The following is a 115,343-nucleotide window of genomic DNA, read 5'->3' on the forward strand; positions in this document are numbered from 1 at the left end:
CTCTATGACGAGATCGTGTAGCGCTGGCGGGTCGTAGCGAGCCGGTGCCGTGGATTCCCGCTTTCGCGGGAATGACAAATTGCGTCCCCCCTTTCGGCCATGGGCCTCGGCCTGACAGTACTCAGTACTGTCAGACTGGTGAGGATTTGCCCGGTCGGCTGCACGTTACCCACTGATTTGTCGCACACCCAACTCAGGGACGGCGCAGAAGAATGGTTGACAAGTGGCATCGTCCCAGCGCAGCATGCATGCGCGTGCGCAATGCACAAGCAAAGGAGTCGCATATGAGAACCGCAGGTCTCTCTCTCCTGCCCGCACTGGCCGTGGCGGCGGTGGTCGCACTTGCGCCAGCGAGTCGGGTGAGCGCGCAGACGGTCGACTGCGAGGCGGCACGCTGTGCCGTACAAGCGGCAGTCGCGCAGAATTGCCCGTGTGATGCCAGCACCAATCACGGCCTCTACGTTAGCTGCGTTGCTCGCCAAGTAAGGCAGTTGGCGATTCCAACCCGCTGCCGCGGCCGGGCAGTAAGCTGTGCGGCACGGTCCACCTGCGGCAGGCCCGGGGCCGCCACCTGTCAGCTAACCCGGACCGGCCTGTGCAATGCCACTACTAGCACCTGCCGGCTGGGCACGTCGGCTACCGGAACTTGCGCCGCCGACAGCGACTGCACGTACAGCCGGTGCATGACGGTGATGTCGGACCAGAAATGCCTCGATATGGGCGGCGTTCCCGGCCGCGGCAGTTGCTGCCCGACCTGCGCCGCGCCCTGACGGGGCTTGGAGCGAACTCGGCGCCCGCACTGCAAGCGTCCCAGCTGGGCGTGGGCCGAGGCGCCTAGCGATCGGCCCTAACTGTGCGTGCGCCAGTGGTTTTCGGTGAGGTGCACCGGCCACGGACTTCCGGACCGCCTTTACAAGGCAAACCCCCTGTGTTAAGCCTCCCGACGAACCAAAGGACGGAGGAAAGATGGGGATAGCTCTGGAGCGCAAGAAGGAGTTGGTGCAACAGTATAGGCTCCACGGTACGGATACGGGCTCTCCCGAGGTGCAAATCGCGTTGCTGAGCGAGCGGATCAACTACCTAACCGAGCATTTTAAGGCCCACACAAAGGACCACCATTCTCGGCGCGGGCTGCTCAAGCTCGTTGGGCAGCGTCGCCGGCTGCTAGATTACCTCAAACGCGGCGAATACGAACGCTACAAAAGCGTTATCGATCGGCTTGGAATCCGCAAGTAACTGCGGTGCGAGCCAAGCCATCTCCGCAAACGTCTTCCCTCCCATTACAAGGGCCATGACGGCCCGGGAGGTCGTGTATGTATCGTAAAGTTGAAACGGAATGGGCGGGGCGCCCTCTCACCATTGAGTCCGGCCGCCTCGCCAAACAGGCCGACGGCGCTGCCTTGGTGCAGTATGGTGAGACCTGCGTGCTGGCCACGGCGGTGGCGACTCGCAGCCCCCGTGAGGGCATCGATTTCTTCCCGCTGACCTGCGACTACCAGGAGAAGACCTTCGCCGCCGGCAAGATTCCCGGCGGCTTCTTCAAGCGCGAAGGGCGTCCGGCGGAGCGTGAGATCTTGATCTCGCGCCTGATCGATCGGCCGATTCGGCCGTTGTTCGCTGATGGCTTCGTCTGCGAAACCCAGGTGATCGCCACGGTGCTGTCGGCGGACCGGGAGAACGACGCCGACATAGTGGCGTTGATTGCAGCTTCCGCCGCCTTGCATGTCTCGGACATTCCCTTCCTCGGGCCGATCTGTGCCGTGCGCGTCGGCCGCCTCAACGGGCAGCTGACCCTCAACCCCTTCCAAAGCCAGTACGAGGGCAGCGACCTGTCCCTGGTGGTGGCGGGCACGGCCGACAGCATCGTGATGGTCGAAGGCGGCGCCAACGGTTTGCCCGAAGACGTCATGCTCGAAGCCCTCTACTTCGGCCACCAGGGCATGCAGCCGATTCTCAAGCTGCAAGAAGAGCTACGCCAGGCGCTGGGTAAACCCAAGCGCACAGTGGCCGCTACGGCGCACACCTCGAACTTGATCGAACGGGTGGACGCGGTGGCGACGCCGCGGGTGACCAAAGCGCTGGAACGGACCGCGAAACAAGAGCGGGTCAACGCAGTTAAAGACGCGGCGCAGCAAACGCTGGCCGCCCTGGCGGCGGAATTCCCCGGCCGCGATAAGGAGATCAAGGAAGCCTTCGAAGAGGTTGAGCGCCGCATCGTTCGGGCCGTCATCATCCACGACGGCAAGCGGATCGACGGCCGCGGCCTCAAGGACGTCCGCCCGGTCAGCTGTGAAGTCGACGTACTGCCCCGCACCCACGGCTCGGCCCTCTTCACTCGCGGTGAGACGCAGGCGCTGGTCGTTGCCACGTTGGGCACGGGCGCCGACGAACAAAAGATCGACGCCCTGATCGGCGAACACTACAAGAAATTCATGCTGCATTACAATTTCCCGCCCTTCAGCGTCGGCGAGGTGCGGCCGCTGCGCGGCCCGGGCCGGCGTGACGTCGGCCACGGCGCGCTCGCCGAGCGCTCGGTGCTGCCGATCCTGCCGGCCGAGGAGGAATTCCCCTACACCATCCGCGTGGTCTCGGAGGTGCTCGAATCCAACGGCTCGTCGTCGATGGCGACCGTCTGTGGCAGCTCGCTGGCGTTGATGGATGCCGGTGTGCCGACCAAAGGGCCGGTGGCCGGCATCGCCATGGGCCTGATCAAAGAGGGCGCCGAGGTCAGGATTCTCACCGACATCCTCGGCGACGAAGACCATCTCGGCGACATGGACTTCAAGGTCGCCGGCACACGCGAAGGCATCACCGGCCTGCAGATGGATATCAAGGTGCGCGGGGTCACGCGCGAGATCATGCACCAGGCCCTCCAGCAAGCGCGCGAAGGCCGCCTCCACATCCTGGAGGTGATGAACCGAACCATCGCCAGCGCCCGCAAGGACCTCTCCCAGCATGCCCCACGCATCGTTACCCTGAAGATCAAGCCCGACAAGATTCGCGACGTCATCGGCCCCGGTGGCAAAGTGATTCGGGCGATCGTCGAGGAAAGCGGGGCGAAGATCGATATCGAAGACGACGGCACGGTCTTCATCGCCTCCAGCGATGGCGCCTCGTTGCAGAAGGCCATCGACCGCATCGAAGCAATCACCGCCGAAGCCCAAGTGGGCAAGATCTACAAGGGCAAGGTCCGCAAGATCATGGACTTCGGGGCCTTCGTCGAAATCATGCCTGGCACCGATGGCCTGGTCCATATCTCACAGCTGGCGCCGGGGCGGGTGCAAAAGGTCACCGACGTGCTCCAGGAAGGCGACGAGGTGATGGTGAAAGTGCTCGAAGTCGACCGCCAGGGCAAGATCCGTCTCAGCCGCAAGGAGGCGCTCGCCGAGTTGGGCGAGGAGCAGTAAGCCGATGGTGAGCCGTTCGGCCCTCCCCAATGGTATCCGGGTGGTGTCAGAAGCAATGCCCGGCGTGCCGTCGGGGACCGTCGGCATCTGGGTCGAGAACGGCTCCCGCTTCGAGACCGCAGCGCAAAACGGCATCTCCCACTTTCTCGAACACCTGTTTTTCAAGGGGACCGAACGGCGCACGGCGGCCATGATCGCCGAAGAGATCGACGCCGTCGGCGGTGTGCTCAACGCCTTCACCAGTAAGGAGTACACCTGCTACTACGCCAAAGTGCTGGCCGAGCACTTGCCGCTGGCGGTTGATCTGCTCGCCGACATCTTTCGCCATTCGCGCTTCGATCCGGAAGAAATCGATCGCGAGCGGGCAGTGGTGATGCAGGAGATTTCGCAGATCGAGGACACGCCCGACGATTATGTGCACGACCTCTTCAACCTGCATTTCTGGCCCGGGCATCCGCTCGGATTTCCGGTCTGCGGGCGGGCCGAGAACGTGCAGCAATTTCAGCAGCGGGATCTGTTGGCGTTTTTCGACGCCCGCTATCAGCCCGACCGGATCATTATCGCGGCGGCGGGCAACCTGACGCATGCCACGCTGATGGAGTGGGTCGAGCGCGAGTTCGGCGATCTCCAAGGGGCGGCGGGAGCGCCGGGCGGATCGCCGCCGGTGGCCGCCCGCGGCGTCTTCCCGCTCGAGAAGGACCTTGAACAGGTGCACATCTGCCTCGGGACGCCGGGGATCTCCCACACCGCCCCCGAGCGCTATGCGGCCTACTTGCTGAGTGCGGCACTCGGCGGCGGGATGAGTTCGCGCTTGTTCCAGGAGGTTCGCGAACGGCGCGGCCGGGCTTATTCCATCTACTCTTTCCTCTCCTCGTTTCGAGACACCGGCTACCTCGGCATTTATGCCGGCACCAGCAGCGAATGGGTGGAGGAGGTGGTGGCGGTAATCTGCGCCGAGATGCGCAAGCTGGCTGAGACCGGCCTGGCGCCGGCGGAATTGGTTCGTGTCAAGAACCAGCTCAAGGGCAATATGTTGCTCGGCCTCGAAAGCAGCGACGCCCGCATGAATCGGGTGGCCAGGAATGAGATCTACTTCGGTCACGACATTGCGCCCGAGGAGGTGGCGGCCTGCATCGACGCCACCGCCAATGACGAGATCATCGCGCTAGCCCGCCGGCTGCTACAGCCGGGCGAGCTGGCCATGGCACTGCTCGGGGATCTAAAGGGACACGCGCTCGACGCCGCAGTGCTCGGTGCTGCCGCGCCTGCTTGAACCGCCGTGACCGCAGCTGTCACCATCGCCGTCAAGCGCCTGCGCTCTCAGGCCGCTGACCTGCCGCTGCCCGCGTATGCGACGGCGTCTGCGGCCGGCATGGATCTGTTTGCCGACGTGACCGATGCGGTTCTCATCGCGCCGGGTGAGCGGGCGTTGATTCCCACCGGCATCGCGATTGCGCTGCCGGCCGGCTACGAGGCGCAAATCCGCCCCCGTAGCGGCCTGGCGCTGCGCCATGGGATCACGCTACTCAACTCGCCGGGTACGATCGATGCCGACTATCGCGGTGAAATCGCCGTGGTGATGGTCAACCACGGCCGCGACCCCTACACCGTCAGCCGCGGCGACCGCGTCGCCCAGATGATCGTCGCGCCGGTGTGCCGGGCAAGCTGGCAAGAAGTGCGCGAACTCGAGCAGACCGGCCGCGGGGATGGCGGGTTCGGACACACCGGGGCCTGACGGCGAGCGGCGCCGGCAATGGCCGGCGGGGTTTCGACCTCGGCCGCGGTTTGCGCTATGAAGAAGCCGGCGCGTAGCGGCGCGATGGCCCGCGCGCGGGAAGAGGAGGGGCGGTGCTCGCCAAGGTGTACGTAACTTTGAAACCTGGAGTCCTGGATCCGGCCGGCAAGGCCATCGAGCACTCGTTGCATGCCCTCGGCTTCGCTCAGGTGCAAGGCGTGCGGCTGGGCAAGTACTTCGAGGTTCAGCTCGCCGCCGACACCTGCGCTGGTGCCGAAGAGCAGGTTGACCAGATGTGCCGCAAGTTGCTCGCCAACGGCGTGATCGAAGACTACCGCTTCGAATTGCAGGACTGAGTCAGAGGAAGTCGGGCCGTAACTATGCGCTGGGGTGTAGTGACCTTTCCTGGCTCGCTCGACGACCACGACACGCGCTATGCGCTCGAGCATGTGCTCGGGCAGACCGCGGTGGCGCTGTGGCACAAGGACCGTGACCTCCAGGGCGTCGATTGCGTCGTGTTGCCCGGCGGCTTTTCTTACGGCGACTACTTGCGCTGCGGCGCCATTGCCCGCTTCTCGCCGGTGATGGAGAGCGTGGCCGCCTTTGCGCGCGAGGGCGGTTTGGTGTTGGGCATCTGCAACGGCTTCCAAATTCTTTGCGAAGCCGGCTTGCTGCCCGGGGCCCTGATGCGCAACCGCGACCTCAGCTTTGTCTGCGAGCACGTCCACGTGCGCGTGGAAAGCGCCGCCGCACCTTTCACCCAGACGTGCAAGCCTGGGGACCTTTTGGCCCTCCCGATCAAGCACGGCGAGGGCTGCTACGTTGCCGACCCCGACACGCTGCAGGCGATCGAAGACAACGGCCAGGTGCTGTTGCGCTACGTCGACGCCAACGGGCGCGCCAGCGAGAGCGCCAATCCCAACGGCTCACTGCATCACATCGCCGGCCTGACCAACCGCCAGCGCAACGTGTTCGGACTGATGCCGCATCCCGAACACGCGGTGGAAAAGGCGCTCGGCAGCGACGACGGTGCCAGGCTGTTTCGCTCAGTGACCGCAGCCGTGGCAGCAGGCCGCACCCAGGCACGAGCCTCGGTGGCGCCGGGACACTGAGATGATGAAAGCTGTAGCCGTTACCCCGCAATTGGTGGCCGAGCACGGTCTCAGCCCGGCGGAGTATGACCGCCTCGTCGCGCTGCTCGGGCGCCCGCCTTCCTACGTTGAGCTCGGTATCTTCTCGGTGATGTGGTCAGAGCACTGCAGCTACAAGAGCTCACGGGCGTGGCTGCGACAACTGCCCACCAGCGGACCACGGGTGTTGCAAGGACCGGGTGAGAACGCCGGCGCGGTTGACATCGGCGACGGGTTGGCGGCGGTCTTCAAGATCGAGAGCCATAATCACCCCTCGTTTGTCGAGCCCTATCAGGGTGCTGCCACTGGCGTGGGCGGTATTCTGCGCGACGTCTTCACCATGGGGGCCCGGCCGATCGCGTCGCTCGATTCACTCCGCTTCGGTGCCGTTGATCATCCGCGCACCAGCTACCTGGTCCACGGCGTGGTCGCCGGCATCGGCGGCTACGGCAATTGCATCGGCGTGCCGACAGTCGGCGGCGAGGTCTACTTCGATGCCGGCTACAACGACAATATCCTGGTCAACGCCTTCACCGTCGGCATCGTGCGCGCCGACCGCATCTTTCGGGCAAAGGCGAGCGGGGTAGGCAATCCCGTCATGTACGTCGGCTCCAAGACCGGCCGCGACGGTATCCACGGCGCCAGCTTGCTGGCCTCGGCCGAGTTCGGCGACCAGACCGAGCACAAGCGGCCGACGGTGCAGGTCGGCGACCCGTTCACCGAGAAGCTCCTGCTCGAAGCTTGTCTCGAGCTGATGGCGCGCGATGCCATCGTCGCGATTCAAGACATGGGCGCGGCCGGCCTGACCAGTTCCTCGGTCGAGATGGCGGCGCGCGGCGGCGCCGGCCTGCGGCTCGATCTCGATCAGGTGCCGCGCCGTGAAACCGGCATGACACCTTACGAAATCCTGCTGTCGGAGTCGCAGGAGCGCATGCTGATCGTCGCCAAAGCCGGCTGTGAGGACGTCGTACGCGAAGTCTTCAGCAAGTGGGATCTCGACGCCTGCGTGGTCGGAACCGTGACCGACGACGGCATGTTTCGGGTGCTGTTCGAGGGCCAAGAGGTCGCTTGCCTGCCGGTGCCGGCGCTGACCGACGAGGCCCCGAAATACGAACGGCCGGCGGCGCCGTCGGCCGAATACGAGGCCGGACAGCTGCTTAACCTCGAGCAGGTGCCGCTCCCGGGCGATTATAACAAGACGTTACTGAGCCTGCTGGACCTGCCCAATATCGCCTCGCGCCGCTGGATCTATCGCCAGTACGACTACCTGGTGCGCGGCAATACCGTGGTGCAGCCGGGATCGGATGCGGCGGTGGTGCGGGTCAAGGGGACACAGAAGGCGTTGGCCCTCAGCGTTGATTGCAACAGCCGCTATTGCCTGCTCGACCCTTACGTCGGGGCGATGATCGCGGTGGTGGAAAGCGCCCGCAACGTGGTCTGCGCCGGCGCCCAACCGCTGGGAATCTCCGACTGCCTCAATTTCGGCAATCCCGAGAAGCCCGCGATCATGTGGCAATTCACCGAGGCCGTGCGCGGTATTCGCGATGCCTGTGTCGCCCTCGGCGTGCCGGTGGTCAGCGGCAACGTCAGCTTCTACAACGAGACCGAAGGGCGGGCGATTCCCCCGACGCCGACGATCGCCATGGTCGGTCTGCTCGACGACCTCTCTCGGCAAACCACGCAGTGGTTCAAGGGCGAGGGCGACGTCATCGTGCTGCTGGGGCGTACGCGCGAGGAGCTCGGCGGTAGCGAGTACCTGGCCCTGCAAGGAATAGTCACCGGCACGCCGCCGTGGATCGACCTGCAAGTGGAAACCAACACGCAGGCCGTCTGTAATCGTGCCATCCAGGACGGCCTGCTGCGCTCGGCGCATGACTGCAGCGAGGGCGGCTTGGCGGTGGCCTTGGCGGAGTGTTGTCTGAGCGGCCCGCCGCGGGCCGAGTTGGGTGCCGCGGTCGAGTTGGAAGGGGCGATTCGCCCAGATGCCTTTCTTTTCGGCGAAAGCCAGTCGCGGATCGTGGTATCGTTGCGCCGGCAGCACCTGGCGCGCTTGCGTGAGTTGGCCGACCGGCACGATGTGCCGCTGACGGTGTTGGGCGAAGTGCGCAAGCACCGGCTGACCATCGGCGCGCTGATCGACGTGGGTGTGGCCGAGATGCGTGAGCTGTGGGGCACCGCCCTGGCGCGGCGGCTGGGGGCGTTGTAGGGGTTGGGGCGCGGAGGCGGAGGGGCCATGTTGGATAGGTTCCACGAGGAGTGCGGTGTTGTTGGCGTTTACGGTCACCCGGAAGCCGCCAACTTGGTTTACCTTAGCCTCTACGCCTTGCAGCACCGCGGGCAGGAGGGCGCTGGGATCGTCGCGGCCGACGGCCAGATCCTGATCTCGCATCGCGGCCTCGGGCTGGTGGCCGACGTCTTCAACGAGGACATCATCCGGCGCCTGGCCGGCAACGCCGCCATCGGCCACAACCGCTACTCGACCGCGGGTAAGACGCTGTTGAAGAACACCCAGCCGTTCGTGGTTGAGTACGGCCGTGGCGGCCTGGCGGTGGCGCACAACGGCAACCTCGTCAACGCCATCGAGTTGCGCGAGCAGCTCGAAGAGCGCGGCTCGATCTTCCAGTCCACGGTCGACACGGAAGTGATCATCCATCTCATCGCCGGTGCGCACGGCAGCCGGATGGTTGATCGGGTGGTCGCCGCCCTGGCGCAGGTGCGCGGGGCTTACTCGCTGTTGTTCCTGACGCCGACGGAGATGATCGCGGCGCGCGATCCGAATGGCTTACGCCCGTTGGTGCTGGGGCGCATCAAAGACACGGTGGTGGTGGCCTCTGAGAGCTGCGCGCTCGATCTGATCGGCGCCAGCTTCGAGCGCGAGGTGGAACCCGGCGAAGTGGTGGTGGTGTCCGCAAACGGGATCGAGAGCTACCACCCCTTCCCGCCGGCGCCGCGCACGAGTTGCGTCTTCGAGTACATCTACTTCGCGCGGCCGGACAGTCTGGTGTACGGCCGCAACGTGTACCAGGTGCGCAAGGAGTTGGGGCGCGAGCTGGCGCGCGAGCAGCCCGTGGCCGCCGATGTCGTCATCCCGGTGCCCGACTCCGGCTTGCCCGCGGCGCTGGGGTTCGCCGAAGAAGCCGGCATCCCGTTCGACATGGGCCTGATCCGAAATCACTACGTCGGCCGCACCTTCATCGAGCCGCGGGAAGCCATCCGCCACTTCGGAGTGAAGGTCAAACTCAATGCCCAGGGCGCAGTGCTCAAGGGCAAGCGGGTGGTCGTGGTCGACGATTCGATCGTGCGCGGCACCACCAGCCGCAAGCTGGTGACGATGCTGCGCAGCGCCGGCGCCACCGAAGTCCACGTGCGCATCAGCTCGCCGCCGACCGTGGCCTCATGCTTCTACGGGGTCGATACCCCCACCAGCGAGGAACTGATCGCCCACAACTACTCGGTCGAGGCCATCCGCCAGTACATCGGCGCGGACAGCCTCGGCTACCTCACCGAGCGCGGCTTGTACTCCTTCCTGGAATCCTCCGACAGCAACGGCTTCTGCGCCGCCTGCTTCACCGGCCGCTATCCGGTACAGGTCACGGACGAGGGGAGAACCCACCAGCTGGTGTTGTTCGACGCCGACGAGCGCTGAGCCGCGCCCGTCGTTGTGCGCTCCGGCTCAGCTCCCAAGTGGCTGCACGATGAGGCGGTTACCACCGGCAGACACGGCCACGCCGCGTACCGTGAGCAAGCCGGCACCGTCCGCCGTCACGGTGCCGCTGGCTACCAAGACACCGTCGCTCAATCGGCGATTCTCCCAGGCATAGACCGCGCCGGCGGTGACGGCGAAGGCCTGTAGACGCCGCGGTGTCACATCGACCGTGGCGGCGGCGCCGTTGTTCGTTCGCAGCACCAGCTGGTAGCGGCTGGGCGTATCCACCGGCGCCCCGGCGAAGTTGAACCACGACGACGACCACTCGATGCGACAATTGCGGCAGCCGGTCGAAACAGCGGGGTTGTCGGAATTCGAGGCGTTGCTCAGCGCCGGCACGCTCTCGTTGCGGCGGAAGTTGAAGTCGGTCAGGGTGAAGCCGCTACTGTCGGCCACAAATCCTGGCCAGCTGTGGCCGGAGTCGTCGAAGACCCCGAGCAGGGCATGCCTGCCGGCCTCGATCGCCGGATACCAGGGCGCGCCCTGAGTCTCCCAATCTATAATGTCGTCATTGCGCCCGTGATGGTCGGCGAGCAACGGCAGCTGCATGCCCGGATTGCTGCGCACCCAATTCTGCAAGTTGTACCACTCCCAGATGCTCATCCCGTGATTCGTGGGCAGGTCCTGCTCCACCGTTCCCCACAGGCGCGTGATCTCGCCGCTCTCCCACGCCGCGCCACCGGCGGCGCCGGCCCGGACGTAGTTCGTCATCCCGCTCTCGGCATACACCGCCGCGAAGACGCTGCCGCGGCGTAGGCCGTAATTGAGCGTACCGCTGCCGCCCATCGAGCCGCCGAAGAGATACTGGCGATCCTGATCGACGCGGAACTCGCGCTGGACAAAGCTCACAATCGCATCCAACCGCTGCTGGGTGTAGTCCACGATCGGCGCACCGGAGAGCGGCAGGTCTTGATGCCCGGCGTTGGCGCCGAAGCCGAACCACCAGGTGTTGGTGCGGTCGTCGGGAAACACCTGAATGATCGGCCAACCGTAGTCCGTGCCGCCGCCGCCCGGCTCGGCCGGCAGCGCGTAGGTGCCGGTGTAGGCGTGCAGTTGCACCAGCAGCGGCCATGGCGCGCCGGCGGGGTCGTAGCCGGCAGGTACGCCGACGTAGAAGTTGTAGGCGTAGCCCTCCACGTTCGGATTCCAGTCGGCGTAGTCCATGAACTGAGTGTAGACCCAGCCGGTGCGGGTGGCGTTGGTCCACACCCGTACCGGCCGCGGCCAGCCGGCGGCCTCCGCCAGCGGCCCGGCGCGGTTGCTGCCAAAATCATCACGGTTCTCGTTGCCATCCACCACGCTGGTGACGGCGTAGTAGCTCATCACCGGCTCCACCTCACGCGCGGTGAACACGAACAAGCCGACGCCGTTCGCCAAGGGCGCGCCGTCGTCCTGAATGATGAAGCGCGACTGGCCGATAGGCGAGCAGTCCGACCGGTTACTGCAGCCGCTCACCTCATGCGTGTAAGCGCCCGAGTTGGAGCCGACTTCGGCAAGCAACGCGGCCGCGTCGAGGTTCGCCGCCGTGATCGGCTCGCGGTGGCGGTAAACGCGGTGGCTGGCGCCGCCGATTTCGTTCCAGGTGATGAAGGTCTGGCCCGAGCGATGAAAGGCGCTGGCAGCGCCGGCCTGGGGCGGGCGATTCGGATTGGCGCCCTCGTACGTGATTTCGAGATACGGCCGGCTGCCGGCATCGGCGTTCTCGCGCGCGGGTGCCTCGTAGAGCCGGCCGGGGAGCGAAGGCAGTGCCAGCCCGTGATTGCTGGTGGGATCGTCAACCCATCGCTGCACGGTGCCGGTGACTTCCCACTCAACCCAGTTGCTGCTCCACTGCGCGAGATTGCCGAGGTAGGCGCGGCCGGCTTCTGCACCGATGGCGGTGCTGAGGTCGCCGCGCGCTGACCAGGGCACGCCCGGCCGCCGCTCATTGAACGAGGCCCCCGCTTCAGACCACAAGCCGGCGCTGTCCGGATCAATGATCGGGTGGGCCGGCAACCACACTTCGAGCGGCTCACTGTGCGCAAACAGCGCCAGCCGCACACGCGCGCTGCGCACGCGCGTGCCCGGGGCCAGCACCGTGAGGTCGAAGCGCAACAGCGCCCAAACGCTGGCACCTGTAGGCTCGCCGACCAGCAGCGACGAATCGCCGCCCCCGCCCGGCCAAGTGGGATTGGCGGCGTCGAGTGAGGTATCAATTGCCGTCCCGCGGTGCAGCGCGGAAGGGTGTGCTCCCCAACGCTCGGTGACCACGGAAGCACCGGCGTTTCCAGCGGCGGTGCTGGTGCGCGTCGGCGTGCGCGAGCGGGTGGGGCTCGGCGTTGGCGTTCGCACCGCTGTCGGCGTTGCACTCGAACGCCGCGTGGGGGTCCGCGTCGGCGTTAGCGACGGCGTGCGCGTGGGCCGGCGGGTGTTGGTCGCGGTCGCCGTACGAGTGGGTGTGCGCGAAGGTGAACGGGTCCAGGTCGCACTCGGCCGGCGGGTTCGTGTTGCCGTCGGCGTCGCCGTGCGGGTTAAGGTCGGGCGGCGGCTGGCGGTGGCCGTTGGGGTCAAGGTGGGCCGGCGGGTCCACGTTCGCGTCGGCGTCACACTCGGCCGTCGCGTCCACGTCGGCGTGGCCGTGGCTGTTGGCCGGCGCGTCACACTCGGTGTCGGCGTGGCGGTGTAGCGGCGCGTTGCCGTGCGGGTTGGCGTCGGGGTGGGAACGGCAGTGTTGGCCGGGGTCGGGCCTCCGCCGGGGTTCGGTAGTAGAATCGCGGCCCCGCCGGCGGGCACCGTCACGCTCGAGACCGCTGTGTAGTTCACGGTCCAGCCGATTGGCAGCACGCCATCGGCGGGCACGTTGCCGCCGCCGGTCGGTTGGGCTTGGTAGTAGCTGCGGCCGAGGGCAACTATGCGGCTGCTACCGCTGGTATTCACCAGCACCAGGCCGTTGCTGTAGCTGCGGGCGTACACGCCCCAAGTCTCGTTGAACAGGTCGCCGACATCAGCCGGCGCCGGCGCCGTCGGCGCGCCGATCGGGATCTCGTACTCCGGCCACCACTCCGCCTCAAGTCCGGCGTCGAGGTTGACGTAGGTACGGTCGCCTTTGATCAGCAGGTAACTGCCGAGGGTGAACAGCCGTTCGGCAGTGCTGGTGATTTCGTAAGACTGGCCGATGACGGCGCGGCCGTCGTTGATCAAGCCGAGCGCGCGGTTCATTTGCTGCGCCCAATCCGCCGCGCCGAAATAAAGATAGGCGTCGTTGCCGAACCCTTCGATCATGACGCCGTCGGCGCCGCTGTAGTCGACGGCATCACGACTAGTGACCCAGAAGCCGACGTTGGGGATGAAGTAGTAACGGCCGGCGAAACGGCCCTGGAGGTAGGTGATGAAGCGCTCCATCCGCGCTTTCCATTCCTCCTCGAAGGCCGGGTCGTAGCCTGGCAGCGGCGGGTCGTAAGTGCCGCCGCCGAGGTAGTTCGGCACGCTGAAGCTGTCGGCGAACAACCCGTCGTCGTCGTTGTTGGCCATTTGCCGCATCACCGCGGCGCTCCACCATGTGCGCCACGACGGGTCGTCGAGCTGCATTAGATACCAGCCCCAACCGCATTGGTAGACGCGGCGGCCGCCGTAGCGATAGAACCACGAGTCCTGTGCCGGCGCATCGCCGGGCCACTCCTGGGTCCAGTCGCCGTCTATGACATACAGGTAGTCGCCGTCTGGGGTGCAGTCGCCGCTGGTGGTGCGATAGCCGAGACCGTGGCCCAGGCGATAGTGCAAGATGACGAAGTCGGGGTTGAGCGCGCGCAGATCGTCGGCGTCGGCGCGCGTCATCTTCTGCGTGCCGGCGTAATGGCCGGCGGCGAAGGCGCGCTGCTGCGGGCTAAGCCAAGCCAGTTGATCGTTGAAGACGTGAATGCCGTTGGTGGTGTCGGGCAGCGGCCGCGGTCGCCCGGCGCGCAGGTCGATCAGGAAGGGGTCGCCTTGGCCCAGGCCGCCGGCGCCGCAGTCGCCGCCGCGCCCCCAGTCGGAGGCAAAGACCAGGTAGCGACCGTCGCGCGAGATCGTGGCGCGCGGCTGCACCCAGTAGCCGCAGCTGCTCGAACGGTGATGCGCCAGACGTTCGACCCGGCCGTCGGTGTACTGCAAGAACAGCTCGGCCTCGAACGGACTCCAGCCGTTGGTGGAATCGCTACCGGCGGTGACCAGGCACACCCCGGCACGCCCCCGGCAGGAGATGTGCTCGCCATTGCCCCAGTCGAGCACTTGCACGTAAGTGGGCGCACTCGCGGTTGCGTTTCCCGGCAACGTGCGCCACCCGAGCGCGAGGTTGCCGCTGGGGTGGTACAGCTCGAAGGTCATGAAGAACTCGGTATCGCCGTCGGGTTGAACGCCGAGGTCGCCGTGCTGGTGGCCGTCGTAGACGCGGCCGGCGAACGCGCCGGTTTGGAGGTTGAAGGTTTCCAAGCCGCTGCAGCGCGCGGTACCGTCGCGCGGCCACTGCACCACCAGATAACGGCCGAGCGGCGAAGCGGCGATCCAGTCGGGCTCGATCACGCCCCATTCCGGATCGGGTGCGCACGGTCCGGCATAGAGATCGGGTATGGCCAGCACAGTGCCCAGAGTGCGGTTCAACACATCGAGTGCGAAGATCACCGCGGCACCGTCATTGCGGGACAGCATGCCGGTGAGCCAACGCCCGTCGCGCGACAGTTCATCGAAGGATTGGTTTACCCGGACGCGCTGGTACGCCGGCGGGAACGTGAACACGGTGGTCGTGGTCAGCGCGTCGAGGTCGGTGAACTGCAAGCGCACTACGGTATCGTCGTTGCTGTCGAAGTGGATTACGGTGTGCGGTCGGGTCGGATGCCAACGCGGAGCGTTCCAACTCGAGGTGTCCAGGCCTACGAGCAGAGTCAGATCAGCGGTGCGGCGGATGATATAGCCGTTGCTGCCAGCCAGAAGCAGGTAAGCATTGTCGGCTGAGAAGGCCTGTAGTTGCGAGTAGATCTGGGTCTCGAAGCCGCCGCTATCGCTCGTGTTCGACACCCGGCGCAGCGTGGTGCCGAAGACCGGATCGACGACGCTCGCGCCCGCAAGTGGGAGCCCCAGAGCAGCTGGCGTTACCACTCGCGTGGGATCAGTGATGCCGATGGCGCCGGCGGCGGTGGCACTTGCCAACATCACCGCCGCGGCCATCAGCGCGGCAAAATCCGTGACTGTGACAAAACGCGCGCATCGATACCGGCGGAAAACCATACGGCCGTGCCTCCTCGACAACTCGCCGGTGAGACGTGCAACGCCGGTGCCAGGCCGAAACAAGTCGGCCGCGGCGCAAGGTGCGGGAGCGACCACGGACAGCGCTGCACCTTGCAGTGACGGCAGCGCCGGCGCACGTGGCAGGCACATGATGTGGCGAGCGCTCGCCAAACGCGGCATTCGCCAACACTGAGAGCCTGTGAGGAAATCATCGATGTGCCCGCGGTCGCGACGAAGTGCGGCGGGAGCACCGCTCCCGCCTTCAAGATCGGAAGGCGGAGCGAATGGCATCACTGTTGAGGGGTGGAGCATTGCTCCACCCCTCAGAGTTTTTCGCAGCCTCTGAGGCCCTGGACGTCAGCTCGCTGCACGCGGCCGGCGCGCGGTCACGATCCACGCAGCCGAGCCCATACGCACACCCGCCGGAGTAACGAACGGAGCGATCGCCTCGCGTATCGCAGCGGCCACTCGCGGTCGCAAGGCGGGATCGTTGGCATCGCGCAACGCTTTAGCAGCCGGGCCCATTTGCAGCAGGAACTCCACGGTCTCGTCCAGACCCTGGCCGCCACCGCCGAGCGCAAGCGGTTCGCAGACCGCTTCGAAGGCGACGTTGACGAATCCCGCCAGCGTCAGAATGCCCTCGACCCGGGCAGCATCGGCAAACGCGAACGGTCCAGGCGCGCCGGGCGCGGGCAGCGGCAGGGGTGGCAGGTGTGCTGCGGCCGCTGCCAGGGGCACCACCATCCACGGGTTGTCCTTTAGCGCCTGCCAACAGACGAACGCCAACCGGCCGCCCGGGCGCAGCGCAGCGCACAGGTTAGCAAACGCCTGTTCGGGATGGGCGAAGAACATCACGCCAAAGCGCGAGTAGAGCACATCGAAGGAATCCGGAGGGAACACTTGCGTCTGCGCATCTGCGTTCTCGAAGTGCACGTTGTCCGCGGCCTCTCGCGCGGCCCGCTGGCGAGCGCAGTCGAGCATCGGCTGCGACAGGTCGATGCCGGTGACGTGACCGGTCGCGCCCACCCGCCGCGCCAATTGCACCGTCGTATGGCCACAGCCGCAGCCGATATCCAGCACCCGTTCCCCGGCGCCGATCGCCGCCCGGTCCATCGCCATCGCGCCCAGCGGCCCGATCTGCGCGTCGATGAGCGGTTGCACCGCCACCCACTTTTCGCCGGCAATGTCGTTCCAGTACTGAATCTGCTCTGCGTTCGGCCCACTCACGGCAAGTCCCATTCTCGGCTCCTTTCAGCAGCGCTGGGGATAGCAGGTTTGCGGCGGCAGCGGGATAGGGGCGGCGGCACCCGGGTGCCGGATATCGGCGCCGTTGAATTCGTGCCCGCGCCTGTGGCAACTGAATGGGGCCGGCGCCCGCAAGACCGGCGGCAAGGCCAGGGAGGACGACAGCTATGGAAGAAATCCGCTTCGACGACTTGGAACGGCTCCGCGCACACGTGAGCGAGGAATTCGGCGCATGGGGGCCGGAGATCGAGATCACCCAAGCCATGATCAACCAGTTCGCCGAGCTCACCGGCGACCATCAGTGGATTCACGTCGATGTCGAACGCTGCAAGCGCGAGAGCCCGTTCAAGCAGCCGATTGCACACGGCTTCTTGACGCTCAGCTTGCTGCCCGCGTTGCGCGCGGCCGCTGACTTCCGCATCGCTGGCTACGGCAACGTGACCAACTATGGCGCCGAGAAGCTGCGCTTCGTCAGTCCGGTGCCGGCCGGCAGCAAGGTGCGCGCGCGCTCACGCTTGGCGGCGGTGGAGGCGAAGCCGAAAGGGACGCAGCTGACGCAGGAAATCGCCGTGCACGTCGCCGGCAACGACCGGCCGGCGTTGCTGTACACGATGCTGCTGCTCTATCACCCGCCGGCAAAGTGAGCCGTGCCGAGTGCCGCCGGCTGGTCACAACAAGTGCATCACCGGCACCCGTGCGAGGCCGAAGGTATCGGCGACGCCAGGGTGGGTGACGTGGCCGCCGAGCGTGTTGACCCCGCGCTGGAGCGCGGGGTCGGATTCGAGCGCGCGGCGCAGTCCCTTGTTGGCCAAATCGAGGGCGTACGACAAGGTGGCGTTGGTCAGAGCGTAGGTCGAGGTGTGCGGCACGACGCCGGGCATGTTGGTCACGCAGTAGTGGACGATTCGCTCCTCGACGTAGATGGGGTCGTGGTGTGAGGTCGGGCGGGAGGTTTCGGCGCAACCCCCTTGGTCGATGGCGATGTCGACCAGCGCGGCACCGGGCTTCATCGCCCGCAGCAGCTTGCGCCGGATGAGTTTGGGGGCCTTGGCGCCGGGGATCAGCACCGCCCCGATAACGAGGTCCGCATTCAGCACTTCCTCTTCGATGTTGGCGGTGTTTGACATCACCGTGGTGACGTGGCCGCCGAGGATGTCGTGGAGGTAGCGCAGCTTGGCCGGGTTCTTGTCGATGATGCTGACGTGGGCGCCGACGCCGACGGCGACCTGGCAGGCATTGGCGCCGGCGACACCGGCGCCGATGACCACTACTTTCGCCGGGCGCACACCCGAGGCGCCGCCGAGTAACACCCCGCAGCCGCCGTTGGGCGCCTGCAAGCACCAGGCGCCGACCTGGATCGAAAGCCGTCCGGCGATCTCGCTCATCGGCGCCAGTAAGGGCAGGGTGCCGTCATCGAGCTCGATGGTCTCGTAGCCGATGGCGGTGACCTTGCGCCGCTGCAGTTCCCGGGTCAGCGCCTGAGCGGCGGCAAGATGCAGGTAGGTGAACAGGATCAAGCCCTCGCGCAGGTAGCGGTACTCCGGCGGCAACGGCTCCTTGACCTTGAGAATCATGTCTGCCCGCCGCCAGACCTCGCGCTGCGCCGTGATCTGCGCCCCTGCCGCACGGTAGCCTTGGTCGGGGATGCCGCTTCCCAGACCCGCGCCCCGCTCCACCAGCACGCGGTGCCCATGCGCCACCAGGGCGCTCACCCCGCTGGGCGTGATCGCCACCCGATTCTCTTCCGGCTTGATCTCCTTTGGAACGCCGATGATCATGGGCGAGCAAACTAAATCGGCGCGCGCGAAACGTAAAGGGGGCAGGCGATGCATATTGTCGCCCGGGTAGTGAAACGCGCGCTGAGCCCGCCGCGGCGTGCTGTGCCGCACACTGTCAGCGACCGACCGCACTCGCCCGTGAACTCCTTTTCGTCTATGGTCAACCGCTCAGTACGGGCGCGGCGCGGACGGGCGGACATGGAGGAGAGACAGTGGGCAGTGAGCGAGTGAACCCAACCGAAGTGCGCGAAGTCGGCAGCGTGAAGAGTTGGGATATCGAGGCCGATGTCGTCGTCGTCGGTTTGGGCTGTGCCGGTGCCTGTGCCGCGATCGAGGCTGCGGAGGCCGGCGCCGAGGTGCTGGTGCTCGAGCGCGCCGGTGGCGGCGGCGGCACGTCGGCGAACTCCGGCGGACTGATATACATGGGCGGCGGCACGCCGGTGCAGCGCGCCTGTGGCTTCGACGACACCCCCGAAGAGATGTTCCAGTTCCTGCTGGCGGCCCTGGGGCCTGAGCCTGACGAGGCCAAGCTGCGGCTCTTCTGCGGCGAGAGCGTGGCGCACTTCAACTGGTTCGAAAGCCACGGCGTACCGTTCAAGTACACCTTCTACCCCGAGCCCGGTACTGAAGCGCCGAGCGACGACTGCCTGGTCTACTCGGGCGGTGAGGACACCTTCCCGTTCAACCGCATCGCCCGGCCGGCGCCGCGGGCGCACAAGCCGCGACATCCGGCGGCGGCGGGCGGCTTCTTGATGCAGAAGCTGGTCGCCGCCGCCGAGCGCAGCGGCGCTCGCATCGTGTGCGATGCCCGCGCCGAGACCCTCGTCATTGACCGCGACGGCGCAGTGGCGGGCCTGGTGCTCTGGCGCGACCTGCGCGAGCAGTACGTGCGCGCCCGCCGCGGTGTCATTCTGACTGCCGGTGGCTTCATCAACAACCGCGACATGGTGGCGCGCCACAGCCCGCGTATCTGGCAGTGCAGTTTCAAGCTCGGCGTCGAAGGTGACGACGGCCGCGCCATCCGCATGGCCATGGGCGCCGGTGCCGACATCATCCACATGGACGCCGCGGAAGTGGCCATCCCGCTGACGCCGCCGCGCCGGCTGATGCGCGGCATCGTCGTCAACCGCTTCGGCCAGCGCTTCATCAACGAAGATACCTATTACGGCCGCGTGGGCCAGGAGGCGCTCTTCAAGCACGATGGCCATATCTACCTGATCGCCGACACCGCCATCTACGAACGCAACATGATCGGGTTCGAGCCCACGTACGTCGAGGACACGATCGCGGAACTGGAGCAGAGCATGGGCTTGCCGGCGGCGTCACTGCAAACCACCGTCGAGTATTACAACCGCTTCGCCGCCCGCGGCGAGGACCCGCTGTTCCACAAGCTGCCCGAATTCATCCAGCCGCTAACCACGCCGCCGTACGCCGCCATCGATTGCCGCCCCGAGCGGGTGCTGTGGGCCACCTTCACCCTCGGCGGCTTGCACACGTTGCCGACCGGCGAAGTGCTGGACCCGGACGGCCGCCTCATTCCCGGTCTCTACGCCGCCGGGCGGACCACCTCGGGCATCGCGGCCTGGGGCTACTGTAGCGGCATTTCACTCGGCGACGGCACCTTCTTCGGCCGCCAAGCCGGCTGCCGAGCAGCAGCGGCGCTGCGCTAGCAGCCGGCGGGCTGGCTTCAGCCGCCGAGCAGCACCGCCTGGGCGTGCATGGTGTCCATGTATTCCTTGAGCTGGACGATCTTGCCGTCGCGCACGATCACTAGGAAGTGATACTGATTGTGATATCTCTTGCCGCTGGCGTGGCGCCCGTCTGATTCGGCCTCGACCGCGACCCGCTCGCCTTCGGCGGTCATGGCGGTGATGGTGAACTGTAAGCCGTCGGGAAACAGACCGAGGATCTGATCCATGCCCTGTAACGCTTGGGTCTTGTTGAAGGTACCCGAGAACGGCAGAGTCCCGGCCGTCCACAGGGTGAAGTCGTCTGCGTACATCTCGGCAACGGCGGCAGCGTCGGCGCGGCTGAGCGCGGCGAAGAGTGCGCGCGTGATCTGCTTGTTCTGTTCGCTCTCGCTCATGGCGTAGTCCTCCCGCAGTCTCATAGCGCGGGCTGACGCCCGCAACCCAAAGCTCGACAGGGGTATTCCGTCATGCCCGCAATCCTTAAGCGGGCATCCAGGGGCGGTGGGGCTCCGGATGGATTCCCGCCTTCGCGGGAAGGACGGAGGGAAATCTGCGCGCGACGCCAGGACTTTCGGCCATAGTTTCAGATCTTGTCCATTACCTGCCGGCGAAAGCGCTCGAACCAGCGGCGCGCCTCCTCCAAGTCGGGCGCTGGCACCGCCACCACCATGCGCTCGACCCCGGCGGCCGCGAGCTGTTCGGCGTGCTTGATCTCGGGCAGCCCGACGCAAGTCAACGGGATGGCCCCCGGGTCACGCCCGTGGCGCTGTGCCTCCGCGGTCATGATTGCGCGCAGCCCGGCGAGCTGAGAACCGAAGACGCCCAGCGGGAAGAAGCCGTTGCCGAGACGGCCGGCGCGGCGCGCCGCCGCCGCTGAATGCCCGCCAACGATTATTGGCACCCCGCCCGCTTGCACCGGGGTAGGCCGCGATACGACCCGATCGAAATTGACGAACTCGCCGTGGAAGCTTGCGATCGGCTCGCGCCAGAGCGTGCGCATGACCGCGATGTACTCGTCGGCGCGGCGACCGCGGGTGTGGAAGTCGGTGCCGAGCGCTTGCGCCTCCTCGCGTACCCAGCCCACACCGATGCCCAACTCGACCCGTCCGCCGGAGAGGCGGTCCATCGTGGCCAGCTCCTTGGCTAGAATCAGCGGGTTGCGCTGCGGCAGGATGAGCACGCCGGTGGCCAAGCGGATCGTGCGCGTGTGTGCAGCCACGTAAGTCAGCCACAGTAACGGATCGGGCTGAACTACCTCCGCGGTGAACGGCGAACGGCCACTGGGGTCGTAAGGGTAGACGGAGTCGTATTCCACCGCCATGACCACGTGCTCGACCACCCAGATGGACTCGAAGCCGTACTGCTCGGCCATCTGAGCCAAGGCCACGCTGTAGTCCGGCGACTCCAGCGGGGCCCGGCCGTACGGCGGGATGACTCCGAATTTCATCGCTTCACGCACACTCGATCTTGGCCGTGCCCGGGTGTCACTCGCAGTGCTGCGCCGCCGGCCTCACGACAGCGCCAGCCAAAGTAGCAGCAGCACGGTCGCCACCGGCCACACCCACGCCAGCTCGCCCGGACCGCCCGCGCCGGTTCTGGCGGCGGTGCGCCGGAGACGGATGAGGTGGTAAGTGGCCGTGGCGGCGCGCAGCGCCTCGTCGGTTATGCGCAGCGGATCAATGCCGGCGGCGCGGGCGGCGAGGCCGCTGTTCAGTAACACCGCGCGCAGCCACTCGCTCTGCGCGCCAGCGCCGGCAAGCTCCTCGGCCGTTGCGGCCCACCAGCCTTCGGGCAGCCACAGCTCGACCTGCGGCTGCGCCAGAATGTTGCGGTACCAGTCGGAGCCGCTGCCGAAGCCGGCAAGGCAGTAGACGTCGCCGCTGATGATCGCGTAGTTCAGCGGCGTGAAGCGGCGCCGGCCGCTGCGGCGGCCGGTATGGACCAGCACCATGATCCGTCCGCCGAGCGCGGGCCAGGCATTGACCCAAGCCCCCAGCCCCAAGCGCCACAACAGCAACATGAAGCGGTTGAAGTACTTGAATCCGCGGCGCAGCCGTTCTTCCACTGGCACGATCGATCTCCGTCCGAGTCACGTCACCGCGGACCCCGCGCAGCGCACGTGCGCGGGAATGATGTCGGTGATCGGCAGCTGGGCCGGGCGCAGTGCCACCTCACATACGCTTACTCCGGGCTCAGCCTGCGAGCGCACGACGACGAAGCTGGCCCCGGCGCGCTCGGCAATCGCACGATCGAACGCCATCAGCCGATAACAGGCCGCGGTGTCGCCGCTGCCGCGCAAGGGGCAATGCACGCGCACTTCAGCCCAGACGGTGTCGCCGTCGATGCGGGTGATGGGCACGAGCGCCGGCGAGCCGAAGGCGCTCTGCCAGGCGCGGCCAATGCCCGCTGAAGTGGTTTGGCGGCGCACGCCGTGCACCCGCGCGGCAGCCGTGCCGAGCCAGCCGACTAGACACTGCGTCGGCCGTCGCAGCGGTGCCCGCCGAACCAGCGCGGCCAAGACCACCAGCCCGGCATTGAACGCGGCCGTCTCGACGGCGCGGAGGAGGGAGCGGGTTCGCATGCAGCACGTGAGCCAATAGCTGGCGCAACGGCCGGTGGTATAACTTGGGGGGCAGGATGGGCGCAAGCTGGCGGCGCGGAACGCTCCCGGCTCAGCCCTGCAGCAGCGCTACGACCTCCCGCGCGCGCCGGGCGTCCTCGGCCGAGCGCAGCGGGAAGTCGGTGGGCAAGTTAATGGTGGTCAAGACCCCGCCCCAGCGCTCCTTCAAGAGCGCGCCGATTTCGTCGAGGTGGCCGATCGTGCCGAACTCCTGCGCCATCTCGTCGGGGACGAGCTTCGTCATTTCGTCCCACTTGCTCTCGAGCGACAGCGCGTGCAGCCGCAGACCGAGATCGCCGTAGCCGTGGGCGGCGAAGATCGGGTGATAGGTGCGGGTCGAGCCGTAGAACGCAACCCGGCGCTTGAGCAGTTGCTTCTCCCGCTGCAGCTCTTCCTGGTTGCGGCCGGTGACAATAATGGGCGCGCCGGTGATGTCGATGCCGGCCGGCTGGCGGCCGGCTTTGCGCGCCCCGGCGGCCACCTGGGGCAACATCACCTCGCGGATGTACTTGGCGGTGCACGCGGGATGGGGAAACACGCCGTCGCACAGCTCGCCGGCGAGCCGTGACATGTAGTTGTTGACGGCGGCGAGCTGGAGCGGAATATGCGGGTGCGCGATCGCGCCCGCGGTAAACACCGGCGGTGACATGGTGTACTGGTAGTGCTTGCCCTTGAAGTACGTCGGCTGCTTGTTGTCCTGGAAGGTCTTGAAGATGGCCTGCAAGCAGAGCACGTACTCGCGCATGCGCGGTCCCGGCGCCGCCGTCCATGGCACACCGTAGCGCCGCTCGTTGTGGCCCTTGACCTGGGTGCCGAGGCCGAGGTGGAAGCGCCCGCCGGAGAAGCGCTGGAGATCCCACGCCATTTGCGCCACCACCATCGGACTGCGCGGGAAAGCCACCGCCACGCCGGTGCTGAGCTTGATTCGCCCGGTGTGCTCGGCGGCGATGAGCAACGGGAAGAACGGATCGTGGCCGGCGGTCTCGGCGGACAGGATGCTGTCGAATCCGAGCTCCTCCAGCCGGCGCGCGGCGGCGGCGATGCCGGCGACGCCGAGCGATAGCGGCTCCTCGGTGAAGCTGTAGCCTTCAATCAAGGCGATGCCGACTTTCACTTGCTCCTCCAAGCAGGGGCGAGGACCCGCGTGCGGGTGGTCATGCTTTCTCCATCTCTACCGGCGCTCCGCGCGGCGAATGTCCGGGCGAGCCGTAGAACATGCGATAGTGAATGTGGCCATAGCCGCCGGCGAGATGAATGGGCTTCCACGGCGCCTCGACCGGGTCCTGCTGCCCCTGCCAGTTCTTGAACTGGAAGGGCTCCCAGGCGTGGTAGATGATGACCTCGCCCGGCCGCACCGAGGGCGAGGTCTTAGCAATGGCTTCGAACTCACCGGCGTCGTTGTGGACGCGGATGCGGTCACCGTCCTGGATCCCGCGCGGATCACAGTCGAGCGGGCTGACGTAGCAGACCGGCTCGCCCCGCTGCAGTCGCAGCATGAAGCGATGATCGCGCCAGATGGCGTGGATACTCCAGCGAGTGTGGCCGCCGTTGATGCGCAGCGGATACTTGCTGCCGGCGTGGGGCGGGTCCTTGTGCACCGGCAGTGCCTCGCCGGCCTCCAGGTACCACTCGTGGTCGAGGTAGAACTGCTGCCTGCCGGTGAGTGTCGGCCACGGCACCTTGCCTTCAACGAACCAGCGGTGCGTCCAGTGCGTGTCCTGGGGATCGTAGTCACTACAGGTTTGATAGATCGGCGAAGGGCGCGCGGCCCCAACGATGCGCACCGCGCCCAGGCGCACCGCCTCGGCGCCGCTGATGTTGCCGACGCTGGGGCTGTTGCTCATGATGTCGTCGATCAACTTGACCGGGTCCTGGGGGTCACGCGGATCATAGTGGCCGTTGGCGGTGTAATGGTCATAAGCCTTAGTGAGATCGAGGGGCTCGTCGTTGTAACCGCGCACCAGGCCGACGTTGCGCTCGCCGGCGCGCTGAGCGATGCGCTCGGCGAGCAAGGCAAAGATCTCCCAGTTCGGCTTGGCCTCACCCCGCGGCTTGGCCGCCTGGTCAGACAAAATGACGTAGGAGACGTAGCTCTGGGCGTACTTGATGCCGTGCTGCTCGTAGTAGCCGGCGGTCGGTAGCACGTAATCGGCGTACATCGTCGTCGTGCTCATGCGGAAGTTCACCGAAACAATGCAGTCGAGCTTCTTGAACAGGTGCTTCTTGGCGTACTGCGGCGCCGGCCAGCGGCGCAACGGGTTGGAGCCGGTGAAGATGAGTGCGCGCGGGCGGCGGTCGGGCCGGGGATGCACCTTGGTCCAGCCGCGCTCGATCGACAGCTTCATGTACTCGTCCATCCCGCGCGGCAGTGCCGGGTCGACCAAATCCTTGCGCGACCACAGCTCGCGGTAGCCGCCGTGGACGTAGAGGAACGGCATCAGCGGGGTGTTGGGCGCTTTCTCGCTGTGCTGGGTGTACAGGTCCTCGTAATCGCGAGGGGTCAGGCCACGGATGGCCTTGGGAATTATCCGCAACATTTCGAGCGTGCTCATCTTGGAGCCGGTCATCTTCTCCTGGCCGTCCAAGGCCCACCAAGCGGCCACGCGCAAGCCGCTGCCGGGTTTGCCCTGATTGGCGGTGAGCGCCAGGAGCAGGATCATGGTGCGCTGGAACAGATCGCTGTGGTGGTGCTTGCACGCGCCCCACGAGGCGAAGATCATGGCGTTGTTGGCGGCGGCCACTTCGTGCGCGAATTGCCGGATCAACGCCGGCGACAGCGTGGTGATCTGGCTGGCTTTCTCCGGCGTGTAGTCGGCCAGTTGTGCGCGCAGTCGTTCGAAGACCGGCTTGACCTGGACCTGCCGGCCGCCGGCCAGCTTCACCGTGAACTCTCCGGTGAGCGCGGGTTTAAGCGCGCCCAGCGCCAACGAGCGCCCGCCGTCGCCTTCGCAGCCCGGCACCCGTACGGGTTTCCCCGTGGCTTCGTCCCAGAAATAGAAGAGGTTGTCCGCGCCGCCGGCACGGAGGTCGGACTGGCGCAGGAAGCGGCCGGTGTCTTCGCGTACCAGGATGGGCAGATCGGTCTGCTCGCGGATGAAGTCGGCTTTGTAGAGGTTCTCGTCGATGATGACCTTGGCCGCCGCCAAGCCCAGCGCGGCGTCGCTCTCGGGCTTGATGTTCATCCACATGTCGGCGTGGATAGCGCTGGCGTTGTAATCGGGGCCGATCACCACCACCTTGGCGCCGCGGTAACGGGCCTCGTACATGAAGTGGACCTCGGGGATACGAGTGTAGACCGGGTTGCCGATCCAGACGATGATGTAATCGGAACGAAACCAATCGTCCGCGGTTCCCTCGCAATTGTACATGCCCCAGGTTTGCACGCAGCCCATGGGCATGTCGCCGACTCCGGACCACGAATCGAGGACGGTGGCACCGATCGCATCGGTGAGGCGCATCTCACCGGCGGTCTCCGGGCCGTAGCCGGCATTGGTAGTGCCGTGATCATGAACGATGGACTCGCTGCCCTCGGCCACGGCCGCATCGATTAACTTGTCGGCGATTTCGGTCACCGCTTGATCCCAGGAGATCCGCTCCCACTTGCCCTCGCCGCGCTCGCCCGTGCGCTTGAGCGGATAGAGCAGCCGCGTGTGACCGGCTTCGAGGTCGCTGTAGCAAGCACCTTTCTGGCAGCCGCGCGGGTTGAAGTCGGGCACGTCAGTACGCGGCCGCTCGTAGACCGCGTTCTGCTCTTCCTTCCAGACGATGCCGTCCTTGACGAACGCGTTCCACGAGCACGCCGACACGCAATTGGCCCGGGTGTGAGTGGTCTTGGCGACGCGATCCCACACCCACCGTTGGCGATAGATATCCTCCCACGTGCGATAGATCGGCGGCCCCCCCACCGCCTGCGCATCGGCGGCCGCGGCGGCGCTCGCACCGAGCTGCGGCTGTAAGCGCTGCAAGCCGAGAGCGAGTGTGGTCGCGCCCGCACCGATCAAGAAATCCCGTCGCGAAATCTGCATTGACGCCAAGTTACCCATGCTGCGTTCCTCTTACCGTTGCTACTGACTCGGCCCTCAAAAGAAGTGGTTCAGCGATCGTCCCAAACGCCTGTTTGGTAACATTTTGCCAGAAAACGACCACCGACAAATGTCATGACTTGGCCTGCCCAAAGGCGGTCGGCGTTGCCGGCCGACGCAGTGCTCGAGGTGTAAACGGGCGCTGAAGGCAAAGACCGCGAGGGGCTTCATGCTGAGAAGCGAGGCGACGGAGAACCAGATCACAGATGTGCACATCCCCGCGACCGGCAAGTTGTCAGAAGAATCGGTCACGGCTTCGGTCGGAAGCCAACGACCCCGGGCGGGCCCGCACGCTTTGGGCAGCTTTCTGCCCAAGCGGCATAATGCCGCGATCCTGCAAGGAGGCCGAGACAAACCTCGCAGCCCCGCGGCATGGCCGCAGAATTCGCTTGAAAAAGTTTAAGTGCCCATGGTAACCGTGATTGTCGGTCGGCAATGCGAATCGCATGGTAGCGCCAAAGAGCAGATATCGAGCCCGCGCACGGGCTACCAGCCGTGCCGCGTGGTGGCGCCGCCGGTCTTGAAGAGAGAGAGCTCGTGATCAGATCAGAGGGATCGCTGCCTGAGGCAGCACGCCAGTCGCATGGCATTAGTTCGCCCAGTGAACCACGGGTTCGCGGCGATGGCGACCTGGTGGTGGTGCAGCCGGCGGTGTTGGCAACGGTCGATCACACCTTCGGCAACATCTTCCAGCGCCTGTACCACCTGATTCGTACCGCTGCGAGCGGCAACAGCGGAGCGCTGACGACGTTGGAGACGTCGGTGCGCGAACTGCAATCACTGCTGGAGCTTTTCGTTGATTACGTGGCGCCGACGCCGATGGCTATGCGCTGCCTGAGGATGAGCGATGTCGCCACCAGCTTTCGACGCCACCTCGACGATGGCGTGGGCGCAGGGCGCGTAGATGTTGTCGTGAGTGAGACGGCTGGCGCGACGGTGACTGCGGACCCCGCCTGTCTGGCGCGGGTTTTCCGCCTGCTAGCGCAGTCCTTGTGTGCCAGTGCGAGTCCGGCCGGCGTGCGGGCGGCTTGTGGGTTGTCTTCTGAGGAGGGGGGACACTTCGAAATCAGCGTCGTCGGCCCGGGTTCCGTGGCGACACCACTAACCGAATTACGCTGGGCGCTGGCGCAGAAACTGATCGAACTCCAAGGCGGAGATCTGCGTCAGGAGGTCAACGAGGGTGGGCAGCGATGGACCATCCGGTTGCCGCAAGGGGTGGCATGACACCGCAGATTCTCGTTGTCGATGACGACCCGCTCATCTTGGAGCAGCTGGAAACGCTGCTGGCGGGGCAGACCTATCGCATCACGACCGCCGGCGATGCCGCTCAGGCGTTGCAGAACCTCTCCGAGCGGGAGTTCACGCTCGCGGTGGTTGATATGAAGATTCCGGGCAGCGACGGCATCGCGCTGACGCGAGAAATCCGCGAGCGGTGGCCGAGCGTCGACGTGGTGATGATAACCGGTTACGGCAGCATTCGTGGAGCCGTGGAGGCGATGAAGCACGGGGCCAGCGATTACATCACCAAGCCTTTCGAGCCGGAGGAGATCCTGCTCGCGATTCAAAAGGTCTTGGAGCGGCGCCGGCTAATCGATGAGATCGAATACCTGCGCAAGCAGCTCTCGGATCGCTACACCTTCGGCAACATGGTGACCCGTAACCCGGCCATGATCGAGGTCTTCTCTACCATCGAGATGCTGGCGCAAAACGATGTGACGGTGTTGGTCTGCGGTGAGTCGGGCACCGGCAAAGAACTGGTGGCGCGGGCTATCCATTTTCAAGGTAAGCGGCGCGCCGGGCGCTTTGTGGCCATAAATTGTGCGGCGTTGCCGGAGCCGCTGCTGGAGAGCGAGCTGTTCGGTTTCGAACGCGGCGCCTTCACCGGTGCGCTGCAAGACCGTGTCGGCAAGATCGAGTTGGCCAACGGCGGCACACTGTTCCTGGACGAGGTCGAAAGCATCCCGTTGGCGATGCAGGTGAAGCTGTTGCGGGTGTTGCAAGATCGCGCGATCGAGAAGCTCGGCGGCAACAAGATCGTACTCGTGGACATGCGCGTGGTCGCGGCTACCAACCGCGACTTGGCCGCGCTGGTGGCGAGCGGGCAGCTGCGCGAGGACTTCTACTACCGCATCAACGTCGTTCCCGTTCAGCTACCGCCGTTGCGCGAACGCCTGGAGGACATTGCGCTCTTGGTTGCCGACTTCCTGCGCAACAATCTCTTGGCGCGCGAAAAAGGCATCAACCGGCTCTCTGAGCGAGCGCTAGCTCAACTAATGGGCCACTCCTGGCCCGGCAACGTGCGCGAGCTGCTCAACGTGCTGGAGCGCGCGGTGTTGCGCGCCAAGGGCGATACCGTGCGCGAGGTCGATATCCCGGGCGAGATCAGTTCGCCCAATAGCCGCCGGTCGGGGGCGGACTACCAAGCGCCGTTGCGCGAGTTCTTGCGCCGCGCGGAACGGGAGTACCTCAACCACGTGCTGGCTCGTTACCACGGCGGCATCGGGCCGAGCGCTCGCCACGCGATGGTTGATCAGGCCACGCTCCACCGCAAGATCAAGGCCCACGGGCTGCACGCTGGGGAGTTTCGCGCCAACGGTCGCACCGAGGGCGGCGGGAGGCCGGCATGAGTCTGGCGCGGATGCAGTGCCTGGCAGAGCTGCAAGCGGAAAACCGGTGCTTTGCCACGACAGTTGGTGGAGCGCCTGCCTCGCTGCCGTGTGTATCGCCGGCGGCGTTCATTGACCACTCATGGCACAGCTGTTGCGCCACAACGACACGGGGATGATCCATGTACTGTGACTTCTACCAGATGTCGGAGCGCCCATTTAACGTGACTCCCGATCCCAAATGCCTCTACCTTAACGCACGCTATCGGGAGGCATTGGCGGCGCTCCAGTACGGCATCTCGCAGCGCAAAGGATTCATTACGCTCATCGGCGAAGCGGGCACCGGCAAGACGACTTTGCTCAAGCGGCTGCTCGACGAGTTCGACCAAAAGACCCGCTCGGTCTTCATCTTCAATACGCACGTCTCGTTCGAGGAGATACTCGAGTACATCTTCGCCGAGTTCGATCTCCCCGTCCACAACGGCAAGAAGCTCTACATGCTGCAGCGGTTGAACACCTTCCTGCTCGAAGAGCTGCGCGGGGGCGGCAACGTGGCGTTGCTGATCGACGAGGCCCAAGACCTCGACTTCGCTGTCCTCGAAGACTTGCGCCTGCTCTCCAACTTGGAAACCGCGAAGGAGAAGATCTTGCAAATCGTTCTCTCCGGCCAGCCCGAGTTGGGCGAGAAGCTGAATAACCCGAACTTGCGGCAGCTGCGCCAGCGCATAGCCGTCAGCTGCCGGCTGCAACCGCTGTCGCGGGAGGAGCTTGGTGAGTACGTTCAGTACCGGCTGCATGCCGTCGGGTGCAGTGATCTGAAGCTCTTCTCGCGCGATGCCGAGGATCAGCTCTACCATTTTTCGCACGGCATTCCGCGGCTGATAAATGTGGTGTGCGACAATGCCTTAGTGATCGGCTACGCGCTGGGGAAAAAGCGCATCGGCGGAGATGTTATCAGCGAGGCGGCGGCCGATCTGATGCCGCTGCAAGAGGTGCGCGAGATTGTGGTTCCTAAAGACGTCCCGCCCGCGCCGGTGGTGGCCGCGGGTGTGCCGTTGCCATCGCGCGCCCGCATCGGGCTGATAGCGATGGTGCTGGTGGCGATTGCCGTCGGGCTGCTATCCGTCGGGCGCAGCATGTTGCAGCGCCCGGACGGCGGCGAACCGGCCGCCGGTAGCGCCGAACGGGGGGCAGCGGTGGCGCGGCCGCCCGAGGTGATTCGCCCCGGTTCCCGGGCGGCTGAGCCGGTGGTGGAGCCGGCGCCGCCCGAGGCCGCCGGGCGCGGTGTGGTACGCCCGCTCGAGGTGCCGGCACCGGCGCCGGCGCAAGAAGCACCGGCCGACTCGCCGTTTTCGGATGCGGGCGCGGCGAGCGCGCCGGTGTCGCAGGTGGCGGCGCAGCGGTTCGAGCGCGTTGCCCCTAGTGCTGACGAGCCACCGCCTGCCGCCGCTGCTAATAAAGCCGGCGAACCGGAGCAGCTTGCTAGCGTTGACGCGGTGCCCCACCCCGAGCCGATGGTCTCCGAGCCGATTGCCTCCGAGGCGCCACCGCTGGCTAACGGGCGCGAACGCGCGCGGGCGGCAGATGAGCCCCGCCCACAGCGCGCTGCCGAGCGTGCCGCGGTGGCCAGTGCCCCATCGGCGACGACGCTATGGGATGCGGAAGCTGCACCGGTGCCGGCGCCCGTGCCGGCACCGGTCGCGCTGCCGCCAGAGGAGGGCGAGGCGGGAGTGATGCGGCTGGCGACCAACCAGATGGAGCGGGTGATCGTGCAGCCGGGCGACTCGGTATCTCGGATCGCGCTCAAGAAGTATGGCCAGGCCAACTACACCATCCTCGACTTGCTGAAGCTGGCCAACCCGAACTTGCGCGATGTCAATGTCATCGCCGTCGGTCAGGCGTTGCAGCTGCCGGACTTGAGCGAAAGCTCGGTGGTATCGGCCGGCGATCGTCGTTTCGGTGTCCTGGTCTACTCGACCACCGAAGCGGCGCGCGCCGCGGCGTTGGACGCCGCGTTGCGGGCACGGGGCCAGCGCAGCCGAGTGAGCCGCGCTGAGTTAGGCGCCGGCCGCCCGATCTTTCGGGTTGTGATCGAAGGCTTTGCGGAGCGAAACGCTGCCGCCGCGGCCAGCAAGGAAGTCCAGCGCTTGTTTCGTGAGGACAGCCGCATGGCGCTGCTGGTGCGCTAGAGGTCCAGGCATGCAGTGCGAGAGCCGCCAATGGTTTGTGGTGCGCACCAAGGTGCGCCGCGAGGAGTACGCCGAATGGCAGCTGGCGCGGCGTGGGGTGCATACGTTCTTGCCGCGTATCTGCGAGAGTGTGCGCGCCGGAATCCATTCGGTGGTTGGCCCGCTGTTCCCGGGCTACCTGCTTGTCCAGATAGATCTTGAGACCCAGTATTTCGACGTAGTGTGGACGCCCGGAGTCAACAAGTTCGTGGCGTTCGGTGGTGTGCCGTGTCCGCTAGAAGACGCGGTGGTGGAATATTTGCGCGCACGCGCCGGGGCCGACGGGGTCATCCATGCTTACCCCGTGTTCCGGCAGGGGGACCGGGTGCGAGTGAAGTACGGACCGTTCGTGGGACTCGAGGGCATCATCGAGAGTCACGCGAGCGGGCGCGGTCGGGTGCGGATACTGATGGAGCTGCTGCGGCGGCAGACGTGCGTAGAGCTGCCGCAGGAGTTCGTCGACCGCATGCCGGCGTAGCCGGCCGCGCACAGCATCTGCTGTCGCGGCCGGCATTGGCAATGGAGTTCTAGACTCCGCGGGGTGGGCCAGAACGGGCCTTATGGGCGGAGCTATATCCGCCGGCCATGGCAAAGGCAGTACGAAAGGATAATCGTGACATCCGATTCGAGTGATTCAGTGGTGGGGCAGCTGATTGCCGGCCTCCTTGGTGGGGCGGTTGGTGGGGCTTTGATTGGCCTCGGGGAGGTGGCGCTGATCGTCTTCACGAGCGCTCCGCCGGAGGAGTATTGGCTGGTTCCTTACGCGGTGATTGCATACGGATCGCTTGGGCTGGTGTTAGCGGCGGGCGGCGCGCTGGTGCGACTGGTGGCCGTGCGCGCTGGCTCGGCAGCGGCTGGCTTTTCCGCTGGCGTGGCGATCGCTGTGGCGCTGCTGCTGATGGTCGTCGGCCGCTACCACGTCATCCAGCGCGTTTTCCACGAGGAGTTGGTGACCGCCTCGCCGGCCGGTCTCGGGGTTCACGCAGGGATCGTGACCGGCGGTGTAGTCATCGCCTGGTTGATCGCACGGCTTTGCCGCTTGCTCTACAGCGGCGGGCGAATGGGTGGTGCGTTTGCGACCCTCGCGCTGTTGCTCGCGGGCAGTGTCGGGCTGGCGTTGGCGACCGCGCCGACCGCGCCAGCCGCAGCCGCTGGGCGTAAGTCCACCGCCAGCGGGCCGAACGTGATCTTCATCGTGCTGGACACGTTGCGGGCGGATGCGCTGAGCTGTTACGGCGGCAAGGCCGGACAGACCCCGGCGCTGGATGCGTTTGCGCGCGATGGCGTGCTATTCGAGCACGCCTACGCCCAATCCAGTTGGACACGGCCATCGATCGCCAGCATGCTTACCGGTGTCTATCCTTCGGTCCACGGTGCCGTCCATAAGATGGACATGCTGCCGGAGCGGGCGTTGACGCTGGCGGAGGTCTTCGCTGCGGCCGGATACTGGACCGCGGGAATTGTGACCAATATCAATGTGGCCCCGATCTTCAATTTCCAGCAAGGCTTCGGCGAATATCACTACCTGGAGCCGGAATTCTACTTCTGGGCGACCGACTCGGCCACTCGCCTGGCCATCTACAAGGGCCTGCGCACCGCTCGCGAGCGCTTGGGCGCGAGCCGCATGTACTTCTATAACTACTACCAGGACGCCGAAGTGGTTGGGCAGGCGGTGGGCAAGTGGCTGGAGCAGCGGCCGCCGCAGCCGTTCTTCCTGCTCATTCACTACATGGATCCGCACGACCCGTTCTTCGCCATTCCGTACAACGGCTACGGCATCGCCCGGGCCAATACCCCGTCACCACCCGCGTCGCGCCGGGCCGAAGTGCACGACCTTTACTTGCAAGACGTTTCCTATCTCGATACCCACCTCGGCCGCTTGTTCGATCAGCTGCGCCAGCTCAAGCTCTATGACGACAGCGTTATCGCCATCGTCGCAGATCATGGTGAGGAGTTCTTGGAGCACGGTGGCTGGTGGCACGGCACCACGTTGTATGAGGAAGGCGTGCGCGTGCCGCTGCTCATCAAGCGGGCCCGTGAAGCGAACTCCGGGACGCGACGGAGCGAAATCGCTCGCACCATCGACGTTGCGTCTACGATGGTGGCGGCAGCCGGTATGGCGGTACCGGAGCGGTTCATGGGCCGTGACCTGTTCGGCTCGGTGGCTGGGGAGCCGCTGTACGCGGAGGAGGATCTTGAAGGCAACGTCCTGGCATCTATCCGGGTTGGCAATTGGAAGCTCATCACCGCTAATCCCGGCAATCCGCGCGGGTTGGCTCCGGTAGAGATGTACGATCTGGGCGCTGACCCAGCGGAGCAGACCAACCGCGCCGCCAGCGAACCTGCCCGGGCGGCTTCGTTGCTGGAGGAGCTGGGTCGGATGCGGGCCCGCATCGCTGAGGGGCGAGCGCTTCGTCAAAGGCAGGGCTAAGGCGCGCATGTTACTGATCTTCGGTCTCGACGGCGCCACCCTCGAGCTGGTGCGACCATTGGCCGACAAGGGCCTGCTGCCAAACTTGCAGCGGCTGTTTGGTGCCGGTGCCTGGGGGCCGCTGCAATCGACGGTGCCGCCGGCCACCTTTCCAGCGTGGACGACGTTCATGACCGGCGTCAACCCGGGGCGGCATGGGATCTTTGATTTCACCCGCCGCGTTAGCGGCCGGTACGCGGTCGAGTTCGTCAACGGTAGCTTCCGCAAGGTCCCGACAGTGTGGAACCGCCTCAGTGCTGCGGGCAAGCGTGTCGCCGTGCTCGGTGTGCCGGGAACGTATCCACCCGAGCCGCTGAACGGGTGCATGATTAGCGGCTTCGATACACCGGTGACCGTGAGAGCCGACGCCTCGTTTGTCTACCCGCCGGAGTTGGCGCCGCTAGTCGAGGCCAGCGGCGGCTTCCCATTTGCCGACTTCCAGGAGTTCCGCGTCGATCGGCAGTGGTACCGCGAGGCCTTGCGCGGGCTGCTGCAGGGTGTTGCGACCAAGGCGCGACTGGCGACGCGCATATTGCGGCGCGAGCGTTGGGACTGCGCGATGGTGTTGTTCGGCGAGTCCGATACCGTGGCGCACCACTTCTGGCGCCATTGCGACCCCGCCTCGCCGCGCTTCGACGAGAGCGGTGCCGCCGAGTTTGGCGGCGCGATTCGGAGCGTGTATGCGGCCCTCGATTCGGCCATTGGCGACTTGATCGAGGCGAGCCAGCCCGATGCGGTGCTGGTGTGCTCGGACCACGGCTTCGGCGGTGCGGCTACGATTGCCGTGCACTTGAACCGGCAGCTTGAGCAAGCGGGACTGCTGCGCTGGCGCCAGGGCGGCGTGATGGCGCGTGGCGCCGCTATCGGAAAACGGCATCTGCTGCAATGGATGCCGGCGCGAATGCAGGCGCGCTGCTTTCGGCTCGCTGGTGGGCGTGTGGCAGGGGCGGTCGAGTCGGCGGCCCGATTCGGCGCTATTGATTGGGAGCACACACAGGCCTTTTCGGAAGAACTGAATTACTTCCCCTCCGTCTGGCTAAACCTCCGCGACCGGGAGCGGCAGGGAACGGTGGCCGCGGGGCAGTACGAGCAGGTGTGCGCGGCAGTTACGGCAGTGCTGCGTCAGTTGCGAGACCCGGATACGGGTGCAGCGGTTGTCGAGCGAGTGTGGCGGCGCGACCAGGTGTATGAGGGGCCGTGGGTACACCAGGCGCCGGACTTGATCATCGAGTTCGCACTCAAGGACGGCTATTCGTACACCTGCCTGCCCAGTCACGGCGCCGGTGCGCCGCTGCGGCGAATGTCGAGTGCAGAGGTCGCCGGCGGTAAGCTCAGCGGCCTCAGCGGTAGCCATCGGCGCGATGGCCTGTTTGCGCTGGTGGGTCCGGTGACACAGGGAGTCTTTCACGGGGCAACCATCGCCGACATGACCCCAACAATTCTCGCCCTCTGCGGCGTGGCGGTTCCAGAGGGGCTCGATGGGCGGGTTCTGTCGTGCGTCGCCGGGCGATTCACGAAAGCAGTCGCCGGTGGAGAGGATCCGCCGTCCGAGGCAGAGATCGGGTACGACCCGGCGCAGGAGCGCATCGTGGAGGATCGGCTGCGGGCGCTGGGATATATCGAATGAACGGCAGTCGCACAGGTTATCGAATTGCCATGGTGGCGGCTTGCCCGTTTCCCAGCCTGCGCGGTTCGCAGGTGCTGATTCGGGAATTGGCAGAAGCTCTGGCGGCAGCGGGCCACGAAGTTCACGTTGTTGCCTATCCTGCCGGAGAGCATCTGGTTCCGGTCAAGGGCATGGCTATCCACCGAGCCCGGACCTGGTGGGGGTTGGATGGATGCGGCTCGTGGTGGGCGAAGTTGGTGCTCGACGTGGCGTTGATACTCGCCCTCTACCGGGTTGTGCGCGCGCACGCGATCGACGTAATTCACGCTCACAACTATGAGGGTCCGCTGGTGGGTTACGCGGTACGGTGGTTGTTGGGTACGCCGGTCGTGTACCACACTCACAATGCTATGGCAGACGAACTGCCTTACTACTTCCAGGGATCGTTGGCGTCCCGGTTGGCTCGCCGGTTCGGATCGTTGCTGGACAGGGTGGTGCCGTTGGGCGCGGATCATTGTCTGGCCCTCACCGATGAATTGAGTGGGTATCTGCGGCGAAAAGGGGTGCCGCGGCCGCGAATTACGGTGGTACCACCTGCCATCAGCCAGCCGGCGGCTGGGGGTCTGTCCGCTTCACGTCTGTTTCCGCACAATGAAGTGGTCTTGTACGCTGGGAACATCGACCCATACCAGGGAATCGACGTCTTATTGCTGGCTTACGCCCGTTTGCGCGAGCGCCGCCCCGGTGTCCTGTTGGTCATTGCGGCGCATCCGGCGAAGGCGCCGGCGGTTCGCGGGCGGCTGGCAGAGCTGGCGCAGTTGCCTGGCGTCCGCGTGGTGATGGCGCAAACGTTTGGGGCAACTCGGCCGATCCTGAACCGTGCGGACGTGGTTGTGTGCTGTCGCTCGTCTTGGTCTGGATTTCCAATCAAATTGCTGAATTTCATGTCTTTTGGCCGTGCAATCGTGGTATGTAAGAGTGCGGCGAAGGCGGTCAGCGACGGGGTAAGCGGAGTGGTGGTGCCCGATGAGGACGACAAAGCGATGGCCGATGCGATTGAGATGCTTCTTGCGGATGGCCAGCGCAGGGCGGAGTTGGGGGCTGCCGCTCGGAGGGCGGTGCAAAGGGGCCACAGCTGGGCAGTCGCTGTGTCACTGATCGAGACGGTGTACGCGGGGGTCGTCGGGGATGACTCAGCTGGTGGGATAGATGGCGAAAAACGGCGGTTCGGGGGTGTGCAAAATCACTTGATGGCGTCGACCGAAGATCGTATAAGCCCGCGGGCGCAGACCCGGAGGACCGGGAGCGAATGAAGAACGCTGTCGTGAAACGTGTTGGACTGGCGCTCGCGTTAGTCGTGATGATGGGGTGTGGCCGCGCTCGCTCCACCCCGCCCGTGCCGTTGCCGGCTCTGGATGCTTCTGCTCCGGAGGCGAAGACGGCTAGCGAATACCTGATTCAGCCGGGTGACACGTTGCGAGTGAAGTTCCTCTATCACCCCGATTTGGATGTAAGGCTACCCGTGCGCCCTGACGGCAACATCTCCCTACAAATGACCGGCGATATCGCGGCGGCAGGGATGAGCGCGAACCATCTGGCGGAGGTTATCCGGGAGCGCTCAGGCGATCGGCTGCGTGACCCCGAGGTGACGGTGATTGTGGCCGAAATCGGCGAGCAAAAGGTCTATGTTGGCGGCGAAGTGCGACTACCCGGCTTCGTTCCCTATAGGTCCGGTTTGACGCCGCTGCAAGCGATCCTGGATCGTGGCGGGTTTACCGACACCGCCCGCGCCGACAGTGTCGTGCACCTGATGGTTGGAGAGAAGGACTACCAGGCCACGCGCCTGGATCTTACGAAAGTGCTCGAAGGCGAACCCGAGTCCGTGCAGCTAGCAGCCCGCGACATGCTCTACGTGCCGCGAACGACAATTGGTGACATGAACTCGTTTGTTGACCTCTATGTCCGGCGCTTGCTGCCGATCCCGCCGCGGGTGGGTGTGGGTTTTTCGCCGTGACGGCACTGTGAGTTCATCAGCATGGCAGACGAAATTCAAAGACCGCGAAACGGTACAGGTCATGGCAATGGGCACGGCAATACCAACGCCCACGGCAATGGTAACATCCATGGCAACGGTAATGCGCACGGCAACGCTAACGGCTACGGAGGTGGTGGCGGACGGATATTGACGGGCGGCGAGCAGTTGCGCGAAGTGCTGCATGTGTTGTTCAAGCGCTGGCGGATGATCGCGGCGCTCTTTGTGGTGGTGGCCTTACCGGGCTTGGCCGTGTCGACGTGCAGCAAGCCCAAGTACGTGGCCACCGCCAAGGTCCTCATTACCACCCAGCGGGGCGACGCCACCGTTCAGCCAACCGATCTGACGAAGGTGTCTACCCTGGACTTGAACGAGTCGGCCGTGAACTCGGAAGTGCACATCATTCGTAGCCGGCAGATGTTGGATCACGTTGTTCGCGGGCTGACCTATGGCGATAGCAACGGCGACGCGCGGATTGAAAACGTTAGCCTGCAGAATAACGGGGCGGATTTGGGACTGAAGGTGATGGCGCTTGAGCAGGCGCTCGTTGTAACCCCGATCAAGTCTTCTAACGTTATCCAAATCGACTACAAGGCCCAGAGGCCGGAGACCGCGGCGCAGGTGGTCAATCGTGTGGTTGACGAGTACCTCGCGTTTCACGCCGAGGTGCACGGCAACAAGAACCTTTCGCACTTCTACGAAGAGCAGCGCCGGGATCTGGAGAAGCGCTTGCGTGTGTCCGAGGACGCCCTCAAGGAATTCGCGGATCGCGAGGGCATTTCCTCGCCGCGCGAGGAGATTCAGGCCGCGGTCCGCGCGGTGGCTGAGCTCGACACCGCGATGCGGGAGATCAATGCGAGCATCAACGGAGCCGAGGAGAAGATGCGGATAGTCCAGCAGCAGTTTGCGGATCAACCACCGATCATCAAGCGCTATCAGTATCTCGAGGTTAACCCGGTTGTTACCCAGCTGACGCAGCAGTTGGTTGATCGGCAGATCGATCGCGTCAGCCTATTGCGCCGGTACACCGACAAGGATCGCCACGTGCGCGACAATGCCGAGGAGATCGGCGAGTTACAGGACCAGCTGGACGAGGAGCTGCGAGATCACCCAACGGTGGTGGCGCGCCAGATGTTGCGGACCAACCCAGTGCGTGAGGATCGCTTGCGGCTGATGCTGGACCTGGAGAGCTCGCTCAAGGAGCTGCGGGCGCGCCGCGCCACGCTGGAAGAGGAAACGGTTCGTGGCAATCGCCGGCTGATTTCATTGCGGCAGAAGACGCTGGAGTACGATCGGCTCGATCAAGAAGTGAAGAACCGCCGTGACACCTTCGAGCTCTACGTTAAGCGCGAACAGGAAGCCCGCATCAGCGAGGCAATGGATCAGGAGCGGCTGGTAAACGTTGACGTGGTACAGCGGCCGGCACTGCCGCTGCCGCGCACCGACAGCCAGCGGACTTCGGTGTTTCTGTCGCTGATTTCGGGCCTGGCAGTGAGTTTTGGGGCTGCCTTCGGGCTCGAATACCTCAATCGCTCGCTGCGCTCGGAGTACGATGTCGAGCAGCACCTGGGATTGCCGCTGCTTGGCAGCATTAACGACTATTCGCAAGCCTGAGCGCTGCGCTGGGGCGACCACTTGAGCAAGATCTACGAAGCGCTGAAGAAGGCGGAAGAAGAGCGCGAACGCGTGCGCTGGACCGAGCCGGCGCCGGGCGCAGGGGGCGCCGAGCCCGCGTCGCCGCTCGCGCTGCCGCCCACCGATGTCGTCGCCGAGGATTACCAGCGGCTTCGGGCCAGCTTGGTCTCCGGACTGAGCCCCTCCGCGTTGCACACGATCTTGGTTGCTTCTGCGCGCCATGGCGAGGGCGCCAGTACGGTTGCCATCGGTTTGGCCACTGCTCTCGCCAAGGAGCGTGAGACGCGGGTGCTGCTGGTGGAAGGCAACTTGCGCCTGCCCAGTCTGGCCCGGATGCTGCCGGTTGCCCCTAACGGGGGCGTGAGCGATTTCATCAGTGGGCAACGCTCCGCCGAGTCGGTTGTGACCCGAGTGGATGCGCTCAACCTGTCGGTGATTGTGGCAGGTAACCATGCGCGCGGTAGCATCGACCTCGAACAGATCAGCGCGCTGCTGGCACGGCTGCGCCCGCAGTTCGATTTCATTGTGATCGACGCGCCGCCGGTTAACCGCTATGCCGACGCATCAATCTTGGCCCCCAAAGTTGACGGCGTTATCTTGGTTGTGGAAGCTGACCGTACGCCGTTGACCGAGGCCGAGACCGCTAAGCGACAGCTCGACAAAGTCGACGCGCGTATTCTCGGCGTCGTGCTAAACCGGCGCCGCTCATACATCCCGGCCTTTCTCGAAAGCTTGCTGTGATCTTCTTGTGGTAAGCGGATTGACGTGGCTCAAGCTGTTGTAGTTCGTGACCGCGCGGCCGCGGCGTTCCCGCTGGGCCCAATTATAGGGCTGGTGGGGGTCGCGGTGCTGGCGACGCTGGCCGACCTGGCGATTGGCGCTGGCGCCTGGTTCTTCATGGTGGCGGCGCTGCTGGTGCTGGCGTTGGTCATGGCCCGGCCAGAGGTAGGGATCGCGGTTTTCCTGTCGACATTCCTGGTTACATATCCGTCTGTGCTCGCAGGCGCCGGCTATCTGACCATCAATAACGTGCTGGGACTGGTATTCCTGGTGCTCTTGGCCCATCGCGTTTACAGCACCGGCGACTGGTGGTTTGCCCGCAACCCGGAGATGTTGCTCTTCGGCCTCATCGTGCTCAGTTACCTCGCTTCGGGCTACTTCAACGGACCAGACCCGCGCTTGTTGCAGTTGATCGGCCCCTCTGAGCGCAATGAGGCCATGCGCTTGTTCGTTAATCGGGTGGCCTTCGTGCTTTTTGTGATAAATTTCATTCGTACACCGGCGCATATTCGCCTGATATATATGTTGGCGATCTCACTGATGGTTGCCAGCGGCTTGGTCGGCCTGTACGGGGCCTTAAGCGGCGGCGGGCTATACGGTTACCGGGCCAGCACCTTCATCTGGATTATCGCGGCATCCGGTAATCCCAATCGTTTGGCAATGTTCTCGATCATCTCGATGGGCGCGCTGTGGTACTTGTCGCAGCAGGTGTACAGCCGAGTCGGCCGTGCGCTCTTGATCGCAACCATCGTTGCGCTGGTGTTGGCCGTGTTCATGGCGGCCTCGCGCAGCGGGTTGCTGGCGCTGAGCGCCTGCGTGCTCTTCATTCTCGCCGACGAAGGGGCCTCTCCCAGGCGGGTGCTTGGCCTGGTGGCGGCGGGGGTCTTGGCGGTCGTCCTGGTGCTGCAATTTGTGCCCGAAAAGAGCTTGGAGCGCGCTACTACTTTGCCTGGTACCGAGAGGGCGGAGACCGGCGTTGGTTCTGGGTCGCTGGAGCGGCGACGGTATACACTCTCGGTCGGCTATGAGATCGTGAGCGAAAACGTGCTCCTCGGAGTCGGCGTCGGCAACTGGGAAATCACGCGCTTCTTGCGCGACCCGGGGCGCTACACCGCGCCACCGCACAATTCGTATCTGCTGGCGATGGCAGAGGGGGGGCTGTTCTGTTTGCTTGGCTTCGTCGGCTTGTTCTGGCGTACCTGGGGCAACCTGAGCACGGCCCGCCGCCTGCTGCCACCGCCTAGGCAGTTGCGGGACATCAACTGGATGGTCAGCGGGGCTCGGGTCGGTCTGATCGCCGTCGTGGTGTTCTCCATGTTCGCCGACCTGTGGCAGGCGATCCCGCTGTTCTGGTTAGTAGGCCTGGGCGTGACCATGCGACGGTACGCCGAGGCGCGAAGCTACGCGACGGCATGAGCACGTGCGGTAACGGAATGCGGCGGGAGGGCGTGCCCGCTGTGGGGTACCTTTTTCCGGCCTTCCCGGTTCTTCATCAGACCTTTGTGTTGTGGGAGGTCCTGGCGTTGCGCGAGCGCGGCGTGCCGATTCGATTGTATTCCCTCAAGCGGCCGGCGGCCGATGACGCGCAGCAGCCGGAGGCAGCAGCGCTGATGCCGGAAGTGACCTACCTGCCCTGGGCGCTGCACCCGCGCCTGTGGTGGAGTAATGGCATCGCCCTGCTGCGGCGACCCGCACGATATTGGCAGACTGTCGTCGGCTTGGTGCGCGAGTGGTGGCGTGACCGGCAGCTCCTCGGTCAGGAAAGCGAGCCGGAGCAGTTGACGCTGCGCGAGCAGCTCCTCGGCTTCTACAATACCAACGCCGTGCTCTACCTACTGAAGTCTTTGGTGCTGGCGTGGAAGGCGGTGGACCTGGGGCGGGTTCTGGCTCGCGACGGCGTCGGTCATGTCCATGCCCACTGGGCCAGCTATCCGACCACGGTCGCCTATGTCGTGCACCGCCTTTATGGTCTCGAGTTCAGTTTCACAGCGCATGCATACGACGTCTACATGATGCAGTACTTGCTAAGAGAAAAACTGCGCACCGCGAGGTTCACGGTTACCTGCGCGGCCACCAACGCTACCTACCTGGAACATACCTTCGGTGCCGAGCGGCACAAGCTCGTGGTCAACTATCACGGTACCGACCTCCAGCGTTTTGCTCACCGCTCGCGTCCGCCGCGGCCGGTGCCGCTGATTCTCACCTGCGGCCGGTTGGAGCGTTACAAGGGAATTCACATCTTGTTGCAGGCCTGCCGCCAGCTCACGGAAGCGGGTCTGGTGTTCGAGTGCCGAATTGTCGGTGAAGGGCCACAGCGTGGCGATTTTGAAGCGCTGGCGAGGCAATTGGGCCTGTCTGATCGCGTCGAGTTCGTGGGGCCGGTGACCCAGGAGCGGTTGGCGGAAATGATGGCCGAGGCCACGGTATTCGTGCTGGCGAGCGTCGTGGTTCAGCGTTTCGGTAAGCGCGATGTCATCCCCAATGTGCTGGTCGAGGCGTTGGCCTCCCGGGTGCCGGTGGTGGCCTCGGACGTCGGCGGCGTGCGGGAGCTGGTTATCGAGGGCAGCACGGGACGCCTGGTGGCGCCGGGCCGGCCGGTCGAACTGGCCGGGATTATCGCCGAGCTGCTGCGTGACCCTGTCACACGCGAGCGCTTGGCCGCAGAAGGCCAGCGCTACGTTCGGCGCTATTTCGATCGTGAGCGGAATGTCGAGGTGCTCGCCGAACTGCTGCGAGCCGCTACCGGCCGATGCGGGGCGGCAGTTGAAAGCGTGCTGGCCAGGGGCGGCACCGAAGCCCAGCCGTTCTCCGCCAGCGCATGAGCAAAGCCAGCGATGGAAACGGCCTTTGCCAGATTTCTAGCCGGGATCGGACACCGCGTTGTGACCACAGGCAGCGGCGAATGGTTCGATGCCGGTCCGCGGTTCTTCTTGAATCTGCCGTTTCACCGCACCATTACTCCGGCTAGCGCGGAGCTGCGACAGGTGTTCCACGCCGGGGGGGCGCTGGGAGTTAGATTTGTGGCACCGCTCGATGGCCCGGGACGATTGAGTTACCAAATCGTCTGCGATGCCAAGCCCTACGACCTCGAGCAGTTGAGCGCCAACACCCGCAGCAAGATTCGCCGCGGGTTGCGTCGCTGTCACATCGAGCCGGCGCCCTGCGCGCTGGTGGCTGAGCAGGGCTGGCCAGCTCATGTTGACACGCTGCGGCGCCAGGGGCGCTTGGTTCGTGATGACGAAGCGGCGCGGCGACAGTGGCGGCGCTACTGGGCCGCCGCTGCCAGCACGCCTGAAATCACGGTGTGGACGGCCACGGTCGATGGACAACTGGCGGCTTACTTGTTGACCATCGCCATCGAGGATCGCGTCGAGTTCCTCCAGGCACGCTCGTGCGACTCGCTGCTGTCGAGCTATCCGAACAATGCCCTGATCTACGCGGTGACCCGTGACACGCTGGCCCGGGCCGAAGTGAGCGAGATTACCTTTGGGCTGGAGTCCCTCGAAGCGGTGGATGCCCTCGATCAGTTCAAGTTCGCCATGGGCTTTCGCCGCCGCCCACTGCGCCAGCGGGTGGTCACGCGAGCCGGGCTGGGCCGCTTGTTGCAGCACCCAGCCGTGCTCCGAGCGGTGCGCTGGCGGGCGCAGCAACCGGCGGCACACCCGCGCTGGCGGAAGCTGGCGGGCATCATCGAGTTCATGCGTGAGGATGCAACCGCCGCACCGTCTCACGGCGCGACCACGGCGGTCCACTAGAGTACCTGTCGGATGGGTTCAGCATGACGGCGGCGAGTTCAGGAATGGCGGTGGCGACCGAAGCGAAGCCAAGCATCGGCTTGATGCGGCCCGAGCACGTGGCGACCGTGGCCCGTCTGCACCGCGAGACGTTTCCCGACGAGCTGTTGCCACAGCTGGGTCCGGCGGTGATGGATGTGCTCTATCGCAGTTACCTCGACAGCCCCCGGGGGGTAGCGGTGGCGGCCACCCAAGACGGCGAGGTGGCAGGCTTTGCCACCGGCGCCATCGGCCCCGGGTTCGTGCGAGAAGTGGTGCGTCGTCACTGGAAGTTGATCGCGGCTGCGGCCCTGCGGGCGGCGGTGCGGTCTCCGCGCCTGCTCCGTGAGTTGACAGCGGTGACGCAGCGCTTGCCGGACCCCTTTCCCGGGGATCCGGCACGACGCTTCTACTGGCGCATCTTGGTGGTTGCGCCGGCATGGCGCGGGCAGCGACTGGCCATGCCGCTGGTGCGGGCGATCTTGCTCGAAGCGCGCCGGCGCGGTGCCCACGACGTCTTTTCGCCTGTCTATGACTACAACAGGCCCTCGATCCGCTTGCACGAAATCCTCGGGTTCGAGAGCTACCCGGCGGCGCCCGGGTTGCATTTCTATCGCTTGGAGTTGGCCCGCCTAGGGGAGGAGTGAGATGAGCGTGGGGGTGAGCTTCAAGGAGTGGGCAGGGCCAAGGCCGCGAGCAACCAGCAGCGGCCTGCGCCCGCCGTTGGGTTCGATGCGCGGTTCGTGTGGGAGATGCCATGGCAGCGAGTGATCCGATCCCGTTTCACCGGCCGCCGATCGGCGAAGAAGAAATCGCCGCGGTGGTGGAGGCGCTGCGCTCGGGCTGGCTGACGATGGGGCCGAAGACGCGCGCCTTCGAGGAAGCCTTCGCCGCCGCGATCGGGGCGCGGCATGCCATCGCGGTGAGTTCCTGCACCGCGGCGCTGCACCTCGGGCTCAACGCGCTCGGCGTCGGGCCCGGCGACGAGGTCATCACTTCCACCTACACATTCACCGCCACCGCCGCCACCATTGTGCACGCCGGAGCGCGGCCGGTGTTGGCCGATTGCACCGCCGACACGCTCAACCTCGACCTCGATGACGTACGGCGCAAGATCACAGCGCGCACCAAGGCTATCGTCCCCGTACATTTCGCGGGCCAACCGGTCGATATGGACGGGGTTGCGGCTGTGGCCAAAGAACACGGCCTGGTGGTTCTCGAGGACGCCGCACACGCGTTGCCGGCCGCGTTCAACGGCCGGCCGATCGGAACCATCAGTCCGCTGACCGCCTTTAGCTTCTACGCCACCAAGAACATCACCACCGGCGAAGGGGGCATGCTGACCACCGCCGATGACGACATCGCCGACTGTTTGCGTACGCGGCGTTTGCATGGCATGAGCCGCGACGCTTGGCGCCGGTATAGCGCGGAGGGGTCGTGGCGGTATGACGTGGCCTACCCCGGCTTCAAGTACAACATGACCGACTTGAACGCCGCCCTCGGCTTGGTCCAGTTGAAAAAGATGGAGCGCTTCCGCCAGGCGCGCGAGTCGCTGGCGCAACGCTACACGGCGTGCTTTCGCGCGGTGGAGGAGGTGCAGGGGCCGGCGGTGCAGCCGAACCGGCTGCATGCTTGGCATCTCTACGTGCTGCGCATTCTGCCGGCTGCCCGAATCACGCGCGACCAGCTGATCGAGGAACTCAAACAAGCCGGCATCGGCACCAGCCAACACTTCATCCCGGTCCACCTGCATTCATATTACCAGCAAGCCCTCGGCGTGCGGCCCGAGGATTTTCCGGTGGCTACCACCGTTGCCGAACAGAGCCTGTCGCTGCCGTTGTATCCGGATCTGAGTGCACAGGACGCTGAGCGGATTGCGTCCACCGTTATTCGCTTGGTTCGGGGGTAGAGGGGAGTTCGACTATGAAGCGGGCCGTTGACTTGACTCTGGCGCTGGCCGGGTTGGTGTTCTTGCTCCCGCTCATGGCGCTGGTGGCGTTGCTGATCAAGCTCGACTCCGCCGGCCCGGTGTTCTTTCGCCAGCGACGCGTGGGGCGCGACGCCAAGCCGTTCGAGATCTACAAATTCCGGACGATGGTCGTGGGTGCCTATCAGATGGGCTCACGTCTGACGACCAAGCGCGATCCGCGCGTGACCCGCGTCGGGCAGATCCTACGGTGGTTCAAGATCGATGAGCTGCCCCAACTCCTCAACGTGGTGAGCGGCGAGATGAGCCTGATCGGCCCCCGGCCCGAGGACCCGTACTTCGTGCAGTTCTACTCAGCGGCGCAGCGGGCGGCGCTGTCGGTACGGCCCGGAATTGTCGGACCGAGCCAGATCTCAGGGCGCGACGAGCTGGAGAGCTATCCCGAGGGCTTGAAAGACACCGAAGGGTACTACGTGGACCATATTCTGCCCGATAAGCTCGCGCGCGACCTCGAGTACATCCGCAACGCCACGCTGATGGGGGACATCAAGTTGCTGCTGCACGGCGTCTGGGTCACTGTCCTGGGTGCAATCAAGACCAAGTACCTGTGGCGGCGCCGCAAGCGCATCGCTTTGATGGCGGCCGACCTGGCATTGGTGGCGGTGGCCTATTGGGCAGCGGTCCTAATCCGCTACGAAGGGGCGTGGCCCGATGACGCGGCATTTGCGCTGACGCCGTTGCTGATCATCGTCCTCGTCCGGCCGGTTTCCTTGATGTACTACGGTGCCTACCAGGGCATTTCAGCCTACTTCGGCCTGTGGGACGTGGTGGCCTTGGTCAAAGCCGTCTCTTTCAGCGCGGTGGTCGCCGCCGGCCTGACGTTCTTTCTGGGCTTTCAGAAGTTTCCCCGCTCGGTGTTCGCGATTGATTGGGCCCTGGTCCTTCTGCTCATGGGGAACTTGCGCTACGGCCTGCGCGGCTGGGCGCGCCGCGGCGTGCACCAGCACCGCCCACGCAAGCAAAAGGCCCTCATCGTCGGTGCCGGCAGCGGCGGCGAGCAAATCAGCCGCATGTTGCTGGAAGATCCGTTGTCGCCCTACCGCCCGATCGGGTTCATCGATGAATCAGCCGAACGGTGGGGCTCGCTGATCCACGGCATCCGGGTGCTGGGCGGGAGCGCCGAGCTGGCGCTGGCGTTGTCGGCCAATGGCGTCAAAGCCGTGTTCGTGTGCCCGTCGGATTTACACGACGGCATGGCCGAGGACGTGATAACGACTTGCGAACGGGCGGGCGTTGACTACCGCATTGTCCCCGCCTTGACCGACTTATTGAATACCGACGGCTTCACGGTGGAACGGCCGGGCTACGGCGCGCAGCGCAGTGTGGCGTCGGTGTGAAAGCGTATCACAAGAAGGGAACAGGGCATGTCGCAGGATCTCGTGCTGGTAACCGGAGGCGCCGGTTATGTTGGTTCACATCTGGTCCGTAAACTGTTGGCCGATGGCTTCCGGGTGCGGATCTTGGACAATCTCCTTTACGGCGAGCACGGCATCGCCGATCTCCGTTCTGACCCGCGGCTTCAGGTGAGCGTAGGCGACATCTGCAGCCTGCGCGACGTTGCCCGTGCGGTGCAGGGGGTGCGCGCGGTGGTGGCTTTGGCGGCGGTGGTCGGTGATCCGGCGTGTGAGGTCGACCCTCAGGAGACCATGCGAATAAACTTCGAGTCGACCCGCTGTATGCTCGACGCCTGCCGCGAGGCGGGGGTGCGGCGGTTGGTGTTCGCCTCGTCGTGCAGCGTTTATGGGGCGAATGGCCAGGAGCTGTTACACGAGGGCTCTCATCTCAACCCGGTGTCGCTGTACGCGCGCACGCGCATCATGTCGGAGAACGTGTTGCTGCAGGAGCGTGGTCCGGTCGAGGTAATCATTTTGCGCCTGGCGACAGTCTGTGGGCAATCAACGCGCATGCGCTTCGATCTGATGGTGAACACGATCACGGCCCGCGCCGCTCGCGAGGGCAGAGTGCGGATCGTCGGGGTCGAACAGTGGCGCCCGCACTTGCACGTCCGCGACGCAGCCGCGGCGTTTGCTCGGGCTGTCGAAGCGCCGAGCGCGGCGGCCCAGGGAGGCATCTTCAACGTCGGCCACGAATCGCAGAATTTCACCATCGGTGATGTGGCCGAGAAGGTCGTGCAGCACCTGCCCGATACCGTCGTCGAGTATGCTAACGGCACCGGCGACCGCCGCAGTTATCGCGTCAGCTTCGAGCGCGTCCGCGAGCAGCTCGGCTTTGTCCCACAGTTCACGGTCGACGACGCGATTCGAGAGATTCGCACTCTGCTGACCAACGGGGCGATCGCCGATATCGACGACGCTCAGTTCCACAACGTGAAATGGCTGCGGCGGACGGGCCTGCGCCCGGCGGCGGCGCCGGGCTGACCGCGCATGCAGTCTCGCCCTCGCGTGACGGCCGCACTGATCGGATGCGGCCGCATCGCACAGGTGCACCAGCAGTACCTGGCCACAGTGCCGGAGGCGGAGCTGGTGGCGGTGTGCGACGCCGACGCCGGCGCGCGGGCGGCGATGAGCGCCCGCGCCGCGGTGCCGCCGTACGCCTCGCTGGAACAGCTGCTGGCAGCCGCTGCACCCCAGGTGGTCCACATCCTAACCCCGCCGCCAACCCACGCGCCGCTGGCGCTGCAAGCGCTGGCGGCCGGTGCTCACGTGCTGATCGAGAAGCCGATGGCGCTATCTGCCGCCGACGCGGATAGCCTGGTGGCGGCGGCGCACCGAAATAATTGTATTGTTACCGCAGATCATAATCGGTGGTTCGATCCGGTGGTGCAGCGGGCGCGGGCGCTGCTCGCCAGCGGCGCGCTCGGTACCCTCACCGGGGTCGAGATCTTCCAGGGCGCGGTCGGTGAGGGCGACGCCGCGGCGCTGGGCTGGAAGACGGCCTTGCCGGGCGGCCCGCTGCACGACGTCGCTCCGCATCCGCTCTATTTTCTGCGCCACTTCCTGGGCCCGATTGCTACCTTCGAGGTGATGGCAGAGCGCGACGCCAACGGAAACGTGGCCGAGGCGCGGGCGATCGCCCGGGGTGAAGCCGGGTGGGGGACGGTGACTCTGTCGCTGCGCGCACGCCCGGCCAGCAATTGGGTGCGGTTGCTGGGTTCGGTCGCCACCGCCGAGATCAACCTCAACCACATGACCTTGGTGGTCTATCGCGACCACCAGGTGTCGAAGCTGATCGGCAAGGTCCTGCCCAACCTCGACGTGGCCTGGCAGCTGGTGCGCGACACCGCGCGCAACGGGATGGAGTTCGTGCGCGGGAAGCAGCGTTTCTATCCCGGCATTGGCGCACACCTGCGCGAGTTCTATCGCTGTGTGGCGGGCGGTTTGCCGGCGCCGGTGAGCGCCGAGGCGGCCCGCGACGTGGTCGCCATGTGCGAGCAGACTTTGGCGGCGAACGGTGCCTCGCAGCCGGCTCGGGCGGTTGGCCTGTGAGAGCGCTGGTTACAGGCGCCGCCGGGTTTCTCGGGCGCCACGTAGTTGCACGACTACTGGCAGAGCAGGTGGCGGTGCGCGCGCTGGTGCGCCGCGAGCACGCCGCGCTGCCGGCGGCCGCCGAGCAGATCGTCGGTGATATCTGCGACGAGGGGGCGGTGGCCCGCGCCGTGGCGGGCGTGGACTGGGTGATCCACACGGCCGCGCGGGTGGCCACCAGCGGTACGTGGGCGGAATTCGAGGCGGCTAACGTCGCCGGTACCGAGTTGGTCTTGCGCACTGCCGCCGCCGCCGGGGTGGCGCGCGTGGTGCACGTGAGTTCTTTGAGCGTCTACGCGGTGCCGGCGAACGGGGTCACGATCACTGAGGACAGCCCGTACGAAGCCGGTGCCGGCGAGCGGGGCTTCTACTCGAAGTCGAAGTTGATCGCCGATCGCCTGGTCATGCAGGCTGCGCACGGCGGCGCCCCGGCCACCGTGGTGCGGCCGGGGCTGTTGTACGGGCCGGGCCGCCGGCCGCCGTTGGCGCGCCAGGCGGTGGCGCTCGGACCAGCGCGCGTCATCCTCGGCAGCCGAAAGTATCTGATGCCGATGAGCTACGTCGAAAACACGGCCGCGGCGCTGCTGCTAGCGGCACGGGCCGAAGGTGCAGCGGGCAGAGCTTACACCGTGGTCGATGCCAACGTACCCCACGCCGAGTATGCGCGGCGTTATCGCCAAGCCGCCGGCCAGCAGTGGCAGGCGGTATATGTGCCGGCCGGATTACTCATGCCGTTGGCTCGCTGTGCCGAGCTGGCGAGTGCCGTCATCCGTCGTGCCGCGCCGCTTACCCGGCACCAACTCCGCCGCGCCACTTGGAGTGCCTTCTACGACTGTGCTCGGGCTGAGCGCGAGCTGGGCTGGCGCCCGCAAGTGGATCTCGAGGAAGGATTGCGCCGCAGCTTTGCGGCAATTGACTGATGCCGCTTGCAGCGCCGGCCGAAATCCAGGGCTACTATCGTGACCGCGAGGTGGTGGCGCGCTACCTCGAACGTCGCACCGCGCAGCCGCTCAACGGTACGTTGCACGCGGCGCAAGTGCGCTTCCTGCGCCGCCTGATCGCCGAGCGCGCTCCGCAACGTGTGCTCGAGATTGCCCCCGGACCGGCTCGTTTGACCGCTGAGCTGCCGCTGCCTGGTCTCGGTCTGGCCCTTGAGTACAGCGAAGGCATGCTGGCGGCTGCTAGTGACCGGATTACACCCACCTCCCATTGGCGCCTGGCCCGCGCCGACGCATTCCACCTGCCGGTGCGCGACGGCCAGGCCGACTTGGTGTTTACGTTGCGATTCATTCGCCGCTTTCAAGCCGCCGACCGGCAGCGGGTGTACGCCGAGATCCATCGTGTGCTCAAACCCGGCGGCAGCTTGGTGTTGGATGCGCAGAACCGGGCGGTGGCGCTGCCCCATCGGCTCGAACGGGGCTTGGAAAAATATCCGGTGCACGACGAGCTATATGATCGGCCGCAGCTCGAGGCGGAGTTAGTGGCGGCCGGTTTTCGCGTGCGGCACCTCGAAGGCATGATCCGGCACGCGCGGCTCCAGCGCTCACTCAACCGGTTGCGGCGAGTACGCCTCAGTGCGGTCGCGCGAGCGTTGATCGCGGTTTTGGAGCACGTACCGAGCGCCAATCCGTCGACCTGGATGGTGTTGTGCGAGAAGACAGGCTGAGCGATGGCGCGGACGGTCGGTAAGAACGCCCTCTATACCCTGATTGCCGGACTCGGCTCGTTCGCCATGGGTTTGGGCACAGGCATCATCACCGCGCGCATGCTCGGGCCGCACGACCGCGGCATCTTCTCGCTGGTGTCGGTGCTGCCGCATACCGTTGTGGCCTTCGTCAAGCTGGGCATGGCGCAGGGCAGCATTTACGCCATTCGCCGCCAGCGTGCCGACCCTGGCGCCGTGGCGGGGCAGCTCCTGCTGGCGGCGTTCGCCATCAGCCTGCCGGTTATGGCCGGCGTGTATGTGTACAAGGCGCAGGCAGCGCGGCTGCTGCTCGCAGGGGCTAACCCGCTGTACTTCCTGCTGGCACTGCCGCTGATCCCGCTGCTGTTGCTCGAGAGCTATTTCTTCGGCGTACTACAGGCGGTGGACCGCTTCGGTATCTTCAATCGCCGCCGTTTGCTGGCGGGGGCCGGCGGCCTGATCGGCATGCTGCTGGCCCTGGTGATCTGGCGCGGCGGCTTGACGGCGGCCATTCTCGTCTCGGTCGGCATTACCGCGCTACTCGATCTCTGGCTGATCGTCACGGTGGCGCGCGTGTGTGGGATGCATTTCCGCTGGGACGGCAAGTTGGCGCGCGGGCTGCTGAGCTTCGGCCTGAAGTCCCATCTGCAGACAATCGCCACCCACATGCACTTCCGCGCCGACTTGTACTTGGTTGCGCTGCTGCTAAACCCCACCGACGTCGCATTCTACTCGATTGCGTCACGACTGGCGGAGGTGATTCTGTTCGTTCCCGAGTCGCTGGGCTTGGTGGTCTACCCGAAGCAGGCGGGCTCCTCTAAGGCGGTGTTGGAAGACCTCACCGCCGCCTCGTGCCGGCACGTGGCGCTGATGACAGTGCTGGCGGGGCTAGCGCTGGTAGCTGTCGGGCCTTGGCTGGTGGTGGTGTGGTACGGGCGCGATTACGCCCCGGCGGGTGCGCCTCTGTTCTATGTCGTGCCGGGCGTGATCATGATGTCGCTCTTCTTCATGTTGTCGCGCAGCTTCACCAGCCAGAATCGGCAAGAGATCAACATCGTCGCTTCGGGCGTGGCGCTGGGGTGCAATGTGCTGTTCAACATCTACCTCATCCCCCGCATGGGCATCTCCGGAGCTGGCTTGTCGACTGCCCTTTCGTATTCGCTGGCCACGCTGATCCTGGCGCGCGTATACCTCAAGGAGTCGGGGAAGACAGTTCGTGATCTGCTGGTAATCAAGCGTGATGATCTGGTGCTCTACCGCCAGCTGCTGGCCGAAGTGATCGGCCGCCGTGGCAGCATTCGGCCGGCAGTGGCGACGCAAGGCGGTGCTCGTTGATGGCCGAGCTTCGGTTCAATTTGGCCGGTGCCGGCGGGTCGCTGCGCAGTCACTACGCGCCCTTCATGGCGTATGCCGAACAGCATCTGTTGCCGCTGCGGATCGCCGCAGGCGAGGTGGCGCCCGTCATCGACGCGGTGCTGGAGTGGCATGAGAGCCCGCCCCCGCAGGACCGCCACACGGCCGAACCGGAATTGGCCGGGCTGGAGCGCCTGGATCGCGATCTCTACGTCGGGCCGGGGCGCGTCTGCTGGTTTCGCATCGATGACTTCCGGGACTTGCACCTGCGCTTTGATTGGGACGGCCGGCAGCTACACGTCCACGGGCACTACTACTTCTACCTCAGCCGCGACCGGCTGCGCGACCGCACCAAACGTTGGTGGGCCGGCGCGCGCCTGCGGGCGCAACGGCTGAATCGGTTCACCACCTTGCTCTACTATCTGGCCTACTATCCCGCGTTCTGGTGGTGCGAAACGCAGATGGGCTTTCACCCGATTCATGCGGCCGGGGCGGTGACCGATGCCGGTGCAGTTGTGCTGGCCGGGCCGAGTGGGGTCGGGAAGTCGACCCTCGCCCTGGCGCTGGCGGCGCAGCCGGCGCAGCTGTTGTCTGAAACGTTTCTGCTGCATCGTGGCGCAACGCTGCGCCCGGTGCGGGAGCCGCTGCTGCTTGATGAATGGAGCCGCTCATGGCTGGGCAGTGCCATGAGCGGCCTCGAACCGCTGCGCGCGGGCTTCGTGTTCAGCCGCAACGGCTACCATCGACTGGCGGGGTTGGCCGAAGAAGGCCGGGCGGCGGCGGTGCTCTTGCCGCGCCGGGCGCCGCGCACCTACGTGCGGGCGATCAGCGCCGAAGAGGCCCATCAGCGCCTCAGTGCCGCCAACCAGATTGTGAAGGATATGCGGCGCTATTGGGCGTTTGCCGCCGCGCTCGATCCGCTGGCGCCGAGTGGGCTGATGGCGCAGCGCGAGGCGGAGCTGGCTCGGCTGACCGCCGGAGCCCGCTGCGGCGAATTCGGCCTCGGCCCCGAGCTGAAACTCGGGGATGCGGTGCGCCAGGTGCGCGAGTTCCTGAGCGCCGAGTCTCTCCCTGTGACGCGGCGAGCGCGGTGCGCATGAGGCCGTTGCGGGTGATGTTCATCGAAGCGTCCAGCGGGGGGGTGGTTGGGGGTTCGCTGACCGGACTTTACCACCTGATCCGCGGGCTCGACCGGAGCGCGTTTGCCTGCAGCATGGTGCTGTATGAACCGAAGACGATCGAGGCCGATCTGGCGGCGCTCGGCGTGCCCGTCTATCACGTGTCGCGCCGGCGAGTCCCGAAGCAGCATGCGCTGTTGGGTGTCCAGAGCTACCAGCGCGCCAAGCGCGTCGGCGTGATTGCGCGCGGCCTGCGTTGCGGCCGCCAAGCGGTACGACTGGCAGTCGAGGAAGGCCCGGCTGCGCTGGGCTTACGCCGCGTCATTCGCCGTGAGCGGCCCGACGTGTTGCACTTGGGCAACGGACTGCGTGCCAACTTCGATGCCGTGCTGGCTGCCCGCTTAACCGGTACGCCGGTGGTTTGCCACATCAAGGGTTTCGAGAAGTACAGCACGCGCGAGCGGTTTGCTGCCGCCAAGATCGACGCCCTGGTATGCATGACCCAGGCGGTACAGGCGCACTGCGCCGCGAACGGTGTGGTCGCCCGGCGCAACGAGGTGGTTTACGACGCGCTCGACGAGGACGGCTTTTGCCCGGCTCGCAGCCCGGCGCAGGTGCGCGCCGAGCTGCCCGGGCTGGCGCCGCAAACACCGTGCGCCGGGATCGTCGGCAACATCCAGGAGTGGAAAGGGCAAGCGGTAGTGGTGGAAGCCATGGCGCTGGTGCACCGGCGCGTTCCGCAAGCCCGCTGTCTCATTGTCGGCGGAGCACATCGTGCGGGTGCCGCCTACGAGCTGGAGCTGCGCCGGCGTGTGCGCGAGGCCGGCTTGGAGAACGTGGTTCACTTCACCGGGTTTCGTGCCGATATCGCCGACGTCATCAACGCGCTCGACGTCGTCGTCCATGCCTCGGTGCGCCCGGAGCCGTTCGGCCGAGTGATTCTCGAAGGCATGCTGCTGCGCAAGCCGGTGGTGGCGGCAGCGGCCGGCGGCGTACCGGAGTTGATCGCCGACGGCGACACCGGCTTCCTGGTGCCCCCGGGCGATGCGGCGGCGCTGGCCGAGCGGCTGATCACACTGCTGGGCGACCCGGAGCTGCGCCAGCGGATCGGCTCGCGGGCCCAGGCCTGGGCCCGCGAGCGCTTCAGTCTGGCCCACCACGTCGCCAGCATGACCGGCATCTACCATGAAGTGACTAGGACACACTGATTATGCGAATTCTCGGCATCTCGTGCTTCTATCATGACGCCGCGGCGGCGTTGCTCGACGACGGCGTCTTGGTGGCGGCGGCGGAGGAAGAGCGCTTCTCGCGCAAGAAGCACGATTACGACTTCCCGGCATTGGCGATCCGGTTCTGCCTGGCGCAGGCCGGCATCACCACCGCTGACCTCGACTATGTCGTCTTCTACGAGAAGCCGTTCGTCAAGTTCGAGCGCATCCTGACCACGGCGCTGCAAGTCGTGCCCAAGTCGTGGAAGGTGTTCGGCGATGCCATGACGACATGGCTGCTCGACAAGCTGTGGGTAAAAAACCTCATCAGCAAAGAGCTGGGTGTACCACCGTCGAAGATCCTGTTCAGCGAGCATCACCTGTCGCACGCCGCCAGCACCTTTCTTTGTTCGCCCTTTGATGAAGCGGCGGTGCTGACGATTGACGGCGTCGGCGAGTGGGCGACTGCCACCATGGGGCGTGGAAAGGGCACCGACTTGCAGTTGCTGCGTGAGATCCGCTTTCCGCACTCGGTCGGCCTGCTCTACAGCGCGTTCACCGCGTTCTTGGGCTTCGAGGTCAACGAGGGCGAATACAAAGTCATGGGCATGGCGCCTTACGGCAAGCCGCGCTACCTCGACAAAGTCCACAAGCTCATTCAGCTCGGCCGTGATGGCAGCATCTGGCTCGATATGGATTACTTCTGCTTCCACCACTCCTCGCACCAGACCTACAAGCCGAAGTTCACCGAGCTGTTTGGCGAACCGCGCGATCCCTCGTGGCACTTCTTCACCGAAAGCTCGGGCTATCCGTCGTACTTCGAGCCCAAACCGGCCAACTACGGCGAGTTGGCCAAGAAGAACGAGTACTACGCGGACGTGGCCGCCAGTATTCAACAGGTTACCGAAGAGATCGTCCTGGCCATGGCGCGCCGGCTCCACGAAGAGACCGGACTCGACAAGCTCTGTCTGGCTGGCGGGGTGGCGTTGAACAGTGTGGCGAACGGGCGGGTGCAGCGTGAAACCCCGTTCAAGCAGCTCTTCATCCAGCCGGCCGCGGGTGACGGAGGCGGGGCGCTGGGCGCGGCGCTCTACGCCTATAATTGCGTCTTGGGCCGGCCCCGTAAGTTTGTGATGCGCCATGCTTACTGGGGGCAGGAGTTCGGCGCCGGCCCGATCAACGACTTCGTACGTTCCACCGGGGCGCCGGCGCAGACCTTTAATAAGGAAGAGGACCTCCTCGACCGGGTGGTGGAGGAGTTGCAGGCGGGGCGCGTGGTCGGGTGGTACCAAGGCCGCTTCGAATGGGGGCCGCGGGCGCTCGGCGCCCGCAGCATCATCGCCGATCCGCGCCGCGCTGACATGAAGGAAGTCGTCAACGTCAAGATCAAGTTCCGCGAGCCGTTCCGCCCGTTTGCGCCGTCGGTGTTGGCGGACGCCGCCGAGCGCTTTTTCGACTTACCCGATGCGCCGTCGCACTATCCCGCTCGCTTCATGCTGTATGTAGTCGATGTCAAGAACGGCCAGGGCGACGTCGTCCCTGCGATCACGCACGTGGACGGCACGGCGCGCTTGCAGACCGTGCACCGAGCGGAGAGCCCGCTCTACTACCGCTTGATCGAGCGCTTCGGCGCCGCGACCGGTGTGCCGGTAATCATGAACACCTCGTTCAACCTGAAAGGCGAGCCAATTGTGACCACCCCAGCCAATGCTTTCAGTACCTTTCAGCGCAGCGGCATGGATACGCTGGTGCTGGGCAACACCGTGGTCTCGAAAGCGTAGTGCGCGGCCGTGACGCGCGGGCAGGAGGTGAGCGCGTGGGCGCTGTTGCTGCTGCTGGGGCTGCTTCTGGGCGGCGGCCTGGTCGAAGCCGGCGTCCGCGTCTTGCATCTCGTGCCCGATCGCTTTTGGGAGCCGGATGCGAAGCTGGGGTGGCGGCACAGCGCTGGCAGGACCGGCTGGTGGACGCAAGAGGACCGGGAGTTCCTGGTCCCGATCAGTATAAGTCGGCAGGGACTGCGCGATGTCGAGCACGCGTATGCCAAGCCTGCCGGAGTGACGCGAGTGTTGCTGTTGGGAGACTCGTTCATTGAGGCATTGCAAGTGCCACTGGCAGCGACCGTAGCACGGCGACTAGAGGCGCATCTCGGGGCAACGACCGAAGTCATCAACGCCGGCGTCAGCGGCTATGGCACCGCCAGTGAGTTGCTGTTTCTACGCGATCAAGGGTTGCGCTACGCCCCCGACGTCGTGCTGCTGGCCTTCTATCCGGGTAATGACGTGAAGAACAACAGTGCGACGCTCGAAGACATCCTGCCACCGGTTTATGACGGCGGCGGCAAGCTGGAACGGGTGACGGCTCCACTCGAAGGGTTCGCGCGCGCGCGCACGGGTTGGCGCGATCACGTACAGGCATATCGCTACACCCGCCAACTGCTGCTGCGTCACCCGGAGCTGACGGCGCCCTTGCGCCGCCTCGGGGTGGCGGCAAGCCTGGATGCCCCGCGCGCGGCGAGGGAGCGCGACGGTGTGCCGGTTGACTACTGGGTTTATGCCCCTGAGCCCAGCGCCGAGTGGGAAGACGCTTGGCGGCGCACGGAGTCGTTGCTCGCCGCCGTGCGCGCTACGGCGATCAGTGCCGGGAGCCGGTTCGCGATCGCGGTCATTCCCAGCCGCTATCAGATCTATCCCGAGCTCTGGGCGGAAACGCTCGCCGCGCATCCGGCGATGCAGGGACGGGCGTGGGAGTTGGCCGGTCCAACTCGGCGCTTGCTACGGTGGTGCGAAACGCAGGGCGTGCCCTGCCTCGACTTGGCGGCGGGTTTGGTGGCGGCGGTGAAGACGAGCGCGCCGTTGTACTTCCACCACGATGGCCATTGGACCGCTGCCGGGCACGAAACGGTAGCGCAACAGCTGAAGAACTTCTTGCGCGAGCGGCAGCTCGTGTCAGTGCAGGAGGCAGAGACGCATGAGCTTCATTGAAGGACTCCGCAACCGCTTGGGCATCGCCGGCGAGCTGCTGTCATTCCTTTGGCAGCGCAAGCTGTGGTGGATGATTCCGATGGTCTTCGTGCTGCTAGTGTTCGGCGGCCTCATGGTCACCGCCCAGAGCACGGCGCTGGGGCCGTTCATCTATACGCTGTTCTAGTGGGACAATCGGTAAGCCATGTCGGTCTATTTCGCGAAGAAGGACCATGATTGACCGATACGGAAAATCCCTGCTCCTGGCAGTCGCGCTCTTGGGGCTTAGTGCGCCAATGGTGCAAGCTGCGCCGGTCCTGTTTGTTCGCACGACCGGTGACGACGGGGCGGATGGGTTGTCGCCCGCTACCGCCCTGCAGAGCATCCGTTCGGCGGTGCAGCGCCTAAGTGAAAGCGGCGGACAGGTGATCGTAGGCCCAGGCACATATGTCGAAGGGGATATCTCGCCGCGGACACTTGCCGGGCCGGGCTTGCTGCGCCCGGATGCGCTGGAGATTATCGCAGATCGCGATGGGCGGCTGACTAGCGAGCTACCCGGGCCGGTGATCGTCGACGCCGGCGTGGCCGGCAAGCCGACAGGGTTCGTGCTGCTCGGCGAATCGAATATCCGCATAGATGGATTCCACGTGCGTGGTGCGTCCGACGCCGGTATTCAAGTTCGGTTCAATACCGCGGCAGGCACGCCGTCCGCGGATGTCACGATCATAAATTGTGTGGCGTTCGCGAACGAGAAGCGCGGTATCGATGTTCGCGATGCCGACCGGGTTACGGTGGCGAACAACCTAACGTACAATAACGGCTCGACCGGCATCTCGGTCGGTGGTGGGATCCGTGGCTCCGCCGACGCTGTAATCATGCAGAACACCAGCGTTGGCAATGGCATCTACGGGATCTTTGTCGGCGATGGCAATCAAAGCGCCGTCGCCTCGAGTAACGTCATCGTCTTGTCGAATGTGACAGCGTACAATGGCGTGGCGGGGATCAAAGCGGCCCCGGCTTCGCAGCGCACGTACGGCAGTGCTTTCAATGTGAGCGCCGACGCCTTTGAGCCGGTGACGTCACAAGACCCGACCGACCTGGCCGCGGATCCCTTGCTGGCGAACCCTGCTGGTGCGCCAGGCGGGCTGGGTGGGGGCGAACTTGCCGACGATGATTTCCGCCTGCGAGCGGGAAGCCCTGCGCTCGATTACGGACCCGCTGACGCGACAACCGTCGGAATCACCGGCAGCGCGGCGGTGGACGGCGGCCCTGACGATGGCACGGTTGACGCCGGCTATCATCAGAGCAACACGGCGACGCAACTGGTGGTGCCGGCGATTCCCTTGGTGCCGATCTTCGTTCGCATCACCGGCAGTGATTCAAACGGCGGCGGGACGGCGGACCAAGCGTTGCGCACGATTGGGGCTGCAGCCGCTCGCGCTCGTGCCGGAAACCGCGTTGTCGTTGGCGCTGGGGAGTACCGCGAAGGTGATATCAGCCTGTTGGATCAGTCGGGAACGAAGCATCGGCCGGTAGAGTTTGTCGCGGACCACGATGGCATCTGGACTGGTGATCAGGGTGCGGTGATCATAGATGCCACCGGCTGGCAGACTGCTTTTAACCTTCTTGGAAGCCGCTACGTGAAGATCGACGGTTTTAGCGTTACCGGCGGGCGCGATTCCGGCATCCAGATCCGCGCGCGCGCAACGGTAGATGGCCTACACGGCGCCGACAACGTTACTGTGATCAATTCGCTGGTATTTTCCAACGGCGGTAGCGGAATTCTGGTCAGGGATTCAGCCGAAGCGGCAATATACAATAACCTGGTGTATGCCAATGCCACGGGTGGAGTGGCGATCGGCGGTCTCGAGGTTGGTTCGCCGCGGGCACGCGTCGCCAACAACACCGTGTATCAGAACGGTGGACACGGGATCCTGATCGGGAGCCGGGGCGATCAAGACAGGCGGGGATCACCCGGGGCACTGGTCCTGAACAATATCCTGGATCGCAACGGCGGCCGCTCCCTGCTGGTGACGCCGCTGTCGCTTCGGGATTTCAGCGCCACTGCGAACTTGGATGGGGACATCGTCGGCGCGATCGGCTTCGTCAATCCGGCCGGGGCCGACGGCCAGCTCGGCGGCGCGGGCTTCCTGGATGACGACTTTAGGTTACAGCAGCGCAGTGCCGGGCAGGAAACGACGAGTGTCGCGGTCGATTATAGTGCCGGCATGGCCGCACCGATGGGGCTGCACTTCGGCTCGACGCGCACTGACCTGGTCGGCGACGAAGGGCTTGCCGATGCCGGTTTTCACTATCGCCGTGTCGGGCAACGGCCGGTGTTGGGCACGCTCGCTACCCTGCAAGCGCGCCTGGCCGGCGTTAACGCAAACCGGCTTCTCTTCGTGGCTGTCGATGGCGACAATGGCGATGGGCGGACGCCGGCCAACGCCTTTTCGACCATTCGGGCAGCAGCTCGCGTGGCAATGCCCGGCGATACAATCGTGGTAGCGCCGGGCCGGTATGCGGAGGGAGATGTCTCGTTCAACAACAGCGGCACTGTGCTGCAACCGATCGCAGTAGTGGCGGATTCCAGCGGAGCACTATCAGGCACTGCCCCGGGGCGTGTAGTGGTCGATGCGACAGGGTACGATACAGGTTTCGTGCTGTTGCGTCGCAGCTTCATTCAGATTCGCGGATTCTACATCAGCGGGGCACGAGAGGCCGGTATTCAAGTGCGGGCATGCTCGGGGGACGGATCGTTGTGTGCAACGCGTGCAGGATCCGATCACGTCACCATCGCCGGAAATGTGATTTACTCCAGCCGCCGGGGTATCGACGTCATCGACTCCAGCGACGCGGTGATCTTCAACAATCTTATATACGCCAACGAGAGCACCGGCGTCACCGTTATCGGCGAGGTGCGCTCTGCCGACGGCACGCAGGTGACGAACAACACGCTCTACCGTAACGGTGGCGACGCGCTCTTGCTCGCGGGCACACTGGGAGCACCGAACGCCAGCGTAGTTAATAACTTGATTCAAGGGAGTGGTCTCCTCGGGGTGAAGGCGAAGCCCGAGGCGCGGCCGACGCTGGTGCTGAGCCATAACATCAATCTCGACGGTGCTAGTGCAGGAACGCCGCCGGACCCGGACGACCGAGGAATGGACCCCCTATTTGTCCAGCCGACAGGTGCAGACGGAATCTTGGGCGGTGTGGGCTTTGCTGACGATGACCTCCGGCTTCAGGCTTGGCGCAGCCCCGCAGTGGATGCCGGCGCACTCGACGCGGCCGACATGGCGCTCAGTGACGGTGTTGCCCGGAGTGATGGCGTTCGCGACAGCGGGCGCGCCGATCTCGGGTTCCACTATGACGTCCTCGGGCCGCTCGCCGATACGGCGCAGCCCGCGGTGACGCTCTACGTCCGGGCGCAGGCAGGGGACGACCGGAACGACGGTCGCACGCCGGCCTCTGCCTTGCGGACGGTGGCGCGCGCCGCTGCCCAAGCGGGTGCCGGGACCCGGGTCTTCATTGGCACCGGGGTGTACCGTGAAGGGAATCTGCGGCCGGCTGGCAGCGGAACGGCGACAAATCCGATTGTGTTCGTCGGGGATTCTACCGGCGTCGAGACCGGTGACGGGCCGGGCGAGGTGTTGATCGATGCGACCGGATGGAGCACGGGTTTTCGGCTGGTGGGTGGCGGGTATGTCAGATTGGAGAATCTGAGCGTTACCGGGGCGGCTAGCGCGGGCATCCTGGGCCATGCGATTGCTGGGCTCGAGTTGGCAAACTGCAAGGTGTTCTCCAACCGCAGCACGGGCGTGGCGCTGTGGCGCGTGCGCGGCGCCAGCACGGTTTTCAATAACTTAGTGTACGCCAACGGTGGCGACGGGGTGCAGCTGCGCTTGCGGCGAGAGCGTGCGGGGGCGGTGCGGCTGGCCAACAACACGGTCTATGGGAACGGCGGCCGCGGGGTATGGGTCGAGCGCTCGGGGCCGTCGCGCCGCCAAAGTGCTGTGCTGATCGCGCATAACATCATGCACAGCAATGCCGTTGACCTCGTTGTAGCCTCGCGCCGCGCTACCGGGCTCCGGCTGTTGCCGAACCTGTTGTCTCAGGCGCCAGCTGGCGACATTAGGGATGGGGGACTGCTGGTGAGCCCCCAGCTGTTTGCTGTGCCAGCCGGCGCCGACGGTGTACTTGGCGGGGCCGGCTTCGCCGACGACGACTTTCGCGTGGAGGCGACTTCCCGCGCCATCGACGCCGGGGTGGACGGTGCGGCAACCTGGGCTCTGGCTGAGACAACTGTTCGCCATGACGAGCTAGCGGACGAGGGTCTGATTGATCTTGGTTATCACTACCCACGCTGAAACAATGCCGAAGATCCGTATAGTCTACGCCATCAAGTCGATGCCGGTCGGGGGTAGCCAGACGCATTTGGTACAGGTGCTGCGGCTGCTCGACCGCCGGCGCTTCGAGCCGTCGCTGTACTGTCTGACGGGCGAGGGCGTGCTGCTCGACACCGTCCGTTCGCTCGGGTTGCCGGTGGTTGATGGCCGAGTGGGGCAGGGCTTTCGCGGCCATCGGGCGGCGGCGGCGGTGTGGCGGTTGGCGCGCTACCTGCGGCGCGAACGAGCCGACGTCGTACACAATTACTTGCTGCGCGCCAACGCCATCGGCTCGATGGCGGCGCGGCTGGCGCAGGTGCCGGTCATGCTGTGTAGCAAACGCGGCTGTCATGAACGCAAAGGCTTGGAACTAGCCGGTGCCAAGCTGGGGAACTGGTTGGCCGATTGCGTCACGGTCAACGCCGAGGCCGTGCGCGACTTTGTTGCCGACAACGAAGGCTGTCCGCGACAAAAGATGGTGGTCATCCCTAGCGGGGTGGATACGCAACGCTTCCAGCCGCTGGCGGTGGCAGACTACAAGACGGCGCTGGGAGTTGACCCGCAGCGCCTGGTCGTCGGCATCGTGACCCGGATGCGGGTGCGCAAAGGGGTCGAGGAATTCCTGCGCGCGATGGTGCGGGTGCGCCAGCAGCTGCCGGCCGCGCACGCGGTGATCGTCGGCGAGGTCGAGCTTGACGACGACTTGCAACGCCTGGTGGCTGACAGCGGGCTGACCGACCACCTCACCCTGCTCGGGCGCCGCGGCGATATGCCCGAGGTGCTCTCGGCTTTCGATGTCTTCGTGTTGTCATCCCACGACGAAGGCATGTCCAATGCCATCCTCGAAGCGATGGCGATGGAGAAGCCGGTGGTGGCCACCGACGTCGGCGGTACGGGTGAAGTTGTGCGCCACGGGCAGACCGGCCTGCTGGTGCCGCCCAAGGAGCCGCTGCCGCTGGCCGCGGCGATCATTGATGTGCTGGCGGCCCCGCAGCGCGCACGCGAGATGGGCCGCCTCGGCCGTCGCGTTGTCGACGAGCGCTTCTCGGCGAACGCCATGGTGCGGCAGATGGAAGACCTCTACGTTCGGTTGCTGCGCCAGCGGGGTGCGGCGTTGGCGCAAGCCGCGGCGATCGCAAGCTGAAACCGGGCGGGACAGCGGTAGGCAATCCCACACACACTTCGTTGAGCAGGAAGAGGGCAATGGCTTCGCAACAGTTGAACATCGTGCTGGTCGTTCTCGGCGGCGTACGTGCCGACCACCTCTCGTGCTACGGCTATTCGCGCCCGACAACGCCGTTCCTTGACCAAGTGGCCCGCGAAGGCGTGCGTTTCCAGCGCTCGTTCGCCACCGCCTCGTGGAGTTTGCCTTCCCATGCCTCGCTGTTCACCGGCCTGTTCCCCTCCAGCCATGGTGCCACCGACGAACACCTCTTCCTGGCGCCGCGCCACGCGCTGCTGCCGGAGTGCTTGAAGGCGGTGGGATACCGCACGGCCATCTTCTCGACCGATACGTGGGTGAGCCCGGCGACCGGCTTTGCTCGTGGAGTGGACCACTTCGATACCCAAAGGTTGCCCAACCCGATCCTGCGCCGCGCCCAGAACTACCGGCGCGCGGTTACCGATCGCTTGCTGCGCCGCGCAGACGCGGGGGCGCGTCGCACCAATCAGGCGCTGCTGCGGTGGGTGGGGAACTCCGATCAGCCGTTTTTTGCCTTCGTGCATTACAACGAAGTGGGCCTGCGTGCTCACCTGCCCCGTCCCTATGACAAGAAGTTCCTGCCGCAAGGCGTAAGCGAGAAGCGCGTGCACAGTATCACCCAGCGCTACGACGAGTCCTTGTGCGGCTGTGCCGACATGACCGAGGAGGAGATTGCGATCTTGACTGCGCGCTACGACAACGGCCTGGCTTACGTCGATTTCCGTGCGCGCGAGATTGCCGAAGCGCTGCAGCGGGGTGGCCGGTGGGACGACACGCTCTTCATCGTTACAGCCGATCACGGTGAAGACCTCGGTGCGCATCGTAAGGTGGCGCCTAGCTGGGGACTGTACGACACGCAGGTGCGTGTCCCGCTCATCGTACGCTGCCCAAGCGTGGTGCCGCAGGGTTTCGTGGTCGAGGAGTTTGCCCAGTCCTGCGACACCATGCCGACGGTGCTCGGGCTCGCAGGCGTTGCCGATGGTGCGCGTCGGATGCAGGGGCGGCCGCTGATCGCCGGCGGCCGGGCCACGCCGGGCCCGGCGTTTGTGGTCTCGGAGCAGTTTCGGCCGAATCTCGCCGCGCTGCGGCGTGCCGGGCGCGCCGATGCGCGGCCTTACGATGTGCGCAAGAAAGCCATCCGCACGATTCGCGAGAAGTTCATTTGGCATTCGGATGAAGCCAACGAGTTCTACGATCTAACCGCTGACCCGGGAGAAACCCACAACCTCATCGATCGCGAGGGCGGCCGTGCCGATGCCCTGCGCAAGCAGCTCTTCGATTGGCTGGCCCAGCTCGACAAGTTCGAGGGTGAGGAGAGCGTGTCCCGGGAGATGGGTGGGCTCGTGCGCGAGCAGCTACGCGGGCTCGGTCATGTGGCCTGAGCCAATGCGCCGGTGGTCGCGGGCGTGAGGGAACACGGCGTGCGTGATCCTTGGCTGCTGGTCGTACTGGCGCTCAGCGCCAGCCTCGGGCTCTACCAACTCACGTGGGGGCTGCCCAATGGCGATCACTCGTGGGCCGCCGACGCGCTCGGGCCGGTGACCGTGCTCGGGATCGTGCGCCGCTCGCTCGCCGAATGGAATTCGGGATGGTTCTACTTCAAGTACCCCGTGGGCTATCCCCTGATGCTGTTCGCGGTCTCGGCACCGTACCTGGCGTGGCTGTTTGTGAGCGGGCAGCTGCGGCAGCCCAAGGCCGTCTATCCCTACGGCTTCAGCGATCCGGAAAACGCGCTCTACGCCATGGCGCTGCTCGGGAGATGCCTGAGCGTGATTTGCCTGGTGGCAACGGTGGCGCTGACCTACGATATCGGCCGGCGGCTGTTCGGCCGTACCGCCGGCCGCTTGGCGGCGTGGTTTGTCGCCAGTGCCTATCCGGTGCTCTACTACGCTCACACCACCAACTTAGACGCGGCCTACCTCTGCTGGCTGGCGCTGGCATTGTGGGCCGCGGTGGTGGCGGCCGAGGGCGAGCGGCGCTGGCCCTATGTCGCGCTCGGCATCGCCGCCGCGATGGCGGTCTCGACCAAGGAGCAGGCGTTTGCCTTCCTGCTGCCGCTGCCGCTGGTTATCGCCGTGCGCCGGTATCGGGCGCAGCCGGCCGCGCTCGGCGGTGCGCAGCGCTGGGCCACTGCGCTGTGGAACCGCGGCACCCGCGCTGGGCTGACGGCTACGATGCTGGCCTTGACGATCGGCAGTAACGTGGCGTGGAACCCGAGCGGGTTCGTCAATCGGATTCGCTACCTCAGCGGCCAGCAGATCCCCGGGGTGTCCGCGCGCCTGGCACCGGTGGAGTTCGGGCTCTTCAAAGGGGCTGACAAGGAGTGGCAGTACTTGCAGCAGCTTTACGACGCAATCGAGAGCAGCCTGGGCCTGCCGCTGGTACTCACCAGTGCGGCCGGAGTGGTCTACGTGGCACTCAGGTACCGCTCGGCTGCGGCCGCTTTGCTGTTGCCGGCGGCCGCCCAGTACTACCTTTCTCTGCGGACCCTCGACTTGATCACCCTGCGTTACACGCTGCCGCTGAGCTTGATCATCGCCTTGTGTGCCGGTGCGCTGTGCGCGGATGCGCTGGCCTCACCCGCGCGCTACCTGGCCGGGGCGGTGGTAGCTGGCCTGTGTGTGCTTGGCCTGGCGCGAGCGATCGAGTTGGATCTGCTGCTGCGTGATGATCCGCGCTACTACGCCGAGGCCTGGTTGCGCCGCAACGTGGCGGCTGCCAGCGCGGTGGAAGTATACCAGAAGCCGGTGTATTTGCCGCGGCTGCGCGGCCTGAACGCTCGAACGGTGGCACTCGAAGAGCGCACGCTCGCGGGCTTGTCACAACGGCGGCCCGACTTCATCGTTACCAGCTCGGCGGCGAAGAAAGGTATCACCCACCGCTGGCGTACCGACTGGCGCCAGGGACTGCTGGAGCCGGGCGCCGGCGCCCCGGACTTCCTGCGGGCGCTTGAATCCGAGCAGCTCCCCTACCGTGCGGTGGCGCGCTTTCGCCAGCAGCCGGCGCTGCTGCGCGTGCGCATTACCAGCCTGTGCCCGGAGATCACCGTCTTCGCGCGAAGCAACCCATGATATTATGATCTTCAACTCACTGGCGTTCTTGATTTTCTTACCCGTCGTGCTGGTGCTGGTGGCGACCCTGCCCAAGCGCTGGCGCAACGCCATGTTGCTGGTGGCCAGCTACATCTTTTACGGCTATTGGGATTGGCGCTTCGTCGGGCTGCTGTTCGCGACCACTGTGGTGGACTTCTGGGTCGGGCAGCACATCTACGCCACCAATGATCGCTTGCGCCGCCGGCGGATCCTACTGCTGAGCCTGGGGGTCAACCTCGGGGCACTCGGGTTCTTCAAGTACTTCAACTTCTTCATTTACTCCGCGGCGGCCGCGCTGCAGTCGGTCGGGCTCCATGGTTCGATTCCGACGCTCTCGATCATTCTGCCGGTGGGGATTTCCTTTTACGTCTTTCAGTCGATGTCGTACACCATCGACATCTATCGGCGCGAGATGGAGCCGGCGCAGAGCTTCTGGGATTTCGCCCTCTACGTCGCTTACTTCCCCCAACTAGTCGCCGGCCCGATCGAGCGTGCCACCCACCTGCTGCCGCAAATCGTCAACCCCGGCCGCTTCTCGCCCGAGCGCGCCAACATCGCCGTGGTATTGATCATTGTCGGCTTCGCCAAGAAGGTGTTGATCGCTGACAACCTGGCACCGGAGGTCGAGCGCATCTTTTCCGATCCCGGTCACATGAGCAGTGGGGAGCTATTACGGGGCGCCTACTACTTCGCCTTCCAGATCTACGGTGACTTCGCCGGCTATTCCGATATCGCGCGCGGCGTCAGTGAGTTGCTCGGGATTCGACTGATGTTCAATTTCAACCAACCCTACCTCTCACAATCAATCACCGAGTTCTGGCGCCGCTGGCACATCTCCCTTTCCACCTGGCTGCGCGACTACCTCTACGTGCCGCTGGGCGGCAACCGCTTGGGCGAGTGGAAGACCTATCGCAACTTGATGCTGACCATGCTGATCGGCGGGCTGTGGCACGGGGCGAACTGGACCTTTGTCGCCTGGGGCGGCATCAACGGGCTGTATCTGGCGGTGGAGCGCCGGCTTGGCATCGGCCGCGGGTTGTCCGCCGCCGAGGCCAATCCGGCGCTGCAATGGGTCGGTCGCGTGGCCCTAACGTTGCTGACGTTCCACTTGGTAACGCTGACGTGGATCTTCTTTCGCGCGCCGAACTTCGGCGTCGCCTTCGAGTATCTTGCCGGCATCGCGCAATTGCGCGACCTGACGGCGATCGGAGTGTGGCCGTTCGCTGTCGCCGCGGCTCTCTTAGCCATCGACATTCCTCAGAATCGCTCCGGGGATCACGCGGTGTTTCTACGCATGCCGTGGTGGGTGCAATCTCCCGTCTATTGCGGCCTGGCGTTCGCGGTTTTGGGCCGGCTGCTCTGGGGCGGGAAGGAATTGCCGTTCATCTACTTCCAGTTTTGAGGCAAGGAGCAAGCAACGTGAAACAGTCGGCGGTCGTGAATACACCGGCTCGGCCAGGGACGATCGCGGCCTCTGCCGCCGTGGGTTGCCCGGTGTGCGGCGGGACGGAGTTTGGCGCGATGTTCGGCGGGGGCGCGCGGCCCACGGCGCGTCGCAACGCCGGGGCCTACCGCATCACGCAAAGCTCGCGCGCCTTGGTCGGCGCCATCCAGCGTTGCCGCAACTGCGGCTTGGGGCTGTTGCCGCCGGCGTTGGTTGACGCCGGCCACTACGAAGAGGGCTTCGACGAGCGCTTTGCCGAACAGGCCCAGGTCCGTATCCGTAACGCCGAGCGGCTGCTCGAACTGTTGCCGCCGCCGGTGCCCGGAGCGCGCTTGCTCGATGTCGGCTGCGCCTACGGCTTTCTGCTCGCGGCGGCGCGCATCGAGGGCTACACCCCGGTCGGGGTCGAGCTGTCGCAACCGGCCGCCGAACACGCCCGCCAAGCTTACGGGGTCGAGGTGTTCAACGGCCCGGTGCAAGATGCGCCATTCCCGCCCGGAAGTTTCGACGTCATCACGCTCAGCGACGTGATCGAGCATTTCAGTGATCCTGCACCGGTGGTGGCACGACTGCACCAGTGGCTGCGCCCGAACGGGCGACTGCTCATCCTCACGCCGGATGCCGGCAGCGTGGTGGCCCGCCTGTTGGGCCGTCACTGGTGGGCCTTGCTGGATGATCACTACTGGTATTTCTCGCGTCCGACGCTGACCCGCTTCTTGGCGCAGCAAGGCTTTGCCGTCGAGCGGCTGCACTCTTTCGGGCGAGTATTTCCAATCGCGCATTGGGTGTTCAAGCTCAGCCAGTACAACGCCGGCGTGCACCGCCTGCTCGACCGAACCGTGCGCATGTTGGGTTTGGCGGAGACGGAAGTGCCACTGAATCTCGGTGATCAGATGGCGTGTGTGGCGCGACGGACGGACCAGGGTAGGCCCAGGAGATAAGATGGCGGTCGAAGCAGCTCGATCTTCAGCGCGGCGGACAGAGCGCGAGGACCAAACCCCCGCGGCGACGCTCCAAGCGGCGGCGCGCCATAGTGCGCGGCGCCGTGATCCCGGCGTCACCAGCTTGCGTGATTACATTGACTACCTGACGCCTAAGCGAGTGGGTAAGTTGCTCTTCGGCGTGGCGGTCAGCCTGATAGTCGGCGAGGTTAGCCTGTACTGGCTGACGCCGATGGAGGAATTCCTGCCCAAAGACATTGTGACCAAGGATGCCGAGTTGGGCTTTCGAATGGTGCCCAACTACGTCGGGACGATGGTGGTGAAGGAAAACGCCACCCCGTTCTCGTTGCCGTTGCTGACCAACTCTTGGGGGCTGCGCGACCGCGAGTACGGCGAGCGTCCGGCCGGCGGCATGCGGGTCTACGTCATCGGCGACTCGATGATATTCGGCTACGGTGTGCCGGTGGAACAGACCTTCACGCGGTTCCTGGAGAAATCGCTGCAGCAGCAGCTGGGGCGTCCGATCGAGGCCGTTAATGGCGGCGTGCCCGGCTATGGGACGGGGGAGGAGTTGGGCTTCTTCGAAAGAACCGCCGATACCGTCAAACCGGATGTCGTCTTGCTGGCCTTCAACGTCTTCAACGACGTGGACGAGAACATCAACTTCACCGCCGCGGCGCACAAGGCGTCGCGTTTGCCGAGCTGGTTGGACGAGGTGCGGTTATGGTTGCGCCAGCGCAGCCAGCTGTATTTGCTGGTGCGCCGCTACAAGGCGGCGGCGCGCACCGAACGGATCCTGCAAGTCCATCGAGTCGAGCCGCCGGCGCGAATCGTCAAAGGTTTGGCCACAACCGAAGACCTGCTGGCGCGTTTCGCGCAAGCCGCAGCCAGTCGCGGCGTTCGCTTCGCGGTGGTGCTGATTCCCAACTACCGTCAAGTGTTCCCGACGGTGTGGGCGCAGATGGTGGCCAAGCAGGGACAGGCCGCCGCCGCCTTCGATCCGCAGCAGCCCAACGCCCGGCTGACGGCGGCGCTGCATGCGCGCGGCATTCCGGTCATTGACCTGCTCCCGGTGCTGCGCGCGCACGTCGACGATGCCCTGTACTACAGCGTCCATTGGAAGGCGCCCGGGCACGAGCTGGTCGCCAAGACCGTGGCGGATTTCATGCTCGGGAGCGGATTGCTCGCTCCCGCCCCGGCGGTGTCAGCAACCGCGGCGGCGGCACCCGATCATACGTGAACAAGGAGCACGCGATGGCGACTCAACCAACAACCGCTGCCGTGGTTGCCGCGACTGCGCCAGCCGCCAGGGGGACGCAGGACCGGCCGAAGGTCGTGGTGGTAATGCCCGCTTACAACGCCGCGCGTACGCTGCGCATGACCTATACCGATCTACCGCATGACTCGGTCGATATGGTCATCTTGGTCGACGACGGCAGCACCGATGATACCGTCGCCGTCGCCCGCGAGTTGAACCTCAAGCTGTTCCTGCACGACCGCAACTACGGTTACGGCGCCAATCAAAAGACTTGCTACGCCGAAGCCCTACGCGCAGGCGCTGACATCATCGTCATGGTTCACCCCGATTATCAGTACGACCCCCGCCTGCTGCCCGACATCGTCCACCCCATTCAACGGGGCGAGGCGGACGTCGTACTCGGCTCGCGGCTCAAGAGCGGCTCGGCCCTCAGTGGCGGCATGCCCTGGTGGAAGTACGTCTCCAATCGCTTCCTCACCGGGGTGGAGAACTGGGCCTTCGGACTGCACTTGTCCGAGTACCACACCGGTTACCGGGCCTACCGCCGTGAAGTGTTGGAGACCGTTAACTTCCGGCTCAACGCCGACAAGTTCATCTTCGATCAGGAGATCATCGCTCAGGTGGTCGACGCCGGCTTCCGCATCGCCGAGGTGGCAGTGCCGACCCGCTACTTCGCCGAAGCGTCATCGGCGAGTTTCTTGGCCAGCGTTCGCTACGGGCTCGGCATCCTCTGGGTGGTTGGACGCTATCTGATGCACCGCTCCGGGCGCTGGCCGCAGCGGCAGTTCCAGAGCCTGCAGGGGCGCTACCGGGCGATCAACTGAGAGGCCGCCGCGCGTATACCTGCACCGCGTCGATGGTGCCGACGCGCTCGTAGCGCGCGTTGATCTGCGGTTGAAAGTCACTCCAAGTGGTGGGTACAGTCACGATCACCTGGGGCTCGCCGGCACTGATCAGGGCGCCGATACGCCCGAGGGTCAGGCAATGCCGGGCGGCGGCCTGCGGCTCGGCGAGCTTGCGCGCCATGTTGGCTTCCCAGAAGCCGACACCGCGATAACCCGGCCGGCCGGCGAAGGTGGGGTATCCTTCCCACCACGAGAGCACCGGGTCGTTGGGGCGGCTGTGCCGCTGAATCAGCGCCACCACCGCCGCTACCGTCGGGCGGCTCCAGAGGCGGTTCTTCGCCTCGCCTTCTTCGGAGAAGACGCTGATCGGTGAGAGGCCGAGCGTGGGGAGTAGACAGAGCACATACACCGCCACGGTTGTCGCCAGCGCGCGGCGATGGCGAGCGAGCCGTTGCATGCCCGGCGCGGCCGCGGCGAACAGGAACGGCAGCAGCTGGACTGCGTAGATCAGGTAGGTCGGGGTGGCCTGCAGCAAAGCCGCGCCGATCAGCACGCAGGCAACGGCGGGCAGTACCGGCACGGAAGCGCCGGCGCCTGCGGTAACCAGAAGTAACAACAAGTTCTGAGGAAACAGAAGCCACTTCAGCAGGACCGCCGCCTTCTGCCATGCGGCCGCGATCGGGTCGGCGAAATTGCCGCGCAAGGCGTGGAAGCTGTAGTTGCCGAAGATGAAATTGGCGGGGTCGATCAGGGCCAGGATTCCCGCGGGTGCGAGTGCGAGCGCAAAGCCGGCGGCCAGCGGCAACAACGCCCGCGCCCGGCCATGCCACCACAGCCCGGCGGCGTACGCCGGCAGCAGCGGCAGCAGCGGCAAACGGCAGCCGACAGCCAAGCCGAGGCACAACCCAGCCCAACCGGGCCGGGCGCGCTCGATGGCGATAAAGGACACGAAGGCCAGTAGGTCGGACGGAGCATGCGTAATCGCGGTGGCGTGGGTGCTCAGCTTCAAGCCATGCAAGACGAAGCAGGCGAAGAGCGCCAGGCGCGCGGTCGCGGACAGCTGCCAGCGGGCGCTCTCGCGGTACAAAACCCACGACAGCACGATACTACAGGCGGCTGCCGTGATGCGGGCTGCCGTCAGCAGCGGCAGCCCGGCCAGCACCAGCGGCGCGAACAGATACGGCAGGTACGGCATCTGGGGATAGAAATAGTCGCGGTAGAGCACCTGGCCGGCGGCCACCTGCCGGCTGGCGGCGAGGTAGAACCCTTCGTCGGGATTGATGCGGCGGTGAAATACCATCCAGACGAGCAGCAGCGCCTGCAGCAGCAACAGCAGCCCGGCGGCCGTTGCTGTTCGTCGCGGTGTCAGATGCATAGCGGGGCGCGAGTAGCACTGGCGCTTCCGCGCTGTCAATGCGCCTCGAGCGGAAAGCCACGATGAGGGCAGCTCCGGGGGCCGGAGATTGCGCCAGCGCTACGCGGTGCCGGGGCGGGGGATGAGCAGCGGGATGCGGGCGGGCGGACAGAATGGCGCACCGATTGGGCAGGTGATCCGGGACTCCGGCATCGCCTCGGTACTGGCGGTGCTGATCGGCGGGGTGACCACTGCCATGCTCCTGCGCGAAGCCGGCGGCAGCCCGTTGGGCTTGCTCCACCGGGGCGCGGGCTCGGCCTTTGCCCTCGGCGCTCTGCTGGCCGGCAGTGCGTTCAACTTCGGCGGGCGCTGGATCCGCTGGCAATACCTGCTGCGGGTCTGTGAAGTGCGGTTGCCGACGCGGGAAAGCGCGCGGCTGTTCTTCTCGTCCTTCGCTGTGCTGCTCACACCGCTCTACCTGGGCGAGATCATTTTCAAGGCCTTCGTGCTGCAGCGGCGCCGCACTACGCCGGTGGGGTTGACCGCCGCCGTAGCGTTGGCCGAACGCCTGTACGACTTTGCTGCTCTCATGCTTATCGCCGGGCTCGCGGGTCTGGCCAGCGGACACGCCACCGGCTGGCTGCTCCTGCCCACGGCGGCGTTGTGTATCCGGCCGATCCGGCGCGCGCTGATGGCCGCCGCCGCGTGGCCGGTGATGGCGGCGGGCAAGCTCGCACTCGGCGCCGATACCCAGCCGGCGCGCGAGACGATGCTCGCGCTGGCCGATGACGCCGTGTCGTTGCCAACCGTCGCGCTGTCGGTGCTGTGTTGGCTGCCGGTGACGCTGGCGTTGTGGCTGGTGGGGATTGCCGGCGCTTTGCCGATCGGCCTGGTGCCGGGCGCACGGCTGTTCTCGACCTCGGCGCTGCTCGGCGGCGTCTCGCTACTCCCGGCTGGAGTGGCCATCGCCGGACAGAGCATGGTGCATGGGCTGACGGAACTCGGCGTGGAATTTCCCCGGGCGGTGGCGGCGGTGGTGCTGGTGCGTTTGGGGACGCTGGGGCTCGCCATCGGTGTCGGCCTGGCGGCGCTGGCCTGGACGGCCTGGCGCGGCGAATTCGCCGATACCGGGGCGCAAGCGCACTTCGATCGCGTCAGCGCGGTGTACGACGCCGAGATCCCCTTGCACGTGCGCGACTACGTGGTCCGGCGCAAGGTCGACCTCATGGCCGCCGGCATAACCGGGGCGGCGCCGGTGGGACTCGATCTCGGCTGCGGCCGCGGCTACTACCTCGAAGAGCTGCGCCGGCGCGGCTATCGCGTGGTCGGCAGCGATCTCTCTGCCGGGCAGCTCAGAACCGCCCGGGCCGCGGGTGAGGCGGTTGCCGCCGATGCTTCGCAACTGCCGTTTCCCGATGGCACGTTCGATTTTGTATACAGCGTCAACATGTTCCACCATCTGCCTCGGCTGGAGATGCGGCGGCAGGGGTTGGCGGAGATTCGTCGCGTGCTGAAGCCGGGCGGCCGCTTCTTCTTGCACGAGATCAATGTGACCAATCCGCTGTTTCGCTTTTACATGAGTTACGTGTTTCCGATTCTGCGCCACATCGACGATGGCACCGAGCGCTGGATCCTGCCCGCCACGCTGGCGGGGCCACCCGGGCTCAGCCTGTGCGCGGTGCGCTACTTCACCTTCATCCCCGATTTCCTGCCGCGCTGGGCCGCCCGCTGGATGCACGGCCTGGAGCAGCGCTTGGAAGCCAGCCGCTGGGCGCAGTTCAGCGCCCACTTCGTCGCCGACTTCGAACGAACGTGAGCGACCGAGCCACGGTGTTTCCGCCCATCCGGCTGGGGCTGGTGATCGGGCAGCTCAGCGCGGGCGGCGCCGAGGGCCAGCTCTTGCTGCTGTGCCAGGGCCTCGATCGCGCTCGCTTCAGTCCGGTGGTGTATTGCCTAGGCGATCGGACCATCCCTTACGCGCCGCTGCTCGAGGCCGCGGGCGTGCCGGTACGGGTGATTGCCGGTGCGCGCCCCGCAAGACTGTGGCGGCTGGCGCAATGGTTGAATCGCGATCGTATCGAGGTGGTGCACGCCTGGCTGTTCATTGCCAACGCTTACGCCTGGCTGGCCAACCGCCATCGGCGCCGCCCGCTGCTGACTTCCGCCCGTAACTGCAAGCGCCAGGGCTGGCTGCTCGACCGGCTCAACCGCCGCGCCTTCGCTGCCAGTGACGTGATTGTCGCCAACTCACAACAAGTGGCACGCTACATCGCAGAGCAATACGGTGCCCCGCCCGGGCGCACCACGGTGGTATACAACGCCATCGATACGCAGCGCTTCCATCCACCGGCGCAGCGTGACGGCGGCGGTTTGTGTGTCGTCATGATCGGCCGGCTGGTGCCGCAGAAGGACCCACTGCTGTTCGTCGCCGCCGCCGCCGCCCTCCGCCAGCAGCTGGCCGGCGTGCGCTTCGTGCTGATCGGCGACGGGCCGTTGCGGGGCGAGGTCGAGGCGGCGGTAACGGCGGCCGGCCTGCAAGCTTGTTGCACGCTGGCGGGCGAACGCCACGACGTGCCGGAGTTGCTCCGCGCCGCTGATCTGTTCTGGCTGCCGTCGCGGTGGGAAGGCCTGCCTAACGTCGTCCTCGAAGCTATGGCCAGTGGCCTGCCGGTGATTGCCACCGACGTCGGCGGCACGCCAGAGCTATTCAACTCCGGCCAGGAAGGCTTTCTCATCAAAGCCGGCGATGGCGAGGCGTTGGTGGCGCATTCGCTCGATTTGCTCGGTGACGCGAACAAGCGGCGGCACTGTGCCGCGGCCGCGCGGCGTCGCGCCGAGCAGTTCGCGCCGCCGCAAATGGTGGCGGCGATGCAACAGCTGTATGCGCGGGTCGCGCCGCGCGCGTGCGTATGAGTCAGCTCCCCTTCGTCACCGTCATGATCCCGATGCGCAACGAGGCGGCCTCGATCCAGGCTTGCCTCGATTCGGTGATGGCGCAGGATTACGCGGCCGATCGCTTTGAGGTGCTGGTGGTGGACGGGGCCTCGACCGACGAGTCGGCGCAGGTGATCGCGGCTTACGCCGAGCGCGGCCCAGCGGTCCGCTTGCTGCACAATCCGCGGCGCATCGTGCCGTCGGCGCTGAATATTGCCATCACTGCCGCACGCGGCGACATCGTCATGCGGGTGGACGGGCACACCCACGTGGCCTCCGATTACATGCGCGTCGGCGTCGAGACCCTGCAGCGCACCGGCGCCGACAACGCCGGCGGTCCGATGCACGCGGTCGGGCACACTCTGTTGGGCCAGGCGATTGCGCTGGCGACCGCCTCGCGCTTCGGCATCGGTGCCTACTTCCACTTCGGGCGCGAGGAGAAGGAAGTCGACACGGTCTACCTCGGTATGTATCCGCGCGCCGTCTTCGAGCGCGTCGGACTGTTCGACGAAGAAATGGTCCGCAACCAAGACGACGAGTTCAACTACCGCTTGCGCAAGCGCGGCGGCCGTATCGTGCTCACGCCCGCGATGCGCTCGTGGTACCAGAACCGGCAGACGCTGGCGGCGCTGGCCAAGCAGTATGCCCAGTACGGTTTCTGGAAAGTGCGCGTGCTGCAGAAGCACCCGCGGCAGATGAGTGTGCGGCACTTCGTGCCGCCGGCGCTGGTGACTTGCCTGGTTGTGGCGCTCGCCCTGTCACCGTGGGTGAGGGCAACGGGCTTACTGGCGCTAGCGCTGGTGGCGGTGTACGCCGCCGCTGCAGCGACGGTGTCGGCGAGCATCGCTCGGCAAGCCGGCTGGCGTTTTTTGGTGCCGCTGGCGGCGGCTTTTGTGACACTTCACCTCAGTTGGGGCGCCGGCTTCGTTGCCGGACTCGGCCGCTTCGTCGCACGCTGGTTCAGCGTCGAGCGGCCACCGCCGCAGTTGGCGGCGGCTTGGCAGCGCCCCGGCGCGGGTTCGTAATCGGTCTTTGGAGGTCTCCATGAGAATGCGCGAGAAGCTGACGCTCGAAGAGAAGGTCGCGCTGGCGCTGGAGCTGATCAAGCGCGAGCGTTCGCTCGACGAGATCCGCAACTATTACCGGGTCAGTCACACGACCGCCTATAAGATCCGCAACGCCTTCTTGGCCGGCGGCCGCGCCGCGCTGTGCGGCGAGCGGATCCAGCGCAAGGAGCAAGAGTTGGAGGCGCGGGTCGAGGCGCTGGAGGAAATCGTTGTCGGCAACGGCGACGGCAGAGTAGGCCAGCGGGCCCGCAACAGCGGCCGCCTGGTCGGCTGAGACGTGAAGAAAGGGAAGACGATATGTATTTGGTGACCGGAGGGGCAGGGTTCATCGGCGCGAGCTTGGCCGAAGCGCTGGTGGCGCGCGGCGAACGCGTCCGCATCTTCGACGACTTCAGCACCGGGTTGCGCGAGAACCTGGCGGCGATCGCCGATCGCGTCGAGGTGATTGTCGGTGATCTGCGTGATCTGGCGGCGGTGCGCCGCGCGATGGCGGGCGTGCAGTACGTCTCGCACCAGGCTGCGCTGCGCTCGGTGCCGCGCTCGGTGGACGACCCGCTCAGCAGCGATGCCGTCAATACCCACGGCACCTTGCACGTGCTGATGGCCGCACGCGAGGCCAAAGTGCGCCGGGTGGTCTACGCCTCGTCGTCGTCGGTTTACGGCGACTCCGAGGTGCTGCCGAAGGCCGAGGATCAGCCGACGATGCCGATCTCGCCGTACGCGGTTTCCAAGCTGGCCGGCGAGCAGTACTGCCGCGTCTTCACTCGGCTCTACGGGCTGGAAACCGTCGGCCTGCGGTACTTCAACGTCTTCGGGCCGAAGCAGAGCCCGGAATCAAAGTACGCCGCCGTGGTGCCGCTGTTCATCCGTGCGGCGCTGCGCGACGAGCCGCTGGAAGTGCACGGCGACGGCGAACAGTCGCGCGACTTCACTTACATCGACAACGTGGTGCAGGCCAACCTGTTGTCGTTCACCGCGCCCAAGGCCGCCGGTGAGGCGTTCAACATCGCTTGCAACGAGCGCCACTCGGTGATCGAGATCGCGCGCACCGTCGAACGGCTGCTCGGCCACCAGTTGAAGATCAACCACACACCCACGCGCGCGGGCGACGTGCGCCACACGCTGGCCTCGATCGAGAAGGCGCAACGCCTGCTCGGCTACCAGCCCACTGTCGGCTTCGAAGCCGGCATGCACCAAACCATCGCGGCCCTGCGCGCCAGCCTCGCTTGAGCGCGATTAGCCGCGCCCCCCGCCTGCGATCGCCCCCCCCCGAATTCCCGACAGATAGTTCTCTGAAAATGAGCCGGCGGCACCAGGGGCGGAGCCTTCTCCGCCCTGCGCCAGCCCGTAAGCAATAAGCCCGTAACAGCCAACAGCCGGGGGCTGATGGGCTTGCCGGAAGGATGCGGGCGCGCCGCCCGTGTTACGGGCGAGGCTGGCCTCGGCTCCTTCCGCGTTGGCGTTGTGCTTGCGCCGTAACAGTACGTTGCGCCGTGCTCTCTTCCACGGTTCGCCCCGGCGGCGCGGCAGCGGCCAAGGCCGTCTCCGCAGCAACTAGGCGCAGTAAGTGCGGACGGGTCAGGGCCGCGACGATTGCCGCAACGCTGCGCTCGGCGAACTGGGTGGCGTGCTCGTCAAGCCGCACAAGTTCGCCGACGCGCTTGTCCCGAACTGCCTTGTACACCTCATCCCAGAGGGCCAGCGCCGCAGAGTGCATTGTGGCCTCGAGTTTGGCATTGCCGGCGGCCTTGCGGATGAGCGCCTCCGCCTTCTGGCGCTGCCCCGCGGACGCCGTGGCCGCGAAGTTGCCCACCGGCTCGTCGAGTAGCTGGCGCATGATGGCGCGGGCGAAGTCGAGCAAGCTGCGCTGGTTCTCGCGGCTGACGGCGAAGGCGGTCGCTTGCTGCTGGAGCATCGGCATGAACAGACGAATGAAGCTCTTGATCTGTTCTTCCAGCGCCCGCATGGCGATCGCACCAAAGAACGGGTTGACCTTCTCGTAGAACGACACGATCGCGGTGAAAATGATGTCGGTGAACAGCTTGCGCACGAACTCCTGCTGCATCAAGTTGGCGATCAGGTCTTCCACGTGGTGCGGCACCGTCATCTCCTCTTTGAGGATGGCGTCGATGTCGGCAACCAGTTGCGGATCGAGCCAGCGGCGCAGTGACTGGCCTTGGCGCGCGGCCCGTTCGCCTAGGCGGCGGTGTGAGCGGATTATCAGCTCGGCCACCAACTCGCGGTTGACCATGCGGCTGTCCCACTCCCGGATGGCGCTGCGGACCGGCTCGGCATCGAGCACGTCCTTGACGCGTGTGGCCGCCAGCGCTCTTAGCTCCTGCGCCAGCGCCGCCGCGAGCGCGCGTTTGAAGGGTTTGGAGTGTACCCGCTTCTGCCAGTAGCGCTCGTGCGCAGTGAGCCTGTCCACCGCTTGCCTTGACATGACGCTATTGTCGGATGTTGCGCACCAGATGTACAGCGAGCGGCACGACCCGTTCAGCCGGACGCAGAAGGTAGTGTTCCGAGCAGGTTCCTGCGCCGAGGTGGAAAAAGCTGGAGCGGCCGGCGCCGGCCATTTCCTCACCACCCGCACCGGTGCTACACCTGCGCCCGGAGGAAGTAGCCATGTCTCAGCCCTCGGCGAATCTAGATGAAATCCTGCGGCTCGACCGCGCCCACGTGATTCATCCGATCACGGAGTTCCGCAAGCAGGAGAAGTACGGCTCGAAGATCTTCGTCGGTGGCCGCGGCATCGAGCTGCAGCTGGCCGACGGCCGCACCCTGATCGACGGCTTTTCCGGCCTGTTCAACATCTGCGTCGGCCACGGCCGCAGCGAGATCGCCGAGGCGGTGGCGGTGCAGATGCGCCAACTGGCCTACTACCCGAGCTTCTGGGATTTCGGCAACGAGCCGGCGGCGCGCTTGGCCGAAAAGGTCATCGGCCTCTTGCCCCGCGACCGCCACCTCAATCACGTCCTGTTCCACAGCGGCGGCAGCGAGGCCAACGAAGCCAACTTCAAGTTCGCCCGCATGTACCACGCGCTGCGCGGCCGGCCGGGGAAGGTGAAGATGCTCTCGCGCCGCTGGGCCTTTCACGGCGCCACCCGCGGCGCCGGCACCGCCACCGGCATTCTCGCCTATCACGCCTTCATCGAGCAGGACGCCTCGCACGCCTACTTCAGCCCCCCATACTGCTACCGCTGCGAGTTCGCCAAGTCCTATCCCGGCTGCAACCTCGATTGCGCCGGCGACCTGGCGGCGGCGATCGAGCGTGAGGGGGCGGAGAGCGTGGCCGCGGTGATCATCGAGCCGGTGATGGGTACCGGCGGCGTCCTCGTCCCGCCCCCCGACTACTTCGCGCGCATCCAGGAAATCTGCCGGCGCTACGACGTCCTGCTCATCCTCGACGAGGTGGTCACCGGCTTCGGCCGCACCGGCAAGTGGTTCGGCATGCAGCAGTGGGATATCAAACCCGACCTGGTATCGTTCGCCAAAGGCATCTCCTCGGGCTACCTGCCGCTGTCGGCGTCGGTGATCTCGGACCGCATCTACGAGACCATTCGCGACGAGATGCCTGACGGTATCCCACTGATGTTCGGGCTCACTTACAACAACCATCCGACCTGCTGTGCCGCCGGTCTGGCCAACATCGCCATCATCGAGCGCGAAGGCTTGGTCGACAATGCGCGCGCGGTGGGCGGATATTTGCTCGAACGCCTGCGCCATGCGTTTGGGAAGTCACCCATTGTTGGTGAGATCCGCGGCTGCGGCCTGCTGGCCGCGGTCGAGATCGTGCGCGATCAACAGACCAAGGAACCGTTCCCCAACATCGAAGACCCGCACCACATCGTCGCCGCGGCCTTCCAGCGTGGTCTGATCGCGCGTGCGCTGTTCCAGTGCGTCGCGCTGGCGCCGCCGCTGATTTCCACCAAGGCCGACATCGATCGCATGGTCGGCATTCTGCAAGAGGTGTGGCCGGCCGCCGAGCGGAGTATTCTCAGCAGTTAGCCGCGGCTCAGCGGCGGAACTGCTCCAGCAGCAGCTCCGCCGCCTGTTCGCCGGTGTGGATGCAGTCGGGGATACCCACGCCGCGGTAGGCGTTGCCGGCCAAAGCGAGGCCGCCGGCGGCGGCAACCCGCGCCTCGATGCGGGCCATTCGGCTCAGATGTCCGACCCGATACTGGGGCATCGCGTGATGGTGACGATGAACCCGCGTCAGCAGCGGTGCCTGCGATACGCCCAGCAGATCCGACAACTCCCGGCGCACGCGGGCCAGCATGGTCGTGTCATCGTCCTCGAAGCGCTCACTCTGCACCGCACCACCGACGAAGGCGCGCAGCAGCACATGCCCCGCGGGCGCGCGTCCGGGGTACTTGCTGCTGCTGTAAGTGCAGGCGACGATGTTGCGCGCCTCCACCAGCGGCACGACGAAGCCGAAGCCATCGGGTGACTGCGCAAAGGCGCTGGCCGGATACGCCAGACTGACGGTGGCGGACGAGGCGTAAGGGATACCGCTCAAGTCGCCCGCCAGTTCGCGATCGACGTCGGCGAGCAACGTCGCACTGCGATGCGCCGGCGCGGCCAGCACCAGGGCGTCGCAATCGGCGGCGCTGCCGTCACTCAGGCGCAAATGCCAACCGGCGGAATCGCGGCTGAGTGCAGTAACCGCCGCGCCGCAGCGCAACGCGCCCGGCGGCAGCCGTTGAACCAGCACGTCGATCAGCGTCTGCATGCCGTCATCGATGCTGACGAACAGGCTCCAGCGTGCGCCGCTGGTGGCGCGGGCGGCGGGCGACTGCTGGCGCATGGCGCGCCACATCGCCAGGATCACGCTGCGGTGCTTGCGCTCCATTTCGAGGAAGCGCGGCATGGTCGCCGCCAAACTGAGATCATCGGGGTCGGCGGTGTAGATGCCGCCCACCAGCGGCTGCGCCACCCGCTGCAGCGCTTCACGCCCGAGCCGCCGGGTGACGAATGAAGTGAGGCTCTCGTCGGCCAGTTGCGGGCCACGCGGCAACACCAGGTCTAGTGCCATCCGCAGTTTGCCGGGCCAGGTGAACAGGCCCGTGGTCACCAACGGCCAGAACTGTGTCGGTGCCAAGAGCAAGAATCCGTCGGGCAGAGGATGCAAGCGCCCGGCGTGGACAACATAGGTGCGCCGGTTCTCGTCGCGCGTGCGCACCAGGCGGGCGGTCAAGCCGATGCGCTCGCACAATTGCAACGCCCAGGGTTTCTCGGAGATGAACGAGTCCGGCCCCGATTCGATGACGAAGCCATCGCTGCGTTCGGTGGCGATCGAGCCGCCGGCGCGCGCGCCGGCTTCGTACACCGTGAGGTCGAGCGCCCAGCCGCGCTCGCGGCTCAACTCGACCACCCGGTGTGCCGCCGCCAGGCCGGCAATGCCGGCGCCGACTACGGCAACGCGCTGTGATACGCCGGCCATGCTTCTTCACCCGCGCGCCGGAGTTGTGCCGGCAACCGAGCCCGCCGCTGCGCCGGCGTCATCACCGGCGGCGGTGCGGCGCACGACCTCGGCCAGCATACGAATGAAGACCGGGTGGTCATTGACGGTAGGGGCGCGAACAAAGACGAGGCCGAGCTGATCCGCCACCGCTCTGGCTTCGATGTCGAGATCGTAGAGCACCTCGACGTGGTCGCAGACGAACCCGATCGGTATTACCACTACCGTGCCGGTGCCGGCGGCGGCCAGGCGCCGCAGTAGCTCACCGATATCGGGTTCCAGCCACGACTCGCGCGGATTGCCGCTCCGGCTCTGGTACGCCAGCGACCAGCGTTTGCGGCCCAAGCGCTCGGCGACCGCGCTCGCCCCGGCCTCGATTTGCGCGACGTATGCCGACGACGCGGCCATGGCGGTGGGCACGCTGTGCGCGGTGAAGACCAGATGCGCCGCCGAACCCAGGGCCGGCGGCAGCTGTGCCAGGGCGGCGGCGGTGCACTCGGCAACGGCTTCGACAAACAACGGGTGATCATGCCACCGGGGAGCGTAAACCACCGCCGGCGCCCCCGCTCCGACCTTGGCGCGCGCCGCCGTCACCGTTGCTTGGTAGCGCTCCCAGCTGGCTTCCGTTTGTTGTGCCGACAGGATCACACCCACGGCCCGCCGGTGACCGGCGGCCGCCATCTCGCTCAGGGTCTCGTGTACGTACGGGTGCCAGTTGCGCATGCCGGTAAAGACGGGCAGCGCCGGCCCCTGCGCGCGCAGCGTCGCCGCCAGTGCGTGCGCCTGCCCGAAGGTCAGACGGTTGAGCGGCGAGCACCCGCCGATCAAGTCGTAGTGCCGCGCGACGGCCTCGATCCGTTCGGGCGGAATCGGCCGCCCGCGGGTGACGTTTTGCAGAAACGGCCGGACCTCGTCGGCTCGGGTGGGTCCGCCAAAGGCGATCAGCAGCACGGAATCGAAGGTAGTGGACATCGGTTCTTGTCGGGCTGCGAGCGTAGCTCGTATTGCGCGCTGTGCCCAGCCCGTTTCGTTCCCGGCGCAAGCGCCTGCAGCGGCCGGGCGAGGAGGCAGGCTGCGGTCTTCATGCCGGCCGCGCGTTGAACTCGTGCACCGTATCGATCAGCACGCGCACGTGCTCGACCGGGGTCTGGGGTAGGATGCCGTGCCCGAGGTTGAAGATATGTCCGGGGCGGCCGCGGACCGAGCTGAGGATGGCTTCGGCGCGCCGGCGAATCTCGGCCGGCGGGGCGAACAGCGCGACCGGATCGAGGTTGCCCTGGATAGCGAAGTCACAGCCGATGCGCTGCCAAGCGGCGGCCAGGTCGCTGCGCCAATCGACGCCGAGCACTGCACCGCCAGCTTCGCGCATGGCTTCGAGCAAGCCGCCGGTATCGGTACCGAAATGGATGACCGGCACGCCCGGCGTCAGCGCCGCTATCAGATTGCACATGTGTGGCAGCACATACTGGCGGTAATCGCTCGGCGCCAGGCAACCCACCCAGCTGTCGAAGATCTGAAGCGCGTGGGCGCCGGCGGCGATCTGGCCGTTGAGATAGGCGGCAACCGCGCGTGTCAGCTTGGCCATCAGCGCGTGCCATGCCCCGGCATCCTGGTACATCAGCCCCTTGGTATGGAGGTAGTTGCGCGAGGCGCCGCCCTCGACCAAGTACGAGGCGATCGTAAACGGTGCGCCGGCAAACCCGATCAGCGGCACCTTCAACGCCGCCACCGCCCGGCGCACGGCCTCGAAAACGAACGCCAGCGTTGCTTGCGGCTCGACTTCAGGCAGCCGATCAACTTGCGCCCCGTGGCGCACGGGATGGCGGATGCAGGGGCCGTCACCCTTGGTGAATTCGAGGCCGACGCCCATGGGTTCGAGAATGAGCAGAATGTCGGCGAAGATAATGGCGGCGTCCACCCCCAGGCGCTCGGCGGCGGTGACGGTGACCTCGGCCGCCGCCTCCGGGTGGTGACATAACTCGAGGAAGCTCATGCGGTCGCGCACCGCGCGATACTCCGGCATATAGCGGCCCGCCTGCCGCATCAGCCAGATCGGGGTGTAGGGCGTGGGCTCACGCCGGCAGGCCTTGAGGAAGGGGTGATCGGTGAGCACCAAGGGTAGCTACGCCAGCGCAAGCTGGTGGTCAAGCCGGGTTTGGCTACGGCACAAGGCTGCTCCCGCGTCAGGGGGCAGACGCGGCGCAGCTCAACGGCTGGCAGCGCCGCGACCCGCGAGCGCTTCGCGCTTGGCGATGCAACTGCTGCAATCAGGCCGCTCGCACACGAAGAAGGCGGGGTCTTCTTCCAACGCTTGGGTGGCGAGGTTGACCAGATAGCGCACCGGCAGTTTGCGCGCGCTACTGCGCGCCAGCGCTATGCTGGCGACCTTCTTCGGGTCGAGGCGCTCTTCGAGCCGATCGAAGGCGGCACTGCAACCGGGCACGTTTTCCAGCACCACCCGTTCCTCATAGCCGGCGGCGTTGAGCCGGATGGCCGAGCGGCGTTCGAGGTAGGGCATCTGCATCTGTTCTTCGGCCAGGTGAATGGCAGTAACGGAATGGAGCCCGGTGCCGAGCAACAAGACGTGCCCTTGGGCGATGTTGAGTTTCTTGATCGGCCCGAACACGTTGTTGTCGCGTTGGGTCGAGAGTAGGTCGCGGGCATGTCGCCCGTAAGCAGCGAAGGAATGCGTCGGATGATTGCTGCGCAGGACCCCCGGCATGCGCCGGAAGGCTTCCGCCACCCGGCCGATCTCGCGGCTTACCGGCAGGTCGGGGTGAAACGCCACGGTGCGGCCGGCGCGCAAGCCGATCAAGGTTTCGGCGTAGGTGAACGCGGGCATCAAGATCGTGCCGTTGGCAATGGCGTCGATGAGCGCATCGCACACGGCCCGGGCGCCGCCGTCGACTTCACCGAAGGCCGACAGGGAAGAGTGCACCACGACGTGGTTGCCGTGCACGGCCAGCTGTTCGAACAACTGCAAGAGCTCGCTGCGATTCATGGTGCCGGGTCCGGCAGCGTCGCCCGCGCCTTGGCCGTGGCTTCGACCATAACGCTCAGTTTCGCGTTGGCTTCGGCCGCCGTGCGGGTCTTCAAGCCGCAGTCGGGAGTGACCCACAACGCCTGCGCGTTCACCAGCGGGCGGGCGCGCTCGATGCGTGCGTGCACCTCGTCACTACCCTCGATCACGCGCGAGTGCACATCGAGCACGCCCAGAGAGAGGTCCTTGGTAACGCGCGGGCGCTGAAAAAGCGCCCGCCAATCGACGGCGCTTTGCGAGCTCGCAAAATCGAGGTTTTCAGTCGGTAGAGCGAGCATGCCCGGGTAGATCGTGTCGAAGGCACCGTAGCACGCGTGGGTGATGAAGTATGCATCCAAGCCGTCGGTGACCAGGCGATTGGCTGCGATCGCCAACGGCAGCTCGGGTGGGCGCGCAGAGAGGGCGGGCTCATCAATTTGCACGATGCGGGCGCCCGCATGCACCAGCGCCGCCACTTCCTTGCGGATCTCGGCCGCCAGCGCCAGACAGGCCGCGCGGCGATCGGGGTAGTGTTCGTTGAATGACCAATCCATCATCGTGTATGGCCCGGTGACGATCGCCTTGACCGGACGCTTGCTGTGTCGCTGCGCGAATTGCCACCAGCCCACGGTGATGGGCTGCTGCCACCGCACTGGGCCGGTGATCACGGGCTTGTGGTAGTAGCGGTTGCCATAGGAGCGCACCAAGCCGCCCAACTCCATGCCGTCGAGCGCGTTGGCGAAGTAGCCGACCATATCGCCGCGATACATCTCGCCATCGACCAACACGTCGAGGCCCAACTGCTCCTGGCGTTCGAGCCAGTAGAGGACCGCCTCGGCGGCCAGCTCGTCCAGCTCGCGCTGGGACAAGGCCCCGCGTGCGAACTGCGCCCGCGCTGCCACCAGCGCCGGCGGCTTGGGCAAGCTGCCCACCGTGGCCGTGGGCAGGAGCGGCAGCTCGATGCCAAGCCGCTGTAACGTGGCGCGGCTCATGCGTGCTCCGGGCACAGGGCCGCGCGGATGGCGACCAAGCGTTCCAGCTTGGCCCGGGCACGGTCGCGCGGCAAGAACTCCAAGCCGCACGACGGTTGCAGGTACACGGCCTCGATCGTGTAGCGGCGCAAGAGCCGCTCGAGGCGGCGGGCCACCGCCTGTGGGTCTTCAAGCCGGCTGTCACGCCCGTCGACGACGCCGAGCGCGAGTATCTTGGCCGCACCGGCGCTGGCGATGGTTTGATCCAGGGCGGTGGTAGTGCTCAGATCGAGAGCGACGATGTCGGCGGCCACCGAATTGAGCTGGGGATAGAACGGGTCGGCGTCGGCGAAGTAAGTTGCGATAGCTATCTGGGCCTCGCCGCGCGCCTCGTAGATCGGCTCGAACAGTTGGCGCAGGAGCCGGATGTCGTCCGCGTGGCCCATGCAGATAGCGGGCTCATCGATCTGAATCACGGCCGCACCTTGTTCCGCCAACTCGCGCACCTCGGCGGCAATGATGGTGCTCAAATCCACGGCGAGGTCTTGGAAATGCGCGTACGCGTCGGTGGCGATGACCGAGAGCCGAGCCAGGGTGTAAGGCCCAGTAAGCACCGGTTTGAGCGGCCGTGAACTGGCTGAACACGCGTGCCGGAAGTCGGCGGCCAAGCCGGCGCAGTGACGTGCGAGCCGGCCGGTGATCACCGGCTGGCGATAGTAGAAGTTAGTGTCAAAGAAACGCAGCAGTCCGTTGAGGCGCACACCTGGCAGCGGCGCCATCAGGTGCGAGACTGGATCGGGCCACCGCACCTGCCCGTCGGTGACCAGGTCGATCCCCGTGGCGGCCTGCTCAGCCACGACCTCGGCGATGACGGAGCGTTCGACCACCACCAGCGCCGCGTCGTCGATCTCACCGCGTTCGTGCGCCGCCTGGGCCCGGCGCAGGCGCTGCTGATGCGCGCTGTTGCCGATGCGCGGGTAACTGCTGTGGTTGGCGAGCAAGATCTCCATTCGGCGCGGCACAATATCGAGGCCCGGCGGCGACAGCAACCGCGGCGGCCGGGGCCGCACAAACCCGCGCCCTGGCGGTGCTCGCCATCGGCTTGTCGCTGTAGCGACCAAGTGGTAGACGGAAAATGTTTCCACGACACACTCCTTCGGGCTGGAGTCGGTGGTCACGCGGGTGTTTGGATGGGAGGTTTCTTCATGACTGGCACACTCCTGCGGGTAGACTTGAGCAGCGGCAAGATCAGCCGAGAGCCGATTGCGGAAAGTTTGTGGCGGCAGTTCGTCGGCGGGCGCGGCCTCGCCAGCAAGCTGTTGGCGGATAATATGGACCCGAGCGCCGATGCGCTCGCTGCGGGCAACCCGCTGATCTTCGCCACCGGACCGCTGACCGGCACGTTGGCGCCCACCGGTGGCCGTTACGCGGTGGTCACCAAGTCGCCGCTGACCGGGGCCATCGCTTGCTCTAATTCCGGCGGCTATTTCGGGCCGGCGTTGCGTTACTGCGGCTACGATTTCCTCATGGTCGAAGGAGCGGCCAAGGAGCCGGTCTATCTCTGGATCAACGACGGCACCGTGGAGATCCGCAGCGCCCAGCACCTGTGGGGTAAGCCGGTCAACGAGACCGAAGATCTGCTGCTCGGGGCCACCCACCCCGACGCGCGGGTGGCTTCAATCGGACCCGCGGGCGAGAATCTCGCGCTTGTCGCCTGCGTCATGAACGACAAGGGCCGCGCCGCTGGCCGCTCAGGCGTAGGTGCCGTCATGGGCGCGAAGAAGCTTAAGGCGGTGGTGGCTTACGGGACCAAGGGCGTGCGCATGGTCAGAGCGCCGCAATTCCTGGGCGCCGCCCGCACCGCCGTCAGCAACATCGCCCATTCACCGCTGAGCACCGGGCTCAACACGATGGGAACTGCCGGCACCATCGGCTACATGAACATGGTCGGCATCCTGCCAACGTTCAACTTCCAGAAGGGCCGCTTCGCCGGCGCCGACAAGATCAACGGCGAGCGGGTGAAAACGGACTTCTTGACGCGTACCCGCGGCTGCCACAGCTGTACCATCAGCTGCGGCCGCGTCACCAAGATCACTGGCCACGGCAAGCTCGACGGTCACGGCGAGGGTCCGGAGTACGAAACCCTCTTCGGTCTCGGCACCACCTGTGGGGTGGATAATCTGGCGGCGATCATCAAGGCCAACTACCTGTGCAACGAACTCGGCATGGATACCATCGAGGCGGGTTGCGCCATCGCGACGGCGATGGAGTTGGCCGAGAAGGGTTACATCCCGGAGAAGGACATCGGACGGCCGCTCAGGTTCGGTGACGCCACGGCCCTGATCGAGCTGACCGAGGCGATGGCACACCGTATCGGCTTCGGCCACCTGCTCGCCGACGGCGGCTATCGCGTGGCGCAGCGCTACGGGCATCCCGAACTGTTCATCGGGTCGAAGAAGCAGGCCTTCGCCGCTTACGACCCGCGCGGTGCGCTGGGAATGGGGCTGGGCTACGCCACCTCGAACCGCGGCGCCTGTCACCTGCGCGGTTACAGCATTTCCTTGGAGCACTTCGGCAACCCGGTAAAGCTCGATCCGTTCACCGCCAACGAGAAGGCCTTCTGGATGTGCATCCTGCAGAACCAGACCTCGTTCGTTGACGCCAGCGGCGTCTGTATCTTTTCCACCATGGCGATGGGGCCCGAGTCGCTCGCCGCCATGGTCAACGACGCCACCGGGTTCGACATCGGCGAGCAGGAGATGCAGCTGATCGGCGAGCGCATTTGGAATCTCGAGCGCCTGTTCAACAACAAGGCGGGCTTGAGCCGCAAGGACGACTCGCTGCCGCCGCGGATGTTGGAGGAACCGCTGACCGAGGGCGCGGCCCAGGGACATACCGTGCCGTTGCAGCCGATGCTCGAAGAGTATTACCAACAGCGCGGCTGGGACCCCGAAGGCCGGCCGACCAAAGAGAAACTCGCCCAACTCGCTCTGCTCTAGCGTCGCGACCACCGCGCGATTTTGGTGTACCAGCGGATTGGTGTGGCCACATGGCGCATGACATGCCATGTGGCATGCGTGCGCTCGCAGCGCTCTCCTACGGGTAAGAGTTTCTTCCTATCTCTAACAACTGGTTGTCCACCTACCGCCGCCAGCAGCTGCCGGGAGCGACGAGCAACTGAGCGCTATCCCACCGTTAAACCAAGTGAAACGTTAACGTATCAGATGATCCAGCAGAGTCAGTGCCGAATTTGAAACTAGCGGCATTAGTCTAATCACGCGGATGCGGTATGTCGGCCTGGCGATGGCTTGGTTAATGCTGCCTAAGTGGCCAGGAGAAGTTGGGTTATGCCGAATCTACCCAAAACGCTGTGCGCACTCGCAACGCTTGTGCTCGGCGGCCTGGGGCTGCCGCCCGCGGGTGCGCTCGTGATTGACGATTTCCGCAGCGGTGTGGCGACCGCGCCCGGCCTGACGCAGCGGGCGGTGGGCAAGCGCGTCGCGGGCGACTCGGCCCTCGCCGGCGTGCTCGGGGGCGGGCGGCGCTTGGGTGTTGCGGCGGCGCGATTGAGGATTGCAGCACATGATGCAGTCTCCAGTGGCGTCGTTCCGGAAGCCGGCAGGTTGAACTACGCCAGCACCGAAGGCGCCGACGGCCGCGTCGAGCTGAACTACGACGCCAACGGCCGCGGCCTTAATACCAATTGGCGCGCAGAGCGGGGTCTTGCTGTCGAAGTGGCCGACGCCGACGCGGCGGCGGTCCCCTACACCGTGACGCTGGTGCTTGCCGACGGGGAGGGGCGCTCGACCAGTGCCACCCAGACCGTAACTCGAGCCGGCCCCCACCGGATCGAATTTCGCCTCAGCAACCTGCGCTCGCTTGATCTCGGGCGTATTCGCAGCCTCACCATCGTCGTCGATCCGGGCGAAGCCGGTGACCTGCAATTGAAGGGCATCCAGACTCTGGCAGGAGGAGCCACCAGCCCTTAGGGCAAATCGCGCAACAGGGAGAGTGCCGTGACTCGATCAGTACATAGCGCGCGGCGGTCTCCACGAACCCACCTCAGGTTCGCGTACCTCCTAGCCGTACCCGCGTTGCTTGCCGCCATCAGTGCGAGCGTCGGCGCGTTGACCATCGATGACTTTTCCAGCGCTGATACTACCGGGCTGCCGCCTGGTATCGTGCAGGCCAGCGTAGGCAGCACCACCGCGACCGATCCCGGTGTCGCGGGCGTGATCGGCGGCGTGCGCCGGATCACGGTGGCGGCTACCAGGATCGCCTCGAAAGCCGACTCTGTGATCGTTGGGGTATCTACTACGGCGAACCTGCTCGACTATGCTTCCACCGTCGGCGCCAATGGCCGTGTCGAGGTGTTGTACGACGCCGGCGGTGCCGGCTTGGCTGCAAATCTGGCCCTGACGACCGGCATCAGCATCGTAGTCTGTGGCGCTGATGCCGCCTCTGTCCCGTACACGGTGAGGGTTTTCCTCGTCGACTCCGCCGGTCGCAGCGCTTCGTCGCTGCAGAGCTTCACGGTTAGCGGCCCGCGCGCCATCTACTTTCCGCTCTCCGACTTCTCCGGCGTGAACCTGAGCAGCGTCTTCAGCATCCGCATAACCATCGATCCCAACAAAGCCGCCGACCTTCGCATCGATCTGATCGAAACATCTGGCGACTTCACCCCAACCCCGACCCTCACGCCAACACCGGAAGAGGAGCCCACCGAGCCGGTGGTTTTCGACACCCCCACCAACACGCCGACTGACACGCCGACCCACACGCCAACGGCAACTCCGAGCGAGACGCCGACTTTGACCCCGACTCACACGCCGACGCTGACGCCGACTTCGACGCCCACCAACACGCCTACTGACACGCCAACGGCAACGCCAAGTGAAACGCCGACTCTGACCCCGACTCACACGCCGACGCTGACGCCGACTTCGACGCCCACCAACACGCCTACTGACACACCGACGGCAACGCCAAGCGAGACGCCGACTTCGACCCCGACTCACACGCCGACGCTGACGCCGACTTCGACCGCCACCGACACAGCAACGGCTACCGCCACTCAGACCGCATCGCCGACGCCAACTGCAACCGCCCCGGACCACGGCTGCACTTACACTGTTGGATACTGGAAGAATCATCCCGAGGCCTGGCCAGTCGACAGCATCACGATTGGCGGTGTGGCCTACACCAAAGCCGAAGCCATCTTCATCCTGCAGACACCAACCGGTGGTGACGCGACGTACATCCTTGCCCACCAGCTCATTGCCGCCAAACTCAATGTCCTGAACGGCGCCAATGGTGCTGCCGTCGCCGATGCCATTGCCAGCGCCGACACCTGGCTGGCCGCGCATCCTCTCGGCAGCAACCCGTCCGATGCGGACCGCGCCTACGGCATCGCCCTGGCGGCTGTTCTCGACGGCTACAACAACGGCGTGATCGGACCGGGCCATTGCGATGACGAACCGCCCACGCCATCACCGACCAAGACGCTGCGGCCGACCAAGACACCAACCCCGCCACTACCCACGGCCACTGCAACCCCGACGCGCACTCCGAGCGCAACTCCAACGGCCACCAAGACCAGCCGCCCAACCTCCACGCCAAAGGCAACGCCGACCCCATCGCCCACACCGACGCCAACACCGGCACTGGGTGCCGAGTTTTGCACCTTGACGCAGGGCGGCTGGGGCGCCCCCGGCGGCATCGCTAACGGAACCGCCGGCTTCGTCACTCGCAACCCCGCAATTCTGCCCGCCACTATCGGTGAGCCGGGACGGGCAACGACCGTTTACACACAGGCGGCGCTGATCGCTTACCTGCCAACGGGCGGCACGCCCCACCTGCTCAACAGCGGTGATCGTCACTTCGTTGTACCGTTCCAGGTTGTCGACGATGGCGGCGGCGTGCTCAGCGGTCAGGCGCTCGCACTTACACTGGCCGTTTATCTCTCCGACAGCGGGGGGTCCTTCGCTGGCTTCGGCTCTCTGTTCTTGACGGCCGAGCCGTTCTGCACGCAGGCACTGAGCGCCGGGCCAGACCGCTTGCTCGGCACCGGCGACGATGAATTGGATGTCGCCAGCAGCCGTAGCGGCCCATGGGTCATGGCCCCGAGCGTCGTCGGTGACGGCATGACGGTTTATGGCGTTCTCGAGCTCGCGAATCATTACCTCGGCGGCGGCAGCGGCAGTGCCACGATCACCGAGGTCAACGAAGCTTTGACGACGCTCAATGAGGCCTTTGACGAGTGCCGCCGGCTCGTCCCCTGTAACTCGTACGAATCCCGCCGAGTGGTCCCCTGGGAGCCGGAGTCCGCGCTCAGGGCACGGCGGCGCCACTAAGTGCTTTGCTGGCTTTGCTGCGGCCCTGCATGGCAGCGCGCTCGCGCGGTGGCGGCTCCACCTCTATAATCCTGCACCATGCACGGTTTTCTGCTCACACCTACTTACCGCGTCGTGGCGGGGGTACCGGAGGTACATCTTTACGGCGTGCTGGAATCGGGCGAGCCTTGCCTGATCATCGACAACCGCACGCGGCCCTGTTTCTTTGTGCGCGCCGCCGACGCTCAGGCCGCGCTCGCGCTCGGCGCGGCGGTTGAGCCGAGCCCGCTGCGCACGCTCAGCGGTGAGCCCGCCGCCCGCGTAACCGTGGCCCTACCCGGTGACGTGCCGCCGCTGCGCCGCCGGTTGGAAGAGCGCGGGGTGATTTGTTGGGAAGCCGACGTCCGCTTCGCCTATCGCTATCTGATCGATCGTGGCATCCGCGGCGCCTTCGCTGTCGCCGGCCACTCGCAAACGCACGAACGGCTCGGCCGCGTGTTCCACAATCCCGAGCTCCGCCCTGCCCGCTGGCATCCGACACTGAAAGTGCTGTCGCTCGACATCGAGACCGATCTCAAAGGCGATGAGGTTTACGCCATCGCGCTGCATACCCGCGACTTCAGCCGCGTGATCCTGGTGCACCAGCAGGTGTGCGAACGCGCCGAGACGGTGCACTCGGAGAAGGCCGCCATCCGGCGCTTCCTCGAATACGTTCACGCGCTCGACCCCGACGTCATCACCGGTTGGAACGTCGCCGACTTCGACTTGGCCGTGCTGGCACGGGCCGCGCACCGGCACGGACTGCACTTCGCCCTCGGCCGCACCAACGACGAGTTCGAGCTGCGCAAGGACGCCTCGTTCACCCGCGAGTCGCGCGCGGTGTTGTATGGGCGGGTGGTGCTCGACGCGCTCTCGCTCATGCGCGGGGCCTTCATCCGGCTCGACGATTACAAGCTCGAAACCGCAGCGCGCGCGTTGCTCGGCAAAGGCAAGCTGTTCGCCGGCGACGGCCGCCACCAGCAAATCGAAGACGCCTACCATCACGATCCGCAGCGGCTGGTGGATTACAACCTGCAAGACGCCGTGCTGGTCAGTGAGATCCTCGACCGCACCGGCTTGATCGATCTGGCGATCGAGCGCAGCGTGCTCACGGGCATGCCGCTGGACCGCGTCAGTGCGGCAATCGCGTCGGTCGATTCGCTCTATCTGGCCGAGCTGCGCGGGCGCGGCGTCGTGGCACCGTCGGTCGGGGCCGAGGAGAAGACGGCCCGCATCGCCGGCGGCTACGTGATGGAGTCCAAGCCCGGCCTGTACCGCAACGTCCTGGTATTCGACTTCAAAAGCCTGTACCCGAGCATCATCCGCACCTTGAACATCGATCCGCTCTCATACGTGCCGGTGCCCGCGCCCGGCGCGGACTACATCGCGGCGCCCAACCGGGCGCATTTCCGCCGCGATCTGCCCGGCATTCTGCCCGAGCTGGTGGCCCGCCTGGCGGCCGAGCGCGAGGCGGCCAAGCGCTCCGGCCACGGCGTCAAGGCCAACGCGATCAAGATTCTGATGAACTCGCTCTATGGCGTGCTCGGCTCCGGCGCCTCCCGGCTGTTTTTTCCGGAGGTGGCCAACGCGATCACGCACGCTGGGCAATACCTGATCAAGGTGGCCGCCGATCACGCCCGGGGCCGCGGCTACGAGGTCATCTATGGTGATACCGACTCGCTGTTCATCGACTCGGTCGAAGCCGATGCCGAGCGCGCCTTGGCGCTGGCGGAGACGCTGCGGGCCGATATCGGCGCGGCCGTCGCCGCGGCGGTGCGCGAGCGCTTCGGTTGCGAGAGTTACCTCGAACTGGAGTTCGAGAAGCTCTACCGCCGCTTCTTCTTGCCCGAGGTGCGCGGCGGCAAGATCGGCAGCAAGAAGCGCTACGCCGGCTTAGTGATTGAGGACGGCCGCGAGCAGATCGAGTTCATCGGCCTCGAATCGGTGCGCCGCGATTGGAGCGAAGTGAGCAAGCGCTTTCAAGGCGAGCTGCTCCAGCGCGTATTCCACGACCAGCCGGTGGAGAGCTTCATCAAGTCGTTCGTCGCCGAGCTGCGCGCGGGTGGGTTTGATGCCCTGCTGGTGTACAAGAAAGCGGTGCGCAAAGACCTCGACGCCTACGTCAAGACCACTCCGGCGCACGTCAAGGCCGCCCGCAAGCAGCGCCAAGGCAGCGGCCGCATCGTCGAGTACGTCATGACCCGCAACGGCCCTGAGCCCGTGGGTGAAGAGACCGCTCCGCCCGACTATCAGCATTACGTCACCCACCAACTCGAGCCGGTGGCGGATGCCATCCTGCGCTGCTTGGGCACCGACTTCGCCACCGTCACCCAGAGCCGCAAGCAGCTGGAGCTGTTCTAACGCGGCAGGCTCAGCGCGGTTCAAGATCCTTGCGATAGTAGTACTCGATGGTGGCGCTGAGGTCGTGCAATTCGCGCGTGGGGCCGCGGCGGTAGCCGAGGCGCTCGTAAAGGCGATGGGCGTCGGCGAAGCGCGTGTCGGTCCATAAGTCGATGAAGGCCGCGCCGCGGCCACGGGCCGCCGCCTCGACCAACTCGCACAAGCGCGCGCCGAGTCCCTGGCGGCGAGCTGCACGCGCCACGTAGAGCTTGCGCAGCTCCAGCCCACCGGGCTGGGCTGCCTGGGTGAAGCCGACGCAGCCCACTATTGTTCCCGCCTGCTCGGCCACCCAAACCCAGCCGCCGGCCCGGCGAAAAGCCGTGGCGATCGCGCGCAACTCCGGCACCTCGCCATCGACGTCGAGCACGCAGCCGGGGTATTCGCTGAACACGGCGCCGATCAGCGCAATGAGTGCGGGGCCGTCTTGGTCGCGGCCATCACGGATCTGTACCGGTGGGATAGTCAAGCCAACTCCTTTTCAGTCGAGGTCAGGCCGCGGCGCGCAATCAGCTCCGGGCGGGGTCGGGTTTGTCGGGATCGATCGCCAGCGTTGCCAGCGCCTGCTGCACCTTGGCGGCATCAACTTGGCCGCGCTGCGCCAGCTCGTAGAGCGCCGCCACGCAGATCAACTCGGCATCGACTTCGAAGAAGCGCCGCAAGGCCTCGCGAGTGTCGCTGCGGCCGACGCCGTCGGTGCCGAGCGCGCGCAGGCCGGCCGGGGCAAACGGCGTGATCTGATCGGCGACGATCTTCATGTAATCGGTGGCCGCTACGATCGGCCAGGGCTCCTCCGCCAGCACCTGCCTCAGGTAGGGCAGGCGCGGCGGCGCCAGCGGATGCAGCATGTTGTGGCGGGCGGCGCTGAGCGCGTCGCGCCGCAACTCGCTGTAACTGGTCACGCTCCATACCTCCGCCGCTACGCTGTGCTCAGCCAGCAACGTCTGCGCCCGCAGCGCCTCGTTCAAGATGGCGCCGCTGCCGAAGAGATGGATACGCGGGCCTACGCTCGGATCGGGCGCGGTCCGGACCTTGTACAGTCCGCGCACGATGCCTTCGGCAACCCCCTCCGGCATGGGCGGCTGTACGTATGGTTCGTTCATGACCGTCAGATAGTAAAAGCAGTCCTCGCGCTCGGTGTACATGCGGCGGATGCCGTCCTCGACGATCATCGCGATCTCGTAAGCGTAAGCCGGGTCGTAGGCGTGCACGCTCGGCACCACACTGAACAGCAAGTGACTATGGCCGTCCTGATGCTGCAAGCCCTCGCCCGCCAAGGTGGTGCGGCCGGCGGTGGCGCCGATGAGGAAGCCCTTGCCGCGCGCATCGGCGTGCTGCCAGATCAAGTCGCCGATGCGCTGGAAGCCGAACATGGAATAGAAGAGGAAGAACGGGATCGTGTTCACGCCATGGGCGGCGTAAGCGCTGCCGGCGGCGGTGAACGAGGCCATCGCCCCGGCTTCAGTGATGCCCTCCATCAGCAGCTGGCCGTCTTTGGCTTCGCGGTAGTAGGCGACGATGTCGGAGTCGACCGGCTCATAGGCCTGGCCCTGCTCCGAGTAGATGCCGAACTTGCGGAAGAGCGAGTCCATGCCGAAGGTGCGGGCCTCATCCGGCACGATCGGCACAATCAGCCGGCCGATGGTCGGGTGGTTCATGAGGTGGCGCAGCAGGGTGACCAGCACCATCGTGGTCGCCACCTCGCGGCCCTTGCTGCCGTCCCGGAACTCATCAAAGAAGGAAGCTGGCAGCGCGCCCAGCGGCTGCGAGCGCACCAAGCGCCGCGGCACCGCGCCGCCCAACGCCGCCCGCCGCTCGCGCAGGTACTGAATCTCCTCGCTGTCGTCAGGCGGCCGGTAGAAAGGCATCTCGGGCAGATCACGATCACTGACCGGGATACCGAGCCGATCGCGGAACTCGCGCAGTTCGCGTTCAGCGAGCTTCTTAGCCTGATGCGAGATGTTGCGGCCTTCGCCGGCCGCACCCAGGTGGTAGCCCTTGATGGTCTTGGCCAGGATGACCGTCGGGGCCGCGGTGTTGTGGACGGCGCGGTCGTAGGCGGCGTAGACCTTCTCGGGATCGTGGCCGCCGCGGCGCAGCCGGCGCAGCTTGGCGTCGGTCAGGCCCGCCACCAGTGCCAGCAGCACGGGATCGGTACCGAAGAAGTGCTGCCGGATGTAGTCGCCCGACTCGACGGTGTACTTCTGGTATTGGCCGTCAACCACTTCGCCCATACGCTGCACCAGCAGCCCGCTGTGGTCGCGGGCGAGCAGCGGGTCCCAATCATCGCCCCAGATCACCTTGAGTACGTGCCAGCCGGCGCCGCGGAAGGCGGCTTCCAGCTCCTGGATGATCTTACCGTTGCCGCGTACCGGGCCGTCGAGGCGCTGGAGGTTACAATTGATCACCCAAGTGAGATTGTCGAGGTGCTCGCGCGCCGCCAGGTTGATGGCGCCCATGCTCTCGGGCTCGTCCATTTCGCCGTCGCCGAGGAAGGCCCAGACGCGGTTGCGGCTGGTGTCGGCGAGGCCGCGTGCGGCGAGGTAGCGGGCAAAGCGGGCCTGGTAGATGGAGCAGATCGGGCTGAGCCCCATCGACACGCTCGGCCACTCCCAGAACTCGGGCATCAGCCACGGATGCGGGTACGACGACAGTCCGCCTCCGGGCACCAGCTCGCGGCGGAAGTTGCTCAACTGCTCTTGCGACAGCCGGCCTTCGAGGAAGGCGCGCGCGTAGATGCCGGGGGCGGCGTGGCCCTGGAAATACACGAAGTCGCCCGCTGCCTCTGCGGTATGAGCCCGGAAGAAGTGATGAAAGCCGACCTCGACCAGCGTAGCCAACGAAGCGTAGGTGGAGATGTGGCCGCCGATACCGCCGGAGTGCTTGTTCGCCTGCACCACCATCGCCGCCGCGTTCCAGCGCAGCAGGCTCTTGATGCGCCGCTCGACGGCACGATCGCCCGGGTAGAGCGGTTGGTCCTCGGCGGGAATGCTGTTGACGTAAGGGGTATTAGCGGCAAACGGCGCAATGATGCCGCGCTGGTAGCCCAGCTCGATCAGCCGCGCCAGCAGCGAACGCGCCGGGCCGGTCCCCTCTGCCCGGATCAGCGCCTCGAATGACTCGACCCACTGTGCCGCCGGCGCCGGCGACTGCTCGCGTTCCGGCAGGTTGTCCATGGCGGCAAGGATACCATGGCCGGGGCGGGCTGTAAGCGCACCCCGATGCACCCCGACATACGCCTAACCCACAAGTTGGCCTGACGGACTAACCGACGGCTGGCCCGCGTCGGCGGTAGTCGAGCTGGCGCGCCGGCGCGGGGAGGCCGGGGCCGGCTTGCGCTCATCGAGCAGATGGCGAATGGCGAGCAGCGGCCGGCGCCATAACATCCGTGGGCCGGCATAGCGCATCACCGCCCGGATCTGCTCTCGGCGCGCCGGCTGGTAACAATGGATCGGGCACAGCGCGCAGGTGGGCTTGTCTTCGCCGTAGGGGCAGCGGTCAAGCCGTTGCTGCGCGTAACCGGCCAGGGCGAAGCACGCTGAGCAGAGCCCGCGCTTGGCGGCGTGCTGCTTGCGGCAGAAGAGCGCGATCATGGCGTCGATCGTCTTGCGCTCGCGCGCCAGTCGTTTGCCGGCTGCGCTCATGCCGTTCACGAACCGCTTTCAGCCACGGCCCCGTTGCGCAGGTAAGTGTCCATCGAGCGGGCGGCGATGCGGCCCTGGCCCATCGCCAGGATGACCGTGGCGGCGCCGGAGACGATGTCGCCGCCGGCGAACACGCCCGGGATCGAGGTCTGCATGGTCTTGGGGTCGGCAACCACGGTGCCCCACTTGCTGACCTGCAACTCCGGGGTTGTGCGTGGCACCAGCGGGTTGGGCTTGTTGCCGATTGCCACGATGACGGTGTCGAGCTCGATGACGAACTCGGAGCCCTTCTTCGGTACCGGGCGCCGGCGTCCCGACTCGTCGGGCTCGCCGAGTTCCATCTCGATGCACTCCATGCCGGTGACCCGGTGGCGCCGGTCGCCGAGCACGCGCGTGGGATTGGTGAGCAGCCGGAACTTCACACCTTCCTGCTCGGCGTGGTGGACTTCTTCGACCCGCGCCGGCATCTGCTCGCGCGCTCGGCGGTAGACGATCGTGACGTCGCCGCCCAGGCGCAGCGCGGTGCGTGCGGAGTCCATGGCGACATTGCCGCCGCCGATGACCGCCACGCGCCGGCGACGGATCGGCGGCGTGTCGTACTCGGGGAACAAGTACGCTTTCATCAGGTTGGCGCGCGTCAGGTACTCGTTGGCGGAATAGACGCCGATGAGATTCTCGCCCGGCATCTCCATGAACGAGGGCAGCCCGGCGCCGGTGCCGATGAAGACCGCGTGGTAACCTTCTTCGTCGAGCAACTCGCGGATGGTGCTGTTGCGCCCGACGACGTAGTCCATGACGAACTGCACGCCGAGCTTTCTCAGGTAATCGACTTCGGCGCGCACGATCTCTTTGGGCAAGCGGAATTCCGGAATGCCGTACATCAACACGCCGCCGGGCTCCTGCAACGCTTCGAAGACGGTGACCTGGTGACCCTTGAGCACCAGATCGCCGGCTACCGTCAAGCCCGCCGGGCCGGCGCCGACCACGGCCACCCGCTTGCCGGTGGGCGGCGCCAACTCGGGGATGGTTACCGCCGCTCGGTGGCGCTCGTAGTCGGCGGCGAAACGCTCGAGCCGGCCGATGGCCACAGGCTGATGCTTGAGCCCGATGACGCAGGCGCCTTCGCATTGCTCCTCTTGCGGGCAGACGCGACCGCAGACCGCCGGCAGGGCGTTGTCCTGCTTGATCTTGCGCGCGGCTTCGAGGAACTTGCCGGCCTGAATCAGCGCTACGAAAGCGGGAATGTCGATGTTGACCGGGCAGGCGGCCACACACTTGGGATTCTTGCACATGATGCAGCGCAAGGCTTCGAGCTTGGCCAGCTCGGCGGTGAAGCCGTAAGGCACCTCGTCGAAGTTCCTGACCCGGTCTTCGGGCTCCTGTTCCGGCATCGGCTGCCGGGGGATGGACTTCTTGTCTATCGCCTGTGACATCGCTGATCGCTCACGGCACGCAGCCGTGCCCGCGCCGGCGCTCCACCGGGGCGCTGCGGGCGACGGCTTGAATTTCCTCGTCGCTGTACGCCACCCGGCGATCGCGGATCTCCTCCCAATCGACCTCGTGGGCGTCGAAGAACGGGCCGTCAACGCAGGCAAATTGCGTTTGCCCGCCGACGCTGACGCGGCAGGCGCCACACATGCCGGTGCCGTCGAGCATGATCGGGTTGAGTGCCACCAACGTCTTGACCCCGAACGGCTTGGTCGCCTCGCCGGCGAGCATCATCATGAACAGGCAGCCGACGGCGATCACGCGATCGAGCTGCTCGCCGCCGGCCAGCTTGCGCTTGATCACGTCGAGCGCGTGCCCCTTGGTGCCGTTGGAGCCGTCGATGGTGGTTTGAATCATCTCGTCGGAAGCCGCCTGTAGCTCGGCGCGAAAGTAATGCAGGTAGTGGCTGTCGGCCTCGACCACGGTAACGACGCGGTTGCCCGCAGCCTTCATCGCCCGCGCAATGCCGAGGACAGCGCCCAAGCCATAACAGCCGGCCGCCAGCGCTACCGTGCCGAAGCGCTCGATCTCCAGCGGCACGCCCAGTGGGCCCACCAAGTGGGCCACCTCATCGCCGGCTTGCAGCAAGACCAGCTTGCGGCTCGATTGGCCGACCTCCTGTACCACCAGGGTGATGGTGCCGGCCTGCCGGTCCCAATCGCACAGAGTGTAAGGCACCCGCTCCGACTTCTCGTCGACCATCACAATGACGAACTGCCCGGGGCGGGCCTTCTTGGCGATGGCGGGTGCGCGCAGGACGGTCTCGTGGACGTTGGGCGCAACCTCCTGCTTTCTGACGATCTCGAACACGGCTCAGCCTCCCGCCACAGCGGCCAACGGCGCCGGCTCGGCCGCGGCCAGCTCGCGCAGGCCGGACACTTTGTCGGCCAGGCAGTGGCCGCGGAAATGCGTCCGGCGCTCTGCCGGATCACTGGCGGCGAGCGGGGCAGCCGGCCGCTTGAGTCGCAAGCGCGCGCCGGCGGCACCGGCCTCGGCCGCAATCGCCTTGGCCGACGGGTAGTCGAAACCGGTGGCGCCCAAGGCGCGCGCTAGCTCACAAACAGTGCGCCAATCGGGCTGAGCCTCTCCTGGTCCGTCGCAGGCCCGGCGCAGCGGGCGCATCAGGCCCTCGCCGTCGACGAAGATCCCATCAACCTCGGCAAGCACGGTTGCCGGCAGGATCAGCGCGGCCCGCTCGCTGGCGGCGCTGGGGTAGCAGTCCAGCACCAGCACCAGTTCCAGCTGCGCCAGCAGCGCCGGCGCGACGAAGTCGCCCGCCAGCAGCGCGGCGCGCACGCCCGCGGGCAGCGCCCGGCGTGCCACGCCGCGGGCATCGGGCGCGATCTCCAGGTAATGCGGCGACCGCATCACTTCATAAGTAAATTTGCGGAACACATAGCGATCTTCGAGCGTGTTGCTGGTGTCGCATACCAGCGCGAAACCGGCGCCGGCGAACGGTTTCAGCCGTTCGGCCGCCTGCGCCAGTGCCCGCGGCCAGCTCAGCTCGCGCCAGCGATCGCCAACGCGCACTTGCGGCGCGCTCAGCCGGCCGGCGCCGTTGAGGAACTCGGGGACGGCGAAACGCCCGAGAACACAAATCGGTACCCGCGTGCTGATGCCGCGGGCCATCACCGCCTGCTTGCGCCCGTTGCTGTGCACGGTGATGGCACAGGCCGCCTCGCACAGCGAACAGGTGGTGGCGACGAAGCGCTGCGGTGCGCCGAACCATTTGGCGTAACGATCGGCGAGGCTGCCGGTGGGGCAGACGTCGATGCACGAGCCGCAGAAGCGGCAGCCGGCCTCGGCGAGCGGGCGGCCGAAGGCTTCGCCGATGCGAGTCTGGCTGCCGCGGCCGACGAAGTCGATGGTGCTCTGCCCGTGATGAGCTTTGCAGATCCGCACGCAGCGGCCGCACAGGATGCACAGGTTCAAGTCGCGGTCGATGAAGGGATCGGAGCGTTCGAGCGGGAAGTTGCGGTACAGCGGCGGCACCGGCAGCTCGGTCAAATCCAGCTCCGCGCACAGGTCGGGTACGGCGCACACTTGCTTGTTGTTGCAAGTGTGGCAGCCGGTGGTACGGCCGGCTTTGGCGGCGGCGGGACGGAATCTCTCACACAGCTCTTGTTTCTCACAGATGAGGCAGGCGCTGGGGTGTTCGAGCAGAATCAGTTCGAGAATGCCGCGGCGCAGCTCCTTGAGCGCGGCGGTCTCGGTGCGCACCACCATGCCCGCGATCGCCGGGGTGGCGCACGAGGCCGGAAATCCGCGCAGGCCGTCGATCTCCACTACACACAGGCGGCAGGCGCCGAAGGCCGGCAAGTTAGGGTGGGTGCACAGGTGCGGGATGTTGATATTGTGCCGCAAGGCGCACTGCAGCACCGATTCGCCGGCGCGCGCGCTCACGGTTTGGTCGTTGATGGTCAGCTTCACGGCTCCAGCTCCCTGCCGTCGGCATCAAGCGCGGCGGCCGCGCCGGCGGCAGTGCCGCGCTTGCGCTTTTGCTCTTCGTAGCGGGTCAGCTCGCCGCTGCTGCGGAAAACCGCGGCATAGATCGGAGGACACACGCTTAGGCACGAGCCGCACTGCGAGCACGCTTGCTGGTTGATCACGTGCGGCTTGCCGCGGATACCGCTGATCGCTGCGGTCGGGCACACCTTGAGGCAAGCCGTGCAGCCGGGGCAACGCTCGGCATCGATGTGGTGGCGGATCAGTGGCCGGCACACGAAGGCCGCGCACTGCTTCTTGTCGACGTGGTCGTGGTACTCCTGGCGGAAGTAGCGCAGCGTGGTCAGCACCGGGTTGGGGGCGGTCTGACCGAGGCCGCAGAGCGAGCCGCGCGCTACCGTCAGCGCCAGCCCCTCGAGCTTCGCAATGTCCCCGGGCTTACCTTCGCCGCCGGCGATGTGTTCGAGCAGGTAGAGCATGGCGCGCGTGCCGACGCGGCAGGGCGGGCACTTGCCGCACGACTCGGTCTGAGTGAAGGAGAGGAAATACTTGGCCAGATCGACCGCGCAGCTGTCCTCGTCGAGCACGATCATGCCGCCGGAGCCCATGATCGAGCCGGCCTGCGCCAGCGATTCGTAGTCCACCGGCAGGTCGAGCTTTTCCGCCGCGATGCAGCCGCCCGAGGGGCCGCCGGTCTGCACCGCCTTAATCGGCTTGCCGTCGGAGCTGCCGCCGCCGATCTCTTCGACGATCTGGCGCAGGGTGGTGCCCAGTGGCACTTCGATCAAGCCGGTGCGTTTGACCTTGCCGGCCAGAGCGAAGCTGCGCGTGCCTTTGCTGGCTTCGGTGCCGACCTCGGCGTACCACTCGGGGCCGTGGCGCAAGATCAGCGGCAGATTGGCGAGCGTCTCGACGTTCTGAATGATGGTGGGTTTGCCCCACAGGCCGCTGACGGCGGGAAACGGCGGGCGGGGTTGCGGCATGCCGCGGCGGCCTTCGATCGAGGCAATCAGCGCGGTTTCCTCGCCACAGACGAAAGCGCCGGCACCCTTCTTGATTTCGAGCTCGAACGAGAAAGCCGAGCCGGCAATGCGCTCGCCGAGCAGACCGAGAGCGCGCATCTGAACGATGGCGGCTTTCAGGCGAATTATCGCCAGCGGATACTCAGCGCGGCAATAGATGTAGCCGTTACTCGCGCCGAGGGTGAAGGCGGCGATCAGCATGCCTTCCAAGACCGCGTGCGGATCACCTTCGATCAGCGAGCGGTTCATGAACGCGCCGGGATCACCCTCGTCGGCGTTGCAGATCAGGTAGCGCTGCTCCGCGGCCACTTGGCGGCAGGTGTCCCACTTGCGCCAGGTCGGAAAGCCGGCGCCGCCGCGACCGCGCAGGCCGGCGCGCTTGACCGCGGCGAGCACTTGCTCGGCGCCGATTTCCAAGGCGCGCAGGAAGCCGCGATAGCCGTCGCGCGCCAAGTAGTGCTCGACGTTGCCGGGATCGATGAGGCCGCAGTTGGCGAGCACGCGCCGCACCTGGCCGCGCATCATCGGGTGATCGACGAAGGCGCCGATACCGTCCAAGCTGCTCGGGTTGATCCGCCCCAAGGCCCACTCGGCGCAGGGGTCGTCACCCAGCACGTGCCGGCTCACAATCTGTGCCGCCTGGTGCGGTCCGACGTTTCCGAAACAAATGCGCGGTGCCCCTGGCTTGTGCACGATGACGAGGGGCTCGAGCGAGCAGGGGCCGAGGCAGCCGGTTTCAATGATCTCGGCGGAAAGGTTGTGCGCCGCAATCTCGGCCCGCAGCCGCGCGATCGTCTCACCGGCACCGGCGGCGCGGCCGCAGGTGGCCGCGCCGACGAAGAAGATCGGGGTGCGGCTGTTCTCCAGCGCCTGCCAACGCTCGCGCGCGGCGGCGTAGGCTTGCTCCAAAGCGATCATGGCTTGTTGCCGTTCGGTTTGTGCCCGAGCTGCGAGAGCAGGCCGCGAACCTGCTTGGGCTTCATGCCCGCACGGACCTGGCCGTCAACCAGCACCACCGGCGCCAGCGCGCAACAGCCGACGCAGGCGACTCGTTCGAGCCCGAACCTCTGGTCGGCGGTCATTTCGCCGGCTTTGATGTTCAGCCGCTCCTCGAAGTCGAACAGCAGTTGCTGGCCGCCGCGCACGTGACAGGCCGTGCCCTGACAGACGTGGATGGTGTGGTCAGCCGGGGGGCGGAAGCGGAACTGGGCGTAGAAGGTAGCCACGCCGTAGATCTCGTTTTCCGAGATGCCGCTGGCGTCGGCTAAGGCGTGGAGCGCGTCTTGTGAGAGGTAGCCGTGGCGCTCCTGGATCTCTTGTAGCAGCCCGATCAAGTTCTCCCGGCGCGGCGGGTAGCTGGCCAGGATCTCCGCGATTGTCGCTGTGGCTTCGCCTGTGCTCATGAGCGTCGTTGAGCTTTGCTACCGCGCCTTCTCCAGCCGCAGGCCTTGCACCGGTGTGCACGTAATACTTCTCGCTCTCACGCAGGCCAGCATCTTGACCACCGGCACAGGCTTAGCATTGTCGCGACCGTACGAGTAGCCAGAAAGCCTAATAGGTGAATCAGCTGGCTGGCGCGCCGGCCCCGCTGGTCTTCACAGGGTACTTGTCACTCCCTCACCAACAACGCCCGCGTGGCCGGGTGCTGTGGCTGTTCGAGCAGCTGGTCGGGCGGGCCGCTTTCGACGATCAGTCCGTCGGCGAGCACGGCAAATCGGCTGGCGATGCGGCGGGCGAAGGCGATCTGGTGCGTCACCAGCATCATCGTCTGGCCGGCCGCCGCCAGGTCGGCGATGACCGCAAGCACCTCACTGGCCAAGCGCGGATCGAGGGCGGAGGTGGGCTCGTCGAGCAGCAGCACGTCGGGCTCCATCGCCAGCGCGCGAGCGATCGCCACGCGCTGTTGCTGCCCGCCGGACAAGGCGTGCGGAAAGGACTCGCCCTGGCGTTCGAGTCCGACGCGGGCCAGCAGTGCCTGGGCGCGGGTCCGGGCGCTGGCGGCATCGAGGCGCAAGACGTGGCGCGGGGCTTCCATCACGTTGCCGAGCGCACTCAGGTGCGGGAACAGATGAAAGCTCTGAAACACCATGCCGGCGCGCAGCCGCACCGCGCGCAACGCCGCCGCGTCGCGCCGCTCGCTCATCCCCGGCCTCAGCCGCTGCCCGGCAATCTCGACCGTACCGGCGGTGAACGGCGTGAGATAGTTGAGCGCGCGCAGCAGCGTGGTCTTGCCGCTGCCCGAGGGCCCGACCAAGGCCAGAACCTCGCCGCGCGCGACGCTGAAATCGATGCCGCGCAGGATATCGACACCGCGCAGGCGGGTGCACAGGCCGCGGACGATCAGCACCGGTGCGCTTGTCATGCCGCCACCGGTACCAGACGGCGTTCCAGGCGGCGGGCCAGGCGCGACAGCGGATAGCTCAGCGCCAGATACAAGGCGGCGCACAACAGCCCCGGTGCCAGCCAACCCCGTACGTCGACCGCGGTGATGGTCATCTGCTTGGTAAGTTCCACCACCGTGATCACCGACACCAGCGAAGAGTCTTTGAGCAAGGCGATGAAGTCGTTGGCGATGCCCGGCAGCGCCGTGCGCAGCGCCTGTGGCAGCACGATGCGCCGCAGCGCCAGTGCGCGCGACATTCCGAGTGAAAGCGCGGCTTCGGTTTGGCCGGCCGGCACCGCCTCGAGTCCGGCGCGATAGATCTCGGCTTCGTAGGCCGCGTAGTTCATGCCCAGCCCAAGCACCGCTGCGGTGAAGGCATCGAGGCGTAACACCGGCGCCAGCCCGTAGTAGAGGACGTAGAGTTGCAGCAGCACCGGCGTGCCGCGGAAGATCTCGACGTACAAGTTGCTCAGCAGCGCCGCCGGCGCAGCGCCGTAACGGCGCGTCAAACTCAGGGCCAGCCCACCCGCCACCGCCAGCGCCATCGCCAGCGCCGAGATCATTACGGTAACCGCTGTGCCGCGCAGAAACAGCTTGAGATGACCGGCAGTGAGAGCGGCAGCCTTCGTCGCCACAGGTGGCGGTGTCGCGGCGACAACGGCGATCTCCGCTTGGCGTTCATTCCATAGTTGCCAGCGTGTCAGAATGGCGCGCAGCTCCCCCGCCTGCACCGTCGCCGCCAGCGCGTCGTCCAACGCCACCAGCAAGCCGGCATCAGCGGGCCGCAGGCCGATGGCGTAGGTACCTTCGCCGACGGTTGCCGCCGCGCGCAGGCTGGGGCGCACCAGGCCGTAGCGCTCGGCGATGATGTTATCGAGCACCACCCCGGCCAGGCGGCCCTGCTCCAAGTCGATGTAGGGCTCCTCCACCCCCTCGTACAGCACCACCTCGACACCAGGTGTGTCGCGCAGCAATTCGAAGGCGAGCGACCCGTTGAGGGTGCCGACGCGTTGCCCGTGCAGATCGGCGAGCTCGTGGACGGTGGTGTTGGCGCGCGCCACCGCCAGCAGTTCGGTGAAAGCGTAGTAAGGGCGGGTGAAGGCCACCCGAGCCCGATGGGTGGGGGTCACCTCGAAGCCGTTGAGGATCATGTCGAAATCGCGGCGTTCGAGCGACGGCACCAGGTTCTGCCAGTCGTTTTGCACGAACTCGGCGCGCACCCCCAGCCGTTGCGCCAGCGCCTCTGCGATTTCGACCTCGAAGCCGATCAGGCGGGCAGTGTCATGCGGGTGCTGAAAGACATACGGCTCGCCCCCCTGGATGTCGCCGCCCCAGCGCAACGTGCCCCGCGCCCGCACCTCCGCTAGGGCGTCGCCGGCGGCGGTCTCGGGCCGGTGAAAGAGCGCGAGCAAGAGCGCCAATGCGGCGAGCCCGCCGCGAGCAATGAGTGAGCTGAGGTGCGAACGAGCGTCTCGGCGATCGGCCATGTCGCGACGGGCTCCCGCGGCTAGGCCTGCGCCGGGCCGATCCACACCGTCTGGATGTTGACGAACTCGCGAATGCCGTAGTCGGAGAGTTCGCGCCCATAACCCGAGCGTTTGACGCCGCCGAAGGGCAAACGCGGGTCGGAGGCGACCAAGCCGTTGACGAACACCTGGCCGCTTTCGAGCTCGCGCGCCAGACGCCGCGCACGGGGCAGGTCACTGGTCCAGAGCGCGGCGCCGAGCCCGTAGTCCGACTGGTTGGCGAGTGCGACGGCCTCATCCGCATCGCGTGCCTGGATCAGAGCGGCCACCGGTCCGAACACCTCTTCGCCAGCGACCGGCATTTCCGCGCGCACGTTGGCCACCACCGTCGGCTGGTAGAAGTAGCCGCGTCCAGCGCGCCGGTGGCCGCCGGCCAGCACCTCCGCCCCCTGTTCGACCGAGCGGCGCACTTGGCGGTCGAGCGTGTCGCGCAGATCGTCGCGCGCCAGCGGTCCGACCTGGGTTGTGCGATCCATCGGGTCGCCCACCCGCAGAGCCCGCGTGCCTTCTACGAACCGCTCCTGGAACTCGCGAAACACCGGTGCTTCAACTATGAAGCGCTTGGCCGCGATGCAGCTCTGGCCGGTGTTCTGAAAGCGCGCCCGCAGGCCGGTGGCGACCGCGGCGGGGAGGTCGGCATCCGCCAGGACGATGAACGGGTCCGACCCGCCCAACTCGAGCACGCTCTTCTTGATCGCGCGCCCGGCGCCGGCGGCCACCTGACTGCCCGCCTGCTCACTGCCGGTGATTGTCACCGCCGCGATGCGCGGGTCCTCGATCAAGCGACTGGCAGCTGCGCCCGCGATCAGCAGGGTCTGAAACACCCCGGGCGGAAAGCCACAGCGGCTGAAGACCTCGGCAATTGCCAGCGCGCATTGGGGCACGTTCGAGGCGTGTTTGAGTATGCCGGTATTGCCCGCCATCAACGCCGGCGCGGCAAAGCGGAACACCTGCCAGAAGGGAAAGTTCCACGGCATCACGGCCAGCACGGTGCCGAGCGGGATGAATTGCACGTAACTCTCCCGCGCGCTCGAAGAGCGAGGCTGGTCGGCCAGAAAGCCCTCGGCGTTGTCGGCGTAATACTCACAGGCCCAGGCGCACTTGTCCACTTCCGCCTCCGCTTCGGCGACAGGCTTGCCCATTTCCGCCGTCGCCAGTGCGCCCAGGTGTGCCCGCTCTCGGCGCAAGTACGCCGCCGCCTGCCGCATCAGGGTTGCCCGGTCGGTGAAAGTGCTCCGGCGCCAGCCGCGCCCGGCTGTCACGGCCTGGTCGAGCGCCCGCTCGACGCCGGCGGGTGGAGTGGGCTCGAAGGTGGCAAGCACGGCTTCGGTGGCCGGGTTGATGGACCGGATCAATGTCTGGTCAGCCATAGTGGCCTTTCATGATCCGCCCCGGCCACATTTTCAAGCCACCGCTGCGGCGCCCCCGGGGTGGCAGCTTTGCGCGCAGGCGCAGCCGAGGTTCACTCGCGAAGGCGGGTGCCGAGAGCGAATGCGCACGGCGGTGGTCGATCTGACACTCAGGCGTCTCGCTCAAGCGCGATCGACCCGACCAGCCGTTTGGCCGTCGGGTCGATCACCGAAAGACTAACGTGATCAGGAGCAACCGAATACAAAGTGGGGGCGGAGGGAAAGCATATCGTGACCCTAGGGCGCGCATTCCGTCTAAGCGCACTTAGAATTCGGGGGCTGCCACCGCCCCCCCTACGGCACCATCGTCGGCGTCGGCGGAATCGTTCCGTCAGCCATCACGCAGATCATGCCGCAGCCGCCAGGGCAATCGTCGTCCGGGCAGTGGTAGGCCTGGTCCGGCCCGCAGCGCGGCGGTGTGCAGGCGGGAAAGGGCGTCGGCGTCGGGGTCTTCATGCCCGGCGTGCAGTCGGACGGCAGAACATCACAGGCTGTGGCCTCGGGTGTCGGGGGCACGAACTCGCGCGTGTTGTTGTCCTCTCGGCTTTCCGCCACCCAGCCCCCAGCGTCGGCGACGACTACTGCCGGCGCCACGTAGGGGGTTTCGAGACATTGCTCATCGCCGGCGGCCAAGCCGCTGAAATACAGCGCCAGCCCCCCGTTCACCGAGACATAGAAGGATCCCGACGGCGCCTCGCCTTGATTGGCGACGCACACCGCCATCGCCGGTCTGGGGTAGCAGTTGTCCAGCAGGCAGCCGCTCAGCCGGACGTCGCTCGGGATCAAGTCCGGCAGCTGCTCGGGCGGCAAGCCGTCACAGGGGTCTTTGGTGCAGGCGTCGCACTGGCCGTCCGCGGTGAAGTGGTCTGCCGGGCACCAGGAGAAGGCCAGTGGTGACATGCTGTAGCGCGCGAGCATGCAACACTTCTCCTGCGTCGTGAGTTCGGGCGAGCCCGCGCTACAGTCCTGTGAGCCGTAGAAGCAGGCGCCTTCAGGCGGCGGCGTCGGCAGCGGGGTGACGCAAGTGGTACCGCAACCACCGGGGCACTCGCCCGGGCAGTAGTACACTTGTCCCGGTGCGCACGGCGGCGGCGTGCAGACCGGGCGCGGCGAACGCGTCGGAGTGGAAGTCGGCAGCGGCCCGCCGGGGGTGCAGGTGGGTGGCGGGGTCGCTGTCGGCGGCGGCGGCACGAAGAACATCTGCCGGTTGTTGGTTTCGTCGCTCTCCGCCACCGTACCGGTGATGTCGGCGGCGGCGATCACATCGAGGTAGAACAGGCCCGGGCGCGAGATGCAGCGCTGCTCGCCGGCAGCCAGACCGGCCACCGTGAACTTGTCTTCCCCTGCTCCCGAACTGGCCGCCAGCGAAACGACGAACGGGCCCGCCGCGCCGGCGCCCTGGTTGGCGACGCAAACATCGACCAGCGGCGACGGCAGGTGCTGGTAATCACTTATGCACGCTGGCGCGGGCGGCAGGTTCAGTGTGGCGCTGAGCGGAACCAAATCCGCAAGCGGCGGGGCCACGTGCCCCGCCGGCAGTACGGTTAGCGTGATGCTGACTACCGGGTCGTAGTAGAGATAGAAGCGGCCGTAAATGGTGTAGGTACCCGGCGCCACCGCGGTGCCGGTCTCGTCCTTGAGATCCCAGAACGCGCGCAGCTGGTATTTGACTTCGGCATCGTCGCGGCCCGGCGCACCCAGCGGCAGGAAGGGGTCGCCGCAGCCTTCCTCGCGAATCGTCCGCACGCGCGTCTCGCCTTGGTAAACGTACAGATCGAGGCAGGGGTCGAACACGCCGCCGTGCGGTTGGGTCTCCGTCACGGTGTAGCGCAACGTCGCCACCCCCGGCTGGCTGTACTGGGCGCAGTCCGATTCCAGCACCACCCGGTTGAAGTCGTCAGACCACACCCCACGATTGACATTGGCCGGATCGCAATAACCGATTTCGCTGGTCTCGAACACCTCCAGCCCTTCTTGATTGCTCTGCTTGCCGGCCAACTCCGCCCACACCTTGACAATGCCCGCGGCCCGGGCGGTGAACACACCCGCGGAGTCAAAACCACCGACCGATGGATCACTGCTGTGCCAGGTCGCCTCTTTGGTGACGTCACGGGCAAAGCCGACATCGTAGAAGCCGGTGGCGCGGAAGAAGCGCTGGTCGCCTTTGCCCACCACCCGTTCGCCGCCCTCCTGGTAGATCGAGAGCGAGACCAGGGTGGCGTCGTTGACCACGTGGACGCCGACGAGGTTACTGCTGACTTCACCGAGGGTGGCGGTAATGGTCGCATCACCGGCGGCGACCGCGCTCATCACGCCCGCAGCGTCGATCGGGGCGGCGTCATCGTTGTTCGAGCGCCAGGTGACCTTGTCGGTAGCATCTTCCCAGGCGCCGGTGTCGTACTGCGCCGTCGCCCGGAATTGCAGCGTGTCACCCCGCAACACGGTGATGCTGTAACCGCAATCGAAGCAGGGCTCCGGCCGCATGCCGTCGGCACCGACGCGCGCGTCGATCACCGCGAAGCCGTCGTTGTTGGCGTAGATCGACAGCGCCACCACCGTGGGTTCGGTGACCACCCGGATGTCGGTCGCTTCACTCACCACACCGCTCAAGGAAGCGCTAAGCTTGGTGGTGCCGGCCTGCTTGGCGGTGAACAGCCCGGCAACTACCTCGCCGATCTCCGGCGGGACGAGCTGCCAGGCGACCTCGTCGGTGATGTCCTCGTAGTAGCCGTCATCGAATTCACCGGTGGCCTGGAACTGGATCGTTGCCCCGATTTGCACCACCTGCGTGCAATTGGGCGCCGGCAGGATGCCGGTTGCCGGCGGGTCAGTAACCGGCGGCCGGGTGTCGTCACGTGGGGCGCCCATGGTGTAGATGCAGGAAGCGTTTTGGACATAGATCCGGCGCAGCGCCGGCCGGGCCATGACCGTGAGCGGCCACGGCGCACTGGTGAGGTCACCGACCGTTGCAGTCAGCGAGGTGGTGCCGAGCGCCAGCGCCGAGACCGCGCCCCACGAGTCGATGGTGGCAACGCTCTCGCTCGACGAGCGCCAGTCGGCCAGATAAGTGACGTCGAGGGTGGTGCCGTCCGACAGCCTGGCGGTGGCATAGAAGGAGCCGCTTTGGCCGAGAACCAGTTGTGTCGGGCCGTTGGCGATGAAGATCTCGGTGACCTCCAGCGTATCAAAGCGGCCGTCGCCGTCGCTGTCGATCAGCGTGCGGCTCCAGTCGCTCAGCTCCACCACGCGGCCGTCGCGGGTGACCAGGCGCGTGCCGTTGGGGCCGACCACGTCACGCATCTGCGCGCCGTCGAGCGTGTAGGTGGAGATCGACTTCACCAGACCCCACGACATCTCGGCGACGACCTCCGCCGCGCCGCCGTCCCCGACTGTGAACGGCACACTGACCGAAGCCAGATTGCCATCGAGGGTGCGGCTCACTTGCAGGGTGTAGCGGCCAGGCGCCAAACCGGCGATGACGAAGCGGCCGTCACTGCCGGTCACGCCCGCCTGGTCCGCGCCGATCACCGTCCAGTCGGCATGCGACAGCGCGCGATCGAACGATGCCTTCTCCGGGTTGCCTTCCCAGAAGGCCGGGGGCGCCCCGAGCGCGTCACTGCCCGAGCCGACCGAGCGCTGCACTACCAGCAGTCCGTTGACGGCGCTGGCGGAGGCCTGTGTCGGTGTCCTCGTCACCGTGACCGTCGCCGTCACGCCCTGTGTCGGCGTCGCCGCGCCGGTCCTTGTCGCGGTCGGGGTCGGCCCGAGATCAATGTCCGAGCCACCGCAGGCGGCGGCGAACAACGCCAATGTCGCCACCAGACTCCAGTTGGTCCACTCTGGCCTCCGTTGCGTCATCGCTACACTCCTTCCCGTTCGTTCAGCGCTACGATCGGCGGGCTGCAATCAGCCCTCACGCTTCTCCAACTAAACAAGTTTTGTTTGCTTGTCAAGCAAGTTTTATTTGGCTAGGATGCGGCTCATGGCTGCTGGGGTCCCGGCCGGCAAGGGCATCAGGGATGTGTTCTACGAGACCCGTGTGCTCATGGGGCGGGATTTCACTGTGCGTCGCTTTGCCGAAGAGGTACTCGGCGGCAGCGTCGATCCGGTCATGCTCGGCTACATCGAGAAGGGCAAGCGGTTTCCGAGCGAGGCGCTGGTGCGCCGGCTGGCCGCCATCCGCAAGCAGGACGCGCACGAGCTGCTCGCGCTGTTGTGGCGTGACCGCATTGTCTACGCCTTCGGCAAGGAGCTGCGCCGTGTGCTGCATGCACCCAAGGGCGTCGCCGGGGTCGAGGACGCGGAGTTGGCGGTGGTGGTCAGCCAAGCCATCGCGGCCTTGCCGGACGATGGCGGCTGGATTGCGACGGCGCGCTGGCGCGAGCAATTTCGCGCGGCGCCCAAGCGCGGGGCGAAAAAGCGGGCGGTGTCCGGTGTCCTCGCCCAGGAGGTCGAGAGCACACTGCGCGAGCGCGGCCTGATCGAAGTGCGCGCCGGCAAGGTGCGCCGGCGCGGCCGCCATTTCGTCGCCACCGACGTGCGGGAACGCCAAGCGCTGGCGCTGGAGTTCTGCACCCTGTTCGCCAAGGGGTTGCTCGACAAGTTGGCGTTGCCCGACGCCGACACCGGTACTTACGTGCGCAATCACTATCTGCACCTCGACCGCGCCCGGCTGGCGGAGTTCCAGAAGCGACTCGACGACAGCCTGCGCCAACTCGCCGAGGAGTTCGCTACTGACGCCTCGGCGCAGACCGATTTCATGAACGTGCTGGTAACGGCGACGCCGTTGTGAGAGGCCATGATGGTTTTGCTACCGATCATACCCGAGTACGCAGAAGCCGCGGCCATGAGCGGCAGCCGGAATCGGCGCCGCCTTGGTGGATCGCGGGTCTTGGCTGAAGCCCGCGCCTTCGGGCTCCTCTCAACTCTGGCTTTCGTGCTGGCAGCCTGTACCGGCAGCGGTTCGAGCGGGTTCGACATCAATGCAGAGGGCGCCGCTATCACTCAGGCGCTGCAAGAGCAGCGCTGCGTGGACTTCGAAGGGCTCACCATCTGTCCGGCCGACGTCACGCCGACGCCGGTGAATCCGACGACAACCCCGACGCCAACAGCGACTCCCAGTCCGTTCACGACACCCACCCTGGGGCCGGGACCGACCGCGTCCCCGACCATCGTCCCATCGACGCGCGTGCCCACGCCGGCCGCCTCCGCTACCGCAACGCCGGTCGTGATCGTCCCCACGCCGGGCATGAGCATCGACACCGGGCTGGAGAAGGACGCGCCGATCGCCTGCGTGGCGCTGGCGGCGGATACCGGGTGCGGCTTGACACTGACCTTTACCGCGCAAGGCTTCCCACCAGAGGCGGTCTTCCGCGTCGCCGTGCGCACGCTTGATCCGGTCAGCCCGTGGACGATCGGCGGCGAGGCGCGGCCCGGTGCCGACACCCACGGCGCGCCGGACTTCGAGGGCCCAGTGGCGGTGCAGGTACCGGCGGCGACACCGGGCCGCAGTACCCGCGTGCAGATCGCAGTCTTGGTGTTCTTGACCGCCGATGGATCAGTGCCGCCGCAAGTCGAGCGGCTCGCCGACAGCGGCGCGGACTTCGCCTATGTCACCGAAGAGCTGCTCTTACTGCCGGAGTCGTAAGGAGGCGGACGCGGCTTCGGTAACTGCTGATCCGCCGACCCGTGGGCCGCGCAGCGGCCTGGGCTCCGTTTCTACTCGGGGCGATGCCGCAAGACGTGAATTACTTCCTCGTTAGCGTAATGACCTTATCGTCGATTCAAGGTTCCGGCTTCGGTGATCTCCGATAGCTGGGGTCGGGCAGGGGCAGTGCACCGGGAGCGCGGGCGCGTGCACATCCTGAGTTTGCCGTGAGCGGGCGACGCAGGATGCCCCAGGGCGTTGACGGCGGCGGGCTCCGAGTTGTAGGGTTCGGCCCGGAAGATTACGCCCTTTTAGGAGAACAGTCATGACCGAACGTACGCGTGAAATCCTCAGCTGGTACCGCAGTGACACGCCCGGCACGCTCACCAACATCGCTCGGCTTCTCAATCACGGCCGACTCGGCGGCACCGGTAAGCTGGTTATCCTGCCGGTTGATCAAGGATTCGAGCACGGGCCGGCCCGCAGCTTCGCGCCCAACCCCGCGGGCTACGATCCGCGCTACCACTTCGAGTTGGCCCTGGCCGCCGGGTGTAACGCCTACGCTGCCCCACTCGGCTTCATCGAGGCCGGCGCGGCCGAATTCGCCGGCGAGATCCCGCTCATCCTCAAGCTCAACAATTCGGACTCGTTGTTTGGCGGCGCCGACCCTTGCCCGGCCATCACCGGCAGTGTCGACGACGCGCTGCGCCTGGGCTGCGCGGCGATCGGCTTCACGATCTATCCGGCTTCGTCGGCCCGTAACGAAATGTACGGACAGATTCGTGCCCTGTCCGAGGAAGCCAAGCGCAAGGGGCTGGCTGTCGTGGTGTGGTCGTACCCGCGCGGTTCGGGTATCTCCAAGGAAGGCGAAACCGCCATTGACGTGATTGCCTACGCCGCGCAGATCGCCGCTCAGCTCGGTGCCCACCTCATCAAGGTGAAGCCGCCCACGGCACACCTCGAGCAGTCGGCGGCCAAGAAGGTCTACGAAAAGGAGCGCATCCCGATCGCCACTCTGGCAGAGCGCGTCCGCCACGTGGTGCAAGGCGCCTTCAACGGCCGGCGCATCGTCATTTTCTCCGGCGGCGAAGCGAAGGAGACCTCGGCCATCCTCGACGAGATCCGCGCCATCCGCGACGGCGGCGGTTTCGGATCGATCATCGGGCGCAACAGCTTTCAGCGGCCGAAGGATGAGGCGGTCAAGTTCTTGCACACCGTCATGGACATTTACGCGGGCACGGCCAAGTAGCCGGCCACGTGCCACCAGCCCGGCTTTCGGCAGAAGGGGGTCGCATCATGCCCATTGAACAGATGTTGTCGCGGGAATTCCTGCGGGTGGTCGAGTTGGCGGCCGTGGCTGCGGCCCGAACGATGGGGCAGGGAGAGCGCCACCATTCGGACGATGTCGCCGTCGAGGCGATGCGCAAGGCGATGGATACGCTGCCGATGCGCGGCGAGATCGTCATCGGCGAGGGCGAGCGG

General features: G+C 66.0%; 88 protein-coding genes (1 of these 88 running past the window's edge). 59 read left to right on the top strand and 29 right to left on the bottom strand.

The genetic code is table 11. The features are described 5' to 3' along the window. The first annotated feature begins 284 nt into the window (after nucleotides 1-284). The 9 genes from HY699_01025 to HY699_01065 all read left to right on the top strand — a co-directional run bounded on the left by HY699_01025 (nucleotide 285) and on the right by HY699_01065 (nucleotide 9,918). Entirely contained in the window at nucleotides 285-770 is a 486-nt protein-coding gene (locus HY699_01025; GenBank protein MBI4514383.1) for a hypothetical protein, read from the top strand. A 196-nt stretch (nucleotides 771-966) separates the two neighbouring features. Further along, nucleotides 967-1,236 (top strand): 30S ribosomal protein S15, encoded by a 270-nt coding sequence (gene rpsO, locus HY699_01030; GenBank protein MBI4514384.1) that lies wholly within the window; start codon nucleotides 967-969, stop codon nucleotides 1,234-1,236. 77 nt (nucleotides 1,237-1,313) lie between these two features. Further along, complete coding sequence (pnp, locus tag HY699_01035; protein MBI4514385.1) at nucleotides 1,314-3,407, top strand: polyribonucleotide nucleotidyltransferase; 2,094 nt, start codon at nucleotides 1,314-1,316, stop codon at nucleotides 3,405-3,407. A 4-nt stretch (nucleotides 3,408-3,411) separates the two neighbouring features. Then, the gene (locus tag HY699_01040) at nucleotides 3,412-4,680 is read left to right on the top strand and encodes an insulinase family protein (protein ID MBI4514386.1); all 1,269 of its coding nucleotides are present in this window, start codon (nucleotides 3,412-3,414) and stop codon (nucleotides 4,678-4,680) included. 6 nt (nucleotides 4,681-4,686) lie between these two features. Continuing rightward, nucleotides 4,687-5,142 (top strand): dUTP diphosphatase, encoded by a 456-nt coding sequence (gene dut / locus HY699_01045; protein MBI4514387.1) that lies wholly within the window; start codon nucleotides 4,687-4,689, stop codon nucleotides 5,140-5,142. Nucleotides 5,143-5,255: 113 nt separating this feature from the next. After that, nucleotides 5,256-5,498: a phosphoribosylformylglycinamidine synthase subunit PurS gene (purS, locus tag HY699_01050; GenBank protein MBI4514388.1), complete on the top strand. Its 243-nt coding sequence runs from the start codon at nucleotides 5,256-5,258 to the stop codon at nucleotides 5,496-5,498. A gap of 24 nt (nucleotides 5,499-5,522) precedes the next feature. Further along, the gene (gene purQ, locus HY699_01055) at nucleotides 5,523-6,254 is read left to right on the top strand and encodes a phosphoribosylformylglycinamidine synthase subunit PurQ (protein MBI4514389.1); all 732 of its coding nucleotides are present in this window, start codon (nucleotides 5,523-5,525) and stop codon (nucleotides 6,252-6,254) included. Between the two features lie 4 nt (nucleotides 6,255-6,258). Continuing rightward, nucleotides 6,259-8,478, top strand: a complete 2,220-nt coding sequence (purL, locus tag HY699_01060) for a phosphoribosylformylglycinamidine synthase subunit PurL (GenBank protein ID MBI4514390.1) — start codon at nucleotides 6,259-6,261, stop codon at nucleotides 8,476-8,478. Between the two features lie 27 nt (nucleotides 8,479-8,505). Next, complete coding sequence (locus tag HY699_01065; protein MBI4514391.1) at nucleotides 8,506-9,918, top strand: amidophosphoribosyltransferase; 1,413 nt, start codon at nucleotides 8,506-8,508, stop codon at nucleotides 9,916-9,918. 27 nt (nucleotides 9,919-9,945) lie between these two features. Here HY699_01065 and HY699_01070 read toward each other — a convergent pair whose 3' ends face one another. Both HY699_01070 and HY699_01075 read right to left on the bottom strand, forming a co-directional pair. Next, a complete protein-coding gene (locus HY699_01070; protein ID MBI4514392.1) occupies nucleotides 9,946-15,216 on the bottom strand; it encodes a DNRLRE domain-containing protein in 5,271 nt (1,756 codons plus the stop codon). 357 nt (nucleotides 15,217-15,573) lie between these two features. Next, nucleotides 15,574-16,455 (bottom strand): class I SAM-dependent methyltransferase, encoded by an 882-nt coding sequence (locus tag HY699_01075; GenBank protein ID MBI4514393.1) that lies wholly within the window; start codon nucleotides 16,453-16,455, stop codon nucleotides 15,574-15,576. A 173-nt stretch (nucleotides 16,456-16,628) separates the two neighbouring features. Between HY699_01075 and HY699_01080 the strand changes: the two genes are divergently transcribed. Continuing rightward, nucleotides 16,629-17,105, top strand: a complete 477-nt coding sequence (locus tag HY699_01080; GenBank protein MBI4514394.1) for a MaoC family dehydratase — start codon at nucleotides 16,629-16,631, stop codon at nucleotides 17,103-17,105. A 24-nt stretch (nucleotides 17,106-17,129) separates the two neighbouring features. Here HY699_01080 and ald read toward each other — a convergent pair whose 3' ends face one another. Further along, nucleotides 17,130-18,239 carry an alanine dehydrogenase gene (gene ald, locus HY699_01085; protein MBI4514395.1) on the bottom strand — a complete coding sequence of 370 codons (1,110 nt, stop codon included), beginning with the start codon at nucleotides 18,237-18,239 and terminating at the stop codon, nucleotides 17,130-17,132. Nucleotides 18,240-18,466: 227 nt separating this feature from the next. On the opposite strand from ald, the gene HY699_01090 reads away from it, so the two are divergent. After that, nucleotides 18,467-19,909 carry an FAD-dependent oxidoreductase gene (locus tag HY699_01090; GenBank protein MBI4514396.1) on the top strand — a complete coding sequence of 481 codons (1,443 nt, stop codon included), beginning with the start codon at nucleotides 18,467-18,469 and terminating at the stop codon, nucleotides 19,907-19,909. 17 nt (nucleotides 19,910-19,926) lie between these two features. Here the strand turns inward: HY699_01090 and HY699_01095 are convergent, their stop codons facing one another. From HY699_01095 to HY699_01120, 6 genes are all read right to left on the bottom strand, one after another. Continuing rightward, nucleotides 19,927-20,325: a nuclear transport factor 2 family protein gene (locus HY699_01095; GenBank protein ID MBI4514397.1), complete on the bottom strand. Its 399-nt coding sequence runs from the start codon at nucleotides 20,323-20,325 to the stop codon at nucleotides 19,927-19,929. A 188-nt stretch (nucleotides 20,326-20,513) separates the two neighbouring features. Further along, nucleotides 20,514-21,377 carry a TIGR03619 family F420-dependent LLM class oxidoreductase gene (locus HY699_01100; protein MBI4514398.1) on the bottom strand — a complete coding sequence of 288 codons (864 nt, stop codon included), beginning with the start codon at nucleotides 21,375-21,377 and terminating at the stop codon, nucleotides 20,514-20,516. 63 nt (nucleotides 21,378-21,440) lie between these two features. Further along, a complete protein-coding gene (locus tag HY699_01105; GenBank protein ID MBI4514399.1) occupies nucleotides 21,441-22,001 on the bottom strand; it encodes a nitroreductase family deazaflavin-dependent oxidoreductase in 561 nt (186 codons plus the stop codon). A gap of 18 nt (nucleotides 22,002-22,019) precedes the next feature. Then, complete coding sequence (locus HY699_01110) at nucleotides 22,020-22,511, bottom strand: hypothetical protein (protein ID MBI4514400.1); 492 nt, start codon at nucleotides 22,509-22,511, stop codon at nucleotides 22,020-22,022. Between the two features lie 91 nt (nucleotides 22,512-22,602). Next, the gene (locus tag HY699_01115; GenBank protein ID MBI4514401.1) at nucleotides 22,603-23,664 is read right to left on the bottom strand and encodes a TIGR03617 family F420-dependent LLM class oxidoreductase; all 1,062 of its coding nucleotides are present in this window, start codon (nucleotides 23,662-23,664) and stop codon (nucleotides 22,603-22,605) included. A 40-nt stretch (nucleotides 23,665-23,704) separates the two neighbouring features. Further along, on the bottom strand, nucleotides 23,705-26,593 hold the full coding sequence (locus HY699_01120; GenBank protein ID MBI4514402.1) for a molybdopterin-dependent oxidoreductase: 2,889 nt from the start codon (nucleotides 26,591-26,593) through the stop codon (nucleotides 23,705-23,707). 576 nt (nucleotides 26,594-27,169) lie between these two features. Here HY699_01120 and HY699_01125 point away from each other — a divergent pair. The 34 genes from HY699_01125 (at nucleotide 27,170) to HY699_01290 (ending at nucleotide 70,702) form a co-directional block, all read left to right on the top strand. After that, nucleotides 27,170-27,856, top strand: a complete 687-nt coding sequence (locus tag HY699_01125; protein MBI4514403.1) for a hypothetical protein — start codon at nucleotides 27,170-27,172, stop codon at nucleotides 27,854-27,856. Continuing rightward, complete coding sequence (locus HY699_01130) at nucleotides 27,823-29,259, top strand: sigma-54-dependent Fis family transcriptional regulator (protein MBI4514404.1); 1,437 nt, start codon at nucleotides 27,823-27,825, stop codon at nucleotides 29,257-29,259. Before HY699_01125 ends, HY699_01130 begins: the two co-directional genes overlap by 34 nt. A gap of 161 nt (nucleotides 29,260-29,420) precedes the next feature. Further along, nucleotides 29,421-31,427 carry an AAA family ATPase gene (locus HY699_01135; protein MBI4514405.1) on the top strand — a complete coding sequence of 669 codons (2,007 nt, stop codon included), beginning with the start codon at nucleotides 29,421-29,423 and terminating at the stop codon, nucleotides 31,425-31,427. Nucleotides 31,428-31,437: 10 nt separating this feature from the next. Then, nucleotides 31,438-31,944 carry a hypothetical protein gene (locus tag HY699_01140; protein ID MBI4514406.1) on the top strand — a complete coding sequence of 169 codons (507 nt, stop codon included), beginning with the start codon at nucleotides 31,438-31,440 and terminating at the stop codon, nucleotides 31,942-31,944. A 135-nt stretch (nucleotides 31,945-32,079) separates the two neighbouring features. Further along, on the top strand, nucleotides 32,080-33,897 hold the full coding sequence (locus tag HY699_01145) for a sulfatase (protein MBI4514407.1): 1,818 nt from the start codon (nucleotides 32,080-32,082) through the stop codon (nucleotides 33,895-33,897). Nucleotides 33,898-33,904: 7 nt separating this feature from the next. Then, nucleotides 33,905-35,563: an alkaline phosphatase family protein gene (locus HY699_01150; protein MBI4514408.1), complete on the top strand. Its 1,659-nt coding sequence runs from the start codon at nucleotides 33,905-33,907 to the stop codon at nucleotides 35,561-35,563. After that, entirely contained in the window at nucleotides 35,560-36,855 is a 1,296-nt protein-coding gene (locus HY699_01155) for a glycosyltransferase family 4 protein (GenBank protein ID MBI4514409.1), read from the top strand. The genes HY699_01150 and HY699_01155 overlap by 4 nt, the downstream gene beginning before the upstream one ends. Beyond that, complete coding sequence (locus tag HY699_01160; protein ID MBI4514410.1) at nucleotides 36,852-37,556, top strand: polysaccharide biosynthesis/export family protein; 705 nt, start codon at nucleotides 36,852-36,854, stop codon at nucleotides 37,554-37,556. The genes HY699_01155 and HY699_01160 overlap by 4 nt, the downstream gene beginning before the upstream one ends. A gap of 21 nt (nucleotides 37,557-37,577) precedes the next feature. Further along, nucleotides 37,578-39,188, top strand: coding sequence for a hypothetical protein (locus HY699_01165; GenBank protein MBI4514411.1), 1,611 nt, complete (start codon nucleotides 37,578-37,580; stop codon nucleotides 39,186-39,188). Nucleotides 39,189-39,209: 21 nt separating this feature from the next. Beyond that, a complete protein-coding gene (locus tag HY699_01170; GenBank protein ID MBI4514412.1) occupies nucleotides 39,210-39,950 on the top strand; it encodes a CpsD/CapB family tyrosine-protein kinase in 741 nt (246 codons plus the stop codon). A 24-nt stretch (nucleotides 39,951-39,974) separates the two neighbouring features. Further along, a complete protein-coding gene (locus tag HY699_01175) occupies nucleotides 39,975-41,405 on the top strand; it encodes an O-antigen ligase family protein (protein ID MBI4514413.1) in 1,431 nt (476 codons plus the stop codon). A 32-nt stretch (nucleotides 41,406-41,437) separates the two neighbouring features. Continuing rightward, nucleotides 41,438-42,811, top strand: a complete 1,374-nt coding sequence (locus HY699_01180; GenBank protein MBI4514414.1) for a glycosyltransferase family 4 protein — start codon at nucleotides 41,438-41,440, stop codon at nucleotides 42,809-42,811. 12 nt (nucleotides 42,812-42,823) lie between these two features. Then, nucleotides 42,824-43,744 (top strand): GNAT family N-acetyltransferase, encoded by a 921-nt coding sequence (locus HY699_01185; protein MBI4514415.1) that lies wholly within the window; start codon nucleotides 42,824-42,826, stop codon nucleotides 43,742-43,744. 50 nt (nucleotides 43,745-43,794) lie between these two features. Continuing rightward, nucleotides 43,795-44,409 (top strand): GNAT family N-acetyltransferase, encoded by a 615-nt coding sequence (locus tag HY699_01190; GenBank protein ID MBI4514416.1) that lies wholly within the window; start codon nucleotides 43,795-43,797, stop codon nucleotides 44,407-44,409. A 110-nt stretch (nucleotides 44,410-44,519) separates the two neighbouring features. Next, nucleotides 44,520-45,671: a DegT/DnrJ/EryC1/StrS family aminotransferase gene (locus HY699_01195; protein MBI4514417.1), complete on the top strand. Its 1,152-nt coding sequence runs from the start codon at nucleotides 44,520-44,522 to the stop codon at nucleotides 45,669-45,671. A 14-nt stretch (nucleotides 45,672-45,685) separates the two neighbouring features. Further along, nucleotides 45,686-47,086 (top strand): sugar transferase, encoded by a 1,401-nt coding sequence (locus HY699_01200; protein ID MBI4514418.1) that lies wholly within the window; start codon nucleotides 45,686-45,688, stop codon nucleotides 47,084-47,086. A gap of 27 nt (nucleotides 47,087-47,113) precedes the next feature. Further along, nucleotides 47,114-48,127 carry an NAD(P)-dependent oxidoreductase gene (locus tag HY699_01205; protein ID MBI4514419.1) on the top strand — a complete coding sequence of 338 codons (1,014 nt, stop codon included), beginning with the start codon at nucleotides 47,114-47,116 and terminating at the stop codon, nucleotides 48,125-48,127. 24 nt (nucleotides 48,128-48,151) lie between these two features. After that, nucleotides 48,152-49,195, top strand: a complete 1,044-nt coding sequence (locus HY699_01210) for a Gfo/Idh/MocA family oxidoreductase (GenBank protein ID MBI4514420.1) — start codon at nucleotides 48,152-48,154, stop codon at nucleotides 49,193-49,195. Next, a complete protein-coding gene (locus tag HY699_01215; protein ID MBI4514421.1) occupies nucleotides 49,192-50,154 on the top strand; it encodes an NAD-dependent epimerase/dehydratase family protein in 963 nt (320 codons plus the stop codon). The genes HY699_01210 and HY699_01215 overlap by 4 nt, the downstream gene beginning before the upstream one ends. Continuing rightward, complete coding sequence (locus HY699_01220) at nucleotides 50,154-50,900, top strand: class I SAM-dependent methyltransferase (GenBank protein ID MBI4514422.1); 747 nt, start codon at nucleotides 50,154-50,156, stop codon at nucleotides 50,898-50,900. Before HY699_01215 ends, HY699_01220 begins: the two co-directional genes overlap by 1 nt. Nucleotides 50,901-50,903: 3 nt before the next feature. Next, nucleotides 50,904-52,253, top strand: a complete 1,350-nt coding sequence (locus HY699_01225) for a polysaccharide biosynthesis C-terminal domain-containing protein (protein ID MBI4514423.1) — start codon at nucleotides 50,904-50,906, stop codon at nucleotides 52,251-52,253. Continuing rightward, the gene (locus HY699_01230) at nucleotides 52,253-53,371 is read left to right on the top strand and encodes a hypothetical protein (protein ID MBI4514424.1); all 1,119 of its coding nucleotides are present in this window, start codon (nucleotides 52,253-52,255) and stop codon (nucleotides 53,369-53,371) included. The genes HY699_01225 and HY699_01230 overlap by 1 nt, the downstream gene beginning before the upstream one ends. After that, complete coding sequence (locus HY699_01235) at nucleotides 53,368-54,597, top strand: glycosyltransferase (GenBank protein MBI4514425.1); 1,230 nt, start codon at nucleotides 53,368-53,370, stop codon at nucleotides 54,595-54,597. Before HY699_01230 ends, HY699_01235 begins: the two co-directional genes overlap by 4 nt. 2 nt (nucleotides 54,598-54,599) lie before the next feature. Further along, nucleotides 54,600-56,378: a hypothetical protein gene (locus HY699_01240; protein MBI4514426.1), complete on the top strand. Its 1,779-nt coding sequence runs from the start codon at nucleotides 54,600-54,602 to the stop codon at nucleotides 56,376-56,378. 9 nt (nucleotides 56,379-56,387) lie between these two features. Continuing rightward, on the top strand, nucleotides 56,388-57,578 hold the full coding sequence (locus HY699_01245; GenBank protein ID MBI4514427.1) for an SGNH/GDSL hydrolase family protein: 1,191 nt from the start codon (nucleotides 56,388-56,390) through the stop codon (nucleotides 57,576-57,578). Further along, nucleotides 57,565-57,744 (top strand): hypothetical protein, encoded by a 180-nt coding sequence (locus tag HY699_01250; protein ID MBI4514428.1) that lies wholly within the window; start codon nucleotides 57,565-57,567, stop codon nucleotides 57,742-57,744. Before HY699_01245 ends, HY699_01250 begins: the two co-directional genes overlap by 14 nt. Before the next feature lie 46 nt (nucleotides 57,745-57,790). Beyond that, the gene (locus tag HY699_01255; GenBank protein MBI4514429.1) at nucleotides 57,791-61,924 is read left to right on the top strand and encodes a right-handed parallel beta-helix repeat-containing protein; all 4,134 of its coding nucleotides are present in this window, start codon (nucleotides 57,791-57,793) and stop codon (nucleotides 61,922-61,924) included. Between the two features lie 4 nt (nucleotides 61,925-61,928). Further along, complete coding sequence (locus HY699_01260) at nucleotides 61,929-63,086, top strand: glycosyltransferase (GenBank protein ID MBI4514430.1); 1,158 nt, start codon at nucleotides 61,929-61,931, stop codon at nucleotides 63,084-63,086. 59 nt (nucleotides 63,087-63,145) lie between these two features. Further along, nucleotides 63,146-64,525 (top strand): sulfatase, encoded by a 1,380-nt coding sequence (locus tag HY699_01265; protein ID MBI4514431.1) that lies wholly within the window; start codon nucleotides 63,146-63,148, stop codon nucleotides 64,523-64,525. A 39-nt stretch (nucleotides 64,526-64,564) separates the two neighbouring features. Continuing rightward, nucleotides 64,565-66,214 carry a glycosyltransferase family 39 protein gene (locus HY699_01270; GenBank protein MBI4514432.1) on the top strand — a complete coding sequence of 550 codons (1,650 nt, stop codon included), beginning with the start codon at nucleotides 64,565-64,567 and terminating at the stop codon, nucleotides 66,212-66,214. Between the two features lie 4 nt (nucleotides 66,215-66,218). After that, nucleotides 66,219-67,637: an MBOAT family protein gene (locus HY699_01275; protein ID MBI4514433.1), complete on the top strand. Its 1,419-nt coding sequence runs from the start codon at nucleotides 66,219-66,221 to the stop codon at nucleotides 67,635-67,637. Nucleotides 67,638-67,654: 17 nt separating this feature from the next. Next, nucleotides 67,655-68,620: a class I SAM-dependent methyltransferase gene (locus HY699_01280; GenBank protein MBI4514434.1), complete on the top strand. Its 966-nt coding sequence runs from the start codon at nucleotides 67,655-67,657 to the stop codon at nucleotides 68,618-68,620. A gap of 1 nt (nucleotide 68,621) precedes the next feature. Beyond that, entirely contained in the window at nucleotides 68,622-69,860 is a 1,239-nt protein-coding gene (locus HY699_01285) for an SGNH/GDSL hydrolase family protein (GenBank protein MBI4514435.1), read from the top strand. A 14-nt stretch (nucleotides 69,861-69,874) separates the two neighbouring features. Then, a complete protein-coding gene (locus HY699_01290; protein MBI4514436.1) occupies nucleotides 69,875-70,702 on the top strand; it encodes a glycosyltransferase family 2 protein in 828 nt (275 codons plus the stop codon). Here HY699_01290 and HY699_01295 read toward each other — a convergent pair. Then, nucleotides 70,695-72,098, bottom strand: coding sequence for a hypothetical protein (locus HY699_01295; GenBank protein ID MBI4514437.1), 1,404 nt, complete (start codon nucleotides 72,096-72,098; stop codon nucleotides 70,695-70,697). The genes HY699_01290 and HY699_01295 overlap by 8 nt on opposite strands. Before the next feature lie 133 nt (nucleotides 72,099-72,231). Between HY699_01295 and HY699_01300 the strand changes: the two genes are divergently transcribed. The 5 genes from HY699_01300 to HY699_01320 are packed head-to-tail and all read left to right on the top strand — an operon-like array spanning nucleotide 72,232 to nucleotide 77,308. Continuing rightward, on the top strand, nucleotides 72,232-73,893 hold the full coding sequence (locus tag HY699_01300; GenBank protein MBI4514438.1) for a methyltransferase domain-containing protein: 1,662 nt from the start codon (nucleotides 72,232-72,234) through the stop codon (nucleotides 73,891-73,893). Beyond that, the gene (locus HY699_01305; GenBank protein ID MBI4514439.1) at nucleotides 73,890-74,990 is read left to right on the top strand and encodes a glycosyltransferase; all 1,101 of its coding nucleotides are present in this window, start codon (nucleotides 73,890-73,892) and stop codon (nucleotides 74,988-74,990) included. Before HY699_01300 ends, HY699_01305 begins: the two co-directional genes overlap by 4 nt. Beyond that, a complete protein-coding gene (locus HY699_01310; GenBank protein ID MBI4514440.1) occupies nucleotides 74,987-76,036 on the top strand; it encodes a glycosyltransferase family 2 protein in 1,050 nt (349 codons plus the stop codon). The genes HY699_01305 and HY699_01310 overlap by 4 nt, the downstream gene beginning before the upstream one ends. Before the next feature lie 19 nt (nucleotides 76,037-76,055). Then, complete coding sequence (locus HY699_01315) at nucleotides 76,056-76,352, top strand: hypothetical protein (GenBank protein MBI4514441.1); 297 nt, start codon at nucleotides 76,056-76,058, stop codon at nucleotides 76,350-76,352. Between the two features lie 23 nt (nucleotides 76,353-76,375). After that, nucleotides 76,376-77,308: an SDR family oxidoreductase gene (locus tag HY699_01320; GenBank protein MBI4514442.1), complete on the top strand. Its 933-nt coding sequence runs from the start codon at nucleotides 76,376-76,378 to the stop codon at nucleotides 77,306-77,308. Nucleotides 77,309-77,501: 193 nt separating this feature from the next. Here the strand turns inward: HY699_01320 and HY699_01325 are convergent, their stop codons facing one another. Beyond that, a complete protein-coding gene (locus tag HY699_01325; protein ID MBI4514443.1) occupies nucleotides 77,502-78,506 on the bottom strand; it encodes a hypothetical protein in 1,005 nt (334 codons plus the stop codon). Nucleotides 78,507-78,703: 197 nt separating this feature from the next. Here HY699_01325 and HY699_01330 point away from each other — a divergent pair, with 197 nt between their 5' ends. Beyond that, entirely contained in the window at nucleotides 78,704-80,086 is a 1,383-nt protein-coding gene (locus HY699_01330; GenBank protein ID MBI4514444.1) for an aspartate aminotransferase family protein, read from the top strand. A 7-nt stretch (nucleotides 80,087-80,093) separates the two neighbouring features. Here the strand turns inward: HY699_01330 and hemG are convergent, their stop codons facing one another. The 6 genes from hemG to HY699_01360 form a co-directional block, all read right to left on the bottom strand. Continuing rightward, complete coding sequence (gene hemG, locus HY699_01335; protein MBI4514445.1) at nucleotides 80,094-81,521, bottom strand: protoporphyrinogen oxidase; 1,428 nt, start codon at nucleotides 81,519-81,521, stop codon at nucleotides 80,094-80,096. 6 nt (nucleotides 81,522-81,527) lie between these two features. Next, nucleotides 81,528-82,511 (bottom strand): ferrochelatase, encoded by a 984-nt coding sequence (gene hemH / locus HY699_01340; protein ID MBI4514446.1) that lies wholly within the window; start codon nucleotides 82,509-82,511, stop codon nucleotides 81,528-81,530. A gap of 109 nt (nucleotides 82,512-82,620) precedes the next feature. Beyond that, nucleotides 82,621-83,655 (bottom strand): uroporphyrinogen decarboxylase, encoded by a 1,035-nt coding sequence (gene hemE, locus HY699_01345; GenBank protein ID MBI4514447.1) that lies wholly within the window; start codon nucleotides 83,653-83,655, stop codon nucleotides 82,621-82,623. A gap of 90 nt (nucleotides 83,656-83,745) precedes the next feature. After that, nucleotides 83,746-84,540, bottom strand: a complete 795-nt coding sequence (locus tag HY699_01350) for an AAC(3) family N-acetyltransferase (GenBank protein MBI4514448.1) — start codon at nucleotides 84,538-84,540, stop codon at nucleotides 83,746-83,748. Then, entirely contained in the window at nucleotides 84,537-85,550 is a 1,014-nt protein-coding gene (locus HY699_01355; GenBank protein ID MBI4514449.1) for a methionine synthase, read from the bottom strand. The genes HY699_01350 and HY699_01355 overlap by 4 nt, the downstream gene beginning before the upstream one ends. Beyond that, a complete protein-coding gene (locus tag HY699_01360) occupies nucleotides 85,547-86,674 on the bottom strand; it encodes a hypothetical protein (GenBank protein MBI4514450.1) in 1,128 nt (375 codons plus the stop codon). Before HY699_01360 ends, HY699_01355 begins: the two co-directional genes overlap by 4 nt. Nucleotides 86,675-86,719: 45 nt before the next feature. Here HY699_01360 and HY699_01365 point away from each other — a divergent pair, with 45 nt between their 5' ends. The 4 genes from HY699_01365 to HY699_01380 all read left to right on the top strand — a co-directional run bounded on the left by HY699_01365 (nucleotide 86,720) and on the right by HY699_01380 (nucleotide 94,261). After that, a complete protein-coding gene (locus HY699_01365; protein ID MBI4514451.1) occupies nucleotides 86,720-88,528 on the top strand; it encodes an aldehyde ferredoxin oxidoreductase family protein in 1,809 nt (602 codons plus the stop codon). 390 nt (nucleotides 88,529-88,918) lie between these two features. After that, nucleotides 88,919-89,518 (top strand): hypothetical protein, encoded by a 600-nt coding sequence (locus HY699_01370; GenBank protein ID MBI4514452.1) that lies wholly within the window; start codon nucleotides 88,919-88,921, stop codon nucleotides 89,516-89,518. Between the two features lie 27 nt (nucleotides 89,519-89,545). Next, complete coding sequence (locus HY699_01375; protein ID MBI4514453.1) at nucleotides 89,546-91,882, top strand: hypothetical protein; 2,337 nt, start codon at nucleotides 89,546-89,548, stop codon at nucleotides 91,880-91,882. Between the two features lie 78 nt (nucleotides 91,883-91,960). Next, entirely contained in the window at nucleotides 91,961-94,261 is a 2,301-nt protein-coding gene (locus tag HY699_01380; GenBank protein ID MBI4514454.1) for a DNA polymerase II, read from the top strand. A gap of 10 nt (nucleotides 94,262-94,271) precedes the next feature. On the opposite strand, the gene HY699_01385 is transcribed toward HY699_01380, so the two are convergent. The 12 genes from HY699_01385 to HY699_01440 all read right to left on the bottom strand — a co-directional run bounded on the left by HY699_01385 (nucleotide 94,272) and on the right by HY699_01440 (nucleotide 112,072). Next, the gene (locus tag HY699_01385) at nucleotides 94,272-94,760 is read right to left on the bottom strand and encodes a GNAT family N-acetyltransferase (protein ID MBI4514455.1); all 489 of its coding nucleotides are present in this window, start codon (nucleotides 94,758-94,760) and stop codon (nucleotides 94,272-94,274) included. Between the two features lie 46 nt (nucleotides 94,761-94,806). After that, nucleotides 94,807-97,473: a pyruvate dehydrogenase (acetyl-transferring), homodimeric type gene (gene aceE, locus HY699_01390; protein MBI4514456.1), complete on the bottom strand. Its 2,667-nt coding sequence runs from the start codon at nucleotides 97,471-97,473 to the stop codon at nucleotides 94,807-94,809. A 63-nt stretch (nucleotides 97,474-97,536) separates the two neighbouring features. Then, on the bottom strand, nucleotides 97,537-97,941 hold the full coding sequence (locus tag HY699_01395; GenBank protein MBI4514457.1) for a nitrous oxide-stimulated promoter family protein: 405 nt from the start codon (nucleotides 97,939-97,941) through the stop codon (nucleotides 97,537-97,539). Nucleotides 97,942-97,946: 5 nt separating this feature from the next. After that, nucleotides 97,947-99,374 carry an NADPH-dependent glutamate synthase gene (gene gltA / locus HY699_01400; GenBank protein ID MBI4514458.1) on the bottom strand — a complete coding sequence of 476 codons (1,428 nt, stop codon included), beginning with the start codon at nucleotides 99,372-99,374 and terminating at the stop codon, nucleotides 97,947-97,949. A 10-nt stretch (nucleotides 99,375-99,384) separates the two neighbouring features. Further along, complete coding sequence (locus tag HY699_01405) at nucleotides 99,385-100,239, bottom strand: sulfide/dihydroorotate dehydrogenase-like FAD/NAD-binding protein (GenBank protein MBI4514459.1); 855 nt, start codon at nucleotides 100,237-100,239, stop codon at nucleotides 99,385-99,387. 3 nt (nucleotides 100,240-100,242) lie between these two features. Next, nucleotides 100,243-101,859: a (2Fe-2S)-binding protein gene (locus HY699_01410; GenBank protein ID MBI4514460.1), complete on the bottom strand. Its 1,617-nt coding sequence runs from the start codon at nucleotides 101,857-101,859 to the stop codon at nucleotides 100,243-100,245. Continuing rightward, nucleotides 101,856-103,814, bottom strand: coding sequence for an SLBB domain-containing protein (locus HY699_01415; protein ID MBI4514461.1), 1,959 nt, complete (start codon nucleotides 103,812-103,814; stop codon nucleotides 101,856-101,858). Before HY699_01415 ends, HY699_01410 begins: the two co-directional genes overlap by 4 nt. Then, nucleotides 103,811-104,299: an NADH-quinone oxidoreductase subunit NuoE gene (gene nuoE, locus HY699_01420; GenBank protein MBI4514462.1), complete on the bottom strand. Its 489-nt coding sequence runs from the start codon at nucleotides 104,297-104,299 to the stop codon at nucleotides 103,811-103,813. Before nuoE ends, HY699_01415 begins: the two co-directional genes overlap by 4 nt. Before the next feature lie 206 nt (nucleotides 104,300-104,505). Next, nucleotides 104,506-105,258, bottom strand: coding sequence for an amino acid ABC transporter ATP-binding protein (locus HY699_01425; GenBank protein ID MBI4514463.1), 753 nt, complete (start codon nucleotides 105,256-105,258; stop codon nucleotides 104,506-104,508). Continuing rightward, a complete protein-coding gene (locus HY699_01430; GenBank protein ID MBI4514464.1) occupies nucleotides 105,255-106,766 on the bottom strand; it encodes an ABC transporter permease subunit in 1,512 nt (503 codons plus the stop codon). Before HY699_01430 ends, HY699_01425 begins: the two co-directional genes overlap by 4 nt. A gap of 20 nt (nucleotides 106,767-106,786) precedes the next feature. Next, nucleotides 106,787-108,175 carry an NAD-dependent succinate-semialdehyde dehydrogenase gene (locus HY699_01435; GenBank protein ID MBI4514465.1) on the bottom strand — a complete coding sequence of 463 codons (1,389 nt, stop codon included), beginning with the start codon at nucleotides 108,173-108,175 and terminating at the stop codon, nucleotides 106,787-106,789. A gap of 333 nt (nucleotides 108,176-108,508) precedes the next feature. Next, entirely contained in the window at nucleotides 108,509-112,072 is a 3,564-nt protein-coding gene (locus HY699_01440) for an Ig-like domain-containing protein (GenBank protein ID MBI4514466.1), read from the bottom strand. Between the two features lie 124 nt (nucleotides 112,073-112,196). Here HY699_01440 and HY699_01445 point away from each other — a divergent pair, with 124 nt between their 5' ends. The 4 genes from HY699_01445 to glpX form a co-directional block, all read left to right on the top strand. Continuing rightward, complete coding sequence (locus tag HY699_01445; protein MBI4514467.1) at nucleotides 112,197-113,006, top strand: hypothetical protein; 810 nt, start codon at nucleotides 112,197-112,199, stop codon at nucleotides 113,004-113,006. Nucleotides 113,007-113,012: 6 nt separating this feature from the next. Further along, nucleotides 113,013-113,861 carry a hypothetical protein gene (locus HY699_01450; protein MBI4514468.1) on the top strand — a complete coding sequence of 283 codons (849 nt, stop codon included), beginning with the start codon at nucleotides 113,013-113,015 and terminating at the stop codon, nucleotides 113,859-113,861. 325 nt (nucleotides 113,862-114,186) lie between these two features. Beyond that, nucleotides 114,187-115,110 carry a class I fructose-bisphosphate aldolase gene (locus HY699_01455; GenBank protein ID MBI4514469.1) on the top strand — a complete coding sequence of 308 codons (924 nt, stop codon included), beginning with the start codon at nucleotides 114,187-114,189 and terminating at the stop codon, nucleotides 115,108-115,110. 53 nt (nucleotides 115,111-115,163) lie between these two features. After that, a protein-coding gene (gene glpX / locus HY699_01460) for a class II fructose-bisphosphatase (protein MBI4514470.1) crosses the window boundary here: on the top strand, nucleotides 115,164-115,343 show its 5' end (the start). 810 nt of this gene lie beyond the right edge of the window; only the first 180 of its 990 coding nucleotides appear in the window; the start codon lies at nucleotides 115,164-115,166; its stop codon lies off the right edge, out of view.

The organism is Deltaproteobacteria bacterium, from assembly GCA_016210005.1.
GTDB lineage: Bacteria > Desulfobacterota > Binatia > HRBIN30 > JACQVA1 > JACQVA1.

Excerpts from the sequence above, each read along its gene's own strand:
- HY699_01025 (MBI4514383.1), top strand. The coding sequence starts at position 285 with ATGAGAACCGCAGGTCTCTCTCTCCTGCCCGCACTGGCCGTGGCGGCG.
- rpsO (MBI4514384.1), top strand. The coding sequence starts at position 967 with ATGGGGATAGCTCTGGAGCGCAAGAAGGAGTTGGTGCAACAGTATAGG.
- pnp (MBI4514385.1), top strand. The coding sequence starts at position 1,314 with ATGTATCGTAAAGTTGAAACGGAATGGGCGGGGCGCCCTCTCACCATT.
- HY699_01040 (MBI4514386.1), top strand. The coding sequence starts at position 3,412 with ATGGTGAGCCGTTCGGCCCTCCCCAATGGTATCCGGGTGGTGTCAGAA.
- purQ (MBI4514389.1), top strand. The coding sequence starts at position 5,523 with ATGCGCTGGGGTGTAGTGACCTTTCCTGGCTCGCTCGACGACCACGAC.
- purL (MBI4514390.1), top strand. The coding sequence starts at position 6,259 with ATGAAAGCTGTAGCCGTTACCCCGCAATTGGTGGCCGAGCACGGTCTC.
- HY699_01065 (MBI4514391.1), top strand. The coding sequence starts at position 8,506 with ATGTTGGATAGGTTCCACGAGGAGTGCGGTGTTGTTGGCGTTTACGGT.
- HY699_01070 (MBI4514392.1), bottom strand. The coding sequence starts at position 15,216 with ATGGTTTTCCGCCGGTATCGATGCGCGCGTTTTGTCACAGTCACGGAT.
- HY699_01075 (MBI4514393.1), bottom strand. The coding sequence starts at position 16,455 with ATGGGACTTGCCGTGAGTGGGCCGAACGCAGAGCAGATTCAGTACTGG.
- HY699_01080 (MBI4514394.1), top strand. The coding sequence starts at position 16,629 with ATGGAAGAAATCCGCTTCGACGACTTGGAACGGCTCCGCGCACACGTG.
- ald (MBI4514395.1), bottom strand. The coding sequence starts at position 18,239 with ATGATCATCGGCGTTCCAAAGGAGATCAAGCCGGAAGAGAATCGGGTG.
- HY699_01095 (MBI4514397.1), bottom strand. The coding sequence starts at position 20,325 with ATGAGCGAGAGCGAACAGAACAAGCAGATCACGCGCGCACTCTTCGCC.
- HY699_01100 (MBI4514398.1), bottom strand. The coding sequence starts at position 21,377 with ATGAAATTCGGAGTCATCCCGCCGTACGGCCGGGCCCCGCTGGAGTCG.
- HY699_01110 (MBI4514400.1), bottom strand. The coding sequence starts at position 22,511 with ATGCGAACCCGCTCCCTCCTCCGCGCCGTCGAGACGGCCGCGTTCAAT.
- HY699_01120 (MBI4514402.1), bottom strand. The coding sequence starts at position 26,593 with ATGGGTAACTTGGCGTCAATGCAGATTTCGCGACGGGATTTCTTGATC.
- HY699_01130 (MBI4514404.1), top strand. The coding sequence starts at position 27,823 with ATGGACCATCCGGTTGCCGCAAGGGGTGGCATGACACCGCAGATTCTC.
- HY699_01135 (MBI4514405.1), top strand. The coding sequence starts at position 29,421 with ATGTACTGTGACTTCTACCAGATGTCGGAGCGCCCATTTAACGTGACT.
- HY699_01140 (MBI4514406.1), top strand. The coding sequence starts at position 31,438 with ATGCAGTGCGAGAGCCGCCAATGGTTTGTGGTGCGCACCAAGGTGCGC.
- HY699_01150 (MBI4514408.1), top strand. The coding sequence starts at position 33,905 with ATGTTACTGATCTTCGGTCTCGACGGCGCCACCCTCGAGCTGGTGCGA.
- HY699_01155 (MBI4514409.1), top strand. The coding sequence starts at position 35,560 with ATGAACGGCAGTCGCACAGGTTATCGAATTGCCATGGTGGCGGCTTGC.
- HY699_01160 (MBI4514410.1), top strand. The coding sequence starts at position 36,852 with ATGAAGAACGCTGTCGTGAAACGTGTTGGACTGGCGCTCGCGTTAGTC.
- HY699_01165 (MBI4514411.1), top strand. The coding sequence starts at position 37,578 with ATGGCAGACGAAATTCAAAGACCGCGAAACGGTACAGGTCATGGCAAT.
- HY699_01185 (MBI4514415.1), top strand. The coding sequence starts at position 42,824 with ATGGAAACGGCCTTTGCCAGATTTCTAGCCGGGATCGGACACCGCGTT.
- HY699_01195 (MBI4514417.1), top strand. The coding sequence starts at position 44,520 with ATGGCAGCGAGTGATCCGATCCCGTTTCACCGGCCGCCGATCGGCGAA.
- HY699_01200 (MBI4514418.1), top strand. The coding sequence starts at position 45,686 with ATGAAGCGGGCCGTTGACTTGACTCTGGCGCTGGCCGGGTTGGTGTTC.
- HY699_01205 (MBI4514419.1), top strand. The coding sequence starts at position 47,114 with ATGTCGCAGGATCTCGTGCTGGTAACCGGAGGCGCCGGTTATGTTGGT.
- HY699_01220 (MBI4514422.1), top strand. The coding sequence starts at position 50,154 with ATGCCGCTTGCAGCGCCGGCCGAAATCCAGGGCTACTATCGTGACCGC.
- HY699_01225 (MBI4514423.1), top strand. The coding sequence starts at position 50,904 with ATGGCGCGGACGGTCGGTAAGAACGCCCTCTATACCCTGATTGCCGGA.
- HY699_01230 (MBI4514424.1), top strand. The coding sequence starts at position 52,253 with ATGGCCGAGCTTCGGTTCAATTTGGCCGGTGCCGGCGGGTCGCTGCGC.
- HY699_01235 (MBI4514425.1), top strand. The coding sequence starts at position 53,368 with ATGAGGCCGTTGCGGGTGATGTTCATCGAAGCGTCCAGCGGGGGGGTG.
- HY699_01240 (MBI4514426.1), top strand. The coding sequence starts at position 54,600 with ATGCGAATTCTCGGCATCTCGTGCTTCTATCATGACGCCGCGGCGGCG.
- HY699_01250 (MBI4514428.1), top strand. The coding sequence starts at position 57,565 with ATGAGCTTCATTGAAGGACTCCGCAACCGCTTGGGCATCGCCGGCGAG.
- HY699_01255 (MBI4514429.1), top strand. The coding sequence starts at position 57,791 with ATGATTGACCGATACGGAAAATCCCTGCTCCTGGCAGTCGCGCTCTTG.
- HY699_01260 (MBI4514430.1), top strand. The coding sequence starts at position 61,929 with ATGCCGAAGATCCGTATAGTCTACGCCATCAAGTCGATGCCGGTCGGG.
- HY699_01265 (MBI4514431.1), top strand. The coding sequence starts at position 63,146 with ATGGCTTCGCAACAGTTGAACATCGTGCTGGTCGTTCTCGGCGGCGTA.
- HY699_01275 (MBI4514433.1), top strand. The coding sequence starts at position 66,219 with ATGATCTTCAACTCACTGGCGTTCTTGATTTTCTTACCCGTCGTGCTG.
- HY699_01285 (MBI4514435.1), top strand. The coding sequence starts at position 68,622 with ATGGCGGTCGAAGCAGCTCGATCTTCAGCGCGGCGGACAGAGCGCGAG.
- HY699_01290 (MBI4514436.1), top strand. The coding sequence starts at position 69,875 with ATGGCGACTCAACCAACAACCGCTGCCGTGGTTGCCGCGACTGCGCCA.
- HY699_01295 (MBI4514437.1), bottom strand. The coding sequence starts at position 72,098 with ATGCATCTGACACCGCGACGAACAGCAACGGCCGCCGGGCTGCTGTTG.
- HY699_01300 (MBI4514438.1), top strand. The coding sequence starts at position 72,232 with ATGCGGGCGGGCGGACAGAATGGCGCACCGATTGGGCAGGTGATCCGG.
- HY699_01310 (MBI4514440.1), top strand. The coding sequence starts at position 74,987 with ATGAGTCAGCTCCCCTTCGTCACCGTCATGATCCCGATGCGCAACGAG.
- HY699_01315 (MBI4514441.1), top strand. The coding sequence starts at position 76,056 with ATGAGAATGCGCGAGAAGCTGACGCTCGAAGAGAAGGTCGCGCTGGCG.
- HY699_01320 (MBI4514442.1), top strand. The coding sequence starts at position 76,376 with ATGTATTTGGTGACCGGAGGGGCAGGGTTCATCGGCGCGAGCTTGGCC.
- HY699_01330 (MBI4514444.1), top strand. The coding sequence starts at position 78,704 with ATGTCTCAGCCCTCGGCGAATCTAGATGAAATCCTGCGGCTCGACCGC.
- hemG (MBI4514445.1), bottom strand. The coding sequence starts at position 81,521 with ATGGCCGGCGTATCACAGCGCGTTGCCGTAGTCGGCGCCGGCATTGCC.
- hemH (MBI4514446.1), bottom strand. The coding sequence starts at position 82,511 with ATGTCCACTACCTTCGATTCCGTGCTGCTGATCGCCTTTGGCGGACCC.
- HY699_01350 (MBI4514448.1), bottom strand. The coding sequence starts at position 84,540 with ATGAATCGCAGCGAGCTCTTGCAGTTGTTCGAACAGCTGGCCGTGCAC.
- HY699_01355 (MBI4514449.1), bottom strand. The coding sequence starts at position 85,550 with ATGAGCCGCGCCACGTTACAGCGGCTTGGCATCGAGCTGCCGCTCCTG.
- HY699_01365 (MBI4514451.1), top strand. The coding sequence starts at position 86,720 with ATGGGAGGTTTCTTCATGACTGGCACACTCCTGCGGGTAGACTTGAGC.
- HY699_01380 (MBI4514454.1), top strand. The coding sequence starts at position 91,961 with ATGCACGGTTTTCTGCTCACACCTACTTACCGCGTCGTGGCGGGGGTA.
- aceE (MBI4514456.1), bottom strand. The coding sequence starts at position 97,473 with ATGGACAACCTGCCGGAACGCGAGCAGTCGCCGGCGCCGGCGGCACAG.
- HY699_01395 (MBI4514457.1), bottom strand. The coding sequence starts at position 97,941 with ATGAGCGCAGCCGGCAAACGACTGGCGCGCGAGCGCAAGACGATCGAC.
- gltA (MBI4514458.1), bottom strand. The coding sequence starts at position 99,374 with ATGTCACAGGCGATAGACAAGAAGTCCATCCCCCGGCAGCCGATGCCG.
- HY699_01415 (MBI4514461.1), bottom strand. The coding sequence starts at position 103,814 with ATGATCGCTTTGGAGCAAGCCTACGCCGCCGCGCGCGAGCGTTGGCAG.
- nuoE (MBI4514462.1), bottom strand. The coding sequence starts at position 104,299 with ATGAGCACAGGCGAAGCCACAGCGACAATCGCGGAGATCCTGGCCAGC.
- HY699_01425 (MBI4514463.1), bottom strand. The coding sequence starts at position 105,258 with ATGACAAGCGCACCGGTGCTGATCGTCCGCGGCCTGTGCACCCGCCTG.
- HY699_01430 (MBI4514464.1), bottom strand. The coding sequence starts at position 106,766 with ATGGCCGATCGCCGAGACGCTCGTTCGCACCTCAGCTCACTCATTGCT.
- HY699_01435 (MBI4514465.1), bottom strand. The coding sequence starts at position 108,175 with ATGGCTGACCAGACATTGATCCGGTCCATCAACCCGGCCACCGAAGCC.
- HY699_01440 (MBI4514466.1), bottom strand. The coding sequence starts at position 112,072 with ATGACGCAACGGAGGCCAGAGTGGACCAACTGGAGTCTGGTGGCGACA.
- HY699_01445 (MBI4514467.1), top strand. The coding sequence starts at position 112,197 with ATGGCTGCTGGGGTCCCGGCCGGCAAGGGCATCAGGGATGTGTTCTAC.
- HY699_01450 (MBI4514468.1), top strand. The coding sequence starts at position 113,013 with ATGATGGTTTTGCTACCGATCATACCCGAGTACGCAGAAGCCGCGGCC.
- HY699_01455 (MBI4514469.1), top strand. The coding sequence starts at position 114,187 with ATGACCGAACGTACGCGTGAAATCCTCAGCTGGTACCGCAGTGACACG.